Annotated in this window: 97 protein-coding genes and 2 pseudogenes (1 of these 99 only partly in view); 61 read left to right on the forward strand and 38 right to left on the reverse strand. The window is 67.4% G+C overall.

From position 1 onward, the window contains the following. The 3 genes from AC3A3Q_RS06255 to AC3A3Q_RS06265 all read left to right on the forward strand — a co-directional run. Positions 1 to 150 carry the end of a TorF family putative porin gene (locus tag AC3A3Q_RS06255; RefSeq protein ID WP_487585399.1) on the forward strand. 609 nt of this gene lie to the left of the window's left edge, so 150 of the gene's 759 nt are visible here — the last part of the coding sequence; its start codon lies off the left edge, out of view; it ends in the stop codon at positions 148 to 150. Positions 151 to 185: 35 nt separating this feature from the next. Then, positions 186 to 524 carry a P-II family nitrogen regulator gene (locus AC3A3Q_RS06260; protein ID WP_487585400.1) on the forward strand — a complete coding sequence of 113 codons (339 nt, stop codon included), beginning with the start codon at positions 186 to 188 and terminating at the stop codon, positions 522 to 524. A gap of 227 nt (positions 525 to 751) precedes the next feature. Continuing rightward, complete coding sequence (locus AC3A3Q_RS06265) at positions 752 to 2,134, forward strand: ammonium transporter (RefSeq protein ID WP_487585521.1); 1,383 nt, start codon at positions 752 to 754, stop codon at positions 2,132 to 2,134. 45 nt (positions 2,135 to 2,179) lie between these two features. On the opposite strand, the gene AC3A3Q_RS06270 is transcribed toward AC3A3Q_RS06265, so the two are convergent. Continuing rightward, complete coding sequence (locus AC3A3Q_RS06270; protein ID WP_487585401.1) at positions 2,180 to 3,547, reverse strand: amino acid permease; 1,368 nt, start codon at positions 3,545 to 3,547, stop codon at positions 2,180 to 2,182. Between the two features lie 157 nt (positions 3,548 to 3,704). On the opposite strand from AC3A3Q_RS06270, the gene AC3A3Q_RS06275 reads away from it, so the two are divergent. Both AC3A3Q_RS06275 and AC3A3Q_RS06280 read left to right on the forward strand, forming a co-directional pair. After that, positions 3,705 to 4,583 (forward strand): acid phosphatase, encoded by an 879-nt coding sequence (locus tag AC3A3Q_RS06275; protein ID WP_487585402.1) that lies wholly within the window; start codon positions 3,705 to 3,707, stop codon positions 4,581 to 4,583. Positions 4,584 to 4,589: 6 nt separating this feature from the next. Next, entirely contained in the window at positions 4,590 to 5,603 is a 1,014-nt protein-coding gene (locus AC3A3Q_RS06280; protein ID WP_487585403.1) for a PIG-L deacetylase family protein, read from the forward strand. 13 nt (positions 5,604 to 5,616) lie between these two features. Here the strand turns inward: AC3A3Q_RS06280 and AC3A3Q_RS06285 are convergent, their stop codons facing one another. Genes AC3A3Q_RS06285 through AC3A3Q_RS06300 form a run of 4 tightly spaced genes read right to left on the reverse strand, consistent with a single transcriptional unit; the run spans position 5,617 to position 7,750 of the window. Next, positions 5,617 to 5,979: an Hpt domain-containing protein gene (locus tag AC3A3Q_RS06285; RefSeq protein ID WP_487585404.1), complete on the reverse strand. Its 363-nt coding sequence runs from the start codon at positions 5,977 to 5,979 to the stop codon at positions 5,617 to 5,619. A gap of 5 nt (positions 5,980 to 5,984) precedes the next feature. After that, the gene (locus AC3A3Q_RS06290) at positions 5,985 to 6,629 is read right to left on the reverse strand and encodes a histidine phosphatase family protein (RefSeq protein WP_487585405.1); all 645 of its coding nucleotides are present in this window, start codon (positions 6,627 to 6,629) and stop codon (positions 5,985 to 5,987) included. After that, positions 6,605 to 7,573, reverse strand: a complete 969-nt coding sequence (locus AC3A3Q_RS06295; RefSeq protein WP_487585406.1) for an ATP-grasp domain-containing protein — start codon at positions 7,571 to 7,573, stop codon at positions 6,605 to 6,607. Before AC3A3Q_RS06295 ends, AC3A3Q_RS06290 begins: the two co-directional genes overlap by 25 nt. Before the next feature lie 15 nt (positions 7,574 to 7,588). Then, positions 7,589 to 7,750, reverse strand: a complete 162-nt coding sequence (locus tag AC3A3Q_RS06300) for a hypothetical protein (protein ID WP_487585407.1) — start codon at positions 7,748 to 7,750, stop codon at positions 7,589 to 7,591. On the opposite strand from AC3A3Q_RS06300, the gene AC3A3Q_RS06305 reads away from it, so the two are divergent. The 6 genes from AC3A3Q_RS06305 (at position 7,749) to AC3A3Q_RS06330 (ending at position 13,403) form a co-directional block, all read left to right on the forward strand. After that, complete coding sequence (locus AC3A3Q_RS06305) at positions 7,749 to 9,227, forward strand: glycosyltransferase family 2 protein (protein WP_487585408.1); 1,479 nt, start codon at positions 7,749 to 7,751, stop codon at positions 9,225 to 9,227. The genes AC3A3Q_RS06300 and AC3A3Q_RS06305 overlap by 2 nt on opposite strands. Further along, positions 9,224 to 9,364, forward strand: a complete 141-nt coding sequence (locus AC3A3Q_RS06310; protein ID WP_487585409.1) for a hypothetical protein — start codon at positions 9,224 to 9,226, stop codon at positions 9,362 to 9,364. Before AC3A3Q_RS06305 ends, AC3A3Q_RS06310 begins: the two co-directional genes overlap by 4 nt. Beyond that, entirely contained in the window at positions 9,361 to 10,683 is a 1,323-nt protein-coding gene (locus tag AC3A3Q_RS06315) for a tetratricopeptide repeat protein (protein ID WP_487585410.1), read from the forward strand. The genes AC3A3Q_RS06310 and AC3A3Q_RS06315 overlap by 4 nt, the downstream gene beginning before the upstream one ends. Positions 10,684 to 10,768: 85 nt before the next feature. Continuing rightward, positions 10,769 to 12,481 carry a sensor histidine kinase gene (locus AC3A3Q_RS06320; RefSeq protein WP_487585411.1) on the forward strand — a complete coding sequence of 571 codons (1,713 nt, stop codon included), beginning with the start codon at positions 10,769 to 10,771 and terminating at the stop codon, positions 12,479 to 12,481. Further along, positions 12,456 to 12,809 (forward strand): response regulator, encoded by a 354-nt coding sequence (locus AC3A3Q_RS06325; protein ID WP_487585412.1) that lies wholly within the window; start codon positions 12,456 to 12,458, stop codon positions 12,807 to 12,809. The genes AC3A3Q_RS06320 and AC3A3Q_RS06325 overlap by 26 nt, the downstream gene beginning before the upstream one ends. Positions 12,810 to 12,845: 36 nt before the next feature. Further along, a complete protein-coding gene (locus AC3A3Q_RS06330) occupies positions 12,846 to 13,403 on the forward strand; it encodes a DUF3228 family protein (protein WP_487585413.1) in 558 nt (185 codons plus the stop codon). 47 nt (positions 13,404 to 13,450) lie between these two features. Here the strand turns inward: AC3A3Q_RS06330 and AC3A3Q_RS06335 are convergent, their stop codons facing one another. Continuing rightward, a complete protein-coding gene (locus AC3A3Q_RS06335) occupies positions 13,451 to 14,383 on the reverse strand; it encodes an alpha/beta fold hydrolase (RefSeq protein ID WP_487585414.1) in 933 nt (310 codons plus the stop codon). A 54-nt stretch (positions 14,384 to 14,437) separates the two neighbouring features. Beyond that, complete coding sequence (locus AC3A3Q_RS06340) at positions 14,438 to 15,187, reverse strand: SDR family oxidoreductase (protein ID WP_487585415.1); 750 nt, start codon at positions 15,185 to 15,187, stop codon at positions 14,438 to 14,440. 103 nt (positions 15,188 to 15,290) lie between these two features. Between AC3A3Q_RS06340 and AC3A3Q_RS06345 the strand changes: the two genes are divergently transcribed. The 3 genes from AC3A3Q_RS06345 to AC3A3Q_RS06355 all read left to right on the forward strand — a co-directional run bounded on the left by AC3A3Q_RS06345 (position 15,291) and on the right by AC3A3Q_RS06355 (position 17,461). Then, complete coding sequence (locus AC3A3Q_RS06345; protein ID WP_487585416.1) at positions 15,291 to 16,208, forward strand: LysR family transcriptional regulator; 918 nt, start codon at positions 15,291 to 15,293, stop codon at positions 16,206 to 16,208. 66 nt (positions 16,209 to 16,274) lie between these two features. Further along, positions 16,275 to 16,829: a cupin domain-containing protein gene (locus AC3A3Q_RS06350; RefSeq protein ID WP_487585417.1), complete on the forward strand. Its 555-nt coding sequence runs from the start codon at positions 16,275 to 16,277 to the stop codon at positions 16,827 to 16,829. Positions 16,830 to 16,942: 113 nt separating this feature from the next. Next, the gene (locus AC3A3Q_RS06355) at positions 16,943 to 17,461 is read left to right on the forward strand and encodes a hypothetical protein (RefSeq protein WP_487585418.1); all 519 of its coding nucleotides are present in this window, start codon (positions 16,943 to 16,945) and stop codon (positions 17,459 to 17,461) included. A 24-nt stretch (positions 17,462 to 17,485) separates the two neighbouring features. On the opposite strand, the gene AC3A3Q_RS06360 is transcribed toward AC3A3Q_RS06355, so the two are convergent. Then, complete coding sequence (locus AC3A3Q_RS06360; RefSeq protein WP_487585419.1) at positions 17,486 to 18,859, reverse strand: DUF1214 domain-containing protein; 1,374 nt, start codon at positions 18,857 to 18,859, stop codon at positions 17,486 to 17,488. A gap of 180 nt (positions 18,860 to 19,039) precedes the next feature. Between AC3A3Q_RS06360 and AC3A3Q_RS06365 the strand changes: the two genes are divergently transcribed. The 4 genes from AC3A3Q_RS06365 (at position 19,040) to AC3A3Q_RS06380 (ending at position 22,771) form a co-directional block, all read left to right on the forward strand. Continuing rightward, on the forward strand, positions 19,040 to 20,131 hold the full coding sequence (locus AC3A3Q_RS06365) for a two-component system sensor histidine kinase NtrB (protein ID WP_487585420.1): 1,092 nt from the start codon (positions 19,040 to 19,042) through the stop codon (positions 20,129 to 20,131). Next, the gene (gene ntrC / locus AC3A3Q_RS06370; protein ID WP_487585421.1) at positions 20,128 to 21,531 is read left to right on the forward strand and encodes a nitrogen regulation protein NR(I); all 1,404 of its coding nucleotides are present in this window, start codon (positions 20,128 to 20,130) and stop codon (positions 21,529 to 21,531) included. The genes AC3A3Q_RS06365 and ntrC overlap by 4 nt, the downstream gene beginning before the upstream one ends. A 152-nt stretch (positions 21,532 to 21,683) precedes the next feature. Then, complete coding sequence (locus tag AC3A3Q_RS06375; protein WP_487585422.1) at positions 21,684 to 22,250, forward strand: superoxide dismutase family protein; 567 nt, start codon at positions 21,684 to 21,686, stop codon at positions 22,248 to 22,250. An 8-nt stretch (positions 22,251 to 22,258) separates the two neighbouring features. Continuing rightward, positions 22,259 to 22,771, forward strand: a complete 513-nt coding sequence (locus tag AC3A3Q_RS06380; protein WP_487585423.1) for a GNAT family N-acetyltransferase — start codon at positions 22,259 to 22,261, stop codon at positions 22,769 to 22,771. A gap of 19 nt (positions 22,772 to 22,790) precedes the next feature. Here the strand turns inward: AC3A3Q_RS06380 and AC3A3Q_RS06385 are convergent, their stop codons facing one another. Beyond that, positions 22,791 to 23,708, reverse strand: a complete 918-nt coding sequence (locus AC3A3Q_RS06385) for a hypothetical protein (protein ID WP_487585424.1) — start codon at positions 23,706 to 23,708, stop codon at positions 22,791 to 22,793. 117 nt (positions 23,709 to 23,825) lie between these two features. Between AC3A3Q_RS06385 and AC3A3Q_RS06390 the strand changes: the two genes are divergently transcribed. Beyond that, positions 23,826 to 25,103 carry an acetyl-CoA C-acetyltransferase gene (locus tag AC3A3Q_RS06390; RefSeq protein ID WP_487585425.1) on the forward strand — a complete coding sequence of 426 codons (1,278 nt, stop codon included), beginning with the start codon at positions 23,826 to 23,828 and terminating at the stop codon, positions 25,101 to 25,103. A 46-nt stretch (positions 25,104 to 25,149) separates the two neighbouring features. On the opposite strand, the gene AC3A3Q_RS06395 is transcribed toward AC3A3Q_RS06390, so the two are convergent. The 3 genes from AC3A3Q_RS06395 to AC3A3Q_RS06405 all read right to left on the reverse strand — a co-directional run bounded on the left by AC3A3Q_RS06395 (position 25,150) and on the right by AC3A3Q_RS06405 (position 28,243). Beyond that, positions 25,150 to 26,400 (reverse strand): heme biosynthesis HemY N-terminal domain-containing protein, encoded by a 1,251-nt coding sequence (locus tag AC3A3Q_RS06395; RefSeq protein ID WP_487585426.1) that lies wholly within the window; start codon positions 26,398 to 26,400, stop codon positions 25,150 to 25,152. Between the two features lie 22 nt (positions 26,401 to 26,422). Beyond that, a complete protein-coding gene (locus AC3A3Q_RS06400) occupies positions 26,423 to 27,415 on the reverse strand; it encodes a uroporphyrinogen-III C-methyltransferase (RefSeq protein WP_487585427.1) in 993 nt (330 codons plus the stop codon). 75 nt (positions 27,416 to 27,490) lie between these two features. Next, the gene (locus AC3A3Q_RS06405; protein WP_487585428.1) at positions 27,491 to 28,243 is read right to left on the reverse strand and encodes a uroporphyrinogen-III synthase; all 753 of its coding nucleotides are present in this window, start codon (positions 28,241 to 28,243) and stop codon (positions 27,491 to 27,493) included. A gap of 53 nt (positions 28,244 to 28,296) precedes the next feature. Between AC3A3Q_RS06405 and AC3A3Q_RS06410 the strand changes: the two genes are divergently transcribed. The 5 genes from AC3A3Q_RS06410 to AC3A3Q_RS06430 all read left to right on the forward strand — a co-directional run bounded on the left by AC3A3Q_RS06410 (position 28,297) and on the right by AC3A3Q_RS06430 (position 31,667). Next, a complete protein-coding gene (locus AC3A3Q_RS06410; RefSeq protein WP_487585429.1) occupies positions 28,297 to 28,860 on the forward strand; it encodes a YiiD C-terminal domain-containing protein in 564 nt (187 codons plus the stop codon). Positions 28,861 to 28,927: 67 nt separating this feature from the next. After that, positions 28,928 to 29,356 (forward strand): hypothetical protein, encoded by a 429-nt coding sequence (locus AC3A3Q_RS06415; RefSeq protein ID WP_487585430.1) that lies wholly within the window; start codon positions 28,928 to 28,930, stop codon positions 29,354 to 29,356. Between the two features lie 123 nt (positions 29,357 to 29,479). Further along, positions 29,480 to 29,917: a rhodanese-like domain-containing protein gene (locus AC3A3Q_RS06420; protein WP_487585431.1), complete on the forward strand. Its 438-nt coding sequence runs from the start codon at positions 29,480 to 29,482 to the stop codon at positions 29,915 to 29,917. Positions 29,918 to 30,103: 186 nt separating this feature from the next. Continuing rightward, the gene (gene secB / locus AC3A3Q_RS06425; protein WP_200608252.1) at positions 30,104 to 30,625 is read left to right on the forward strand and encodes a protein-export chaperone SecB; all 522 of its coding nucleotides are present in this window, start codon (positions 30,104 to 30,106) and stop codon (positions 30,623 to 30,625) included. 13 nt (positions 30,626 to 30,638) lie between these two features. Further along, positions 30,639 to 31,667, forward strand: coding sequence for an NAD(P)H-dependent glycerol-3-phosphate dehydrogenase (locus AC3A3Q_RS06430; RefSeq protein ID WP_487585432.1), 1,029 nt, complete (start codon positions 30,639 to 30,641; stop codon positions 31,665 to 31,667). 69 nt (positions 31,668 to 31,736) lie between these two features. On the opposite strand, the gene AC3A3Q_RS06435 is transcribed toward AC3A3Q_RS06430, so the two are convergent. The 3 genes from AC3A3Q_RS06435 to AC3A3Q_RS06445 all read right to left on the reverse strand — a co-directional run bounded on the left by AC3A3Q_RS06435 (position 31,737) and on the right by AC3A3Q_RS06445 (position 37,763). Then, positions 31,737 to 32,372, reverse strand: a complete 636-nt coding sequence (locus AC3A3Q_RS06435) for an outer membrane beta-barrel protein (protein ID WP_487585433.1) — start codon at positions 32,370 to 32,372, stop codon at positions 31,737 to 31,739. A gap of 268 nt (positions 32,373 to 32,640) precedes the next feature. Further along, a complete protein-coding gene (locus tag AC3A3Q_RS06440; protein ID WP_487585434.1) occupies positions 32,641 to 33,255 on the reverse strand; it encodes an outer membrane beta-barrel protein in 615 nt (204 codons plus the stop codon). Between the two features lie 191 nt (positions 33,256 to 33,446). Continuing rightward, positions 33,447 to 37,763, reverse strand: coding sequence for a transporter substrate-binding domain-containing protein (locus AC3A3Q_RS06445; protein ID WP_487585435.1), 4,317 nt, complete (start codon positions 37,761 to 37,763; stop codon positions 33,447 to 33,449). Positions 37,764 to 37,969: 206 nt separating this feature from the next. Between AC3A3Q_RS06445 and AC3A3Q_RS06450 the strand changes: the two genes are divergently transcribed. The 6 genes from AC3A3Q_RS06450 to AC3A3Q_RS06475 all read left to right on the forward strand — a co-directional run bounded on the left by AC3A3Q_RS06450 (position 37,970) and on the right by AC3A3Q_RS06475 (position 44,727). After that, positions 37,970 to 38,602 (forward strand): response regulator, encoded by a 633-nt coding sequence (locus tag AC3A3Q_RS06450; protein WP_487585436.1) that lies wholly within the window; start codon positions 37,970 to 37,972, stop codon positions 38,600 to 38,602. Between the two features lie 364 nt (positions 38,603 to 38,966). Then, positions 38,967 to 39,524 carry a fimbrial protein gene (locus tag AC3A3Q_RS06455; protein WP_487585437.1) on the forward strand — a complete coding sequence of 186 codons (558 nt, stop codon included), beginning with the start codon at positions 38,967 to 38,969 and terminating at the stop codon, positions 39,522 to 39,524. Between the two features lie 54 nt (positions 39,525 to 39,578). Then, positions 39,579 to 40,106, forward strand: coding sequence for a fimbrial protein (locus AC3A3Q_RS06460; RefSeq protein ID WP_487585438.1), 528 nt, complete (start codon positions 39,579 to 39,581; stop codon positions 40,104 to 40,106). Between the two features lie 62 nt (positions 40,107 to 40,168). After that, positions 40,169 to 40,951 carry a fimbria/pilus periplasmic chaperone gene (locus AC3A3Q_RS06465; protein ID WP_487585439.1) on the forward strand — a complete coding sequence of 261 codons (783 nt, stop codon included), beginning with the start codon at positions 40,169 to 40,171 and terminating at the stop codon, positions 40,949 to 40,951. A gap of 99 nt (positions 40,952 to 41,050) precedes the next feature. Beyond that, a complete protein-coding gene (locus tag AC3A3Q_RS06470; RefSeq protein ID WP_487585440.1) occupies positions 41,051 to 43,627 on the forward strand; it encodes a fimbria/pilus outer membrane usher protein in 2,577 nt (858 codons plus the stop codon). A gap of 32 nt (positions 43,628 to 43,659) precedes the next feature. Further along, positions 43,660 to 44,727, forward strand: a complete 1,068-nt coding sequence (locus tag AC3A3Q_RS06475) for a fimbrial protein (protein ID WP_487585441.1) — start codon at positions 43,660 to 43,662, stop codon at positions 44,725 to 44,727. Between the two features lie 36 nt (positions 44,728 to 44,763). Here AC3A3Q_RS06475 and AC3A3Q_RS06480 read toward each other — a convergent pair whose 3' ends face one another. Further along, positions 44,764 to 45,243, reverse strand: coding sequence for a tRNA (cytidine(34)-2'-O)-methyltransferase (locus AC3A3Q_RS06480; protein ID WP_487585442.1), 480 nt, complete (start codon positions 45,241 to 45,243; stop codon positions 44,764 to 44,766). Between the two features lie 81 nt (positions 45,244 to 45,324). After that, the gene (locus AC3A3Q_RS06485) at positions 45,325 to 46,047 is read right to left on the reverse strand and encodes an SDR family oxidoreductase (RefSeq protein WP_487585443.1); all 723 of its coding nucleotides are present in this window, start codon (positions 46,045 to 46,047) and stop codon (positions 45,325 to 45,327) included. 198 nt (positions 46,048 to 46,245) lie between these two features. On the opposite strand from AC3A3Q_RS06485, the gene AC3A3Q_RS06490 reads away from it, so the two are divergent. The 3 genes and pseudogenes from AC3A3Q_RS06490 to AC3A3Q_RS06500 all read left to right on the forward strand — a co-directional run bounded on the left by AC3A3Q_RS06490 (position 46,246) and on the right by AC3A3Q_RS06500 (position 50,870). Then, complete coding sequence (locus AC3A3Q_RS06490; protein ID WP_487585444.1) at positions 46,246 to 49,083, forward strand: M16 family metallopeptidase; 2,838 nt, start codon at positions 46,246 to 46,248, stop codon at positions 49,081 to 49,083. 275 nt (positions 49,084 to 49,358) lie between these two features. Further along, positions 49,359 to 49,667 (forward strand): annotated as a pseudogene (locus tag AC3A3Q_RS06495) (DUF4156 domain-containing protein); the annotation flags it as partial. 180 nt (positions 49,668 to 49,847) lie between these two features. Next, positions 49,848 to 50,870 (forward strand): 3-oxoacyl-ACP synthase III, encoded by a 1,023-nt coding sequence (locus AC3A3Q_RS06500; RefSeq protein ID WP_200608278.1) that lies wholly within the window; start codon positions 49,848 to 49,850, stop codon positions 50,868 to 50,870. Positions 50,871 to 50,984: 114 nt separating this feature from the next. On the opposite strand, the gene AC3A3Q_RS06505 is transcribed toward AC3A3Q_RS06500, so the two are convergent. From AC3A3Q_RS06505 to AC3A3Q_RS06520, 4 genes are all read right to left on the reverse strand, one after another. Next, entirely contained in the window at positions 50,985 to 51,347 is a 363-nt protein-coding gene (locus AC3A3Q_RS06505; RefSeq protein WP_487585445.1) for a YciI family protein, read from the reverse strand. A gap of 120 nt (positions 51,348 to 51,467) precedes the next feature. Then, complete coding sequence (ahr, locus tag AC3A3Q_RS06510; protein ID WP_487585446.1) at positions 51,468 to 52,484, reverse strand: NADPH-dependent aldehyde reductase Ahr; 1,017 nt, start codon at positions 52,482 to 52,484, stop codon at positions 51,468 to 51,470. A gap of 123 nt (positions 52,485 to 52,607) precedes the next feature. After that, positions 52,608 to 53,810 carry a vanadium-dependent haloperoxidase gene (locus AC3A3Q_RS06515; protein ID WP_487585447.1) on the reverse strand — a complete coding sequence of 401 codons (1,203 nt, stop codon included), beginning with the start codon at positions 53,808 to 53,810 and terminating at the stop codon, positions 52,608 to 52,610. 295 nt (positions 53,811 to 54,105) lie between these two features. Beyond that, the gene (locus tag AC3A3Q_RS06520) at positions 54,106 to 54,636 is read right to left on the reverse strand and encodes a hypothetical protein (protein WP_487585448.1); all 531 of its coding nucleotides are present in this window, start codon (positions 54,634 to 54,636) and stop codon (positions 54,106 to 54,108) included. Positions 54,637 to 54,834: 198 nt separating this feature from the next. Here AC3A3Q_RS06520 and AC3A3Q_RS06525 point away from each other — a divergent pair, with 198 nt between their 5' ends. After that, entirely contained in the window at positions 54,835 to 55,749 is a 915-nt protein-coding gene (locus tag AC3A3Q_RS06525; RefSeq protein ID WP_487585449.1) for an alpha/beta fold hydrolase, read from the forward strand. Position 55,750: 1 nt separating this feature from the next. On the opposite strand, the gene AC3A3Q_RS06530 is transcribed toward AC3A3Q_RS06525, so the two are convergent. Further along, on the reverse strand, positions 55,751 to 56,134 hold the full coding sequence (locus AC3A3Q_RS06530) for a YkgJ family cysteine cluster protein (RefSeq protein ID WP_487585450.1): 384 nt from the start codon (positions 56,132 to 56,134) through the stop codon (positions 55,751 to 55,753). 95 nt (positions 56,135 to 56,229) lie between these two features. On the opposite strand from AC3A3Q_RS06530, the gene oleC reads away from it, so the two are divergent. The 6 genes from oleC to AC3A3Q_RS06560 all read left to right on the forward strand — a co-directional run bounded on the left by oleC (position 56,230) and on the right by AC3A3Q_RS06560 (position 62,457). Continuing rightward, on the forward strand, positions 56,230 to 57,885 hold the full coding sequence (gene oleC / locus AC3A3Q_RS06535) for an olefin beta-lactone synthetase (protein ID WP_487585451.1): 1,656 nt from the start codon (positions 56,230 to 56,232) through the stop codon (positions 57,883 to 57,885). 98 nt (positions 57,886 to 57,983) lie between these two features. Further along, entirely contained in the window at positions 57,984 to 58,994 is a 1,011-nt protein-coding gene (gene oleD, locus AC3A3Q_RS06540) for a 2-alkyl-3-oxoalkanoate reductase (protein ID WP_487585452.1), read from the forward strand. Positions 58,995 to 59,055: 61 nt separating this feature from the next. After that, positions 59,056 to 59,214, forward strand: coding sequence for a DUF1328 domain-containing protein (locus AC3A3Q_RS06545; protein ID WP_200608293.1), 159 nt, complete (start codon positions 59,056 to 59,058; stop codon positions 59,212 to 59,214). Positions 59,215 to 59,312: 98 nt separating this feature from the next. Beyond that, a complete protein-coding gene (locus AC3A3Q_RS06550; protein ID WP_487585453.1) occupies positions 59,313 to 59,987 on the forward strand; it encodes a ubiquinone biosynthesis accessory factor UbiJ in 675 nt (224 codons plus the stop codon). Further along, positions 59,984 to 61,660, forward strand: a complete 1,677-nt coding sequence (ubiB, locus tag AC3A3Q_RS06555; RefSeq protein WP_487585454.1) for a ubiquinone biosynthesis regulatory protein kinase UbiB — start codon at positions 59,984 to 59,986, stop codon at positions 61,658 to 61,660. Before AC3A3Q_RS06550 ends, ubiB begins: the two co-directional genes overlap by 4 nt. 53 nt (positions 61,661 to 61,713) lie before the next feature. Next, the gene (locus AC3A3Q_RS06560; RefSeq protein ID WP_487585455.1) at positions 61,714 to 62,457 is read left to right on the forward strand and encodes a pseudouridine synthase; all 744 of its coding nucleotides are present in this window, start codon (positions 61,714 to 61,716) and stop codon (positions 62,455 to 62,457) included. Here AC3A3Q_RS06560 and AC3A3Q_RS06565 read toward each other — a convergent pair whose 3' ends face one another. Then, entirely contained in the window at positions 62,458 to 62,967 is a 510-nt protein-coding gene (locus tag AC3A3Q_RS06565) for a DUF2059 domain-containing protein (protein WP_487585456.1), read from the reverse strand. A gap of 109 nt (positions 62,968 to 63,076) precedes the next feature. On the opposite strand from AC3A3Q_RS06565, the gene arfB reads away from it, so the two are divergent. Beyond that, positions 63,077 to 63,496 (forward strand): alternative ribosome rescue aminoacyl-tRNA hydrolase ArfB, encoded by a 420-nt coding sequence (gene arfB / locus AC3A3Q_RS06570; RefSeq protein ID WP_487585457.1) that lies wholly within the window; start codon positions 63,077 to 63,079, stop codon positions 63,494 to 63,496. Between the two features lie 58 nt (positions 63,497 to 63,554). Beyond that, positions 63,555 to 64,178: a 1-acyl-sn-glycerol-3-phosphate acyltransferase gene (locus AC3A3Q_RS06575; RefSeq protein ID WP_487585458.1), complete on the forward strand. Its 624-nt coding sequence runs from the start codon at positions 63,555 to 63,557 to the stop codon at positions 64,176 to 64,178. Between the two features lie 15 nt (positions 64,179 to 64,193). Here AC3A3Q_RS06575 and AC3A3Q_RS06580 read toward each other — a convergent pair whose 3' ends face one another. Continuing rightward, positions 64,194 to 65,162 (reverse strand): LysR family transcriptional regulator, encoded by a 969-nt coding sequence (locus AC3A3Q_RS06580; RefSeq protein WP_487585459.1) that lies wholly within the window; start codon positions 65,160 to 65,162, stop codon positions 64,194 to 64,196. A 215-nt stretch (positions 65,163 to 65,377) separates the two neighbouring features. Here AC3A3Q_RS06580 and aceB point away from each other — a divergent pair, with 215 nt between their 5' ends. The 4 genes from aceB to AC3A3Q_RS06600 all read left to right on the forward strand — a co-directional run bounded on the left by aceB (position 65,378) and on the right by AC3A3Q_RS06600 (position 72,169). Then, the gene (aceB, locus tag AC3A3Q_RS06585) at positions 65,378 to 66,961 is read left to right on the forward strand and encodes a malate synthase A (protein WP_487585522.1); all 1,584 of its coding nucleotides are present in this window, start codon (positions 65,378 to 65,380) and stop codon (positions 66,959 to 66,961) included. 82 nt (positions 66,962 to 67,043) lie between these two features. Beyond that, on the forward strand, positions 67,044 to 68,345 hold the full coding sequence (gene aceA, locus AC3A3Q_RS06590; protein WP_487585460.1) for an isocitrate lyase: 1,302 nt from the start codon (positions 67,044 to 67,046) through the stop codon (positions 68,343 to 68,345). Between the two features lie 221 nt (positions 68,346 to 68,566). Continuing rightward, positions 68,567 to 69,625: a GGDEF domain-containing protein gene (locus AC3A3Q_RS06595; RefSeq protein WP_487585461.1), complete on the forward strand. Its 1,059-nt coding sequence runs from the start codon at positions 68,567 to 68,569 to the stop codon at positions 69,623 to 69,625. A 21-nt stretch (positions 69,626 to 69,646) separates the two neighbouring features. Then, positions 69,647 to 72,169 (forward strand): putative peptide modification system cyclase, encoded by a 2,523-nt coding sequence (locus AC3A3Q_RS06600; RefSeq protein WP_487585462.1) that lies wholly within the window; start codon positions 69,647 to 69,649, stop codon positions 72,167 to 72,169. A 19-nt stretch (positions 72,170 to 72,188) separates the two neighbouring features. Here AC3A3Q_RS06600 and AC3A3Q_RS06605 read toward each other — a convergent pair whose 3' ends face one another. Further along, complete coding sequence (locus AC3A3Q_RS06605; protein ID WP_487585463.1) at positions 72,189 to 72,533, reverse strand: NHLP-related RiPP peptide; 345 nt, start codon at positions 72,531 to 72,533, stop codon at positions 72,189 to 72,191. A gap of 190 nt (positions 72,534 to 72,723) precedes the next feature. On the opposite strand from AC3A3Q_RS06605, the gene AC3A3Q_RS06610 reads away from it, so the two are divergent. The 3 genes from AC3A3Q_RS06610 (at position 72,724) to AC3A3Q_RS06620 (ending at position 75,043) form a co-directional block, all read left to right on the forward strand. Next, positions 72,724 to 73,914 (forward strand): putative peptide maturation dehydrogenase, encoded by a 1,191-nt coding sequence (locus AC3A3Q_RS06610; protein ID WP_487585464.1) that lies wholly within the window; start codon positions 72,724 to 72,726, stop codon positions 73,912 to 73,914. Positions 73,915 to 73,995: 81 nt separating this feature from the next. Next, positions 73,996 to 74,469: a hypothetical protein gene (locus AC3A3Q_RS06615; protein WP_487585465.1), complete on the forward strand. Its 474-nt coding sequence runs from the start codon at positions 73,996 to 73,998 to the stop codon at positions 74,467 to 74,469. Positions 74,470 to 74,578: 109 nt separating this feature from the next. Continuing rightward, the gene (locus tag AC3A3Q_RS06620; RefSeq protein ID WP_487585466.1) at positions 74,579 to 75,043 is read left to right on the forward strand and encodes a hypothetical protein; all 465 of its coding nucleotides are present in this window, start codon (positions 74,579 to 74,581) and stop codon (positions 75,041 to 75,043) included. Between the two features lie 95 nt (positions 75,044 to 75,138). Here the strand turns inward: AC3A3Q_RS06620 and AC3A3Q_RS06625 are convergent, their stop codons facing one another. Further along, positions 75,139 to 76,653, reverse strand: a complete 1,515-nt coding sequence (locus AC3A3Q_RS06625; protein WP_487585467.1) for a YifB family Mg chelatase-like AAA ATPase — start codon at positions 76,651 to 76,653, stop codon at positions 75,139 to 75,141. Positions 76,654 to 76,698: 45 nt separating this feature from the next. Further along, the gene (gene ubiK, locus AC3A3Q_RS06630) at positions 76,699 to 76,965 is read right to left on the reverse strand and encodes a ubiquinone biosynthesis accessory factor UbiK (RefSeq protein ID WP_200608360.1); all 267 of its coding nucleotides are present in this window, start codon (positions 76,963 to 76,965) and stop codon (positions 76,699 to 76,701) included. Between the two features lie 190 nt (positions 76,966 to 77,155). Between ubiK and AC3A3Q_RS06635 the strand changes: the two genes are divergently transcribed. Next, the gene (locus tag AC3A3Q_RS06635) at positions 77,156 to 77,494 is read left to right on the forward strand and encodes a P-II family nitrogen regulator (protein WP_158732151.1); all 339 of its coding nucleotides are present in this window, start codon (positions 77,156 to 77,158) and stop codon (positions 77,492 to 77,494) included. 87 nt (positions 77,495 to 77,581) lie between these two features. After that, on the forward strand, positions 77,582 to 78,703 hold the full coding sequence (locus AC3A3Q_RS06640) for an acyltransferase family protein (protein WP_487585468.1): 1,122 nt from the start codon (positions 77,582 to 77,584) through the stop codon (positions 78,701 to 78,703). On the opposite strand, the gene AC3A3Q_RS06645 is transcribed toward AC3A3Q_RS06640, so the two are convergent. Beyond that, positions 78,693 to 79,346, reverse strand: coding sequence for a BUD32 family EKC/KEOPS complex subunit (locus tag AC3A3Q_RS06645; RefSeq protein ID WP_487585469.1), 654 nt, complete (start codon positions 79,344 to 79,346; stop codon positions 78,693 to 78,695). The two genes, AC3A3Q_RS06640 and AC3A3Q_RS06645, sit on opposite strands and share 11 nt — an antisense overlap. 230 nt (positions 79,347 to 79,576) lie before the next feature. Then, positions 79,577 to 80,428, reverse strand: a complete 852-nt coding sequence (gene speE, locus AC3A3Q_RS06650) for a polyamine aminopropyltransferase (RefSeq protein WP_487585470.1) — start codon at positions 80,426 to 80,428, stop codon at positions 79,577 to 79,579. A gap of 261 nt (positions 80,429 to 80,689) precedes the next feature. Between speE and speA the strand changes: the two genes are divergently transcribed. Both speA and AC3A3Q_RS06660 read left to right on the forward strand, forming a co-directional pair. Continuing rightward, positions 80,690 to 82,585, forward strand: a complete 1,896-nt coding sequence (speA, locus tag AC3A3Q_RS06655; RefSeq protein WP_487585471.1) for an arginine decarboxylase — start codon at positions 80,690 to 80,692, stop codon at positions 82,583 to 82,585. Between the two features lie 89 nt (positions 82,586 to 82,674). Then, complete coding sequence (locus tag AC3A3Q_RS06660) at positions 82,675 to 83,577, forward strand: NAD(P)-dependent oxidoreductase (protein WP_487585472.1); 903 nt, start codon at positions 82,675 to 82,677, stop codon at positions 83,575 to 83,577. On the opposite strand, the gene AC3A3Q_RS06665 is transcribed toward AC3A3Q_RS06660, so the two are convergent. The 4 genes from AC3A3Q_RS06665 to radC all read right to left on the reverse strand — a co-directional run bounded on the left by AC3A3Q_RS06665 (position 83,561) and on the right by radC (position 87,354). Further along, positions 83,561 to 83,956 (reverse strand): hypothetical protein, encoded by a 396-nt coding sequence (locus AC3A3Q_RS06665; RefSeq protein ID WP_487585473.1) that lies wholly within the window; start codon positions 83,954 to 83,956, stop codon positions 83,561 to 83,563. The two genes, AC3A3Q_RS06660 and AC3A3Q_RS06665, sit on opposite strands and share 17 nt — an antisense overlap. A 112-nt stretch (positions 83,957 to 84,068) precedes the next feature. Beyond that, on the reverse strand, positions 84,069 to 84,893 hold the full coding sequence (locus AC3A3Q_RS06670; RefSeq protein ID WP_487585474.1) for an SPOR domain-containing protein: 825 nt from the start codon (positions 84,891 to 84,893) through the stop codon (positions 84,069 to 84,071). Then, positions 84,894 to 86,582: an arginine--tRNA ligase gene (gene argS, locus AC3A3Q_RS06675; RefSeq protein WP_487585475.1), complete on the reverse strand. Its 1,689-nt coding sequence runs from the start codon at positions 86,580 to 86,582 to the stop codon at positions 84,894 to 84,896. A gap of 97 nt (positions 86,583 to 86,679) precedes the next feature. Next, a complete protein-coding gene (radC, locus tag AC3A3Q_RS06680; protein ID WP_487585476.1) occupies positions 86,680 to 87,354 on the reverse strand; it encodes a RadC family protein in 675 nt (224 codons plus the stop codon). 216 nt (positions 87,355 to 87,570) lie between these two features. Here radC and coaBC point away from each other — a divergent pair. The 3 genes and pseudogenes from coaBC to AC3A3Q_RS06695 all read left to right on the forward strand — a co-directional run bounded on the left by coaBC (position 87,571) and on the right by AC3A3Q_RS06695 (position 91,731). Beyond that, positions 87,571 to 88,807 (forward strand): annotated as a pseudogene (gene coaBC, locus AC3A3Q_RS06685) (bifunctional phosphopantothenoylcysteine decarboxylase/phosphopantothenate--cysteine ligase CoaBC). 122 nt (positions 88,808 to 88,929) lie between these two features. Then, complete coding sequence (gene dut, locus AC3A3Q_RS06690) at positions 88,930 to 89,388, forward strand: dUTP diphosphatase (RefSeq protein WP_487585477.1); 459 nt, start codon at positions 88,930 to 88,932, stop codon at positions 89,386 to 89,388. A 24-nt stretch (positions 89,389 to 89,412) separates the two neighbouring features. Further along, on the forward strand, positions 89,413 to 91,731 hold the full coding sequence (locus AC3A3Q_RS06695) for a phosphomannomutase/phosphoglucomutase (RefSeq protein ID WP_487585478.1): 2,319 nt from the start codon (positions 89,413 to 89,415) through the stop codon (positions 91,729 to 91,731). A gap of 74 nt (positions 91,732 to 91,805) precedes the next feature. On the opposite strand, the gene AC3A3Q_RS06700 is transcribed toward AC3A3Q_RS06695, so the two are convergent. From AC3A3Q_RS06700 to AC3A3Q_RS06710, 3 genes are all read right to left on the reverse strand, one after another. Continuing rightward, on the reverse strand, positions 91,806 to 92,435 hold the full coding sequence (locus AC3A3Q_RS06700; RefSeq protein ID WP_487585479.1) for a hypothetical protein: 630 nt from the start codon (positions 92,433 to 92,435) through the stop codon (positions 91,806 to 91,808). A gap of 65 nt (positions 92,436 to 92,500) precedes the next feature. Further along, complete coding sequence (pyrE, locus tag AC3A3Q_RS06705) at positions 92,501 to 93,163, reverse strand: orotate phosphoribosyltransferase (RefSeq protein ID WP_487585480.1); 663 nt, start codon at positions 93,161 to 93,163, stop codon at positions 92,501 to 92,503. A gap of 10 nt (positions 93,164 to 93,173) precedes the next feature. Then, entirely contained in the window at positions 93,174 to 93,701 is a 528-nt protein-coding gene (locus AC3A3Q_RS06710) for a GNAT family N-acetyltransferase (protein ID WP_487585481.1), read from the reverse strand. Positions 93,702 to 93,767: 66 nt separating this feature from the next. Between AC3A3Q_RS06710 and AC3A3Q_RS06715 the strand changes: the two genes are divergently transcribed. From AC3A3Q_RS06715 to AC3A3Q_RS06725, 3 genes are read left to right on the forward strand one after another with little or no spacing between them, the layout of a single operon-like run. Continuing rightward, positions 93,768 to 94,556, forward strand: a complete 789-nt coding sequence (locus tag AC3A3Q_RS06715) for an exodeoxyribonuclease III (RefSeq protein ID WP_487585482.1) — start codon at positions 93,768 to 93,770, stop codon at positions 94,554 to 94,556. Continuing rightward, positions 94,546 to 95,958, forward strand: coding sequence for an AmpG family muropeptide MFS transporter (locus AC3A3Q_RS06720; RefSeq protein WP_487585483.1), 1,413 nt, complete (start codon positions 94,546 to 94,548; stop codon positions 95,956 to 95,958). Before AC3A3Q_RS06715 ends, AC3A3Q_RS06720 begins: the two co-directional genes overlap by 11 nt. Positions 95,959 to 95,999: 41 nt before the next feature. Further along, positions 96,000 to 96,335 carry a hypothetical protein gene (locus tag AC3A3Q_RS06725; RefSeq protein WP_487585484.1) on the forward strand — a complete coding sequence of 112 codons (336 nt, stop codon included), beginning with the start codon at positions 96,000 to 96,002 and terminating at the stop codon, positions 96,333 to 96,335. Positions 96,336 to 96,366: 31 nt separating this feature from the next. Here the strand turns inward: AC3A3Q_RS06725 and AC3A3Q_RS06730 are convergent, their stop codons facing one another. Continuing rightward, on the reverse strand, positions 96,367 to 97,476 hold the full coding sequence (locus AC3A3Q_RS06730; protein ID WP_487585523.1) for an anhydro-N-acetylmuramic acid kinase: 1,110 nt from the start codon (positions 97,474 to 97,476) through the stop codon (positions 96,367 to 96,369). Positions 97,477 to 97,552: 76 nt separating this feature from the next. After that, complete coding sequence (locus AC3A3Q_RS06735) at positions 97,553 to 99,016, reverse strand: peptidoglycan DD-metalloendopeptidase family protein (protein ID WP_487585485.1); 1,464 nt, start codon at positions 99,014 to 99,016, stop codon at positions 97,553 to 97,555. Between the two features lie 194 nt (positions 99,017 to 99,210). Between AC3A3Q_RS06735 and tyrS the strand changes: the two genes are divergently transcribed. Both tyrS and AC3A3Q_RS06745 read left to right on the forward strand, forming a co-directional pair. After that, entirely contained in the window at positions 99,211 to 100,437 is a 1,227-nt protein-coding gene (gene tyrS, locus AC3A3Q_RS06740) for a tyrosine--tRNA ligase (RefSeq protein ID WP_487585486.1), read from the forward strand. A gap of 79 nt (positions 100,438 to 100,516) precedes the next feature. Beyond that, positions 100,517 to 100,721 (forward strand): hypothetical protein (locus AC3A3Q_RS06745; RefSeq protein ID WP_487585487.1); only part of this gene is annotated, 205 nt, incomplete at its 3' end.

Raw genomic sequence — 100,721 nt, forward strand, 5'->3', positions numbered from 1 at the left:
AAGCTCGGCGTCACCAAGTCCTTCGACGGCGGCTTCGCGATCGCCCTGGCCTACCTCGACACCGACGCCGAGGAAGCGCTCTACACCAACCGCTACGGCAACTACCTCGGCGAAGACACCGTGGTGCTGACCCTGACCAAGACGTTCTGAAAGCAGAGAGCCATCCAAACCCACGGAGCTGCGAGATGAAACTGATCACCGCGATCATCAGGCCGTTCAAGCTCGACGAGGTGCGCGAAGCGCTCACCGAAGTCGGCGTGTCCGGCATCACCGTTACCGAAGTAAAGGGTTTCGGCCGACAAAAGGGCCATACCGAGCTCTATCGCGGCGCCGAGTACGTCGTCGACTTCCTGCCCAAGCTCAAGGTCGAGTGCGCGGTCGCCGAAGCGCAGCTGGAGGCGGCACTGGAAGCCCTGCAGGCGGCCGCGCGCACCGGCAAGGTAGGTGACGGCAAGATTTTTGTTCAAGCGCTCGAGCACACGGTGCGCATCCGCACCGGCGAGCTCGATGACGATGCGTTGTGAAGGTGACGCGCATGGACCCGACATTCAGACCAGTCCCCACGGAGCCGTCATCCCCGCGCAGGCGGGGACCCAGCGACTCTGCATTGCCCATCACCGCCATCGAGAGGAACGTCGACGTGACAAGTTCAACGACACTGGGTTCCCGCCTACGCGGGAATGACGGGGGGCCGGTGTCGCCTCCCACCGAGCGCAGCCGGATGGTCGACGCCTTTCGCCAACCGCGCCTGATGACGGCATTGGCCCTGCTGGCAACACCCGGACTCGCTCTCGCCCAGGACGCCGCCGCCGCGGCCGCGCCGGTCGCCAATAAAGGCGACGTCGCCTGGTTGCTGGTGTGCTCGGCACTGGTGATCTTCATGACCCTGCCCGGGCTGGCGCTGTTCTACGGCGGACTGGTGCGCAGCAAGAACGTCCTGTCGGTGCTGATGCAATGCCTGCTGGTGTTCTCGCTGGTGGCGGTGCTGTGGGCGCTGTACGGCTACTCGCTGGCGTTCACCAGCGGCAACGCCTTCATCGGCGGCTGGGATCGACTGTTCGCCAAGGGCCTGGACGCCACGGCGATGGGCGCGACCTTCACCAAGGGCGTGTACATCCCGGAGCTGGTGTTCTTCGTGTTCCAGGGCGCGTTCGCCTGCATCACCTGCGCGCTGATCGTCGGTGCGTTCGCCGAGCGGGTGAAGTTCGCCGGCGTCATGCTGTTCACGGTGCTGTGGTTCACCTTCGCCTACGCGCCGATGGCGCACATGGTGTGGTTCTTCCCGGGCCCGGATGCGTTCACCGGCAACGATGCCGTGCCGGGCGTGCTGGCCCAGTCCGGTTTCCTGTTCGCCAAGGGCGCGCTCGACTTCGCCGGCGGCACGGTGGTGCACATCAATGCCGCGGTTGCCGGCCTGGTCGGCTCGTACGTGATCGGCAAGCGCGTGGGCTACGGGCGTGAGGCGATCAAGCCGCACAACCTGACCCAGACCATGGTCGGTGCCTCGATCCTGTGGGTGGGCTGGTTCGGCTTCAACGCTGGCTCGGCGCTGGAAGCCAACGCGGTTGCCGCGCAGGCCTTCGTCAACACCTTCCTCGCCACCGCAGCGGCGGTGCTGGGATGGACGGCGCTGGAATGGATCAGCAAGGGCAAGCCGTCGATGCTGGGTGCGGCTTCAGGTGCGGTCGCCGGCCTGGTCGCGATCACCCCGGCGGCGGGTTTCGTCGGTATCTGCGGCGCGATGATCATCGGCGCGCTTGCCGGTGCGGTGTGCCTGTGGGGCGTGAACGGACTCAAGCGCCTGCTCGGCGCCGACGACGCACTGGACGTGTTCGGCGTGCACGGCATCGGCGGCATCCTCGGCGCGCTGCTCACCGGCGTGTTCGCTTCGCCGGCACTGGGCGGTTCGGGCATCTGGGACTACGTCACCGAGACCGCGCTGCCTGAGTACTCCATCGCCTCGCAGGTGTGGATCCAGCTTCAGGGCGTGCTGGTGACCGTGGTGCTGTCGGGCGTGGTCGCGCTGGTGGCCTTCCTGATCGTGAAGTACACGGTCGGCCTGCGCGTGTCGGAAGAATCCGAGCGCGAAGGTCTCGACATCACCTCGCACGGCGAAACTGCGTACGAGAACTGATGCAGGAGCCCCTCTCCCGTCAACGGGAGAGGGGCCACATTGGGCTTATGCCCGCCGCCGTCGCGCGATCTCGCTGATCGCCGCAATACCCAGCGTCAGTCCCAGCATCGACAGGAACTGGATCCGCGTGTCGGATCCCGACAGCAACAGCAGGAAGATCAAGCCCAGGATCGCCAGCGCGATCACCGTCAGGTACGGAAAGCCGCGCATCCGGAACGGCAGCCTGGTGCCGGCACGGTCGGCGCGGCGACGCAGGATGAGTTGCGAGAGCAACGAGATCGTCCACACCAGCAGGCAGGTCGAGCCGACCACGTTGAGCAGCACCGGCAGCACCTTGCCCGGGTAGCGCAGCTCGAAAGCGGTTGCGATGAAACCGAACACCACGCACGACAGCACCGCAGCCACCGGCACGTGGCGGGCGTTCACCCGCGCCAGCCAGCGCGGTGCCTCGCTGCGCTCGGCCAGCGAATGGATCATGCGCGAGGCGCCGTAGAGGTTGGCGTTGAGCGCCGACAGCAGTGCGATCACCGCGATCAGCGTGATTGCCGTGGCCGCGCCGGGGATCTTTGCCGCCTCCAGCACCGCCGCGAACGGCGACGACAGCGCAGGACTCGTCCACGGCACCACCGCGATGATCACGCTGAGCGAGCCGATATAGAACACCAGGATGCGCCAGGCCACGGTGCGGATCGCGCGGGCGATGCTGCGCTCGGGATCCTCGGTCTCGGCCGCGGCGACAGCCACTATTTCGGTGCCGCCGAAGGCGAACACCACCACCAGCAACGCCGCGCCGATACCGGCCAGGCCCTTGGGCGCGAAGCCGCCATGGTCGACGAAGTTCGACAGGCCCGGCGATGCGACCTCGGGCAGCAGCCCCAGCAGCAGCGCGACGCCGATCAGGATGAAGGCGATGATCGCCACGACCTTGAGGATCGCGAACCAGAACTCGAACTCGCCGAAGTTCTTCACGCCCATCAGGTTGATGGCGGTGAAGAAGAGCATGAAGGTCAGCGACGCCAGCGGCACCGACAACGAAGGCCACACCGTTGCCAGCAACCCGGCCGCGCCGACCGACTCGGCCGCGATCACGATCACCAGTTGCGCCCACCACAACCAGCCCACCGTCGCGCCGGCGGTCGCGCCCATCGCATCGGCGGCGTACACCGAAAACGCGCCACTGGCCGGCTTGGCGGCGGCCATCTCGCCCAGGGCGTTCATCACGATGATCACCAGCGCGCCGGCGACCAGGTAGGAGATCAGCACCGCCGGTCCGGCCGCCTGCACGCCGACGCCGGAACCCAGGAACAGGCCGGCGCCGATCGCGCTGCCCAGCCCCATCATGATCAGCTGCCGGGGTTTGAGCGCGTGGCTGAGCCGGGTCGTCGCAGTGGCTGGAGCGGCAGGAGCGGGCATCAACGATTCCGGGCAGCGGTCGGGCCGCCACAATAACGTGTCCGGCCAGCACAGCATTGGCCGACCTTGCCACCGTGCTCGTTAGGCGCACGCACCTCACGGTGTTTTCACCGCGACGCCGGGAAGGTTTGTGCTCTCAATCCATGCGAGCACGGACATGCGCCCCCGAATCGCCGCCCTCTGCCTTGCCTTGAGCGCCACCCTGCTCGCCGGTTGCGCAAGCCAGGCGCCAAAAACCGGCGCGACCGCCACCGCCGCAGCGACAGAACCTGCCGCCCCTGCGCCCGCCGCCGTCCCGGAAATCGCCCCGGGCATACCGGCCGGCTACCTGCGCAAGGAGCAATACCTCGACAGCCTGGCGCTGGTGCCGGCGCCACCGGCCACGGGTTCGGCCGCATTTGCCCATGACCAGGCCGTGCGCGAGGAGGCGATCACCTTGCGCGGCACGCCACGCTGGCAGCAGGCGATCAGCGATGCCGACCTGCATTTCCCGCATGCGGCGGGCACGTTCGAGTGCGCGCTGGGCATCCCGGTGTCGAAGCAGGCAACGCCGCGCCTGTACATGCTGCTCCAGCGCAGCATGGTCGACGCCGGCCTGTCGACCTACGGCGCCAAGAACCAGTACAACCGCACGCGACCGTTCGTGCTCGCCAGGGACGCCAGCTGCACGCCCGACGAAGAGGCCGCGCTGCGCAAGGACGGTTCCTATCCGTCCGGCCACACCACCATCGGCTGGGCCTGGGCCTTGATCCTCGCCGAGCTCGCGCCGGACCGCGCCAACGCGATACTCGCGCGCGGCCGTACCTTCGGCGAGAGCCGGCTGGTCTGCAACGTGCACTGGCAAAGCGACATCCTCGAAGGCCGCTTCATGGGCGCCGGCACGGTCGCCCGTCTGCACGCCGACCCGGCCTTCGAAGCCGACATGGCCGCGGCCAGGACGGAGATCGCTGCCGTACGCAGCCAGGGCCTGGCGCCCGATCGCGATTGCGCGGCCGAAGCCACGGCACTGCAGCGCAAGCTCGAACGCGTGCTGTAGGCGCCTGTGGCCACGCGTCCCGCCCAGCCACTCCAGGTACTGGTGGTGGAAGACAGCCCCGAGTACGCGGTGATCGTGCGGCAGTGGTTGGAGGAGGGAGAGCAGGCGCTGGTGACGCTGGCGACCGATGCGATCCAGGGCCGCGCGGCAATCGCGACGCGCAACTGGGACCTGGTGATCACCGACGTCGAAATGCCCGGCGGCAGCGGCCTGGAACTGATCCAGGCGGTCAAGGCTGTGCACAAGTGGACCTGCGTGCTGGTGATGACCGGCGTGGTAAGCGCGGAGTACGCGCGCACCGCATTGCAGAACGATGCCGACGGCCTGCTCTTCAAGCCCTTCGCCAGGGAAGAGTTCCTCGAGCAGGTGCGCAAGCTCACCCAGCTCACGCGCCGCCGGCGGCAGCAGGAGCGCCGCTCGGTGCTGGCGGTGGGCGCGCACCCGGACGATGTCGAGATCGGCTGCGGCGGCACCTTGTCGATGCACGCCGCACGCCAGGACGAAGTGACCATCCTCACCCTCAGCCATGGTGCGGAGGGCGGTGATGCCCGCATCCGTGCCCACGAAGCGCGTGCCGCCGCCGGCCTGTTGCACGCCAGGCTGATCCTGGGGGACCTGCAGGACACCCGGGTTCCCGAAGGCGGCGCCAGCATCGAGCTGATCCAGCAGGCAATCGACGAGGTCGATCCGACGCACGTCTACACGCACTCGCAGTACGACACCCATCAGGACCATCGCAACACGTATCGCGCGACCATGGTGGCGGCCCGTGGTGTCGGCCAGCTCTATTGCTACCAGACGCCCTCGGCCACGGTCGAATTCCGCCCGGGTCTGTTCATCGACATCACCGATCACCTGACGCGCAAGCTCGAGGCGATCGACGCCTACTCCAGCCAGACGGCGTTGCGTGAGTACCTCGCCCCCGATCTGATCGTGGCCACGGCGCGCTACTGGGGCAGGTTTGCAGGCTACGTCATGGCCGAGCCGCTGGAAGTGATCCGGCAGCGAGTCGGGCAGTGAAACCGGCTGTGCTTCAGGGCGCGGCCTGGCCTGATCGATTCACGCATTGCGCGGCCTCGAGAGCCAGCGCGTCCAGGCGATCGGCCAGGGCCAGCGAACGCGCCTCCCGTTCCGCGGTGCGCGGCGCACGCCACAACGCGAACACGCGCTCGCACTGATCCTGCAGGTCCTGGCTGGCGAGCAGCGCCAAGGTCGGGGTCAGGCGATGCAGGTGCCGGCGCACTTGCGCCTGATCGTCGGCGAGGACGGACTGGCGCAACTGTTGCAGCAGCGTCGGGGCGGAACTGGCGAATGCGTCTGCCACCAGCGGCACCAGCTGCTCGTCGCCCAGCAGCCTGGCGGCAGCGGCCAGGTCGAGGTCGCCGTTACCGCCCATTGCTGCTATCGCCCATCGCTACTACCGCCATGGATCAACTCGCCCGGCGGCGGCAGTGCCACGGCCATGATCTCGCCATTGCGCACCGGCGAGGTGGTCTCGGCCTGGCGGAAACGCAGCATCGCTTCGCGCGTTTCGGAAAAGCCTTCATGCAGCCCGAGCACGAAACCGCGCAGGAACTGGCCATGGCCGAACACCACCACGCGCCCGCTGTGTTGCCACAGGCGCCGGTGAAACCTGCGCAGGCGCTCGACGAAATGCGCGAACGACTCCGCGCCCGCCCCGTCGACGTACGAGGGGTCGGCGCGATCCCAGTACTCGGCCACCATCGGCCTGCGCTCGGCCGGGCTGGTGCGATCCGCCCGCGCCGGCGACAGGTACGAGAACTCCTCGATCGGCCAGGTCTCGACGGCGACCGTCGGATGCGCCCGGATCAGCGGGATGGCGGTGTCCAGCGTGCGTCGGAACGGCGACACCACGATCAGGTCCGGCGGCGGCTGGCCAACGGCGATCGCGACATCGCGCGCCTGCTGCTCGCCCAGTGCGGTGAGGCGGATATCGGCATGGTTTTCCGTGACCTCGCCGGCATTTGCCGTGGTTTGCGCGTGCCTGACCAGCAGCACGCTCAACGGCGGCACAGCGCCTGCCATTCCGATGGATCCAGGTACTTCTCGGTCCAGTAGCGGACCATCAGTATTTCCTTGAACGGCATGGGCCCCGGCGGCAGCGGCTTGCCCTGCAGGTCGTCCATCAGCAGTCGTGGCATGTCGACACCGGCAGCGACGGTCAGCGGCAAGCTGCCGGGAAACCGCGGATTGATCTCCAGCAGCTTGAAGCGACCGTCGCTGGCCTGCTTGAACTGGACATTGGCGACATAGCGCACGCCCACGGCAAGCGCTATGGCGGCGGCCGACTCCATCAGCTCGGGCATGTGCACCGTGCGCGCGGTGATGGCGATGCCCGAATCGGTGCGGATGCGCTCGCGCGGCACCGCCGCGACCAGCTCGCCGCGCTGGTTCACGTACACGTCGACCGAGAACTCAGGGCCTGGCAGCAATTCCTGCACGAGGTAGGAGCCATCCTGGGGCAGCGCCGCCAGGTCTTCGCTGCTGCGGATCATCGCGATGCCGCGTGAGCCCGATCCGGCGCGCGGTTTGGCGAAACAGGGGAACTGCGTGATCGCCGGCAGCGTGTCCGCCGTCAGCGCCACGCAGTTGGGCGTGGCCGGGTTGCCCGACAGGTGCGACAACAGTGCCCACTTGTCGCGGCAACGGCGCAATACCGGCGCCGGCGACAGCGGCACGCGCGTGCCGATCGCGGCAAACGTCGCTTCGGCCTCGGCCAGCGGCGCAAGCTCGGCGTCGACCGTGGAGATCAGCACGTCGATCGATTGCGTCCGGCACAGCTCGAGCAAGGCCGGAACCAGTGCGGGGTCTTCGCCGCCGGGGATCAGGAAGCGGTGGGACGATGGCACCAGGTAGAGACCGGGCGAATCCGGGTCCATGTCGGCGAGCAACAGCTCATGCTCGCCGGCCAGCGATTTCCAGACGCTGACCGCCGACGGACCACCTGCACCGGTGATTAGCACTCGCATGATTTCGGATTCAGCTCAGCTGCGATGAAACGCTATCTGCTTGTTCGTGACGGCGACCTTCACGCGCCGAAAGCCCGTGGGAAGCGCGCGGTTCGCGGGAAGCACTCGGCGGTTGTGGTAAAGAGCAAGCGTCATGAACGGGCGCGTGCCCGCGGACGGTGCGGAGGCGACGCGCATGCAGGAAGTCTGGGTATGGGTGTGCGTGGCCGCCGTGTTCCTGGGCGCGGCGCCGCAGCTCGCCGCCTTGATCCAGTTCCTGCTGGTCGGGCTGCATGGCGTGCGCAACCATTACCCGAAATGTGCGCCGGTGACCCGGCGCGTGGCCGTGCTGATCCCGGCCTGGAACGAAGGCCTGGTCATCGACAACACGATCGAGCACATGATGTCGCTCGACTATCCGCGCGACGCCTTGCGCGTGTACGTGATCGATGACGCCAGCACCGACCAGACACCGCAGCTGGCCCAGGCCGCCGCGCTGCGCTATCCGGGAAACGTGTTCCATCTTCGCCGCGAGAAGGGCGGGCAGGGCAAGGCGCACACGCTGAACTACGGACTGGCGCACGTGCTGGACAACGACTGGATGGAGGCGGTGCTGATCACCGACGCCGATGTGCAGTACTCGCGCGATGCCCTGACCCGGATGGTGCGGCACCTGGCTGATCCCAAGGTCGGCGCGATCACGGCGTACATCAAGGAAGGCAGCGATCCGGGCGGGTTCGTCTCGCGTTCGATCGCCTTCGAGTACATCACCGCGCAGGCGGCCTCGCGCCGCGCGCAGAACGTGATGGGCGTGATGGCCTGCGTCGCCGGTGGCGCGCAGCTGCATTCGCGCGAGAACCTCATCGCCATCGGTGGCGCCATCGACACCTCGACCCTGGCCGAGGACACCTACACCACGTTCCTCACCGAACTCAGTGGCCGGCGCGCGCTGTTCGACCCCAGCGCAGTGGTCTGGGCCGAAGAACCCGATGCGCTCACAAGCCTTTGGAAGCAGCGCCTGCGCTGGGCCCGCGGCAACCTGCAGCTGAGCTGGGCGTTCCGGCATGCCTGGTTCCGCCCGTTCTCGCATCGCGGCATCGGTGGCTGGGTGTTCGGCCTGATCTGGTTCGCGACCGTGCTGACCCCGATCCTGATGCTGATGGCGATGGTCGGCGGCCTGAGTCTGTTGTTCCTCGACCCGTCGTGGGCCTGGCACGCCTTCCGCGTGCTGTGGCTGACCAATGTCTTCGTTTACCTGTTCCAGCTGCTGATGTGCTGCGTCATCGACCCGCATACGGCGAAACGTGCGTGGCTGGAAGGCGTTCTGTTTCCCGGCTTCATGTCGGTCGCCCTGATGGCCTGGTCGGTGTTTCCCGAACGACTGCAACCGCTGGTGCAGGCGTTCCCGTCGATCGGCGCGGACTGGGACTGGCGCGCCGTCCTCGTCGTGGTGCTGTACGCCTGGGTCGGCGCATGCATGGCCGCCGGCTGGGGGCTGTACCGGCTTGAACGCGCGGGCGCGCCGGCCTGGCTGGTGCGGCCTTTGCTGGCGCTGGTGGGCATTGGCCCGGTGTTGTGTGCCGTCTCGTTGACCGCCTATGTGTACGAACTGCGCGGTGCCGAGCGCCATTGGGACAAGACGGTGAAGACCGGCAAGGTGAGGCAGCTGGAATGAACGATCCGGACACCACGGCTTTCTCGACGATCGTGCAGGCCGACATGCGGCGCGAGCGACGCCTGCTGTACGCCGAGATCGTCATCCTCGCGCTGTTGGCATGTCTGGTCGTGCTTCGCTACTGGATGGCGCGATGAACGTCGTCACCTTGCCATTGCTGGCCGCTCTGGCTGCGTCGTCGCAGGCTCACGCATCGCAAGCTCAGCCATCGCAAGCCCCGGCATCGCAATGCCAGATCGACCAGGCGCAGCAACTGATGGAGCAGCAAGCTCGCCCCGTCGCGCAGATCGATGCGTTGCTTGTTCAATGTCGGGCCGCTGGCAGCGATGACCATCGCGTTGACCTGCTCGCTGGCGTGCTTGCACGCGATGACGGACGACTGGCCGACGCGATCGCGGCACTGACACGCTCGCACCAGCAGGCGCCGGGCGAGCTGGCGCCGACGCTCGAACTTGCCGTGACCTACGAGTTCCAGCAACGACCCGAACAGGCCCGTGCCCTCTACCTCCAGGTGCTGCAGTCCGATCCGTCATCGCGCCCGGCACGCCTCGGTCTGGCGCGTGTCGCCCGCCAGCAGTACCGCCCCGACGAGGCCGAAGCCATTTACCGCGAACTCCTGTCGGCCGATCCCGACGACCAGGAAGCGCAGACCGGGCTGGCGATGGTGGCGCTGCAACAGCGCCGCTACGGCGAGGCCCGCGAACGCCTGCAAACGCTGCAGGCGGCGCATCCCGACAATCCGGACGTGCGCGCCGGCCTGGCCGCACTCGCGCTGGGATGGCGCTATCGACTCGATCTGGCCGCGGGACGGGAAGACCTGGCGCCAGGCAACTCCAACCGCGCCGTGGCGCAGCTGGAAATCGCCGCCAATGCGAGGGATGCGTTCAACTTCAGGTACGAGCACAACGATCGCGAGCTGGCTTCGTCCAACCCGCTCGATCCCAGCGTGCTGCCGTCCAACAGCGGTCGCGTCAGCTGGCTGCGGCGCGTTCCCGGCCAGCACTTCTGGGAGGTCGCCTACGAGTACCGGCAATACGACATCGCCCAGGACACGCAGCGCGTCGAACTCAACGTCGGCCATCGCCTGGGCGGGAAGGTGCAGGGTTTTGCCGGCGTGCGCCAGCAGTTCGGTGCCACCTCGCAGGACGACCGGCTCTGGCACGTCGGCCTGAGCGTGCCGACTTCGCAACACACATACGCGACGCTGATCGGCTATTACGCGCAACCGGACGTTGGCGACGACAACACGACCTACGTCGCGGACCTGACCTGGGAACGCGAGCGCATGCAGCTGACCGGCGGCATTGGCTACGGCGTCGACCCGGACAACTTCATCACCCACCTCCGGGGCGTGTGGCCTCTGCCTCACAGGCAAGCCATCACCTTCGCGATCGAACACCGTAGCCTGGGCGATGAAACCGAAGCGCTACTGGGCTGGCGCGTGGAGTGGCAGTAGCGTGAATGCGCCGAGCGACCGTCGCGAATCGCGGTTGAGGCGCCGCTTGAGGAGCTGGTCCAGCCGTGTCGACCCGGCGTTGCTGATGCTCTTGATCGGGCCGCTGATGATCTTCTTCGCCTGGGGCGTCACCTACAGCCAGATCTCCAAGGACCGCAATCGCGCCCTCGTCGAAGGTTACCGCGAGGCCAATGCGATGAGCCGCTCGTTCGCCGAACAGACGCTGCACCGGCTCGATGACATCGATCAGATGCTGCGAGTGGTTCGTGCGGCCTACCTGGCCCACGGCAAGGACATCGACATCGATCGCCTGCTGCAGGAAGCCGGTTTCCGCAAGCACGCAAACACCGAAGTGGCGGTCCTGGATGCCTCCAACCGCCTGGCCGTGGGCAACGTGACGGGCGGTTCCGACTGGTTCCCTGCGGCCATCCCCGCCGGCTCGGTCGTGGATCGACCAGCCCTTTCCACGCCGCTGCCGGCAAGCGCAGGCAGCCCGGACACGCTCGTTGTCAGTCGTCCGATCCTGCGGCCCGATGGCTCATTCGTCGGTGACGTGGCGGCGAGAGTGCGTCCCGAACAGATCCTCAGCCGACTGCGCAAAATCGATGTCGGGCCGATGGCGCGCCAGTTCGGCACCATCGAACTGGGCGCCAGGGACGTCGCCGCGATCCTGGGGCTCGACGGACGTGTTCGCGTCGCGTTGCTCGGCGGTGCCCAGGTGCCGGCGGCCAGGCTGCCGAAGCACCAGGTCATCAAGCGGCTTGAGGACGGCACCATCGAAAAGGTTCCGGTACCCGAAGTCGACGCCACTCCGCGACTGTGGTCGGGCGGGTACCTGGACGACTACCGGTTGATCATCGTCGTCGGAATGTCGCGCCAGGACGCCCTGGTCGACTTCGACCTGCACCGGCGGATCTACCTGATTGGCACCACCGCCTTCACCGTGGGCGTCGGCCTGCTGACCATCCTGGCGGCGGTGCTGGCCCGGCGTCAGAAGCGCACGCTGCAACGGCTCGCCGCGACCGAACGGCAGTCGAACGAGCTCAAGTCCACCTTCCTGGCCAAGATCTCCCATGACCTGCGTACGCCGCTCAACGGCATCCTGGGATTCTCCGAGCTGGTGAAGACCACCGCCGGCGAGCCCGAACAGCGCCAGTACGGCGAATACATCCATGACAGTTCCAGCCACCTGCTGGACCTGGTCAACATGATCCTCGACCTGGCCAAGCTGCGGAACGGCACGTTGCAGCTGCGGCCGGGCGAAGTCGATCTTCGCCAGGTCGCAATGAGCGTGTCGCGCATGCACGCCATCGTGGCCAGGCAGAAGGGGCTCGAGTTTCGCGTCGACGTCGCCGAGGATTTCCCGGAGCGGATCACCTGCGATGCTGTACGCATCCGCGAAGTCCTCAACAACCTGCTGCACAACGCCATCAAGTTCACCCGCGCGGGCCACGTCACGATGGAACTGTTCGCCCTGGACGGAGAAGCGCGCGTGCGCGTGTCCGATACCGGCATCGGCATGACCGACGAGATCAAGAGCCGGCTGTTCCAGCCTTTCAGTGAAGGGCGCGATGAAGCGTCAAGGGGCCAGGCCGGGGCCGGGATCGGATTGGCGTTCTCGCGGGAGCTGATCGCCCTCCATGGCGGCGAGATCGAAGCCACCTCGCAACCGGGGCACGGCACCTCCGTCACTTTCTGGATCCCGGTGGCAGGACCTCGCGCGGCACGCGCGGGAGCACCGGTTCACGGCGTAACCAACGAGGGCACAGGCAATGCCACAGGTACTGATCGTCGATGACGACCTGGTCAATCGCAAGCTCGCCCGCGCGATCCTCGAGCGCGTCGGCTGGGAGGCGGTGGAATGCGACAACGGCGAGTCGGCGCTGGAGTGCTTCCAGCGCCAGCCGTTCGATGCCGTGCTGCTCGACATCGGCCTGCCCGGCATGGACGGCCGCCAGGTCTGCCTGGAGTTGCGCAAGGTGCAACAGGGCCCGCTGCGGATCGTGGCGTACACCGCATCGGTGTTGCCGGAAGAGATGGAATCGCTGATCCACAACGGTTTCGACGACGTGCTGCAGAAGCCGGTGAGCATCGCTGCGGTCCAGGCCGCGTTCGCGGCGCCCTGAACCATAATGGCGGTGGTCCCGACCTCACCACCACGCATGTCCATCGTCCTCACCGATTTCGCCCGCCCCCGCCTGTTTCCGCGCGAACCCCGGCGCAACACCATCCAGGACTGCACGCCCGCGCAGTTCGAGCGGCACCTCAACGAAACGCCGCCAATGATGGTGCTCGACGGCTATGCGCCGTTCTGCAAGTTGCACGTGCACCGCAACTGGACATCGACGCGCTGCCTGGCGGTACCGATCACCGACGACAACCGCCACCTGCTGCGATCGGGTTACGAGGAACGCACGCGCGGCGAGTTGCCGGTGCTGGTGCGCTGGTTCGAAGGCATCGACCCGCCGGTGGCCGACTACCTGATCGTCATCCTCTACAGCCGCGAGCAGCTGGCGAAGGAGGGCACGCACATCACCGCCGATCATGGCGTGGTCGGCTGCATGTACACAGCCGAGCCGGTCGAGACCCCGATGGCCCCGATCACCGTGATGCGCAACGCATTGGGCGTGGAGGAAGGCGGCTCCGGCGTGCCGCTGGACCGCGAGGCCTACCTGCGCAGCGTGGAGTTCTGGCGCACGCATGCGAACTGGCGCGGCTGAGGCGCCGGCACAGGGGCTTCGACTGTCGAAGCCCCGCCCCGAAGTGCTTACCGGTTGAGGAACGACACCAGCGCGGGAATCGTCTGTTCCGGCGCTTCGTCCATCAGCCAGTGGCCCGAGCCGGTGATGACCACGCCTTCGACGTTCGTCGCCACCAGCTTGCCCTGTTCGATCAGGAACGGGCCCGAGGCCTTCTCGCCGGTCAGCACCAGCATCGGCATCGGCAGTTTCGTCCGTGACAGTTCGGCGAAGTCCTTGGCGTCCTGTTCAAATGCCTTGAAGTACTCGAAGCCGGCGCGCATGCCGCCCGGTCGCGCATATTCGGCGGCGTAGAACTGGCGGTCTGTCTCGGACACGGAGTGGTTGCGGTCGGCGGCGAAGTCGTTCCAGAAGTGCTCGAAGTAGATCCGCTCACGGCCATCGACCAGCTTCAGTGGCGTTTCGCCGTAGAAGTGGAAATGCCACAGGTCGCGCAGCAGCCAGACCTTGCTCCAGTCGCCGACGCCGGGCAGGAACGCATCCATCAGCACGATGCTCTCGACCTCGTCCGGATACTGCGCGGCGTAGGCATAGGCCACCATCAGGCCGATGTCGTGACCGACGATCTTCACCTTGGGATAGCCCTTGGCCTTCACCAGGGCGTGGATGTCCTGGGCCAGGTTCTTCTTCTCGTAACCGCTGTCGGGCCTGGATGACGTACCGGCGCCGCGCAGGTCCGGTGCTATCACGACGTGGCGATCGGCGAGCTGGCGCATCAGCGGGCGCCACATGTGGCTGGTCTGCGCATAGCCGTGCAGCAGCACGACCGGGGTTCCAGTGCCCTTGCCTGCCTCCAGGTAGTGGAGGGTGGCGCCGTTGACGTCGGCGGAATGACTCTGGATCGAATCGCTACCGGCGGCGACGGCGGTACTGGCCTGGATGGCAGCCAGCATCAGCAGTGCGGTGGCGGCGCGTCGGATGGGACGCAGCAAAGTGTTCATGACGTTCTCCGGGTGTGGGGTGATCGCGTGGGTGGACCATGGACGTGAAAACGCCTAGAGCTGGCTCATCCCGCCATCGGCGATGATTTCGGTGCCAACGATGAACGCCGATTCGGGCGAGGACAGATGCAGCACCGTGGCGGCGATCTCTTCCGGCGTGCCGAAGCGGCCCAGCGGGATCTGGTTCTGGATCTGTGCCGCGGTGGATTCCAGCGTGGCGGCATCCAGGCCCAGCTTGCCGTAGATCGGTGTCGCAACCGGTCCCGGGCTGAGCACGTTGACGCGCACGCCGCGCGGCAGCAGCTCGGCCGACAGCGTCTTCGCCAACGAGATCACGGCGGCCTTGCTGGCGGCGTACACCGATGTGTTGGGCATGCCGATGCGTGCGTTGATCGAGCCGTTGATGACGATCGATGCGCCCGGGTTGAGCAGCGGCAGCAGCGCCTGCACCTGGAAATACGGGCCCTTGATGTTGGTGTTGAAGATCTGGTCCCACAGCGCCTCGTCGACGTCCGGGAAGGCGGCGAACTTCGCCGCACCGGCGTTGACGAACACGGCGTCCAGGCGCACGTCGCTGGCTGCGAGCGTTGCGGCCAGGGTCCTGGCATCGGCGGTGTTGCCGGCGTCGTTGACCACGGCGATGGCCTGGCTGCCCAGAGCGCCCCGGGCCTGTTCGAGCGCGGTGGCGTCGCGGCCGGTGATGACCACGCGGGCGCCTTCGGCGACGAACGCCTGGGCGGCGGCCAGGCCGATGCCACTGCTGCCGCCGGTGACGAGGATGGTCTTGTTGGTGAAGCGGTTCATGGGAAGTCCTTCGGAGCCAGCGGATTGCTGTGAGGCCATACTGGCGTGGCTCTCGGCGCTTTCCGTGCCACAATCACGACGAACTCGTTCGAAGGTATCGAACATGTTGTCGGGCGACGAACTGGCGCTGCTGGAAGCCATCCGCGAAAGCGGCAGCCTGTCGCGCGCCGCGGCCCGGCTGGGCAAGGCGCCCTCCACGGTGTCGCATGCGGCGCGGCAGCTCGAAGCGCGTTTCGACGCATTGCTGTTCGATCGTCGCCGTTACCGCCTGCAGCTCACGCCGGCCGGCCATCTGCTCGCGCAGGAAGCGGCCCGACTGATGCTGGATGTGTCGCGATTGACGCAGCGGGTCAAACAGGTGGCGGGAGGTTGGGAGGATCGCCTGTGGATCGTCACCGACGAAGTCCTCGAGTTCGAAACGCTGCTGCCGGTGGTTCGGGCCTTCGATGCACTGAACTCCGGCGTCACGCTGCGCATCACCCACGAAGTCCTGACCGGTACCTGGGACGCATTGCGCGACGGCCGCGCCGACCTGGTCGTGGGTGCCACGAACGAACCACCGGTCATTCCCGGCCTGCGCTGGTTCGAGTTGGGCGTGATGGATTGGGTGTTCGCGGTGTCGCCGCGTCATCCGCTGGCCAGGGCCACCGAACCGGTGGACGCGGCCTCGGTGCTCCAGCACCGCGCAGTGGTGGTGGCCGACACGTCGCGGCGCGTCGATGTACGCGGCTACGGTGTTCTTGGCGGGCAGCCATCGCTGGCAGTGCCCAGCATGGCGGCCAAGGTGCAGGCGCAGCGCGAAGGGCTGGGCGTTGGCTGGTTGCCGCGCGATCGCGTCGCCAGCCTGCTCAAGCGCGGCGAGCTGGTGGAGAAACAGATGGCCGATCCGCGCGAACCCAATCTGCTCTATGTCGCCTGGCGCGGCGACCACCAGGGGCGGGCACTGGAGTGGTGGCTGACGCAGTTGCAGAACAAGCGGCTGGCGGCGCGCCTGGTCAAGGGCATCGACATCGGCGCCTGAAGTGCGGCCTGTCGTCGGCGGTGCGCACGTTTGAAGCCGGTACTGCCACACAGCCGGGAAGAATCGATGTCCAACGCCACCTGCTTCGCACGCAGCATCGCCCTGATCGCAGCGCTCTCGGCTTTGCTCCCCGCCAACGGTGCCGAACCGTCCACCGCAAAGTCGCCGATGGCGGTCTCGCCTGCGCAGTCGCCCAGCCAGGCCTACGACGGGGGCACCCTGCGCGTGCTGGTGCCGTCGTCGAAGACCGGTGGCGACTACTCGGTCCTGGAACTGACCGAGTCGGGCGATTACCGGACACCGCCGCACCTGCATCCCAACATGGACGAGAGCTTCTATGTGCTGGAGGGGACGCTGAAACTGGACATGGCAGGCGTCTCGCACGTGTTGCCTGCAGGTTCGTTCGTCCATATTCCTCGCGGCACCGCCCATTCGCAGGGCAGTGCGGACGACAAGCCGGTGAGCTTGCTGGCAACCTTCTCTCCCGGCGGATTCGACCAGTTCTTCCTCGACCGCGTCGAGCTGGGTCGCACGATCGGCCGTGACGACCCGGACTTCCAGGCGCGCATGCTGGAACTGGTCGGAAAATATTCGTACTGGCTGCAGCCGGCTGGCAAGTAAGCGGAGCTGGGCCGGGGGTTGACGTCGATTGGCCGTTCGCCGACAGCGGCCATTCAACCCGTTGCTGCTAGCTTGAACGTCCGCAGCGCGCGGTTCCCACCCCCAGGCACGCCATGAAACCGGTCACGACACGCAGTCTCCTGCTCATGTGCGGCCTGCTCGCCTGCACACCGGTCATCGCGCAGGACAGTGCGGACGCCGCCCGTACGCTCGACCTGAGCGTACCCGCCGCGCCGATTGCCTTCGTCAACGCCGCCGACTACCAGAATCCGCCGCCCGGCGGCTGGCACGGCAACCTGCCTGTCCCGGGCCAGGACAGCGATGGCGCCTGGCAGGTGCACGGCAGCATGGAGGTGGGGGTGGGCTGGTCCGAGCACGGTGGCAACAGCAACTACCAGGCGGCGGACATCAACATGACCCGCACCTACACCACCGACGACGGCGATACCGGCCACCTCGGCCTCAACATCAGCATCGGCCAGTTCGACGGGCCGGTATTCGGACCGGGCTACGGCTCCGGTTACTACAACGGGCCCGGTTACTACGGGCCGGGCCCAGGGCCGATGTCGGCGCCGATGCCAATGCGTGGACCCATGCCGGGTCAGTTCGGTCCCGGGCCGCTGCGCCGCTGAGGGCAGCAGCCAGGTCCCGAATTTTCAGGACTTCTTGACCAGCGGCGGCGGGAAGTAGCTTCCGTCCGCGACGCCGCCCTTCGGTCCATAGAAGCGGAAGGTCAGGCGATAGTCCTTGCCGGCCGGCGTCGGCAGCCAGTTCGGATCAGGCGCGTCCGCCGGCTTCTCCGGCGCGAAGTACAGCGTGAGCGAACCGTCGGCGTTGTACTTCAGTCCCGACTCGCGGTTGAGCAGGAAGCGGTTCTTCGGATTGGGCAGCACGCGGGCGAACACAGGATCGACCGCGATCACCGACCAGAAGTAGTTCGCGTACTTCGGCGGCAGGTCGTCCTTCGGGAAGGTCATCGTGTAGGTATGGCTGCCATTGAGTTGCGCGCCATCGCCGTCGAGGTTGCCCTTGTAGTAGACGACCTCGTCCATCCGGTTCGCCCAGATGCCGCCCAGGTTGACCAGCGTGCGACCGAGCCAGTCGTCGTTGTACGTGCCTGCCACGCCTGGGCGTACCCAGTGGTTGCGGACCGTGCCGTGACCGATGGTGGCCGAGGCCTTGCCGAGGTCGGCCTGTGCCTTCTCGCGGATGACCTTGTCGACGCGCGCGCGCTCGGCGGGGTCCTGGATCCCGGCCGCTATCGCGCGCACTTTCGCGGCGACGGCGTCCATTCCGGCATTGATGTCCTGCTCGCTGTCGAGGATGGCCGGTGCGTTCTCGAAGGCTTCCACGCCCGGCAGGTGCTGGACGTCGAAGGCCGGCGTCTCGGGCAGCGCCGGCGGCGTCGTGGCTCCCGTCGCCTTCATCGCGAACTTGTGCTGCAAGGCGACGGCCTGGTCCCAGTTGTCGCCCAGTTCCACCCGCGCCAGCACGCGCATGTACTTCACCGGCACGTCGATTCGTGTCGTGTTCGGCGGCAACGTGACATTGGCGCCCTGCAGGCACACGGCGAAATCGCCCGCCGGGCGCGCCGCCTGCGTGCGCTCGTTGATGTTCGCCACCGTCTCGCCCCAGCCATTGAGGAACTGCACCGTGTAGTAGCGCTTGCTGACCTTGGGTACCGTCACGATCGTGCAACTGTCCTCGTCGACGGCGACCCAGGCTTCGGAGTAGGCGACATCGAGGTTCGGATTCGGCCAGTCCACTGCGCCGGGCTTGCGATGGACCATTTCATTCCACTTGAAGCCTTCGGCGAGGTCGGCTTTCTGCTGGCGCAGGACGAGCAGGCGACCGAGCAGGTAGATCCAGGCGTCGCTGATGTCCTGGTCGCTGTAGGCGGCTTTAGCGGGCGCGGGAGTTGACGGTGTTGCCGACGCTGACGGAGGCGTTGCTTCCGGCGCGGAACGCTTGCAGCCGGTAGGCACCAAAGCAAGCGCGACCAGGCACGACATCCACGCGATACGGTTCATGGCCTACTCCTTCGGCGACAAGCGAATGTCATTGGCGATGCCGGCTGCGACGGATGCCGGCGCATTGGCTTGATGCACTCGCCACCGTTGCGGCGGCGTGAAGCCAGGGGACGCCGTCGGCGGTGGCGAAGCGATAGGCCCGGGAGCGTGGAGCCGGTCCTCTTGCACTAACATGGTGCAATGTCCGCGCCCGTACCGACTGGATCCAATCGGCCCGACCCCGACCGGCCTGACCTCGACGGCCTGACCACGCCGCTGGCGTGGAGCGACGAGGAAGGCGCGATCGTCGGTTGCAATGCCGCCTTCTCGCGCTGGCTCGGGGTCAGCGCCCGGCGCCTGGTGGCCTGGCCGCTGGCCGGGCTCGACGGCGGTGACGGCCACCTTGCCCACGCCATGCGCCGCCTGGATGCGGCCGCCGACGCCCCCCTTCGCCTGCGCCGCAGCCGGCTGCGATTCGCCGATGGCGACGAGTGCTTCGCCGATGTCTGGCTGAGCCGGCGCGAGGACGGCGGCTGGCTGCTCGAGGCACATCCGGTCGACGAGTTCCCCGGCGACGATCCGGCACTGCTGCTGCCCTCGGCGCTGTCGGCCTCGCTCAAGGGCCTGGCGCACGAGCTGCGCAATCCACTGGCCGGGCTCAAGGGCGCGGCGCAGCTGCTGGCCCGACGGATCGATGCGGACACCGCCAACGCCAGCGGCGACGCCGGCGAGCTGGTGGCGCTGGTTGGCAGCGAAGTCGAACGCCTGACCGCGCTGGTGGATCAGCTGCTCACTCCGGCGCCACCGCGTCCGCACGCCCCGCTCAACATCCACGCCGTGCTCGAACGCGTGCTGCGCCTGGCCGAGAGCGACGCCGGCTGGGCCGTGCGCCTGGTGCGTGATTACGACCCGAGCCTGCCCGAGTTCGGCGGCGACGCCGATCGCCTGGTGCAGGCGGTATGGAACCTGGTGCGCAACGCGATCGAAGCCGGCGCAGCCAACATCACCCTGCGCACGCGCGCCGAGCACGCGGTGCGGATCGGCGACGCCGTGCATGCAATCGCGATGCGACTGGAGATCGTCGACGACGGCCGCGGCGTTCCCGAGGAACTGGCCGAGCAGTTGTTCCTGCCGCTGGTGTCCGGCCGCGCCGAAGGCAGCGGACTGGGCCTAGCGCTGGCGCAGCAGGTCGCGCGCGAGCACCGCGGCTCGCTGGCCTATCGCTCGCGTCCGGGCCACACCGTGTTCACCCTGCTGTTGCCGCTGCAGATCGAGGAAGAGGAAGGCACGTGAAGAGGATCTGGGTGGTCGACGACGACCGCGGCGTGCGCTTCGTGCTGGCCACTGCGCTGCGCGAGGGGGGCTACAAGGTCGACGGCTTCGAGAACACCGCCGATGCCCTGGCCGCGCTGGCCGAACGAGGTGCACCGGACCTGTTGTTCACCGACGTGCGCATGCCCGGCGACGATGGCCTGGTATTGCTCGAACGCCTCAAGGCGCAGGCCCCGCAGCTGCCGGTGATCGTGATGAGCGCCTACACCGACGTCGCCAGCACCGCCGGTGCTTTCCGCGGCGGCGCCCACGAATTCCTGTCCAAACCCTTCGACCTCGATGAAGCCGTGGCGCTTGCCGCGCGCACGCTTGCTGCTGTGGGCGAGAGCGCCGCGCCAGCGCAGGTCGAGCTTCCGAAGGACGACGCGCTGATCGGCGACACGCCGGCGATGCGCACGCTGTTCCGTGCGATCGGCCGCCTCGCGCAGGCACCGCTGTCGGTGCTGATCACCGGCGAGACCGGTACCGGCAAGGAACTGGTGGCGCGCGCGCTGCACCGCGAGTCGCCGCGCGCCGAGCATCCCTTCGTCGCCCTCAACACCGCCGCGATTCCGTCGGAGCTGCTGGAAAGCGAGCTGTTCGGCCACGAGGCCGGCGCCTTCACCGGTGCCCAGCGTCGCCATACCGGCCGCTTCGAGCAGGCCCATCGTGGCACCTTGTTCCTCGACGAAATCGGCGACATGCCGCTGCCGCTGCAGACGCGCTTGCTGCGCGTGCTGGCCGAGGGCGAGTTCTTCCGCGTCGGCGGCCGCGAACTCATCCGCGTCGACGTGCGCGTGATCGCCGCCACTCACCAGGACCTGGAAGCGCTGGTTGCAGATGGCCGCTTTCGCGCCGACCTGCTGCATCGCCTCGACGTGGTGCGCCTGCACTTGCCGCCGCTGCGCGAACGACGCGACGACATTCCGCGCCTGGCCGAGCGCTTCCTTGCATCGGCCGCGGCGCGATTCGAAGCACCGGCCAAGCGACTGGCCAACCCGGCGCTCGAACGCATGCTCGCCTACGACTGGCCCGGCAACGTGCGCCAGCTGGAAAACCTGTGCTGGCGCCTGGCCGCACTCGCGCCGGCCGAGACCATCGCCCGCGCCGATGTCGACGAAGCCCTTGCCGCCACGCCGGGCAAGGACAGCGCGGGCAGCGCCGACGATGATTGGGACACGCGGCTTGCCGCGTGGGCGCGCGCTCAGCTCGCGCTGGGAAGCGACGACATCCATGCGCAGGCACGCGAACGCTTCGAGCGAGTCCTGTTCGAAGCCGCGCTTGAGCACACCGGCGGGCGCCGCACCGAGGCGGCCGCGCGCCTGGGCCTGGGTCGCAACACGCTGACGCGAAAGCTTGGCCCCGGACGGCGCCGAACCTGAGCGGATGCTGCAACCAGGGGGTCGGCAATCGTTGACGCTAATGCAGGAAGCTTCACTTTCGCCGCCGGACTTTCACCGCCGGACTTTCACCGCTGGACGACCGGCACGCCGCTAGTCTGCGTGCGATCCGGCTTTAAAACATGGAGATGTCGATGAACACCACGCTGAACACCCTGCTCGCCGCCACCGTGGTGGTGGCCGTGACCGCCTGCAGCTCCGCGCCGAAGACCACGGCACCTGCCGCGCCCGTCGCCGTGTCGACGGCGAAGGCGGCGACGGTGAACCTCGCCTCGGCGTCGGCCAGCCTGGTCAGCGGCAAGCTCAGCGTGGTGCCGATGGGCGACGGCGTGCACCTCACCGGTGAGATCGGCGGGTTCGCGCCCCACAGCACGCACGCCATCCACATCCACGAGAAGGGCGACTGCAGCGCCGCCGATGCCAGCAGCGCCGGTGGTCATTTCAATCCGTCCGCATCGCCGCACGGCAAGGTCGACAGCGGCGCGCACCACGGCGGTGACATGAACAACATCGTTGCCGACGGCGAAGGCGTGGCCAGGGTCGACGTGCACGCCAGTGGCGTCACGCTCGGTGGCGGCGCCGCCAACGATGTCGCCGGCAAGGCGGTGATCGTCCACGCCAGTGCCGACGATTACAAGACCCAGCCCACCGGCAATGCAGGCGGCCGCATGGCCTGCGGCGTCATCACGGTCACCCAGTAATCGCCACCGTGACCGACCATCCGGTGCAGGCGCCGCTGCGGATCAGGGCGGCCAGTGCCCACGACCGCGACCTGCTCACGCAGTGGGCGCTGGCGATGGCCTATGAAACCGAACACAAGCAACTCGATCCGGACACGGTCGCGGCCGGTGTGGAGGCGGCCATCGCCGACCCGGGCAAGGCGCGTTACTTCCTCGCGGTGCGCGAAGCCACCGTGGCCGGCCGCGAAACCATCTCCAGCGCAGCCGGCACGCTGATGCTCACGCGCGAGTGGAGCGACTGGCGCAACGGCGACTGGTGGTGGATACAGAGCGTGTACGTCGCCCCGGCACATCGCCGCCAAGGTGTGTTTGCGGCGCTGTATCGCCACGTCGAGACACTCGCGCGCAACGCGCCAGGCGTGGTTGGCCTGCGCTTGTATGTCGAACGCGACAATGCCAACGCGCATCGCACCTACCAGGCGCTGGGCATGGTCGATGCGGGATATGCGATCTATGAAACGGAGTTCGACCGCACGTCGTAGTGCGGCACTCCGTAGCGCCTCAATCCAGCGCTTCGCGCGCCTGTTCGCCGGCGCAATGCACGAAATTGACCGGCACCCCATGCGCGCCCAGCACCGCGGCGATCTGGCGCTGGCGCGACTGGAAGTGCGCATGCAGCCGCTCGAGCTTGGCGCGGCACTCCGGCGTCTCGCAAGGCGCCTCGGTGGCATAGCGCGCCTTCCAGGCCCGCGGTTCGAACAGCGCGATGCGTGCCTCGCCGTTGGCGTAGTGCACCAGCGGTTCGGGTGGTGAATCCAGCCAGTGCTCGCCCTCGGGCTGCAGGAGCGCGGTTTCCAGCAGCGGCCACAGCGGGCCGAGGCCGGCGTGGTCGTACTGCATCGCCATCATCGCGGCGAGGTCGTGCACGGTGAGGTAGCGCGCGTGTTCCACCTGCAGGCCGAAGGCCTCCTGCGCCGCCAGTGCGGTCGCCGCGCCGGCCATGCCGCGCTCGAGCAGCTCGCGCTCGAAGGCATCGCCGACCCGGGTGGCGACATCGGCATCGCCGCCGAGCACGAACGGCACCAGCCGCAACGGCCCGCCGGCGAAGTCCGGCGAGGGGGTCAGCGCGCCCGGCAGCTGCGCATCGTGCGCGCCGAAGGCGATGATCCGGCCGCCGGGCTGCGACGCTGAACGCGGTGCCCGCGCCGCCAGCTGGTCGAGTTCCTGGTGTAGGGGCCAACCCGGTCGCAGCAGCTCCACCGGGTCGTAATGGGCGCCGACGGTCACCAGCTCCAGTGCCGCCGCCTCGGGGGCGAAACCGGCCAGATCGTGGGCGACCAGCTCGGCCAGCGCGCCGACCTCGGCCTGGGCCAGGGCCTGGCGCGACACCGGGGCGTCGCCGCGCAGCTCCAGCGCCAATGCGCCAAGCACGTGCAGGGTGGTGGAGGGGGCAGTGGGGGCGGGGCCGGCAAGACTCATGGATACGGTGGCGTTTGGTCGCACGCGAAGGCGGCGCTACACTGCGGGACATTATGCCCGTGCCGCCGTTAAGGCCCGGGTTTTCATCCCCTTCTGCTCTTTGCGTGAGGTGTAACGATGCGTCCTGCCCGTCCCGTTGCCGTGCTCGGTGGCGTCCGTATCCCGTTCTGCCGCCAGAACACGGCCTATGCGGACGTCGGCAACCTGGGCATGTCGGTCCGCACCCTCGGCGCGCTGGTCGAGAAGTACGGCCTGCACGGCCAGCAGCTGGGCGAAGTGGCGATGGGGGCGGTGATCAAGCACTCAAGCGACTGGAACCTCGGCCGCGAGGCCGCACTCTCCTCGGGCCTGTCGCCGCTGACCCCGGGCATCACCCTGCAGCGCGCCTGCGGCACCTCGCTCGATTCGATCGTGCATATCGGCAACAAGATCGCCGCCGGGCAGATCGAGGTCGGCATCGGCGGCGGTTCCGACACCACCTCCGACGTGCCGATCGTCTACGGCCAGAAGCTGCGCCGTCGCCTGCTCGAAGCCGCGCGCGCCAAGACGCCGCGCGACAAGCTGGCCGCATTCAAGGGTTTCCACTTCCGCGAACTCAAGCCCGAGTTCCCGGGCGTGGCCGAGCCGCGCACCGGCAAGTCGATGGGCGACCACTGCGAGGACATGGCCAAGCAGTGGAACATCTCGCGCGATTCGCAGGACGAATGGGCGCTGTCGTCGCACCAGAAGCTCGCCGCCGCCTACGAGCGCGGTTTCTTCGACGACCTGGTGGTGAGTTTCCGCGGCGTCTCGCGCGACAACATCCTGCGTCCGGACAGCACGCTGGAAAAGCTGGCCTCGCTGAAGCCGGCCTTCGACAAGACATCCGGCCGCGGCACGCTTACCGCCGCCAACTCCACCCCGCTGACCGATGGCGCCTCCGCGTGCCTGCTGGCCTCCGAGGAATGGGCGCGCTCGCACGGACACGAAGTGCTTTGCTACCTGCGCGATGCACACGTGTCCGCGGTCGACTTCGTCCATGGCGAAGGCCTGCTGATGGCGCCGACCGTGGCCGTGCCGGAGATGCTCAAGCGCAACGGCCTGACCTTGCAGGACTTCGATTTCTACGAGATCCACGAAGCCTTCGCCGCGCAGGTGCTGTGCACGCTGCGCGCGTGGGAGAGCGAGGAGTACTGCCGCAACCGCCTCGGCCTGGAAGCGCCGATGGGCCGCATCGACGTGGCCAAGATCAACCCGAACGGTTCTTCGCTTGCGGCGGGCCATCCGTTCGCCGCGACCGGCGCGCGCATCGTCGCCACCGCGGCGAAGGAGCTCAAGCAGCGCGGCGGCGGCCGTTGCCTGGTGTCGATCTGCACCGCCGGCGGCATGGGCGTGGTCGCCATCCTCGAGCGCTGAGGCGCAACGGGAGGCGCGTCAGTGCCTCCCTCCGCAGCAAGTCTTTTCAGCCGCGCAGTCGCGGCACGCCGTGCTCGTTGCGTTCCTCGACCACGGCCGCGTCGTAGATCTTCTGGCGCATGTCGCGCCCGGGCAGTTCCTGCGTCACCGCGCCACGCGCGGCGATGAGTGCGTTGGCGTAGCAAAGGCGTGCGAGCTTGTCGTCGCCGGCCTGACTGAAACCATGCCCGAGTTCTTCCCAGGCTTCACTGTTGGCGCCCTGCGCGAGCGCGCGATGCAGGTAGGCCTCCGCCTGTGGCCACTGTCCCTGCGCACGTGCCAGGCGGGCCAGCGCCAACAGCAGCGCCGGGCTTGCCGGATGTGCTTCCAGCCAGCGCTCCGCGTTGCCACGGCGTGCGTCGAGGCGGCCGATCGACAGGCGACCGTACAGTCCGGCGAGTGATTCGTCCCAACGCGCATCGAGCGCCTGTTCGATGCTCTTTGCTGCGGCCTCGTCCCAGCGCAGCGCCGCCGCACGTTCGGCGTAGGCAGCCACGGCGGCAGGATCGCTGCGCAGCGGCTTGGGCAGTGCTTCCCAGCGATCGGCCAGGACGTTGGCGTCGCCGGCTTCGCGCAGCGAGGCCGCGCCCCATTGCGCTTCGGCAGCAGCCAGGCGGTCGGCTGGCCAGACCTGCTGCTGGCGCAATGCGCCGAGCAGACCGTAGGCCTCGCCACTGCGACCCAGTGCGACCAGGGCCTGCGCACGCAATGCCAGGCCACGTGGCGGCAACGGCGCGGAGGCGACAGCGTCGAGCGCGGCCAGCGCCTCGGCGGCGCGTCCGCGCTCGAGCGAAAGCTCCGCGCTCGCCAATGCGCGTGTCGTGGCGTGGCTGCTGTCGAGTGCGTCCAGGTGGCGTTGCATCGAGGCGTCGTCGCCACGGGCAGCGGCGGCCCGCGCCGCACCGGCGTGTGCCAATGCCCGCACCTGGTCCTGCGCGGCGGCCTGGTCGAGCAGCTTCTCGGCACGGCTCCACTGGCCCTGGTCGAGCGCGGTCAGGCCGTCGATCAACTGGGCGCGCGCCTGGCGCTTGCGGTGCCTGCGCATGGCCACGAAAGGCAGGTTGATCAGCTTCCACAGCAGCCACAATCCGATGACCACCAGCAGCAACGCCAACGCAGCCTTGGGCACGTTGGTGATGTAGTCGTTGCCGCCGTAGCGCACCAGCACGTAGCCCGGATCCTGCAACAGCACCTGGGCGACCAGCGCTCCTGCCAGGGCCAACACGATCCAGAACAGCAGGTTGCGGAAGATGTTCATGGGCGCGACTCCTTTGCGTCCGTCAGTCGGCCGCGCGTAGCTGGCGCAGCTGCTGCAGTGTGCTGCCGAGGGTTGGAAGCGTCAGTGAAAGCGGTCGCTGTGCCAGTGCACGCATCTGCGCGCGCTGTTGCTGCAACGATGGCGACTCGGGCCACAGCCTGGCCAGCCAGCCTTCGGCGCGCTGCAACGCGGCGCGGAATCCGGCCTGGTCGCGGCGCTCGGCCGCGGCGCGCGCCAGCGAGATCTCCAGTTGCAGGCCCGCCATCGCAGCGACGCGATCGGAGGCCTGCACCGCGACGGCGCGATCGCTCGGACGCACGTCGATCAACGTGGCAAACGCGCGGCGCCACCAGGGTGCCTCGGGTTCGGTCTGCGCGGTCGTATCGGTCGGCGCCACCATCGCCGTCTGCGCAAGCGCATCGAGTTCGGTCATGGCCTGCACGCGCGGCTCCGCGGCCAGTGCGTCCAGCCCCGCACGTTCCTGCTGCAGCGTCTGGCGCAGGCTGAGGTAGGCGGGGTCGTCGACGCCGTCGAGCACGTGCCCGGCCAGCGCGTACGCACGGCGCGCACCATCGAGGTCGCCGGCGATCAACAGGCGCTGCTGGCCGAGGCTGAGCAGCAGTTCGGTTTCGTCCAGTCGCAGCGCCTGGGCGCCGTGACGATCCGGATCAGCCAGCTTCGACACCGAATCCTCGAGCAGTGCCGCGCGCTGACCGATGCCGAGCAGCTCGTCGCGCAGGACACGGTTGGTGGCGTCGGCCTGCTGCAGTCGCTGCACCTGCGCGCGCTGGTCGCGACGGATCGAATCGATGCGTCCATCAAGCGCGTCCAGTCGCTGGCCGGCATCACTCTCCAGCGCGCGTTCGCGCTCGAGCCTGGCCTGCCACTGCATCCAGCCGTAACCGCCGGCGCCGGCAACCGCCACCAGGACCACCAGCCAGAGCCAGCCACGCGATCGCCTCGGCGCGGTCGCGGCGGGGGCGGGTGCAGGGTTCGAGTCGGGCGTGGTGGACACGGCAACAGTCAGGTGGGGTGGGGACGGGCGCCATGCTACCGGATGCGACCCGCCCTGCCGCCGGCAACTCGGGCGTTACGGCTGCACGGCGGCGAGCAGGTCGCGTGGACGGGCACTGGCGGCGACCGCTACAGCGCCGAAGCCCGACTGCCTCGCCAACTCCGCGAGCCGTTCGCTGGCCGCCACCACCCGTGATTGCATCAGCCGCCCACGGGCCGGTGCGGGCAACGACGTGAGAATCGTCTCAAGCGCCTCGCCGCTCGAAAGCGCAATCACGGTCGGCGCCGTCAGCGCGAGCAGTTGCTTGACCGCGCGAGGTGACGGCGCGATCGCAACACGTTCGTAAACGTCGACCCGCAGCACCTGCGCACCGCGCGCCTGCAACGCCGGCACCAGCACGCCGCGACCGCCCGGCGCGCTGATGAAGCCCAGTTCCACGCCGGACAGATCCTGCAATCCCGGCAACGCCAGCAAGCCTTCGCTGTCCATCTGCGACGGCGCTTCCACCGACGTCACGCCGGCACGGCGCAAGGCCGCCGCGGTGCCGCTGCCGACGGCGAACCAGCGCTGGTCCTGGCGAGTCTGCAGCGGGCCGTGCAGCGAGCGTGCGGCACGCACGGCGGTCGGGCTGGTGACAACGACCCGTGGTGCGCGCAACGCCAGGCGCAACGACTCGCGCGTGGCATCGTCGTCACGCAACCGCAGTTGCCATGGCGATAGGGCGATGAATCCGGCACCCGCGCGGGCCGCGGCGCGGCGCAACGGGGCATGCTCACCGCGCGGACGCAGCGAGATCACGTACCATCCGGGCGGCGCAGGGGTTGGCATGGCAACAGCATAGCCGCCCCGCCCGCATCCCCCATTGCTCGCACGTAAGCCGGATGAATCACGACCCCCACGCCCTCGAACAGCACACCCTCGAACAGCACGCTCTCGAACAGCACGCTTCCGGACACCGCAGTCCCGAACAGGATTACGAACACGCGCCCGCGCTCGAGCGGCTGCACCACCACTACCAGTCGATGCCGCCGGTGGCCGCGATGGACGTGCGCATTGCCGGCTACGACGGCCAGCGCCTGTGCCTGCACGCGCCGCTGTCGCGTCACGTCAACGACAAGGGCTGCGCCTTCGGCGGCAGCCTGGCATCGATGATGACCCTGGCCTCCTGGGGGGTGGTGTCACTGCACATCGAGGCCGCCGGTCTGGAGGCCGAGGTGTTCGTCGCCGACAGCCAGATCCGCTACCTGGCGCCGTTGTTCGCCGACCTGGACGTGCAGGCCGAACTGGCGCCGGACTCGAACTGGCCCGGTTTCATCGCCACCCTGCGCGAACGCGGCCGCGCCCGTACCGGCCTGGTCGCACGGGCGATGCTGCCCGACGGCGGCGTCGCCACCGAGTTCACCGCCCGCTATGTCGCGATCCTGAAGCAACCCCCGCGGGTGTGATCCGCACCGCGGCCACTCGCTGCGGTTTGCCCTTAGGATGGCGTCGGAAACCGGGGGAACTGTCTCAATGCGCCGTCTGACCCAACTGATGAGCCTGGCCTTGCTTCTGGGCCTGCTGGCGGTCGCCGGCAGCGCCGCGGCCAGCCGCAAGACCGATACGCTCGACCGCAACCAGTACGCCTGGGCCGGCGCGATCCGCTGGGGCGATTTCGACGCCGCCCTGACCCTCATCGACCCGGTGTTCCTGGCCGAGCACCCGGTCAGCGACCTCGAACTGGCCCGTTACGAACAGGTCCAGATAACCGCCTACCGCGACAAGGGCAGCAGCGTCGACTGGAAAGCAGGCGTGGCCGTCCGTGAAATCGAGATCGGCGTGGTCAACCGCCACACCCAGGCCGAGAGGACCGTGCGCTTCCGCGAACAATGGCGCTGGGACGAGGAAGCCAAGACCTGGTGGACCACCGGCGGCCTCCCGGACCTCTGGGACGGCCAGTAATCCACCGGCTTTCGCGCGCCGAGGCGACGCCGGGTCACCGCTGGAAGGGCGCCGGACCCGGAATTTTGCGCCGCCGCCGGCACTGGGAGACAATCCCGCCCCCGTTTCAGCTGCCGTGATGCCGTGACCTTCCAAGAACTGCTGGCCTTCGCCGAACGCCACACCTACCTGTCGCTGGCGCTGGTCGGCCTGACCATTGCGATCATCTACGTCGAGATCGCGCGCCTGTTCCGCGGCTACAAGGCCCTGCGCCCGGCCGAGCTGACCGGCCTGATCAACCGCGAGAACGCGCTGGTCATCGACCTGTCGGCGAGCAACGATTTCGAGAAGGGCCACATCGCCGGCAGCAAGTCGGTGCAGCCCAGCCAGTTCGATCCGGAAAACAAGCTGCTGGCCAACGCCAGGGAGCTTCCGGTCGTGGTCGTGTGCCGCACCGGCCAGGGCTCGGCCGATGCCGCCAAGCGCCTGAAAAAGGCCGGTTTCACCAAGGTTTTCTGGCTCGACGGCGGCATTGCCGCATGGCAGCAGGCCGACCTGCCGCTGGTGAAGGGCCGCGCCTGAGGGGAGTTTGTCGCGACGGGCTTGATAGCCGTCCCGGCGCCCCAAACACAACCCTTGGGGATTGAATGGGGAAGGCGATGACGGCTTGCCGCAGACACTTCACCTCGCGCAATCTGAACAGCCGGCCGCACCGAGGGTGCGTGCCATAATCGACCACTTTCCGCATTAATTGTCTGGAGTTACGAGATGTCCGAAGAAAACGTCAACGGCGGCGCAGCGTCTGCCGAAGCCAACACCGGCCCGGCATTCACCGTCGAGAAGATCTACGCCAAGGACGTCTCCTTCGAGGTCCCCGGTGCACCGGCCGTGTTCAACGAGCAGGCGCAGCCGCAGCTGCAGATGAACCTCAACCAGAGCGTGCAGCGCCTCAACGAGAACGCGTTTGAAGTCGTGCTCGGCATCACCCTGACCTGCAACGCCGGCGACAAGACCATGTACGTGGCCGAAGTGAAGCAGGCCGGCGTGTTCGGCCTGGCCGGTTTCGACCCCCAGACCCTCGACGGCATGCTCGGCACCCATTGCCCGAACGTGCTGTACCCGTATGCGCGCCAGCTGATCAGCGAGCTGATCCAGACCGGTGGTTTCCCGCCGTTCTACCTGCAGCCGATCAACTTCGAAGCGCTGTACGCCGAAGGCCTGCGCCAGCGCGCCGCCCAGCAGGGTGGTGACGCCGGCCTGGCCGACGCCGAGACCGCCGGCAACGCCTGATCGCGACCGCGGCATGGAGGCGAACGCACTGCCCACCGTCGCGGTTCTGGGAGCGGGCTCCTGGGGCACCGCCCTGGCGGCCCTGATCGCACGGCACGGTCATCCGACCGTGCTGTGGGGTCGTGACGCCGACGGCGTCGCGGCTATCGATGGCGCCCACGAGAACCCGCGCTACCTGCCGGGCATCACCCTGCCCGAATCGCTGCGCGCGACCACCGACCTGGCCGCCTCCCTGAAAGGAGCCGACCTGGTACTGGTGGTGGTGCCGTCGCACGCCTTCGCCGATACGCTGCACAAGCTCGCACCGCACCGTCCGGCCCACGCCGGCGTGGCCTGGGCGACCAAGGGCTTCGAGCCCGGCAGCGGCCGCTTCCTGCACGAAGTCGCCGAGGAAGTACTCGGCGCCGACGTGCCGCTGGCAGTAGTGACCGGCCCGTCGTTCGCCAAGGAAGTCGCACAGGGATTGCCGACCGCACTGACGGTGCACGGCAGCCACCCGGCCTTTTCCCAGGAAGTCGCCGACGCGCTGCACGGCCCGGCCTTCCGCGCCTACACCGGCAACGACATGCTCGGTGCCGAGCTCGGCGGCGCAATGAAGAACGTGCTGGCCGTGGCCACCGGCGTCGCCGATGGCATGCAGCTCGGCCTCAATGCGCGCGCTGGTTTGATCACGCGCGGCCTCAACGAAATGCTGCGCCTGAACCACGCCATCGGCGGCAAGGCCGAAACCCTGATGGGTCTGGCCGGCCTGGGCGATCTGGTGCTCACCTGCACCGGCGACCTGTCGCGCAACCGCCGCCTGGGCCTGGCCCTCGGCCGCGGCCAGTCGATCGCCGATGCCGTGCGTGAAATCGGCCAGGTGGTCGAATCGGTGCAGACCGCGGACGAAGTCATGCGCCAGGCAGAGCGCCACGGCGTGGAACTGCCGATCTCCAGCGCCGTGCAAGCGGTGTTGCACGGCGAGATAACGCCGGCCGAAGGCCTGCGGCTGTTGCTCTCGCGCGAACAGAAACCCGAGTACCCGCGCGACCTGTTCGGCTGATGCGCCGCATCCGGCGGAACAAAAAAAACCCGGCCTGAGCCGGGTTTTTTCTTTCGTGGTGCGTCTGCCTTAGAAGCTGGCGCGCATGCCGATCGTGACCTGCGAGAACTCATCGCCCAGTTCGGCTTCGCCGACCACGCCCCAGACCGGCGTCAGGCGGTACTGCAGGCCAAGCGTGGCACTGAAGGCGCTGTCGTAGACATCGCCGTCGGTGTAGTTGCCCTTGGCCCAGATGTCGACGTTGTCGGCGATCAGGTGACGCACGCCCACCGCGACGCGGAAGTCGTCGCCGTCCTGGCTGCCTTCGCCGTCGTCCTCGACGTCGATCTCGGTGCTCAGGTAGCTCACCTCGGTGGTCAGGTCGGTGCGCTGCGACAGGCTGTGGTGATAACCAAGGCCGACAATGGCCTGGTTCATGTCGATACCGGCGTCGCCGAGGTGGCCGACGATGGGCGCCGACACGCCGACGTCGTCATCGCCGTTGCGGTAGCTGCCGAACACATGGAACGTGTTGCCCAACGCGGCCGAGCCACCGATGAAGAACCCGCCGGCCTCGACGTCGTCGATGCGGAAGCCCTCGACCTGCGGCAGCTCCTGGTTGAGCTGGGCGTAGCCGCCTTCGATGTAGGTGTAGCTGTGGCCATCGGCGCTGGCGGCAAACGGTGCGGCAGCGATCGCGAGCGCAAGGATGAGTTGCTTCTTCATGGTGTCCCTTCTGGTGAATTCCGGCCCGCTGGGTGCGGGGTCGCGGCATTATCGCCAAACTTCACGAATTCGTAACAATTTGCCGAGGGCGCGAGGACCGAAGTGCAAAGCCGGTCCCACTTGGTCGCCAGTGCAAAAAAAGAAGCCCGGCTGGGTAGCCGGGCTTCCAGTTCGCGACATGGGGGAGAGAGAGCAATCGCGATGGACACAAACGATCAGCGCACGTGCATAGCACCCTCCCGCAGCGCGGGAGGATGACCGGTGCCGCTTAGAAGCTCATGCGCGGACCGACGAAGTACGAGGTGTAGCCGTCGACGAACTTGACTTCGCCGTTGACGCCCCAGGTCTGGTTGAACTTCACCTGGGCGCCGACACGGCCGTAGAACTCGCCATCGACGCGTTCGTAGTCTTCGTAACCGGCCAGCGCGTAGCCTTCGATGTTCGGGGTCAGCCCGGCGCGCACGCCGGCTTCGACATTCCAGCCGTCGGCATCGTTGCCGCCGAAGTTCAGGCCGCCAACGGAATAACCATCGGTTTCGGCCTTCTGGTAGCCGACGCGGGTCAGCAGGTCGACCTGCGAGTTGAGTTCATGGTTGTAGCCGACGCCCACATTCCACTGGTCGACGTCGATGCCATCGACGCGGCCGAGCGCGGTGTTGAAGTCGTCGGTCTTCTGGCCGCTGTAGCCACCGAAGATGTGGAAGTTCGGCGCGATGGCGGCCGAACCGTTGATGGCCCAGCCATCGGCATCGAGGTTGCTGTTGTCGGCCGAAGTGGCGGCGTAGCCGGCCTCGACGTAGTTGTACGACACGCCTTCGGCAGCCGAAGCGGCGAGTGGGGCGGCAGCGAGCAGGGTCAGGGCGGCAAGCAGGGAACGCTTCATAAGGTCTCGGCCTCGTTATGGTTTTGGATCCGGCGCCGCACTCCTGGATCGGAGTCATTCGGGGGAAACGTATTCGGAACCGGTGGTGACAGTATCCTGACGTAACCGAAATTTAACCTGAATACTAAACTTGGCCGTGCAGGAACTAACCGCGCGAAACCGCGGTCGTGTGCGCCTCGTGGAGTGATGGCCTAGCCGCAGGCGTCGCTGGCATCGACTGGAACGACGTCCGATGCGCGCAGCAACCTTTCGAGCCTGTCGAGTCGCAGCAGCAACGTGTCGCGCTGGTTGACCAGGGGGATGATCAACGCCTCGTCGGAATTAGCCGGCGGAATATCTCGCAACAGGGCCAACGCACCCCTCATGCGGTGCAGCAACTTGCGCTGCACGCGTGTGTCGCCGGATGCCAGCGCGAGATCGAACGCGCTCATGTCGTCACGGCACGTCGAGAGCAGTTCGTGCAGCAGGCGCTGTGCTTCCTCGGCGCTGCCGAGCGATTCAGTCAGGAACGCAATCGGGTCGGCAAACACCGGGGCCGCAATGACCGGTGCCGCCTCCGGCCCTGCCGACAAATGCCGCACCAACATCGCCTCCAGTTCCTGCAACGTCATCGGCTTGGCCAGGAAACCGTCCATGCCGGCGTCGCTGCACCGTTTCACGTCCGAGGGCAGCGCACTTGCCGACAGCGCGATGATCGGCAGACGTCGGTGTTGACCGGCTTCGTCCGCGCGGATCCTTCGGGCCAGCGTGTAACCGTCCATCCTTGGCATGTCGCAATCGGTGATCAGCAACGTGAAATCGCCACCGCTCAGCGACGCCAACGCTTGCTCGCCGTCCCCGGTCAGCACGCACTCGAAGCCAAGATGGTTCAACTGCCGCGAAATCACCGCCCGGTTGACCGGATGATCCTCGGCAACCAGGATGCGCGCGGACTGCTGCGCGTGTCGTGTCGAACTGCGCTCGGCTTCGACCGGTGTGGTCTGCGCAAACACCGCGCGGCAGGCATCGCGCAGCGATCGCCAGAGCAGCGGATTGCCGTGCACGACTGCCTGGGTTGCCTGGGAGCGATCGGCCGGCAGCCGGTGGTTGGCGGCGTCGTCCAGCAACAGGCAGCGCCCGCGCGGTGGCCGTTGCCCCGCCTCGACCAGGCGACGATCAATCAGGAACAGTTCGGCGCGATCGCAGTTCAAGGTAGGCAGGTCCGGGGCCTCGATCTCGACGACGCTGAAGCCCATCGACGACAGTGCGTTGGCCAACTCCACGGCGAACATGGGGTCCTGCGTGCACACCACCGCCGCCTTGCCGGCGAATTCCGGCAACGGCTGCAGCTTCGCCACCACCGGAAGGCTCAGTTCGAAGGCGGCGCGCGTGCCCACGCCGGGCGTGCTCTGCAACTGCACGGTACCGCCCATCAGGTTGGCCAGGCGCTGGCAGATGATCAGGCCCAGGCCAGAGCCACCAAAGCGGCGGTTCGTGGAGGACTCTGCCTGCGTGAACGGTCGGAACAACCGCAGGAACTGCTCGCCGGAAATGCCGATGCCGGTATCGGTGACGGTGATGCTGAGTTTCTGGAGATCCACGCTCTCCGCGACATGCTCCTCTACCAGTTCGATCCGCAGCTCGACCTTGCCCTTGTGCGTGAACTTGACCGCATTGCTCAGCAGGTTGGTGATGATCTGGCGCACTCGCACCGCGTCACCGGCAAACTCCGCCGCAAGGCGCCAGTCGAGCACGCAGTACAGTCGCAGGTCCTTTGCATGCGCCTTGGCGGTGAACAAACCGATGACGCCGTCGACGAGGGAACGCAGGTCGAATGGAGCCCTTTCCAGGGCGAGGCGTCCGGAGTCGATCCGCGAGAAATCGAGGATGTAGTCGAGCAACTGCAACAGCGTGCGTGCGGAGTCCTGCGCCATCGCCAGCATCTGCCCCTGCTCGCGATCGGTCTGCGTCTGGGCAAGCAGCTCGACCAGCCCCAGCACGCCCGCCATCGGTGTGCGGATCTCGTGGCTCATCATCGCCAGGAATGCGGCCTTTGCCGCCACCGCGGCCTTGGCTTCGGCATTGGCCCGGGCCAGTGCCTGTGCCTGCTCGTGGCTGTCGGTCACATCGACCCAGTAACCACTCCACTCGACCGAGCCATCGGGTCCGTGCCGTGGCGGACCGCCTGCGGTGCGAACCCAGCGCAGGCCCTGCACCGAATGCAGGCGTACGTCGAACTGGGGCATCGGCCGCATCGCGGCAGCGGCGGCGGCAACGTTGTCGGCGACTGTCTGGCGGTCATCCACGTACACGTGCGAGAAGGCGAGCGCCTCATCGGCCATCATCTCCTCGGGCGTGATGCCGATGGTCGACAGGGTGTCGCCGTCGGCATAGGTGAACTCGCGTCTGCCATCGGGCCACACGCGCAGCTCGAACACCGCCGAGGGCAGGGTCCGTGCGATCTGGGCCAGGCGCAGCTCCGAGGCCCGCGCGCGCGCTTCGGCGGCCCGGATCTCGGTGATGTCGACCGCCGTTCCGAGCAACCCGGCCGGCTCGCCGTTGCCGAGTTCGAACATCTGGATCCACAGCAACTCATGGCGTTCACCGCCGTCGGACGTCTCGGTGCGAAGCTCCTTGCTCAGCTGCTGGCCGGTCGTGAACACCGACATCTCGAAATCGTGGATGGCCTCGTTCTCGACCTGCGGCAGGTGCCGGGTTTCCAGCAGCGTGCGCCCGACCAGGTCGCTCTCCTCGACGCCATATCGCAGCGTGTAGGCCAGGTTGACCGCCAGGTAACGTCCCTGCGTGTCCTTCACGAACACCGGATAGTGGATGTTGTTGAGCAGTCGCTCCTGGAACTGCAGCTGGTCGGCCAGCTTGCGTTCGGCGGCGGTGCGCGCACGCACCTGGCGACGCATGCTCATCTGCGCGATCGCCATCAAGCCGACAATGAGGCAGCCGGCAAGGACGATGCCGAGCACCCATCCCCAGGGTGCACCGACGCTGTATTCGTTGCTCAACCAGCGCGCGCGGATCGCCTGCTTCTCCTGGTCGTTGACCCCGGCCAACGCGTTGTTGACCAATGGCACCAGCGCCGCGCGCGAACGACGTAGTCCGAACGCAAGTTCATGGTCCAGGCCGGTCGGACCGACCATCTGCAGGCGTGCCGCATACCTGTCGCGAATCAACGCGTCGATAGCCGGGAACGTGCCCACGAACGCATCCGCCTTGCCGTCAGCGACCAGGGCCAGTCCGTCCTCGTTGCTGCCCACCGGCACCAGCGTGCTGCGATCGAGCACGATCTTCAGGCGCGCCAGCAGGCCCGCCTCGGCGCGTGCAGCGACGCGCAGCCCGCGCAGATCCTCCGGGCCGGCCACGGTCGGACCGTGCACGCGCGCGACGATCACTTCCGGGAAGCGCTCGTAGGGCCTGCTGAACACCAGGTCGTCGCGGCGGAAATCGTCGGCCATCGCGGCGGCGACCATGTCGATCTCGCCGGCGTGGACCATCCGCTTCAGGTCGGTCCAGTCCTTGGCCGGCACCAGCTCGAGGCGTAAGCCGAGCGCCTTGCGCACTGCCTCGACGTAGTCGGCCGCCATGCCATCGAACTTGCCGTCGTCATTGACGAACGAGTAAGGCGGACGGTTGGTCTCGTAGCCAAGCCGCAACACCGGCAGCTCTTCCAGCACGCGTCGCTCATGGCTGCTCAGGACACCGGTCCGCGCAGTTGCCGATGGCAACGTGTCGACGCCCCAGGGTTCCTGCAGGCGCTTGAGTTCTTCCGGCTTGACCGCGGATTCGGCCTTGCGCAGCAGGCGCAACAGCATCGTTTCACGGATGGGCACCGCAAGGCCCACCTGGATTGGCGGCAAGTCCATCGCGCCGAGCAGCACCAGGTCATCGGCCGTGCGCTGGTGCAGCAGCGTGCGCGTGCGGTACTCGGAATGGCCGATATAGGCATCGGCTTCGCCGTCGGCCACCATGCGCAAGGCTTCGCGGCCGTCCGGTGCAAACAAGAGGATCGCTTGCGGAAAGTACTTTCCGACCAGGCCGGCCGTTTCGCGGTAGCGCCGCTCCACCACGATCCGCGCCCGCGCCAGGCTCGCTTCGCTGCGGATGCGGGGGTCGCCGCGACGCGCCACCAGCATCATGTAACCCTTCAGGTAAGGGCGAAGAAACGCAAGATGACCTCGCCGCCCGGGGGTGTCCGGCTGTCCCACCAGCAGCTCGTAGCGAGGTGGCTGCGAAGCCGCCGGCCAGGAGATGGCCTGCCAGTCGCTGAAAGGATCGAACGACAGGCGCAGTCCAACCTTTGACGCGAGCAGGCGCGCGTAGTCGGGGCCCAATCCTTCCGGGTGGCCGGCGACCCAGGTTTCGGCAGGCAGGTGATCGCCGGCGAACACGCCCACCCGCACGACAGGGTGCTCGCGTCGCCATTGCGCCTCTTCGGCGTCAAGCGTCGCCCCGCCATCGTCTCGCGCGCAAACCGGGAACGCGATGCCGAGCAACGCGATGAACGCGGCGAGCATCAATCGGGCGAGACGCGTTGCCCTCGCCAGGCACGGGGTTCCGACTCGGGATGGCATGACCGATCGCACTGAATGGGGCCCTGAACCAACCACCCTAGTGAGCACCGGGTCGCGCCTCCATCAGAATCGTCTCAATTGTGATCGCCGAGTTGCGGTTGCTGAGTGTGCGAGCGATGATCCGAGCCTGAACAGGCCGCAATGACGCCATGACGCTACGCATAATTCTGGCCGACGACCATCCGATAGTCCGCAGCGGCGTTCGCGCCCTGCTGGAGCGTAACAACCTGCTGGTTGTTGCAGAAGCGGGCAGCACCGATGAGCTTTTCACGGCGCTCGCAAATCATGAATGCGACGTACTCCTGACGGATTTCAGCATGCCCGGCGGCCACCTCGCCGACGGCCTGGCGATGCTCGAGGCCCTTCGCGGCAAATGGCCGACGCTGCCGATCATCGTCCTGACGATGATGAACAATCCCGGCGTGCTCAGTTCGATCCTCGCCACCGGCGTGCGCGGTCTGCTCAACAAGTCCGATGCCTTGTCGGAGTTGCCGCTGGCGATCCAGGCCGTATCCCACGGTCGCGATTACGTCAGCGCCAGCGGCGGTCATCAGCTGGAGCAGATGGAAGGGCACGATTCCATCCGGCTGCCGTTGTCGCCGCGCGAAGCCGAGGTGCTGGGACTGTTCGTCTCGGGGCTGACGGTGTCGCAGATCGCCGAGCAGCTGGACCGCAGCATCAAGACCGTAAGCCGGCAAAAAATGGATGGCATGGCCAAGCTTGGCCTCAAGACCGATCTCGAGGTCTACGCCTACGCGCGTGAGCACGGGCTGCTTGCCTGATCGAATATCGGCGGTGACTTGCTGGGTCACCAGCGCCATCGGCCGCTGATCGTCCGTCCCGGAATGCCGCGCGACGCAACGGTGCAGCCAGGCCGGAACACGCGCTGAGGAAGCGCGCGAAGGCGACCGTTCGCCGACTCGGAAATCGCAGCTTCGGCAACTATCTGCCGCGCATCGGCGATTCCCGATGCCATCGGCCGATCGCCGGGAAAAATGGGACGATTCTCATACTCCCCATGCGAGGGCGTCCCTAACCTTGCGCCGTTCTGCAGCAGGCGGGGTCACTGACATGCCCGGGCCTGTGGTTAGAAAACGACCTCCCGCAGACACGTCGCCAACCCTGACCCCTCCCATCTGGACCCGTATGAAAAACAAGATACTCAGCACTTTCGCGTTCTCCGCGATTGCGTTGGCCTCGCAGTCTGCGTTTGCCTCGGACGGCACCATCAACTTCGCCGGCTCAATCACCAGCCAGACCTGCACCATCAACGGCGCGGCTGCCAATGGCGCCAACAACGTCACCGTGGCCCTTCCCAAGACGCCGCAGTCGAGCCTGACAGCGCTCAACTCGGTCGCCGGCGAGACCCCGTTCTCGATCGTGTTGACCGGCTGCACCCCGGCGTCGGGCACGGTGGCCACGCGTTTCGAGTCTGGCGGAAACGTCGATGCGGCAACCGGCGAACTGCTCACCAGCGGTACCGGCGGCACGAGCAGCCTGCACATCCAGCTGCTCAACGAGGCCCGCGGTGTCATCAATGTTGGTGCGCCGGATGTTTCGCAGAACTCGCCGTCCAAGACCATCCCAGCCGGCGGTGCGGTGACGCTGAACTACTTCGCGCGCTACAAGCGCGCAACCCTGCTGCCGGCCCTGGCTACCGGCCTCATCGCCACGAACGTGACCTATTCGCTGGTCTACAACTGATCTGCACCACCTCCTGGATGCATCGAGAAAATGAAAAATACTCTCTTAAAGGCAATGACCCTCGGCGCCATCGCGCTGGCGTCGCAGTCGGCATTCGCCTCCGACGGCGCCATCAACATCACCGGTGAGCTCACCGCCTCGACCTGCTCGATCAACGGCACGGCCGCCGATGGCGCCCGTAACTTCAGCGTGACGCTGCCCACCGCAGCGCAGTCGAGCCTGGCGGTCGTGGGTTCGACTACGGGCGAAACGGCATTCCAGATCGCACTGACGGCCTGCACTCCCACCACCGGAACGGTCCGCACACGCTTCGAGTCGGGTCCCAATGTGGATCCGGCCAGCGGCGAGCTGACGGTCGCTGGCGCCGGTGCGTCTACAGGCCTGCGCATTCAATTGCTCAATGGTGACCGCTCGGTGATCGCTGTCGGTGCCGCCGATGGGGCGCAGAACTCCGCACCGGCCACCATCACGACCGCCGCCGCGACGCTCAACTACATCGCCCGGTATCACCGCGTCTCGGCGACGGCCCTCGTGGCCGGTGCGGTCACCTCGAGTGTCACCTACTCCATGGCCTACAACTAAGTTGTGGCCCGCGCTGACGGAGGAGGCAACTCCTCCGTCCACTTGCGGATGCGAATGAACGGATGAATGCGATCAAGGACTTGAGGACACTCGCCGCCGCCTGCATGGTCGCAGTCGGCGGCCTGTGCGCATCGAATGCGGATGCTTCGGTGGTGATTGCCGGAACGCGCGTCGTGTATCCCGCGAAGGAGCGGGAAGTGACGGTCAAGCTGACCAATGACGGGCAGACTCCTGCGCTCACGCAGATCTGGCTCGACCGCGGTGATCCCGATGCGGCGCCGTCCACCATCGATGTCCCCTTTACCGTGACGCCACCGGTCGCACGCATCGACCCGGGCAAGGGTCAGGCCGTGCGGATCATCTACACCGGCGAGCCGATGGCGCAGGACAAGGAATCGGTGTTCTGGTTCAACCTGCTGGAAGTGCCACCCAAGCCAGGCGCCGATGCCGCGCAGAGCAATCTGCTGCAGATGGCTTTTCGTACACGCATCAAGCTCTTCTTCCGACCCTCATCGCTGAAGTCCGCCGACGCGGCGGCGGCACCTGCGCAGATACGCTGGAGCCTGGTCAAGGACGCAGGCCGTGACGCCATCCAGGCACATAACCCGACGCCCTTCTTCGTTTCGTTCGCATCGGTCGATGTGAGCGCAGGTGGCCGAACCGCACGCTTCACTGAAGGGGGCATGGTCGCGCCGGGTGAAACCCGCGCATTCCCTTTGCAGGGGGATGTGCCGACGACCTCCACTGGAAAGGTCACGTATCACGCCATCAGCGACTACGGTGGACCGATCGATGGCGAGGCCGCACTGAACGGCCAGGGGGCTGCCAAGGGCCTCAAGCCCTGACTTCCACGGCGGCGCCGAGCTGCGGCCCGCATCCAATGAACTTCCCGTCGATGCCGCGTACCTCGGCAGGGGCGCGGCTTGCCCGGTCGAATCAAAAGCATGTGCAAGCACTACCGCAATCGCCAGCGTCCACGTCTTCGGCCGATCAGTTTGACCGTCGCGGCACTGCTGACCAGCGGCGGCGCCAACGCGTGGTCGGGTGGTCCGAATCCGGATGAATCGGGCAGCCTGGTCGAGTTCAATGAAGCCTTCCTGCACGCATTCGAAGGCGGTGGCGCCACTGTCGATCTGAGCCGCTTCGCCCGGGGCAACGCCGCACTGCCAGGCACCTATCTGGCAGACCTGCAGGTAAACCAGCAGGTCCTGGGCAAGACCGAAGTCACGCTGCAGCCATTGACGCCTGGTGGCGATGATGTCGCTCCGTGCTTCGACCTGGAGCTGATCGGTCGTCTTGGCATCGACATGGCCAAGCTCACGCCCGAAAGCATGGCGCGTCTGGAAAGCAGCGCCGCAGACGCGTGCGTCACGCTGTCGAGCGTGATCGAGGGAGCGTCGGCCGTCTTCGACAACGGCGAGCAGCGCCTGGATGTCAGCATTCCGCAAGCCGCACTCGACCGGCACGCTCGAGGCTATGTCGATCCACGCTTCTGGGACGAAGGCATCAACGCCTTCCGTCTCCAATACAACGCCAACGCCTATCGCGCTGAGTCTCAGGGCAACGCGATCATGCAGGGCTATGTCGGCATCAATGCCGGCGCCAACATCGGCCCGTGGCGGCTGCGGCATATCGGCAACCTGAGCTACGACGACACCAGGGGCAGCCGCTACGACGGTGTGCAGACCTACGCACAGCGCTCGCTGATTCCGATCAAGAGCCAGCTGACCATCGGTGACGCCTACACCGATGGCACCATCTTCGACAGCTTCGGATTCCGCGGCGTCCAGTTGGCGAGCGACGACCGGATGTATCCGGAATCGCAACGCGGCTACGCGCCGACGATCCACGGCATCGCCAACAGCAATGCACGCGTGCAGGTTCGCCAGGGTGGCAGCATCCTGTACGAAACCAATGTTTCACCCGGCGCGTTCGAGATCAACGACCTGTACCCAAGCGGGTACGGCGGCGACCTGGAAGTCGTGGTCGCCGAAGCCGACGGCCGCGTCAATGTTTCCAAGGTGCCGTATTCCGCTGCGGTGAACGCACTGCGACCGGGCGTTGGCCGCTACAGCCTCACCGCAGGCCTGTACCGGCATCCCACCGTCGACAGTACGCCCGAACTGCTGCAGGCCACGTATCAGCGAGGCCTGAGCAACCGCGTCACCGCCTATGGCGGCGCGACGCTGACCAAGGACTACCAGGCCGTCGCCATTGGCACCGCACTCAACACGCGGTTCGGCGCGGTCGGTTTCGACATCACCCGCTCCAGCGCCAAGCTCGACTTCGAGCCGGACCGCAAAGGTCAAAGCGTCAGGCTGAGCTACAGCAAGCTGCTGGCGCCGACCAACACCAACCTGACGCTCGCAGCATACCGCTACTCCAGCGAAGGGTTCCTGGACCTGGAAGATGCGGTGTCGCTGAAGTCGCGCGCTCCCGACGATCTGCTGCCGGCACCGGACCGGGAACGTGGCCGCCTGCAGCTGACCGTAAACCAGGCATTGCCGGCGGGCTGGGGCACGTTCTACCTGACCGGCTCGCGCCAGGATTACTGGAACCGACCCGAGACCGACACCCAGTACCAGCTCGGCTACAACAATACCTACAAGCGCATCAACTTCGGTCTCTCCGCTTCGCGCCAGTTCGACCTGAGCCGCGGCGAGTGGGACAACCGGGTGATGTTCACCGTGGGTATTCCGCTGGGATCATCCCCGCGCGCACCGTACTCGCAGACGAACCTGCAGCGCGAGTCGTCAGGCGCGACCAACGTGCAGGCGATGGTGTCCGGAACGCTCGGACATGAAAGCCAGTTCACCTACGGCCTCAATGCCAGCCGCAGCCAGGGCGGCGGCGCCGAAAGCACCACCAGCTACGGCGCGAACGCGAGTTACGCACTGCCCAGCGCGACACTTACCGGCAGCGCCAGCAAATCCAACAACTACAGCCAGGTCAGTGCGGGTGTTTCCGGCGGCATCGTCGCGTACTCGGGCGGCGTGACCTTCACGCCGACACTCGGCGACACCGTGGCGATAGTGGAGGCCAAGGGCGCCAAGGGCGCGATCGTATCCAACGGCAGCGGTCTGCGCGTCGACCGCTGGGGCCACGCCGTGGTCTCCAACCTGTCTCCGTTCACGCGCAGCTCGATCGACATCGATCCGGCTGGCCTGCCCTTGAACGTGCAGCTCGACTCGACGCAGGAGCAGACGGTACCGACCTCGGGCGCGATCACGCTGGTCCGCTTCGGCACCACCAGCGCGGGGCGTGCGGCGATCCTGCGCACCACCCTTGCGAATGGCCAGCCGTTGCCGTTTGGCGCCGATGTACTCGACGGACAAGGCAACAGCGTTGGCACCGTTGCGCAGGCCGGCAAGGTCATCGCCCGCAATCTCGGATCCGACGAAGGCGAGCTGTCGGTGCGTTGGGGGCCAGCGGTGGATGAGAGCTGCAAGCTCCGCTATGCGCTGCCCAGGAGCATCGACACGAAGATGGCCTACACGACCGCGGATGCGAGATGCGAGTGATGAGGATGCTGCGCCAAGTCAGGAGATATGCCATGCATATGCCAACCCGGTTGGATTCCGGTCGGATGCTCCTGCTTGCCGTCGCGGCGACATTGGCGCCATCGGCGGCAAAGGCGACGCTTGCCTGCACGGCAAATCCGTCTGTTGCAAGTCTGACCGCAACCATTCCGATCACGACCATAAACACCGTTGGCAGCCCGACCAGCCGATACCTGACGGATTGGTTCAGCGGTCCCAGCAGTGGATTCACAAGGGTCTACGATGGGTGCAGCACCAACAACTCCGGCAACATCTCGTTGCAGGCGCGCGTCATCCTTGCGCCCACTGGCAGGAGTATTGACGGATTCCCGATATTCGCCACGGGCGTGCCGGGTGTCGGGATCATCGTCCAGGGCCGGGATAGGAACTCTTCACCGGGTGTCCCTGGCCCCTCGGCTCCTGCGCTTGGATCGGACTGGACGACAATCGTCAGAGGTTGGTCGATCTTCTGGGACAGCTCGTTCGGTGCACGGCTGGTCAGCACGGGCGATACCGCCATCGGCACCGGTACGGTCACGCTGGGCAGCATCGGCGAGTTGCGGCTCGCCGAGACTGGCGTGACCAATGCCATCGTGCCCCTGAACCTGTTGGTGGGAGGGTCCCTCAGCATCACCTCCCGCACCTGCAGCGTTTCGACGGGCTCAAGGAACATTTCCGTGGCCATGGGCACCGTCAACCGCGGTGCCTTCAGCGCCATCGGCTCAACCGCGGGCGGGGGCAATTTCACCGTGCGCCTGGACAACTGCGCGGTTGGCCTGAACCTCTTCATGACGTTCACCGACGGCAACAGTCCGACCAATACCTCGGACGTACTGACCCTCACGCCGGGCACGTCGTCCGCCAAGGGAGTGGGCATCCGCATCACGCGGCAGGACAACTCGCAGCGGGTCAGCTACGGCGCCGACTCGGCGCTGCCTGGAAACGCCGGCCAGATGTCCTTTGGAACGACCACTGGCGCCACCCGCGACCTGGCGTTCTCGGCAGCCTATGTGCAGACACAGTCATTCATCACCGGTGGTGCGGCCAATGCCATTGCCACGATCACCATGTCGTACCAATAGCCACGGCGCATACATTGCCGGTCAGGCGACACGCCTTTACTGGCCGCCGGAAAATCCGTGCTGCCGCCAGGCTTCGAACACGACAACGGCCACCGCATTGGACAGGTTGAGGCTGCGGTTGTCCGGCCGCATGGGCAGGCGCAGCCGTTGCGCCGCCGGTACGCGATCGAGCACCTCGGCCGGCAGGCCGCGTGTCTCCGGGCCGAACAGGAACACGTCGCCCGTGCCGTAGGCAGGGCCATCGAAGCGGGTCGTGCCGCGCGTGCTCAGGGCGAACAATCGTGGCGGCATGCCGTTGGCCTGGGCGATGGCCGCCAATGCCATATCGAGATCGTCATGCACCTGCAGCGTGGCGTACTCGTGGTAATCGAGGCCTGCACGCTTGAGCTGGCGGTCTTCCAGGTCGAAGCCGAGCGGCCGGACCAGATGCAGTCGCGCGCCGGTGTTGGCGCACAGGCGGATCACGTTGCCGGTGTTGGGGGGAATTTCAGGCTGGAAGAGGATGACGTCGAACATTGAGGATCGTTGTGTTGTTGGAGCGAGCTTGCTCGCGATCGGCGTTACGGGTCGCGAGCAAGCTCGCTCCTACGGACATTTTCACCACGGCAACGCATTGCCCTGCCAGTCGATGAAACGTCCACTGTCGGCGAGCCCCACCGATTCGATGACGCCCAGCAAACCACTCGCCGAATCGGCCGGCGTCACCTGCGCCCCCTTGCCGCCCATGTCGGTCTGTACCCAGCCCGGGTGCAGGGCGATCACGGTGATACCGCGTTCGCGCAAGGCCTGGGCCAGCAGCACCGTCGCCATGTTCTGCGCCGCCTTGGAAATCGCGTAGGTCGGCGTGTGGAAACCGTCGACCGAGGCGATCGAGCCCAGCATCGACGACAGGTTGGCGACCTTGGCCGCTTCTGCCAGGTGCGGCGCCAGCGCCTGGGTCAGCAGGAACGGGCCGGCGGCATTGGTGCGCAGGCTGTCATCGAGTTGCGCTGGCGCGACATGACCAAAGCGCTCGCCCGAATGCAGCACGCCGGCGTTGTTGATCAGCAGGTCGATGCCGTCGGTGACCAGCGGGATTTCGCGGGCAAGTTCGGCATGGGTCTTCGGCTCCGCCACGTCCAGCGGCAACACGTGCAGGCGTCCCGGGTTCTCGCCGGCCAGTTGGTTGAGGGCATGGGCGCGCCCCGGGTGGCGGCTGGTGGCGATCACGCGGTCGCCGCGGGCGAGCAGTTGGCGAACGAACTCCAGGCCGAGGCCGCGGTTGGCGCCGGTGACCAGGCAGCGACGGGGAAGCGCGGAATCTGGATCAGAACCACTCATGGCGGTCATCCCTGGCGACGAAGGCGCCAGTGTATGGCCCGGGGCCGCAGTGTGCCGGGTTGGCCCGATGCCGGGTCGTTGCCCGTCCAAACCGGTCCGACGGGACTTTTGGCCTGTTGCCTGTCTTCGCCTGTGGCCTAGGATGCAGGCTTCCACCTGGACAAGGGAGTCCGGGCGTCACCCGATCAGGAGTGTTCCATGACCGCCATCTTCCGACCGCGCGCCGCGGTCCTCGCCGTCGCCCTGGCCACGGCCGTTGCCGGCACCGGTTTCGCACCGTCCGTGCTGGCCGCGCCCAAGTCGACCGTGGACATTCCCTACGAGGAGTTCACGCTCCCCAACGGCCTGCGGGTGGTCGTGCACACCGATCGCAAGGCGCCGATCGTCGCGGTCAACATCTGGTACCACGTCGGCAGCAAGGACGAGCCGGCCGGTCGCACGGGCTTCGCCCATCTGTTCGAGCACCTGATGTTCAACGGCTCGGAAAACCACCGTGGCGAGTTCTTCGAACCCTTCGAGCTGGTCGGCACCACCGACCAGAACGGAACCACCAACTCCGACCGCACCAACTACTTCCAGAACGTGCCCACCACCGCGCTCGACATGGCGCTGTGGATGGAATCCGACCGCATGGGCCACCTGCTCGGCGCGATCGACCAGGCCACGCTCGACGAGCAGCGCGGCGTCGTCCAGAACGAGAAGCGCCAGGGCGAGAACCAGCCCTATGGCCAGGTCTGGGACGAGCTGGGCAAGGCGATGTATTCCAAGACGCATCCCTATCACCACAGCACCATCGGCTCGATGACCGACCTCAACTCCGCCTCGCTCGAGGACGTGAAGGGCTGGTTCCGCACCTGGTACGGTCCGAACAACGCCGTGCTGGTGCTCGCCGGCGACATCGACCTGGCCACCGCAAAGCAGAAGGTCACCGAGTACTTCGGCAACATCCCGGCCACGCCGACGATGGCGCAGCCGAAGGTCGACGTCGCGCCGCTGGAGAAGTCGACCCGCGCGACGATGACCGACAAGGTGCCGCAGTCGCGCATCTACCGCGTCTGGAACGTCGCCGAGACCGGCACCACCGACATCGACCAGCTGCAACTGCTGGCGCAGGTGCTCGGCGGCAGCAAGTCCTCGCGCCTGGACCGTCGCCTGCTGCACGAAGACAAGATCGTCGACAGCGTTTCCGCCTCGGCTTACGGCTCGCAGTTGAGTTCCAGCTTCCTGATTACCGCCGATGTGAAGGAGGGCGTGGATCCGGCCAAGGTCGAAGCGGTCATCGATGAGGAGATCAAGCGCCTGCTCAAGGACGGCCCGAGCAAGGTCGAGGTCGAGCAGGCCCGCACCGTGTTCAAGGCCGGCTTCGTCCGCGGCATCGAGCGCATCGGCGGCTTCGGCGGCAAGGCCGACGCGCTGGCCGAGTGCACCGTGTACTCCGGCAACCCGGGCTGCTTCCGCGACAGCCTCAAGGTGATCGAGACCGCCACCCCCAAGGACCTGAAGGCGATCGGCAACAAGTGGCTGACCAAGGGCAGCCACACCCTGCTGGTCGTGCCGGGCGAGCGCACGGTGATCGCCGAGGACCCGTCGGTGACGCCGGCGCCGTTGACGCTGCCGCCGGTGGATCCGAAGTTCACCACCACGCCGAGCACGGTCGACCGCAGCAAGGGCGTGCCGGTGACCAGCCAGTTCCCCGACCTGAAGTTCCCCCCGTTGCAGCGCGCGATGCTCAAGAACGGCACGCGCGTGATCCTGGCCGAGCGCCATGACATTCCGGTCGTGCAGATGAGTTACGAGTTCCTCGGCGGGTTCAGTGCCGACCAGGGGCATACGCTGGGCACGTCGAGCTTCGCCATGGGCATGCTCGACGAGGGCGCGGGCAAGCTCGATTCGCTGGAGTTCGGCGACCGCGTCGAATCGCTCGGCGCCAGCATGGGAGCCGGCGCCTCGCTCGATGGCAGCAAGGTGTACCTGTCTGCATTGAAGGAGAACCTGGTCCCCTCGATCGACCTGTTCTCGCAGATGCTGCGCGCGCCCCGCTTCGACCAGAAGGAGATCGACCGGGTCAAGGCATCGTGGATCGCCGGCATCAAGCAGGAAAAGGCGCGACCGAACGGCGCCGCGCTGCGCGTGCTGCCGCCGTTGCTGTACGGCCAGGGCCACCCGTACGCGATGCCGTTCAGCGGCAGCGGCACGGAGGAGTCGATCGGCTCGCTCAGCCGCAACGACCTCGTTGCGTTCCACCAGGCCTGGGTGCGCCCGCAGGATGCGACGCTGATCGTTGTTGGCGACACCACGCTCAAGGAAATCGTGCCGCTGCTCGACAAGCACCTGGGCGACTGGAAGGGCACCGGCGAGGCGCCGGCCAAGCCGACGATCGGCGAAGTGGCCAGGCCGAAGGCGCCGCGCGTGTTCCTGATCGATCAGCCCGGTGCGGTGCAGGCGAACATCTTCGCCGGCGAAGTCGTGCCCTCGACCAGGGACCCCAGCTCGGTCCGCTTCGACATCGCCAATTCGGTGCTGGGCGGCGAGTTCTCTTCGCGCTTGAACATGAACCTGCGCGAGAGCAAGCACTGGGCCTATGGCGCCTACAGCTTCTCGGCCAACTCGCTCGGCCAGCGTCCGTGGATGGCCTTCGCCCCGGTGCAGATCGACAAGACCGCCGACTCGCTGAAGGAACTGCAGCGCGAGATCAGCGCGTACTCCAGCGGGCAGAAGCCGCCGACCGCGGAAGAGGTGGCGAAGATCCAGGCCACCGAGATCCGCGGCCTGCCCGGTTCGTTCGAGACCGCCTCGGCGGTGCTCGGTGCGATCAGTGCGATCGTTCGCTATGACCGTCCGGACGACTATGTGTTCAAGCGCAAGGCCGAGATCGAGGCGCTGACGCCCGAGCAGGTCAAGGCGGCCGCTGCCACTATCGATCCGGATGCACTGACCTGGGTGGTGGTCGGCGATCTCAAGCAGATCGAGCAGCCGGTGCGCGCGCTCAAGCTGGGCGAAGTGCAGGTCCTGGACGCCGACGGCCAAGCGAAGTAGTAGTCGCCAACCCCTCCCACGGGGAGGGGTTTTCGTAGGAGCGAGCTAGCTCGCGAAAAGGCGCATCGGCTGCGTGAAGGTCTGTTCGCGAGCAAGCTCGCTCCTACGGAGGCGGTCGGTTTGCGTCGAAACGCGACCGCCGCCTCAGTCCATATTCACTTCGTCTCATTCACAACGTGAGCGTGTGAGGCGACAATCGCGCCGGTCGAGTGGCCGGTAGCCGATTGCGCCGTGCCGTACTCAGTCATCATTCGGAGCAGGCAATGCGTCAGTCGATGTGGGCTACGGTCCTGGCAGTGGGTTGTGCGGTTGCGATGGGTGGATGCACCTGGGTGCAGATGGCACCGGGCGCGTCCTCGGTGCGCGTGATCGACGGCAGCAGCGCGCCGGCCGGCTGCGAGAAGCGCGGTGAGGTCGAGGTGTCGGTCAAGAACAGCGTGGCCTTCTACGACCGCAATCAGTTGCGCGTTCGCGAAGAACTGGAAACGCTTGCGCGCAACGAGGCGCCGAGCCTCCAAGCCGATACCGTTCAGCCAATGGGCGAGCCCCTCAATGGCTCGCAACGCTTCGCCGCATGGCGTTGCGCCGCCGGGAGCGCCGCTGCGAAGGCCCCCGGGGCCGGCGGCAGCGCCCAGACCTATCCGATCGGGCGCTGATCCGGGCCTCGCCGTTCGTCGCCGGCGCGGGCTACCACACGCCACCGAATGGTGGCTTGCCCGATAAAGCGTTAACATGGTGTGTTCATCCGTCTCGGTCAGACCATCATGTTGTTCCAGCACGTCGCAATCGCCGGCCTCGCACATATCGACGCTCCTCGCCGGCTGACTTCGGACGAGATCAACACGCGTCTCAAGCCCACGCTCGATCGTCTGGGCATCAACTACAACGTGCTCGAAGAAGTGGCGGGTGTGCGCGAACGGCGTCTGTGGGACGGCGAAGTCCGCGCTTCCGACGCCGCCACGCTTGCAGGCGTGAAGGCACTGGCTGACGCAGGCATCGACGCCGATCGCGTCGGCCTGCTTGTCAGCACCTCGGTCAGCCGCGACTACCTGGAGCCGTCCACGGCCTCCATCGTCTCGGGCAACCTGCGCCTGCCGAACACCTGCCAGAACTTCGACGTCGCCAACGCCTGCCTGGCGTTCCTCAACGGCATGGACATCGCCAGCCGCATGATCGAGCGCGGCGAGATCGACTACGCCCTGGTCGTCAATGGCGAGACCGCGGACCTGGCCTACGAGAAGACCCTCGAGCGCCTCAGCCGCGACGATGTCACCCAGGAACAGTTCCGCGACGAAATGGCCACGCTCACCCTCGGCAGCGGTGCCGCGGCGATGGTGCTGGCACGTACCGAACTGGCTCCGGGCGCCCCGCGTTACCGCGGCAGCGTGACCCGCTCGGCCACCGAGTGGAACCAGCTGTGCCGCGGCGACCTGCACCACGATCGCATGGTGGCCGACGGCCGCATGCTGATGATCGAAGGCCTCAAGCTCGCCAAGACCACCTTCGTCGCCGCCCGCGCGGCGATGGGCTGGGTGGTCGAGGAGCTCGACGAATTCGTCATCCACCAGGTCAGCAAGGCCCACACCCAGGCCTTCCTCAAGGCCTTCGGCATCGACCCGAAGAAGGTCATGACCATCTTCGGCGAGCACGGCAACATCGGTCCGGCCTCGGTGCCGATCGTGCTGAGCAAGCTGCGCGAGGGTGGCCGCCTGAAGAAGGGCACGCGCGTGGCGCTGCTCGGCATCGGCTCGGGCCTGAACTGCTCGATGGCGGAAGTGGTCTGGTAACAGCCACCGCAGTCCGCGAAACAGAAAACCCGGCCATGCGCCGGGTTTTCTTTTGCTGCGCTGAGTCCCGTCATTCCCGCGAAGGCGGGAACCCATGGACGTTGCTCCTGGCCATCAGCCCGTGCTGCCCGGAATCGGCAGGCACTCCATCACTTCAACCGCGTCTCCCGGGAAGATGGTGAAGTGCGGGTGGTTCTCGAACATCTTCGCCGCCGCTTCGTACGATTCGGCCTGCACTACCGTGTAGCCCGCCAGGGCATTGCTGATGTCGCTGACGCCATCGCGGCCGACGCGCCTGGTGCGACCCAACGGCGCGCCCATGTCGACGATGGCGTCGCGATGGGTTTCGATCCACTGGCCCCACGCTTGCATGCCCTGGCGATCGCGTTCGTTGCGGGCGGCATCGTCTTTCAGCTCGCGCTCGGCCTTCTCGCGGGCGGATGCCGTGCCGGTGAAGACAGCCATGAACTTCTTCATGCGGATCTCCGGATGCGTGGATGACCCGATGCTCCCACGCCGACGATTCGGCTGCGTTAGCGAACGGTGATCTGGCGCGCAAAGGATCAGATCCGCACAAATCACCCGCCAGATCGACACCTAGATCGCCGACGCGTCCAGCACGATGCGATAACGCGCCTTGCCTTCGCGCAGGTGCGCCAGCGCTTCGTTGACCTTGCTCATCGGGAATGTCTCGACCTGTGGCCGGATGTCGTGCCGGGCGGCGAAGTCGAGCAGCGTGGCGATGTCGGTCGGCGAACCGGTCGGCGATCCCGAGATCTCGCGCTGCTTCATGATCAGGCTGAAGGCGGCCACCGGGATCGGCTCGAGCACCGCACCGACCACGTGCATGCGGCCCTTGGGCGCGAGCGTGCCGACCATGGCGTCCCAGTCCATCGGCACGTTCACCGTCACCAGCAACAGGTCGAGGCTGCCGGCGATGGCAGCGATCGCGGCGGAGTCGCGACTGGCGACGACGTGGTGCGCACCGAATCCACGCGCCTCGTCGGTCTTCGCCGCAGTGGAGGTGAACGCGGTGACGTCGCAGCCCCAGGCGGCGGCGAACTTGATCGCCATGTGGCCAAGGCCGCCAATACCCACGACGCCCACGCGCATCGTCGGCTTGATGTCGTAGGCCAGGAAGGGCTTGAAGACAGTGATGCCGCCGCACAAAAGCGGACCGGCGCTGGCGACATCGAGGCCATCGGGAACCGGAATCGCCCAGGCCCAGTGCGCACGCACTTTCTGCGCGAACGCGCCGTGGTGGCCACCGATGGTCGGCGTGCCGTTGGGACAGAGATTCTGGTCGCCGGACAGGCATTCGCGGCAATGCATGCAGGTTTCCGCGGTCCAGCCTATGCCGACGCGCTGGCCCACCTGCAGTCCCTTGGCTTGGCTGCCCAACGCCGAAACGCGGCCGATCGCCTCATGGCCGGGCACCAGCGGGTACCGGGTCATGCCCCAGTCGTTGTCGAGCATCGACAGGTCGGAGTGGCAGATGCCGCAGTACTCGACATCCACTTCGACCTCTTCCGCGCCGAGTGGTCCCAGGTCCAGGTCCTGCACGGCCAGCGGCTGGCCGGGACCCTGGGCGGCCCATGCCTTGATCGTCGCCATTCCCGCTCTCCATCACGCATCAGCAAGGGGCACCGACGCTACGCCGGTCGCCGCATGGAACGGATGAAATCGCAGTGACCGGACCGGCGCTGGCGGCCGGTCCGGTCGCCGCTGACAGATGACTCAATGGCGCCTGGGTTGCGGACGCAACTGCGTGGTGGCCACGAACTTGCCGACCTTCTGTCCCAGCTTCACCCCGGCCTCGCAGCCGGTGCGGAAGTGGATGCCGCCATAAACGCGCGCATCCGCGGATTCATCGGCCGCTTGCGACAGGCTGGTGTAGCTGCGGGTGACCGAAGGCGGAAGCCCGGTGGCGGTGATGGTGAAGGGCACCTTGTCCGTGCCGAAGAACTCGCGCAGCGCGCCGGCGAAGGAGCCCACGGTGTTGGGAAGGCCGCAGGTGTAATCCGGATACGGCGGCGTGACGATGTACGACGTCCAGGTAGCGTCGGGTTGCGTGGCCTTGTTGCCGTCATCGACCCAGTGGATGGCCGTGTAGGGGCGCCAGAAGTTGTGGGTGTACTTGACCCGGAACGTGGCGACGAGACCATCGTTGATGGCCATGTTCATCAGCGCGAACAGGCGCGCGTGCTCCCACAGGTCGAAGTCGTAGTCGGCGACGATGACACGGGCGACGCCATTGAGGTTGCCGCCGCCGCCAGGCCAGAAGCGCGCGATGCGGCTCGGCTCGGAATCGGGTGCGGCATTGCGGATGGCAGCGCTGCCGACCGCTTTGACTTCGTTGTAGTCCTTGGCATAGGCCGTGGTCTTGATGTTGAGCATGGCGGCCTTGCCCGGGTTGAACTGCAACGCATTGTTCAACGCGAAGGGTTCGACATTGCCCCAGCCACCGAACTGCGGGAACGGCGCGGGTGCAGGCGGCGTCGGCGGCGTCGGCTGGTAGACGCCAGGGCCCGGCCCGAGCGTGTACGGCACGTGCGGCGTCTGTGAGCCGTCGAGGACGCGCATGTCGAGGATGGCATCCGCCGCTGCGGCGCCGATGGTCTCGCCCTGGCTGATGCAGGCCGCCTGCGCCGGAGGACAGGCTGGAAGCGCGGAGATGAAGTTGGTGTAGGCCATGTTGATGGTCGCCGCCTGCGTCGGCAGCGTCGCCAGCAGCACATCGCGCGCTGCGCGAGCGACGGCCGCATCGGGCGATGCATTGGGATTGCCGGCACCGACCACGGCATAGGTCCTGTAGCGCGGATCGATCGCATTCAAAGCATCGTGGATGGCGATGTGGACCATCGCGAACACGCGGAACTGCTGCGGCGGGCCCCCTGCCGCGCCGACGACCTGGTTGGTGGTGGCATTCCAGTCAGTCACGGCGTCGGCCAGTGCCTGGCATGGAACAACCAAGGGCAGGACACCCGCCAACAACCAGCGGGGCGAATGTTTCCGGGGGGACTTCATGGTGGACTCCTTGCATCAGAGGACGCGTCGCTGCGACGCGACCGCCGGGGGGCGGCATTGGAATCGACGCAAAAGAGTTACGCGGAACGATCAGGGCGCAGGCCAAGCGGCGTAAACACACGCGCTACGGAGCCTCGACGGCCGGCACGAATCCTGCCGGGTGGAAGGATCGGCGACTGCTACCTCGTGCGCACAGCGCACGAGCGGCCTACAACGTCGTGATGACCTCACCGCTGGCGCTACGCAGCAGCTCGGCCACCTGCGTGCGCTGCGCGTGCGAGAGCGCATGCACGACGACCGCGTAGCGACCTTCCCCTAGTGCGTCCTGCACCTTGAGGATGTAGAGATCGTGATCCGGCCGCAGCGTGACCAGTCCACCGAACATCAGGCCCGCGACCGCGGCAAAGAAGATGATCGCGCCGGCCGCGTACGCGGCCGAGTTGACGATGAAAGGTATGCGCAGCGTCCACAGCACGCCGAACAGCACGGCACCGAGTCCCGCACCGAGCAGGCCGAGCCAGAAGTGCGCGCGCAGCATCGTCGAGAAGATGCCCTGGCTCTCCGGCTCGAGCTTCTTGCCTGCACGCGGATCGTGCGGAGAAACCACCCGCACCTGGCTGTCCTTCAGGTGCAGCGTGCGGCGGATGGTATCGGCCGCCTGCAATGCGGCGGCCTTGCTGTCGAGTACGGCGGCGACCTTGCTGTTGGAGACTTCGCCGGTGAGCACATGGTCGGTCATGACACGCTCCTGGTGGCTGTCATCCACCCGATCGTGTTGCGGGGCCGGTTGCGTGACCGTGAATTCGCGGTGATTGCGCCGGTCACGGCTCATCAACGTGAGGGCTACGTCATCGGGAAGTGCGCACAGCCGCCCCGGCACGGGATAATGGCGGCTTGTTCCCGGCTTGCGGCCTCCCGCGAGCGCCACCGAGCCGCCATGACGATCGATCTCCCGCTTCCCGACTACCCCTTCACCCCGCAGCGCCTCCAGGTCCGACCCGACATCGGGATGAGCTATCTCGACGAAGGCCCGCGCGATGGCGAAGTGGTGGTGATGCTGCACGGCAACCCGTCGTGGAGTTACTACTGGCGCCGGCTGGTGCTGGGTCTGCGCGATCGCTATCGATGCATCGTTCCCGACCATGTCGGCATGGGCCTGTCGGACAAGCCCGACGATGCCGCCGGCGCCAGCCCGGGCTACCGCTATACCCTGCAATCGCGCATAGACGACGTCGAAACGCTGCTGCAGTCACTGGGCGTGACCGGTCCGGTGACGCTGGCGGTGCACGACTGGGGCGGTGGCATCGGCTTCGGCTGGGGCCTGAAGCATTCGGCGCAGATCCGCCGGTTGGTCATCCTCAACACCGGCGCCTTCCCGTTGCCGGCGGAAAAGCCGCTGCCGAAGTCGCTGCGACTGGGTCGCGATTCGGCGCTGGGCACCGGCATGATCCGCGGCCTCAACGCCTTTGCCGCCGTCACCGCGCGGGTCGGCGTCGAAGACGCGATGCCCGCCGACGTCCGCCGCGCCTACCTGGCGCCGTACGACACCTGGGCCAATCGCATCGCCACTTCGCGTTTTGTCCAGGACATCCCGCTGGGCGAGGGCGATGCCGCCTGGCCGCTGGTGCAGGCGATGGGGCGCAAGCTGCCCGAATACGCAGATCGCCCGACGTTCATCGGCTGGGGCCTGCGCGACTTCGTGTTCGACAGGCATTTCCTCAAGGGCTTCACCGATGCGCTGCCGCAGGCGCAGGTGCATGCGTTCGAGGATGCCGGGCACTACGTGCTCGAGGACAAGGCCGAGGTGCTGGTGCCGCAGATCCGCAAGTTCCTGGACACGCAGCCGCTTTGACTCACAGTACCGGCAGCGGGTTCTTCTCTGCCTCGCCGACGCCCGTCCAGTCGTCCTGCGTGAGTACCGCAAGGCCATGGGCCACGCGCGCCTTGTCGCATTGCACGCTGGCGGCACCGAACTCCCACGACGCCGGCACCGCCGCGCAGACCGACGGGCGCCGGTCGTGGATGCTGCAGCGGCTGTAGCGGCCGATGTCGGCGTCCAGCGCGATGCAGCTGGGCTTCGCCTGCGAGGTGCCGCGCATGACCCGCTCGTGCGAGCGCAGCGATTCGGTCAGCTCCAGCGGTACCCGCCCGCCGAGCTCCGGGTCGGCCTCGGACCAGTGGAAACTCACGCGGAAGAAGGCGCAGCAGGCGCCGCAAGTCAGGCAGGGGTGTTGCATGGGCGGACGGGGTCCGGAAACAGCAGTTCGGGGGCGCGATTCTGAGGCTTTGCCAGCGCGACGCAAGCGCTGTGCATAACGGTCAAAATGAACGGATGAGCACCCCCTGCAACATCGCCGCGTCGCTGCCCGGTCTGGCGGCTCAATTCCCCGACCGGGTGGCCATGCGCTGCCCCGGCACGCGCGGTCCCGACGGCCTGGCGCGGTTCGACCTGACCCTGACGTACCGGGAGCTGGACGCCCGCAGCGACGCCATCGCCGCCGGCCTGGCCCGGCGCGGGATCGTCCGCGGCACCCGGACGGTGGTGATGGTGCGGCCGTCGCCGGAGTTCTTCCTGCTGATGTTCGCCTTGTTCAAGGCCGGCGCGGTGCCGGTGCTGGTCGATCCGGGCATCGACCGGCGCGCGCTGCGGCAGTGCCTGGACGAGGCCCGGCCGGAGGCGTTCATCGGCATCCCGTTGGCGCAGGTGGCCCGGGTGGTGCTGGGCTGGGCCCGGTCGGCGACCGTCAGGATCACCACCGGGAGGCGCGCCTGGCTGGCCGACGCCACCCTGGCGCGGGTCGAGGCCGACGGCACCGGCGTTGGATCGCAACTGGCCGCGACCGAACCCGACGACGTCGCCGCGATCCTCTTCACCAGCGGTTCGACCGGCATTCCCAAGGGCGTGGTCTACCGCCACCGCCACTTCGTCGCCCAGATCGGGATGCTCCGCGACGCCTTCGGCATCGGTGCCGGTGGCGTCGACCTGCCGACCTTCCCGCCGTTCGCGCTGTTCGATCCGGCGCTGGGGCTGACCTCGATCATCCCCGACATGGACCCGACCAAGCCGGCGCTGGCCGACCCGCGCAAGCTGCACGACGCCATTGCCCGCTTCGGCGTCGACCAGCTGTTCGGTTCGCCGGCGCTGATGGCCGTGCTTGCCGGCCACGGCGCGCCGTTGCCGACGGTGAAGCGGGTGACCTCCGCCGGCGCGCCGGTACCGGCCGACGTGGTCGCACGGATGCGCGAGCTGTTGCCCGACGACGCGCAGTTCTGGACGCCATACGGCGCCACCGAATGCCTGCCCGTGGCCGTCATCGAAGGTCGCGAACTGCAGGCCACGCGCACTGCGACCGAAACCGGCGCCGGCACCTGCGTCGGTCGCCCGGTCGCGCCCAACGAGGTCCGCATCATCGGCATCAGTGACGATGCGATCGCGCAGTGGTCGGACGACCTGGAAGTCGCCGCCGGCGTCGTCGGTGAAATCTCCGTGGCCGGCCCCAGCGTCACCGACCAGTACTTCAACCGTGAGGCGCAGACGCGCCTGGCCAAGATCCGTGAGCCGCTGGCCATTGGCGGCGAACGCGTCGTGCACCGCATGGGCGATGTCGGCTATCTCGATGCGCAGGGGCGGCTGTGGTTCTGCGGTCGCAAGTCGCACCGGGTGGAGACCGCGCAGGGGCCGCTGTACACCGAGCAGGTCGAGCCGGTGTTCAACATCCACGGCCAGGTGCGGCGTACGGCGCTGGTCGGGCTCGGTACGTCCGGATCACAGCGGCCGGTGCTGTGCGTGGAGCTGCAGCCCGGCGTGGATGCCGGGCAGTGGCCGCGTATCGAAAGCGAGTTGCGCGCCCTGGGGCAGACGCAGCGGCACACCGCCGGCATCGACCACTTCGCATTGCATCCCAGGTTCCCGGTCGATATCCGCCACAACGCCAAGATTGGGCGGGAGAAGCTGGCGGTGTGGGCCGCGGCGAAGTTGAGTCGCTAGCGTCTTACTGAAATCGTGACGCGGTGCTTCGCTCCGATGTGTAATAGCGATACACCATCCACACACAGCGACAACGCGTCGGCAAAGGCCACACACGAATGAAGATCCTGGTAACCGGCGGCGGTGGCTTCCTCGGGCAGGCGCTGTGCCGCGGCTTGCGTGCGCGCGGCTACGACGTCACGAGTTTCAACCGTGGCCGCTACGACGCGCTCGACGCCATGGGCGTGACCCAGCTGCAGGGCGACCTTGCCCAGCGCGATGCGATCGTTTCTGCCGCACGCGGTTGCGACGCGGTATTCCACAACGCCGCCAAGGCCGGCGCCTGGGGCAGTTACGAGAGTTACCACCTGGCCAATGTCGTGGGTACCGACAACGTCATTGCCGCCTGCCGCGCGCACGGCATCGGCCGACTGGTTTACACCTCCACGCCGAGCGTCACCCATCGCGCCACCCATCCGGTCGAGGGCGGCACCGCGCAGAACGTGCCCTACGGTGATCACCTCAAGGCGCCGTACGCGGCGACGAAACAGATCGCCGAGCGTGCCGTGATCGCCGCCAACGACACCTCGCTGGCCACCATCGCCTTGCGTCCACGCCTGATCTGGGGCGTGGGCGACAACCAGTTGCTGCCACGGCTGGTCGATCGCGCCAAAGCCGGGCGCCTGCGTTTCGTCGGCGACGGCGAGAACCGCATCGACACCACGTATGTCGACAATGCAGCGCAGGCGCATTTCGATGCCTTCGACCACCTTGCCCCGGGCGCGGCCTGCGCCGGGCGTCCCTACTTCATCAGCAACGGCGAACCCAGGACCGTGCGCGAGATCATCAACGGCCTGCTGCAGGCTGCCGGTGCGCCGCTGGTGACCAAGACCATTCCGTTCCGCGCCGCCTACGTCGCAGGCGTGCTTTGCGAAGGCCTGTGGCATGCGTTGCCACTCAAGGGCGAGCCGCCGATGACGCGCTTCCTCGCCGAACAACTGAGCACCACGCACTGGTACGACATGGCGCCGGCCAAGCGCGACTTCGGTTACGTGCCACGCGTGAGCATTCACGACGGGCTCACCCGGCTGAAGGCCGCATGCATGGAACACGCGGCCGTCACCCACTGAAAACGAATGCCTATGCAGGATCGGGATACACCCATCAGGCGCAAGTCGCCGGAGGTTTTCGATGCTGCACTACGCAGTGGTGTTCTTCGTCATCGCGATCATTGCCGCTGTGCTGGGCTTTACCGGCATCGCCGGCACGGCCAGCAACATCGCCTGGATCCTCTTTGTCGTCTTCCTGATCCTGGCCATCGTTTCGATGCTGCGCGGCAGACGCGTCTGATCAGCGCATGATCGTTGTCACCCGGACGGCCAGGGCCCCCGCATTGGGCCCTGGCCGTCCTGCATTGGGGACCACAGGGGCAGGGCTACAATGACGGGATGACAGACCCATCCACACACCCGGCCCCCTCGGCGCTGGCCGCGCTCAAGCCCATTGCCGGCCGTGCCCTGGAGGCCGCGCTCAATCGCGCCCTGGCACTGGACCCCGACACCCGCGACGGACTGCGCACCCTCGACGGGCGCCGCGTCGCCCTGCGCGTGGCCTCGCCGCCGCTGGCGCTGCAGGTGCGCGTGGCCGGCGAACGGCTCGAGGTGGGGCCGATCGAGGGCGAGGGCGAACCCGACCTTTCAGTCCGCAGCACCCTGGGAGGTCTGCTGTCGCAGCTGCCGTTCCTGCGCAACGACGACGCCCCGCCGGTGGGCAAACTGCGAATCGAAGGCGACGCCGAACTGGCGCGCCGCCTGCAGCGCCTGGCCGAGCGTTTCGATCCGGACTGGCAGCAGCCGTTCGTCAGTGTCTTCGGTGAAGTCCTCGGTGTGCAGATCGCCAACTCGTTCGCCGCCGGGCTGCGCCACGCCCGCGGCGCCGCCGGTGCCTTCGCCGGCAACGCCGCCGAGTACGTCACCGAGGAATCGCGCGACGTGATCCCGCGCGAGGAACTCAACGCCTTCCACGACGACGTCGACACCCTGCGTGACGACGTCGAACGCCTGGCCGCGCGCGTGGGCCGTTTGCGCGTGCAAAACGGGGCGCGTGACGGGGGCGGTGCATGAAGCCTGTGTTCCGTGCATGGCGCATCGGCCGGGTGCTATTGAGATACCGCCTCGACGATCTGCTCGACGACACCCCGGTCGAACCCTGGCTCAAGCTGGCGCGGCCTTTCGTGCCGCGCGCCTCGGCCGAGATCGCGGCGCAACCGCGTGGTGCGCGTTTGCGCCTGGCACTGCAGGAACTGGGGCCGATCTTCGTCAAGTTCGGACAGATCCTGTCGACGCGACGCGACCTGGTGCCGCCGGATGTCGCGCAGGAACTGGCATTGCTGCAGGACCGGGTGGCCCCGTTCGACGGCGAGGCCGCGCGGCTGATCGTCGAGCGCGCGCTGGAGCGTCCGGTCAGCGAAGCGTTCGCCCAGTTCGACACGACTCCACTGGCCTCCGCTTCGATCGCCCAGGTGCACGCGGCGACGTTGCCGCCCGATGCCAATGGAGTCTCGCGCGAAGTCGTGGTCAAGGTGCTGCGACCGAACATCGAGAAACAGATCAGCGGCGACATCGCCCTGCTCAAGGCAGTCGCCGGGATCGTCGATCGCACCCATCCCAGCGCCGACAAGATCCGCCCCCGCGCGATCGTCGAAGAGATCGAGAACACGCTCGCCGCCGAGCTCGACCTGCAACGCGAAGGCGCAAACGCCAGCGTTCTGCGCCGGTTCTGGGCCGACAGCGACGACCTGTACGTGCCCGAGGTGATCTGGTCGCACACCGCCGAGCGCGCGCTGACGCTCGAGCGCGTGCGCGGCATACCGTCCGATGACATCGAGGCGCTCGACGAGGCCGGCATCGACCGCCACGCGCTCGCCGCCAAGGGCGTGCGGGTTTTCTACACGCAGGTCTTCCGCGACAACTTCTTCCATGCCGATGCCCACGCCGGCAACATCTGGGTCGACAGCGATCCGGCGCGGCGCAACAACCCGCGTTTCATCGCGCTGGACTTCGGCATCATGGGCCAGCTCTCGGACGAGGATCAGTACTACCTCGCCGAGAACTTCATGGCGATCTTCAACCGCGACTACCGCCGCATCGCCGAGTTGCACGTGCGCGCCGGCTGGATGCCGTCGCACATCCGCATCGACGAGCTGGAAGCAGCCGCGCGCGCGGTTTGCGAGCCGTACTTCACCCGCCCGCTGAGCGAGATCTCGCTGGCCGAGGTGCTGCTGAAGCTGTTCCGCACCGCGCAGCGCTACGAGCTGACGCTGCAGCCGCAGCTGATCCTGTTGCAGAAGACCCTGCTCAACATCGAAGGCGTCGGCCGCCTGCTCGACCCCAAGCTCGACATCTGGGCAGTGGCGAGGCCGGTGCTCACGAAGATCCTGGTCGAGCGTTACAGCCCTCAGCGCCTGGCCAGCGAATTCCGCAAGCGCCTGCCCGAGCTGGTCACGCACGCACCGGAAATGCCGCGCCTGCTGCACGCCTGGCTGACGCAGCAGGTCGAGGGCAAGTCCGAGTTGCACCTGCATTCGCGCGACCTCGCCGAGCTCAACCGTTCGATCCGCTCGGCCCAGCGCCGCACGGTCTCCGCCGTGCTCGGCGTCGGCCTGCTGATCTGCGCCACGGTGCTGTACGGCCTGGAAGCGGGCGGCCCGTTGCTGTGGTCGATCCCGGCCGCGGCCTGGATCGCGGGCCTGGGCGGCATCTGGGCATTGCTGGCCGCCTGGCCGCGCCGCTCCTGATTTGCTCCTCCCCCTGCGAATGCAGGGGAGGCAAGCTGCCTTCGAGTAACGAAATGAATACCTCGACGCCTACCGACCTCCTGCCCACGCAGGAGGTGCCAGAAGCCCTCGACATCCTCTACGCCGACGAGCAACTGGCCGTGGTCAACAAGCCTGCCGGCCTGATGGTCCACGACAGCGCGCTGGCGCGCGGCGAAACCGACTTCGCCGCCGACCGGCTGCGCGAGCAGTTCGGCAAGCCGATCTTCCTGGTGCATCGCCTCGACCGCGCCACCAGCGGCTGCCTGCTGCTCGCTTTCGATCGCGAGAGCGCGTCGACGCTGGGCAAGGTGCTGATGTCGCGCGAGGTCGAAAAGGACTACTGGGCGATCTGCCGCGGTTGGCCGGAGGAGAGCTTCGTCGTCGACTATCCGCTCGATGGCGGTCCGGGCAAGCCGCTCAAGAAACCGGCCATTACCCGATTCACCCGCCTGGCGACGACCGAGCTGGAACTGCCGTCGGCCAACTTCCCGACGTCGCGCTACGCATTGCTGTGCGCGCAACCGGAAACCGGGCGCTTCCGCCAGATCCGCCGCCACCTCAAGCACCTCTCGCACCACATGATCGGCGACACCAGCCACGGTGACGGCCGCCACAACCGCCAGTTCCGCATGCTCGGCATCCATCGCATGCTGCTGCATGCGCGCCGGCTGGCGTTCGTGCATCCGCTCGATGGACGGCGCATCGAAGTGACCGCGCCGTCGGATGCCGAGTTCGCAAAGGCGCTGGCGTTGTTCGCCGACGCCCCTGCGGATTGATCAGTTGCTGGCGCCGGCTTGCGCGCGCTGCGCCTCGACCTCGGCGGCAACGTCCTTCTCCAGCTGCTGCAGCATCGGCACCATCAGCTTCTGCATCGCCGTCATGGTGTGCTGAACCAGCTGCGGCATCTTGTCGAGCAGCCGCTGGCCGGTAGCGCTGCCGTAGAACTCGACCATCGCCTCGACGTCTTCTGCACTGAAGGTCTGCCGGTAGATGTCGATGTAGATCGGCTCGAGATTCTTCCAGGCCAGCGCGTCGCGGATGCTGGTGCGGGAACGGGCGAGGATGCGCTGCAAGGTTTCGCGCTGCTGCGCGTTGAGGTCCTTGTTGGCTGTCAGCTGGTCGATCATCTGCTGCTGGGACGCTTCCACCATCGGCAGCATCGCGTCGACCGTGCTGCGCGCGCGCATCACCTCGAGCAGCTTGTCCAGCTGCGCGTCGCTGGGCGAAGCGGCGAAGGCGAGCGGGGTGGACAGGGCGAGCAGCATGGCCAGGACAAATCGCTTCATCGGGTTTCCTCCTTGAGAGGCAGGCATCTTCGCCTTCCCGCTGCCGCAGCGTCTATCGGACAATGGCCGATTGGTCCTGGGCGACCGCGGCATTGCTAAAGTTCTCGCCATGCTCGAGATCAGCGACAACCTGACCATTCCCGACGACGAGCTGGTCGAGCGTTTCGTGCGCTCGTCCGGTCCGGGTGGGCAGAACGTCAACAAGGTCGCAACCGCGGTCGAGTTGCGCTTCGACCTGGCCGGCTCGCCGTCGCTGCCCGAGCCGGTGCGGGCGCGGCTGCTGGCCAAGCGCGACCGTCGCATCACCGACGAGGGCGTGCTGGTGATCAGCGCCCAGCGCTTCCGCACCCAGGACCGCAATCGAGAGGATGCACGCGAACGCCTGGCGGCCTTCATCGCCACCGGACTGTTCGCGCCCACCCCGCGCGTGGCGACGCGGCCGACCAGGGCCAGCAAGGAGCGGCGGCTGAGCGGCAAGCGTGAACGCGGTACGATCAAGCGCGGTCGCGTCGTTCGCGATTGGGATTGACGAACCGGGACTGAAAGGCCGCAGAGCACCATGAAAGCGCACCAGCCACGAGGGGCCAATGGCCGACACTGACGACCACCGCGTGCTCGACCAGCGCGTTCTGGACCTGCCGCCGAACGCGCCGCGGGTCAAACCCAATGCCTTCACGCGATGGCTCGGCCGCGCCATCCTCCGCGCCGGTGGCTGGCGCATGGTTGGTGCCTTCCCCGACATTCCGCGCCTGGTCCTGATCGGCGCGCCGCATTCGTCCAACTGGGATGGCATCTGGGGCTTCGCCGCGAAGATGGCGATGGGCCTGGACCTCAAGGTCCTGGGCAAGGATTCGCTGTTCAAGCTGCCGGTGATGGGCGCCCTGATGCGCCACCTCGGCGTGATCCCGGTCGATCGCAAGGCGGCCCATGGAGTGGTCGAGCAGGCGGCTCGGATGATCCGCGACGCAGACAAGCTCTGGTATGCGCTGGCGCCGGAAGGTACGCGCCGGGCCGTCGAGCGCTGGAAGCCGGGCTTCTGGCGAATCGCCAAGGCCGCCGCGGTGCCGGTGGTGCCGGCGTACTTCCATTACGGCCAGAAGGTGATCGGGATCGGCCCGCCGTTCGACCTGGGCGAGGACTTCGACAGCGACTTCAACCGCATCCGTAACTGGTACCGCGGCGTGTCGAAGGGCAAGAACCACGACGCCTAGTCGGCGCAGGTGCGCTCAGCGTTCAGACTGCCCGGTCGAGTAGTAGTCCCCGCGCTCGAACAGCGCCGGCTTTATTAATTCTGTAAATGCCCGGGCCTGCGGTGATAAATATTTGCCCTTGCGGACCACGACTCCGTAGGTCCGTGACGGGAAGTACTCCGCCAGCGACCGCGCCGACAGCCGCTCGCGGTCGGCCTCGGTCAGGCAGATCGCGGTGACGATGCTGATTCCCAGGCCCATCGCCACGTACTGCTTGATGACCTCCCAGCCGCCGACCTCCAGCGCCACCGTGTATGGCACCCGGTTCTGCTGGAACACCAGGTCGATCAGGCGGTAGGTGGTCAACCGCTGGGGCGGAAGGATCAGGCCATAAGGCGACAGGTCCTGCAGGTGCAGGTCCTCCTTGCGCGCCAATGGGTGGTCTCGCGGCGTGATCAGCATCGGCTCGAACCGGTACACCGGCTCGTAGCTGAGGTCGGCCGGGACATCCAGCATCGAGCCCACGGCCAGGTCGACCCCGTCCGAGCGCAGCAGGTCCAGGCCGCCAGCGCCGGTGACGTTATGCAGGGTCAGCCGCACCTCCGGGTGGGCGGCGCGGAAGGCTTCGACGATCCGCGGCAGCAGATAAAGGATGGTCGAGCTGCCCGCCGCGACATTGAGTTCGCCGGCATCGAGGCCGCGGATCTTCTCGCGGAACACCGAATCCAGCGCGTCCAGGCCCTCCACCAGCGGCCGGGCCAGCTCGTAGAGCTCCTGGCCCTCGCGGGTCAATGTGATCCGCCGGCCGCTGCGCTCCAGCAGTCGCACCCCCAGTTCCCGCTCCAGCGCCTGCAATTGCAGCGTCACCGCCGGCTGGCTGAGGTAAAGCGCCTCGGCCGCCCGCGACACCGAACCCAGGCGGGCGGTCTGGCAGAACGCACGAAGGGGCTTGAGCCGGTCCCCCTTGTAGGCGAACCGCGGGCTGGAAGGCGGCTGGGTGGCCATGGTTTCAATGCTTATTAAGGAAAGTAATGATTAGCATTGAAAAATCTTGATTGTCAAATAACACACGCCGCCGCATGGTGACTCTCCAAGGTGACCACGGAGTTACAGGCATGTCGGCAGTGATGGCCAAGCGGCAAGACGGCGAGATCCAGGACGGCAAGATCCAAGACGGCAAGATCCAAGACGGCAATATCCAGGAGATCGCCGAGGGCAATATGGAAGTCCTGGCCCAGGCCGAGGGCCAGGACCAGGTTCTGACCCCCGCCGCGCTCCGGTTCCTGGCAGGACTGCACCGCCGCTTCGAGGCCGCCCGCCAGTCGCGCCTCGACGTCCGCCTGGCGCACCAGTCGCATTTCGACGCCGGCGGCCTGCCCGACTTCCGCGCCGACACTGCCGCCATCCGCCATGGCGACTGGAAAGTGGCACCGCTGCCGCAGGCCCTGCTCGACCGCCGCGTCGAGATCACCGGCCCGGTCGACCCGAAGATGGTCATCAACGCGCTCAACTCCGGCGCGAAGGTCTACATGGCCGACTTCGAGGACAGCACCTCGCCGACCTGGGACAACCTCATCGCCGGCCAGCGTGCCCTGATCGGGGCCGTCGCCGGCAACCTCGAGTTCACCGCCGTCGGCGCTGATGGCAGCACCGGCAAGCACTACACCCTGCGCCCGTTCGAGGAGCAGGCCGTCCTGATGGTGCGCCCGCGCGGCTGGCACCTTGACGAAAAGCACGTCCGCATCGACGGCGAGCCGATGTCGGCCAGCCTGTTCGACCTGGGCCTGTTCGCTTTCCACAACTCGGACGTGCTCGCCGCGAAGGATCGCGGACCCTATTTCTACCTGCCCAAGCTGCAGTCGATGGAAGAGGCGCAGCTGTGGAACGACGTGCTCGACCACGTCGAGCGCGAGCTGCGCCTGGCGCCGGGGCAGATCAAGGTCACCGTGCTGATCGAGACGCTGCCGGCAGTATTCGAGATGGACGAGATCCTGCATGCGCTGCGCACGCGCATCGCCGGCCTCAACTGCGGCCGCTGGGACTACGTCTTCTCCTACATCAAGACCTTCCGCCGGCACCGCGACAAGGTGCTGCCCGAGCGCGCCCAGGTCACGATGACCCAGCCGTTCCTCAAGGCCTACTCGGAACTGCTGATCCAGACCTGCCACAAGCGCGGCGCGCACGCGATGGGCGGCATGGCCGCGCAGATCCCGATCAGCGGCGACGAAGCGGCCAACGAAGTCGCGATGGCCAAGGTCCGCGCCGACAAGCTGCGCGAAGTCACTGCCGGCCACGACGGCACCTGGGTCGCGCACCCGGCGCTGATCCCGCTGGCACGCGAGATCTTCGACGAGCGCATGCCCACGCCCAATCAGCGCCACGTGCTGCGCGAAGACGTATGGGCCACGCGCGACGACCTGATCAAGCCCTCGCTGGGCACGATCAGCCGCGCCGGGTTCGAGGGCAACGTCGAGGTCTGCGTGCGCTATCTCGCCGCCTGGCTCGACGGCAACGGCTGCGTGCCGATCCACTGGCTGATGGAAGACGCGGCAACTGCCGAGATCGCCCGCACCCAGCTGTGGCAGTGGCTGCACAGCGACGGCCTGCACCTGGACGACGGCACGCCGGTCGACTTCGCCCTGCTCGAACGCGCCTTCCTCAACCTGCCCGGCCGCCTGGGCGACCGCGCCCGCCTGCCCGGTGCCAGCCGCATCAACGAAGCGATCGGCGTGCTCGACCGCCTTACCCACGCTGACGTGCTGGAGGACTTCCTGACCTTGCCGGCTTACGCACGACTCGACTGACGCAACGCAGCTGACCCATCCCCACCCAACCCTCCCCTTGAAGGGGAGGGCTTCAAAAAAGAAACGAGCAGAGGGCACCGCCATGACCACCGCATTGCACACCGCCGAACAACTCCGCCACGACTGGGCCACCAACCCGCGCTGGGCCGGCATCGACCGCCCGTACTGCGCCCAGGATGTCGTGCGCCTGCGCGGCACCGTGCCGGTCGAGCACACCATCGCCAAGCTCGGTGCCAACAAGCTGTGGGCCTCGTTGCACAGCGAACCGTTCGTCAATGCGCTCGGCGCGCTGACCGGCAACCAGGCGATGCAGCAGGTCAAGGCCGGCCTCAAGGCGATCTACCTGTCGGGCTGGCAGGTCGCCGCCGACGCCAACATCGCCGGCGAGATGTACCCCGACCAGTCGCTGTACCCGGCCAACTCGGTGCCGCAGGTCGTGCGCCGCATCAACAACACCCTGCTGCGCGCCGACCAGATCCAGTGCGCCGAAGGCAGCGGCGACATCGACTTCCTGCAGCCGATCGTGGCCGACGCCGAGGCCGGCTTCGGTGGCGTGCTCAACGCCTTCGAACTGATGAAGGGCATGATCGAGGCCGGTGCCTCCGGCGTGCACTTCGAAGACCAGCTGGCCAGCGTCAAGAAGTGCGGCCACATGGGGGGCAAGGTGCTGGTGCCGACGCGCGAAGCGGTCGAGAAGCTGGTCGCCGCGCGCCTGGCCGCGGACGTGATGGGCGTGCCGACGCTGATCGTCGCCCGCACCGACGCCGAAGCCGCCGACCTCATCACCTCCGACATCGATCCCAACGACGCACCGTTCATCACCGGCGAGCGCACGGTCGAAGGCTTCTTCAAGACCCGCAACGGCCTGGACCAGGCGATCAGCCGCGGCCTTGCCTACGCGCCGTACGCCGACCTGGTGTGGTGCGAAACGGGCAAGCCGGACCTGGAGTTCGCGCGCAAGTTCGCCGAGGCGATCCATGCGAAGTTCCCGGGCAAGCTGCTGGCCTACAACTGCTCGCCCAGCTTCAACTGGAAGAAGAACCTCGACGACGCGACCATCGCCAGGTTCCAGAAGGAAATCGCCGGCTACGGCTACAAGTTCCAGTTCATCACCCTGGCCGGTTTCCACAGCCTCAACTACGGCATGTTCAACCTCGCCCACGGTTACGCCCGCCGCCAGATGAGCGCGTTCGTCGAGCTGCAGGAAGCCGAGTTCGCTGCGGCCGAAAAGGGCTTCACCGCGGTCAAGCACCAGCGCGAAGTCGGCACCGGTTACTTCGATGCGGTGACCCAGACCATCCAGGGCGGCAAGTCCTCGACGGTGGCGCTGAAGGGCTCGACCGAGGAAGAGCAGTTCCACGAAAAGCGTGCCGCGGCAGCCTAAGAAAAAGTCTCGGTTACCACGTTCTCCCCTTTGCCTGGCGAAGGGGGGAACCCGGGAAAAGCCTGCTTTGAGGCTTTCCTGAGCACCTCAAGCCCTGCTCAGCTTGCACCCCTGCACCGGTCCGCGGGGCGACCGGAAGCCGTCCTCCAGACCCCCTTTTCACCGTTGATTGTCGTGTTCAGGTGCTATTCTCCAGCCTCACCACGGACCGGGGTCGTGGGATGAATCGCGACAGCGCGGCACTCATACACAGCCGCGAAACCTTCATCGCAGGCAGTCCCAGCACGGCGTCGGCGGATGTGGCGACGGCGGTGCTTACCGATTCGGAATACGAACTGTTCGCCGAGATCGGCCGCTCGCGCCGCATCCAGGAAGGGCAGGTGCTGTTCCGTCGCGGCGAACTGGGCACGACCATGTTCGTGATCGCACGCGGTGTCATCGACCTCGACTTCGGCGAAGACCTCGTCGGCAAGCGCCTGGGTCCGTGCGAATTCTTCGGCGAACTCGGACTGCTGATCGGCGACCACGTCCGCAGCGCCGATGCCGTCGCCGCCAGCGACGGGTTGCTGATCGAACTGCGCCATGAGGAATTCCAGCGCCTGGTCGATTGCGACCCGGGCCTGGTGTCGTACTTCCTGCGCCGCGCGATCCTTCGCGTCGTGCTCAACGAACAGAGCCTGATCCGTCGCCTGCGCCGTCGTAACGAGGAGCTGGAGTCCGCACTCGACAGCCTCTACGCCGCCACGCACCAGCTCAACCAGACCGAAGAGCTGATCCGCACCGACGAGCTGACCAGCCTCTACAACCGCCGCGGCCTGACCCTGCACCTTCAGGAATTCCGCAAGCTCGGCATGCCCAACACGATGGGCCTGCTGCTGATCGACTGCGACCGCTTCAAGCAGGTCAACGACGAGCACGGTCATCTTATTGGCGACCGCGTGCTGCAGGGCGTGGCCAACATCCTGCGTTCGGTCGCCGGCCCCGACGACCTCGCCTGCCGCCTTGGCGGCGACGAGTTCTGCCTGCTGATGGTGGCCGAAAACCGCGAAGAGGTGATGCGCTTCGCCGACTTCGTCGTCTCCACCGCCCAGGGCCTGATGCAGATGGCGCATGGCGCCCCATTGATGTGTCCGCTCAGCGTCGGTGCCTGCCTGGTCGATCCGGCCAAGGACTGGAACGACTGGTACGCCCGTGCCGACGAAGGCCTTTACCGGGCCAAGCGCATGGGCGGCAATTGCGTCCAGTGGCAGGATCACGATGCGGAACTGACGTCGGCCTAGGCCGAAGAGGCGACACCATCGATGAATGAGATGACCCATCGCCCGTCGATCGACTCACCGCAACTGCGGACGTTGTTGCTGACCGACCTGTGCGATTCGACCGCGCTGGTCGAGAGCATCGGCGACGTCGCAACAGCCACGCTGTTCCGCGACCACGACCGGCTCGTGCTGGATCTCCAGCAGCGCTGGCGCGGACGACTGATCGACCGCTCCGATGGCCTGCTGCTGATGTTCGAGCGGCCGATCGACGGCCTTGGCTTCGCCCTCGATTACGTCCGCACCCTGGAAGTGATGAGCGCTTCGCTCGGGATGGAAATCAAGGCGCGTGCCGGCCTGCATGTGGGCGAGGTGCTGACCTGGCGCAATACCGATGAAGCCGTCCTGGCCGGCGCCAAGCCGCTGGAAGTGGAAGGCCTGGCCAAGCCGACCGCGGCGCGCCTGATGTCGATGGCACGCCCCGGGCAGATCCTGCTGTCGTCCGTGGCCGAACCGCTGGCCCACCGCGCAGCGCGCGAACTGGGCGAACGCGGCCAGCAGCTGCTCTGGAAATCGCACGGCCGCTGGCGCTTCAAGGGAATGCCCGAGGGCCAGCAGGTCTACGAAGTCGGCGAGCCCGGCATCGCCCCGCTGCGCACGCCGCCGAACACGACCAAGGCCTGGCGTGACATCCCGTTGTGGCGCCGGCCGGCATCGCTGGTGGCCGAAGCGGCCCTGGTGGCACTGTTCGGCATCGGCGTCTGGTTCATGACCCGCCCGGCGCCGGCGATCGCGTTCAACCAGCGCGACTGGGTGGTGGTTGCCGACCTGCGCAACCTGACCGGACAGAGCGTGCTCGACGATTCGCTCGAGCAGGCGTTTCGGATCAGCCTGGAGCAGTCGCGGTACGTCAATGTCTTCAGCGACCTCAAGGCCCGCGACACGCTGACGCGGATGCGACGGGAGCCGGGCACGGTGCTCGATCGCACCGTGGCCTCGGAGATCGCATTGCGCGATGGTGCCCGGGCGGTGATCCTGCCGACGGTCGCCGAAGTGGGCGGACGCGTGCGAGTCAGCGCGGAGATCATCGACCCGCATACCCAGGCCACCGTTTACGCGGTGTCGTTCGACGGCACGGGAGCCGCCTCGGCACTGGACTCCATCGATTCGGTCACCGGCGAGCTGCGCGGCAACCTGGGCGAATCGATCAAGTCGATCGAGCGTGACTCGGCCAGCCTGCCGGAGGTCACGACCACGAACCTGGACGCATTGCGCGCATACGCGCTCGCGCAGAAGGCCGCTTCGAAATTCCAGTACAGCGAGGCACTGCAGCTGTACCGCCGCGCCACGGAGCTCGATCCCCAGTTCGCGCTCGCCTGGCTGGGACAGGTGAGGATCTACTACGGCCAGGAAAAGGCGAGTGCGGCGGTGGAGCCACTGCGTCGTGCACTGTCGCTGAAAGCCCACCTTCCGCCCCGCGAAGCGCTGTACCTGGACGCCTGGGTGTCGGAGTTCGCCGATCCGGCGACCACGACCGGAAAGTGGATGCAGCTGGCCCGCCTCTATCCCGACTACCTGCCGGGCAGGGGCAATGCCGCGATCTGGCTGTATACCGAGAACCGCTTCGAGGAAGCCCTGGCGCATGCGCTGGCGGCGGCCGTTCCGCAGAATCCGCTGGCGGGTAACGAGTTCGACACGGTCGGACGCGCCTACCTGGGCATGCAGCAGTACGCACAAGCGCAGAGCGCGTTCGAGAAATCCTATTCGGCCACCGGCGGAAGCGTGCGGCGATTGCTGGCCACGGCCGCGGCCCAGGGCGACTTCGCCGCGGCCCACAAATACGTCGACAAGCTGGAACCGGACAATCCCTTCGCCTACCTGGAGCGGGCCAGCCTGGCCGTCGACCAGGGGCAATGGAAGCAGGCCCAGGCGCTTGCGCGCACCGGGCTGTCGCTGACCGAGGCGGAGCGCGGGCTGGAGAGCCGCTACCTGCTGCTTCCGGTGGCCGTGACGACCTGGCTGGCTGGCGACAAGGGCAATGCCCTGCGTTATGCGCGCTCGGCTTCGGAGCAGGCGCTTGCGGCGTTGGCCAAGCAGAAGGCATCCGACCTGGACGCCGATGCCGAAGAAGATGCGGCCTTGTCCCTCGGCGCGGCGATCGTTGCCCAGCGCCTGGGTGATCGCGACATCGCGGCGTCGGTGCTACAGGAGCTGCCGAAGTACGGCCTGCTCATGAAGACACCACAGCTGGCCGAGTTGCTGGTCGTCGTGCGCGCGCAGAAGGCCCGGCTCGATGGCAACACGGACGAGGCAGTAAAACTGCTCCTGCCACTGCTGACAGGACGGGAGCGCTTCCAGACCCGCGCAGCCTTGATGGACGCGTACCTGGATGCCGATCAGTCCGACCTGGCGGTGGAGCAGGCGCAATGGCTGCGCCAGCATCGCGGATTGGCGTACGTCGAGCTCGAATGCGGCCACTGCCTGCAGGCGCTCAACGTCGCCGACAGCAATCGCGCAGCACGAAAGGAATCCGAGCTGCGCGGTCGCGTGAAACCGGCGGGCGGCTAGCCGCTCCGCCCCCAACGCATCAGCGGCGCACGAACCCGGACGTATCGGTGCCTGCATCCAGGCGCGGCGTCGTCTGGTTCAGGCCACGCAGGAGCATCGCCATGATCTCGCCGCGGGCAGCGGCAATGGCTTCCTTCGGGGCGAGGTCGGTGACCTTGCAATCACGGAACGGTTCCGGCGCCGACGCGAGCACCAGCCCGCATGCCGTCATCTGGCCGGGCGAGGGCGATTCATAGCCCAGCGTGCGCAGTGCACCGAGGTGGTCGCGCTGGAACTGCGCGCGGAAATCGTCGTCAGTGCTGAGCAGGTCCAACAACCGGTCCGCAATGGCCGGATCCAGCGGTGCGGTCAGTGCCTCGTTCATCCCCGTTCCCCTCGAAGGCCCGTTGCAGGCCGTGATGGCGCAATCTAACCGGGTGTGCCCGACGTCACAACCGCGCGCGGGCCGCTTCAGCCGACGCCGGTACCCGGGTCGATCTGGTCTTTGAGTCACGCGCCTTCCGTCGGAGGCCGGTTGCAAGCAGAGTAAGGGCTTCTACTTCAGGGGCCCGGGAATGCGTATCCGACGTTGTGCCGTTGTATTCCTCGAACCCCGCGAGCAGGCCGAGTTCGATCTGGGCGTGCTGCTCGGCGGCGGTGACGGCCTGCGACGGGAGCGCCGCTGGGTCGCGCTGGCCCCGCACCTGGGAGAAGAGGTCGAGGTCGACACCACCGAGCGTGAACTGCTGGGCACCCTCAGCCCCGGCCAATGGATTGATGCGGCAGGCGTCGAGGACACCGCAGTCATGCAGCGCCTGCTTGCCAAGGGCCTGCTGATCAGCGACGCCCCTTCCGATGCCGCGATGCGAGCACGTGACGAGTCCCTGCGATCCACTTACTGGCATCCGCTCGCCGCCACCCTGCACGCCTTCACCCGCTGGAGTGGCGTGGACACCGTGAAGAACATGAAGGACAGCGGCACCGAGACGGCCGCGGAAATGCGCCAGGTGCTGGGCGCGCCTCCGGTCGAGGCCGCACGTCGCGCCGCGGCGCCAGACCTCAAGCCGCTGCCGCGCATCGCCCCAACCGCCTTTGATGACCTGCTCGCGCGCCGCGCCACCTGCCGCAACTTCGATCCGACCCGCAAGGTCCCCTACGACCTGTTCGCGCAGCTGCTGCAGCGCGTGTTCGCCGCCCAGGCCGAGGTCCGGGTCAGCGAGGACCTGGCCTTCCTTAAAAAGAACGTGCCCTCCGGTGGCGGCCTGCACCCGATGGAGTGCTACCTGATCGTCCAGCATGTCGAGGGCGTGGAGCCGGGCCTGTACCACTACCAGGCGCAGGAGCACGCGCTGGAACCGCTGGCCGGGCCGGACAAGCCGCTGCGCGAGTTCGTCATGGACATGGTCGCCCAGCAGCACTGGTTCGCCGATGCCCATGTGGTCGTGCTGCTGTCGCCGCGCTTCGACCGCACCTTCTGGAAGTACCGCCACCACGCCAAGGGCTACCGGGTGGTCGCGCTGGAAGGTGGCCATCTCTCGCAGACCCTGTATCTGTCGGCGACCGAAGCCGGGCTGGGCGCCTTCATCACCGGCGCAATCAACGAGGTCGAACTGGAGCAGGCCTTTGGCCTCGACCCGATCCACCAGGGGGCCCTGGCCATCTGCGGTTTCGGCTGGCGCGGGCAGGTCATGGAGACCGCCGAGCTCGACCCGGGGCAGCGGATCTGGGTTCGCGGGGAGGCGGCCGGCACGGATTCACAACACTGAACCATATTTGCGCCAAAAGGCAGTCGACATTGCCAAATCGGTCAAGTTATGTTGACAGGCCCTAACCCAGGTTTCGTTCCGATGCGCGTCTTCCGCCTCCTTTCCGCCGCCGTGCTTGGCCTGGCCATGTTCACGCCGGCGTTCGCGTCCGTCGACAGCCGTGTGCTGATGCTCGATGACATCCGCAGCCAGCAACATGAGATCCGCATCGGCGTCGAGGAACGCTCCGGTCCGTACAAGGACCTGTCGGCGACCGAGCGCAGCGAACTGCTGACCAAGCAGGATCGGATGCTGCGCACGATCGAAGGCAAGAAGTCGACCGACGAACTCAACGACCAGCAGAAGACCGAAGTGTTCAACACGCTCGAGTGGATCGAGGCGGTGGTCAACAACTCCGGCGAAGACGAGCGCATGGTCTGCGAGCGCCGCGCGATCCTCGGCAGCACCCGCAAGGAACGCGTCTGCAAGACCCAGTCGCAGTGGCGCGAAGAGCGCGAAGCCGCCCGCAACATGATGGACTCGCGTGGTAACTGCGGGGACTGCAGGAGCAACTGAGTGACCTTGCCAGTCAGCACCGGCCGCCCGCGCCGGTGCTGGACATCTGGCGTGCGGTTCGGCGACAGGGGTGTCTGACAATCTGGCGATGTTCCGGGGAGGAACTGCTATGAAGCGATTGATCTGGCTGGTGGTGCTGACCGCGGCACTGACGGCGGCAAATGCACAGGAGCCCACTGCGCAGCAGGACGGCCTGCAAATGATCCTGACGCAGCAGCAACAGCTGCAGCGCGATCTCGACGACGGCAAGACCAGCGGCATGACTCCGCGTCAGGTCAACATCATCCGCAAGTCGCAGCGCGAAGTGTTCGCCGTGACCGAGGGCAAGACGCACTTGGACCAGTTGACGATGGAAGACAAGGTCCGGCTCGAGAACGCGCTCGAGCGCATCAACGCCGAAGTGAAGGGCACCCGCGCCGGCCAGGACAGCAAGCAGGTGTGCTGGCGCGAGAAGCAGACCGGCACGACCGTCAACGTCACCCGCTGCGGCACCGAAGCGGAGATGCGCGAAGCCCGCGAGGGTGCGCGTGACTTCCTAGAGCGTCCGAAGGTCTGCGGCGACCGCTGCGGCTGACAACCTCAAGCGAAGCCCAACGATCTATTCTCGTAGGAGCGAGCTTGCTCGCGACTGCCGGACCCATGCACGTTCGGTCGCGAGCAAGCTCGCTCCTACCGCCCTTGCGCGTCCAGGCCGCGCGCCGCGCGGCGCAAGCCGATCGCTTCGGTCAGGTGCACGGTCCCGATCGAAACTTCGCCGGCCAGGTCGGCGATGGTCCGCGCCACACGCACGATCCTGTGCAGCGATCGCGCCGACAACTGCAGCGAATCGACGGCGCGCTCCAGCAAGGCGTGATCGCCCGCCGACAGGCGACAGGTCGCCGCAGTCTCCGCCTGCCCCAGTTGCGAGTTCGGCTTGGCGCAGCGCGTGAGTTGGCGCTCACGAGCCGCCACCACCCGCGTGCGCACCGACGCGGTGTCCTCGGCCGGTGGTGCATCCGGCCGCAATTCCGAGGGTGGCAGCCGCGCCACTTCGACATGCAGGTCAATGCGGTCGAGCAATGGGCCGGAGATGCGGCCGCGATAGCGCGCAATCGACTCGCTGCTGCAACGGCAACGGCCGCAGGCATCGCCGGCCCAGCCGCAAGGGCAGGGGTTCATCGCCGCGACCAGCTGGAACCGCGCCGGAAACTCCGCGCTGCGCGCCGCACGCGATACGGTGACCACGCCCGATTCGAGCGGTTCGCGCAGCACCTCCAGCGCGCGCCGTTCCCACTCGGGCAACTCGTCCAGGAACAACACGCCGTGGTGCGCCATCGACACTTCGCCCGGGCGCGGCTGCGTGCCGCCGCCGATCAGCGCGACGGCACTGGCGGTGTGATGGGGCGCGCGGAAGGGGCGTTCGCGCCAGCGTGAAGGGTCGAGGCCGCGACCACTGACCGAGGCGATCGCCGCCGCCTCCAGTGCCTCGGCGTCGGAGGCTTCCGGCAACAGGCCGGGCAGGCGCGAGGCCAGCAGGGTCTTGCCGCAACCGGGCGGGCCGATCAGCAGCATGTGGTGGCCGCCCGCGGCGGCGATCTCCAGTGCCCGGCGCGCATGCGCCTGCCCGCGCACATCGGCCAGGTCCAGCTGCTCGCTGCGCACGCTCGGCACCGCGGTGGCCAACGGCAACGACTTGCGACCGGTGAGCTGCGCGCACACTTCCAGCAGCGTGCGCGCGGTGCGAACTTCGACCTGGCTGGCCAGTGCGGCCTCGGCGCCGTTGCCGGCCGGGACGATCAGCCGCCGCCCGGCTTGCGCGGTCGCCAGCGCTGCCGGCAACACGCCGTCGATCGCGCGCAACTCGCCGGTCAGGCCAAGTTCGCCGACGAACTCATGGTCGTTGAGCGACTCCAGCGGGATCTGCCCGCTGGCGGCGAGGATGCCCAGCGCGATGGCCAGGTCGAAACGCCCACCCTCCTTCGGCAGGTCGGCAGGCGCGAGGTTGACGGTGATGCGGCGGGCCGGGAACTCGAACTGTGCGCACTGGATCGCCGCCCGGACCCGGTCCTTGGCCTCGCGCACCGCCGCTTCGGGCAGGCCGACGATCGACATCGACGGCAGTCCGCCGGCCAGGTAGACCTCGACGCGTACCGCCGGCGCGCGAACGCCCGATCGCGCACGGCTGTGCACGAGTGCCAGGTTCATCGGGGACAGCCCTCAGTGGGGGCGAGAGCTCAGTGGGGCGAGCCGTCAGTGGCGCGGGGAGGCGCTGCCGCCAAGCTGGGCTTCGAGTTCGGCAACGGTGCGCTGCAGCTCGTCGAGCTTTTCGCGGGTGCGCAGCAGGACCGCGCGCTGCACTTCGAATTCTTCGCGCGTGACCAGGTCGAGCTTGGCCAGGCCGGACTGCAGCACCGACTTGAAGTTCTGCTGGAGCTCCTCGCGGCTTTCACGCAGTCCCGGCGGGACCAGGGTGCTCAGGCGGCGGGCGAGGTCGTCGATGTGGTTGAGGTCGATCATGGGTGATGTGTCCTCCAGCAGTAGTCGCAGCTTGCGGCGGGGGCCGTGAGGGCGCCGTAGGCGTCTGCTGCAACCTGCTGTCAGGAAATTCCGAGCGGGCGGGCCACTGTAGCGCATGGCTACTCGCGCGGGCGCGGTCTTCGCTATCCTGCTGCGTAGCAGGGGTCCGGTCCGGACCGGGAGAGATCCGATGAAGATGGTCATGGCGGTGATCAAGCCGTTCAAGCTCGACGATGTCCGCGAGGCGCTGGCCGAGGCCGGCGTGGCGGGCATCACCGCCACCGAGGTCAAGGGCTTCGGCCGGCAGAAGGGCCACACCGAGCTCTATCGAGGCGCTGAATACGTCGTCGACTTCCTGCCCAAGATCAAGCTCGAGGTCGCCATCACCGACGACCAGGTCGAAGCGGTGGTCGAGGCGATCATGAAGGCCGCCGGCACCGGCAAGATCGGCGACGGCAAGATCTTCGTCTGGGACCTGGAACGTGCTGTTCGCATCCGCACAGGCGAGATGGACGGCGACGCGCTCTAGGTTCCGCGCGCTCCGGATAGCTACGTCCGCCTGCCCGGCAGGCCCGTCACGCCACGGACTGGCGTCGTACCGACACACGAATCGCGAATGAGCCGACTACCCGGGCTGGACCTGCTGCGCGCCATCGCCGTCATCTGGGTGATGCTGTTCCACTCTTTCCTTGTCGGCGGACTCGGTCCCGATTTCGCCTGGCTGTCGCGCTTCGGCTGGATGGGCGTGGACATCTTCTTCGTCCTCAGCGGTTTCCTCATCGGCAGCCAGGTGCTGGCGCCGCTGGCGCGCGGCGAACGGCTGTCGTTCACCGCCTTCTACTCACGGCGCGCCTATCGCATCGTGCCGGCGTTCGCCGTTGTGCTGGCGATCTACGTGGCGTTTCCCGCGCTGCACGAGTCCGACGGCATGGCGCCGTGGTGGCAGTTCGCCACCTTCACGATGAACCTGCTGGTCCACTACGACACGCAGGCGGCGTTCTCGCACGCCTGGTCGCTGTGCGTGGAGGAACACTTCTACCTGGTCTTCCCGGCGCTGGCGTGGTGGCTGACGCGGCGGCCGTCAGTCGCGAAATTCGCAGGCCTGTGCGCATTCGTCCTGCTGGCCGGCATCGCGCTGCGCACTGGAGTGTGGCTGCACGACGCAGCCGTCGATCCGCCGCGCAACTGGTTCGTCGAGGACATCTACTACCCGACCTGGAATCGCCTCGATGGCCTGTTGGCCGGCGTCGTGCTGGCGACGATCTCGGTGTTCCGCCCGGCGTTGTGGGCCCGCATGCGCGAATGGGGCAATGCGTTCGCGCTGATCGGCCTGGCGATGATGGCGCTGGCCTTCTGGCTGTTCCAGAAGCGCTCGGGACTTCTGGGCAATTCGATTGGCTGGCCGGTGTTGTCGGCGGCCATCGCCTGCCTGGTCGTGGCCGGTTCCAGTGCGCGCAGCTGGATCGGGCGCTGGCGCGTGCCGGGTGCGGCATGGATCGCGGCGGTGTCTTACAGCCTGTACCTCAGCCACAAGCTGGTGTTCCACGCCGTGGACGTGCAGTTCGGCGAATGGCTGCAGGGGCGCGGGCTGGTGGCGTTCGCCGTCTACGCGCTGGCGACGCTCGCCGTTGGCGCGCTGCTCCACTACGCCGTCGAGCGACCGTTCCTGCAACTGCGCGCGCGGCGGCAATCGTCCCGCCGCAGTGACCGCGGTGCAGGCGAAGCAATTACCGCTTGATCACCCGGTACAACCGACGCCAGCCATCGCGCAGTGCCCGCACCCAGGTCGGCTCGGCCAGCGCCGCGGCCTGCTGCGCAGTGGGGCCCTCGCCGGTCAGGCGCTGCTGCATCTTGAACACGTTGGCCAGGTCGCTTCGACGCAGTTGCCGCACCAGCGGCAGCGAGCGCAACCAGCGTGGCGTGCGCAGCGCCGAGGCGTAGTCGATCAGCACCGGCGTGGTGCCACAGACCAGGATGTTGGACGCGTGCAGATCGTTGTGGGTGATGCCCGCGGCATGCAGGCTGGCCACTGCGCCGCGCAATTGCTGGAACAGCTGCGCGCCTGCAGCTCGCAGCGTGTCGCTGTCGAGCGGTTCGCCCTGCACCAGTTCCATGCCAAGTGCCAGGCCGCCGATCGTGCCGAGCAGCGCGGGCGCATGGCGCCAGCCGCGAAGCAGGCGCAGCACGCGCGCCTCGCGGCGCACCAGGATCCGCGCGAACGGCGCCAGCGGCGTCCACCGATAGCGGCTGTAGTCCTTGATCACGGCGGGGCGTCCATCGAGGTCGGCGACGTAGACATTCGGCTCGAGCAGGCGTTCGCCATGCTTGAGCATCCGCGACGGTCGCGGCACCGGCCGCACCCGCGGGGCCGGGGGTTTCATCAGATTCATTGGGCGGCATCCAGGCCGGCGCCGTGAACCGTCTGGGGGAGGGAACGGGCCGGTCTCGCTGGGGGAGGGCGAGGCAGTGGCGCGAATTCTAGGCCGCGCGCGTCTTTGTGACAGTCCCGCGAACGGAACGATGCATTGCGGGTCGGCGGGCGATTGTTGACCGCAAATGCAAAGAGCCCCGCGATCGGCGGGGCTCTTTCGACACAGCGAGGGTGGCGTTCCTACTCGCCCAGTTCGGCAGCCACGAACGGCGGTAGCTTGGCCGCGCCCTGGTGGATGTCGGCGGTGTAGTAGAGGGTGTCGAATGCCTTCGCGCGGGCGTCGGCTTCGCGGAAATCGAAGCCCTTGCCCTTGCGCGCGAGCGTGCAGCTCCACCAGCCGGTCGGGTAGCACGGCTGCGGGAACGGCAGGGTCTGGAAGGTCGTGAAGCCGGCCTTGCCCATCTCCGCGCGCATTTCCTTGATCAGCTTCAGCAGCATCAGCGGCGATTCGGACTGCTGCACCAGGATGCCGTCGTCCTTGAGCGCACGGAAGCAGCTCTCGAAGAAGGCCTTGTTGAACAGGCCCTCGGCCGGGCCGACCGGGTCGGTCGAATCGACGATGACGATATCCAGGCTGTTGGGCGCGGCATTCTTCATGAAGGCGATGCCGTCATCGAACAGCAGCTTGGCGCGCGGATCGTTGTTGGACTCGCACAGCTCCGGGAACCACTTCTCGGCCATGCGCGTGACCTGCTCGTCGATGTCGCACTGCACCGCGCTCTCCACGCCCGGGTGCTTGAGCACCTCGCGCAGCGTGCCGCAGTCGCCGCCGCCGATGATCACCACGTTCTTCGGCGCGGCATGGGTGAACAGCGCCGGGTGCGACATCATCTCGTGATAGAAGAAATTGTCCTTCGTCGTCAGCATCATCGCGCCGTCGATGAGCATCAGGTTGCCCCAGTCGGTGCTCTCGAAGATCTCGATCTTCTGGAACGGCGACTGCACCTCGTCGAGCTTGCGGGTGATGCGATAGCCGATGGCCGAGCCGGTCGGTTCGAAATTCTCGTAATGCCAGGAGGTGTTGTTGCTCATGCCGGTTCGTCCCAGGGGAGGTGGCCGCGGCCGAAGGTGTCCGTCGTCGATGGTGCGAACGGACCGGCGCAGGCGGGGAAAGGGGGCGGCATTGTAGCGGACCGGGTGTGACAGGGCCGGCGGCGGGCAGCTCGCGTTGCCGGGCAGGCGGCCGCGGGCGCCGCAGGAAGCGGTTGCGGGCCCTGCCGCAACGCTGTCAACAGACGCCGGCGCACGGGGCTGTAGAATGCGCCTCCCCCCGCCTCTGCCGGTACCACGCCGATGTCCCACTGGTCGCTCGATCAGGCCCGCAAGACCTACTCGATTCCGCACTGGTCGGAGGGCTACTTCGACGTGAATGCGGCCGGGCAGGTCGTGGTCCGTCCGCGCGGTGCCGCCGGTCCGGACATCTCGCTGCCGGAAGTGGTCGACCGTGCCCGCGGCAACGGCGCCAAGCTGCCGCTGCTGGTGCGTTTCCCCGACATCCTCGGCGATCGCCTCGGCAAGCTGCAGTCGGCCTTCGCCCAGGCCCAGTCCGACTGGGACTACTCGGGTGGCTATACGGCGGTCTATCCGATCAAGGTCAACCAGCACCAGGGCGTGGCCGGCACGCTGGCTTCGCACCACGGTGACGGCTTCGGCCTTGAGGCCGGCAGCAAGCCCGAGCTGATGGCGGTGCTGGCGCTGAGCCGCCCCGGCGGCCTGATCGTCTGCAACGGCTACAAGGACCGCGAGTACATCCGCCTGGCCCTGATCGGCCGCAAGCTCGGCCTGCAGACCTTCATCGTGATCGAGAAGCCGTCCGAGCTTGCGATCGTGATGGAAGAAGCCGCGGCGCTGGGCGTCAAGCCGGGCCTTGGCGTGCGCATGCGCCTGGCCAGCCTGGGCGCCGGCAAGTGGCAGAACAGCGGCGGCGACAAGGCCAAGTTCGGCCTGTCCCCGCGCCAGGTGCTGGACCTGTGGAAGAACCTGCGCGACTCGGGCATGACCGATTGCCTGCAGCTGCTGCATTTCCACATGGGCTCGCAGATCTCCAACGTCCGCGACATCGCCAACGGCATGCGCGAGGCCACCCGCTATTTCGTCGAGCTGTCGCGCCTGGGCGCGCGCATCGCCTACATGGACGTCGGTGGCGGCCTGGGCATCGATTACGAAGGCACGCGTTCGCGCGGCTACTGCTCGATCAACTACGGCGTGCACCAGTACGCCAGCAACATCGTCCAGCCCTTGGCCGAAGCCTGCGCCGAGCACGGCCTGGTGCCGCCGCGCATCGTTACCGAGTGCGGCCGCGCGATGACCGCGCACCACGCCGTGCTGGTGGCCAACGTGTCGGAGGTCGAAGAAGCGCCGGAAGGCCGCATCCCCGACGAGCACGACGACGAGCCGGCGGTGATCCGCCATCTGCGCGAGATCCATGCCGAGCTCGACCAGCGCCCGGCGGTGGAGCTGTTCCACGAGGCCCAGCACCACCACAGCGAAGGCCTGTCGCTATATGCACTGGGCCAGATCGACCTGGTCCACCGTGCGCGCATCGACGACCTGTTCTACGCCATCGCGCACGCCGTGCGAAAGCGCCTGAGCTTCGACGAGAAGAGCCACCGCGAGCTGCTCGACGAACTCAACGACCGCCTGGTCGACAAGTACTTCGTCAACTTCAGCGTGTTCGAGTCGATCCCGGACGTGTGGGCCATCGACCAGGTGTTCCCGATCGTGCCGATCGAGCGCCTGGACGAAGTGCCGACGCGCCGCGGCATCCTCGCCGACATGACCTGCGACTCCGACGGCACGGTCAAGACCTACGTCGAGAACGAGGGCCTGGACACCTCGATGCCGCTGCACGCGCCGCGCCCGGGCGAGAGCTACCGCATCGCCTTCTTCCTGGTCGGTGCCTACCAGGAGATCCTCGGCGACATCCACAACCTGTTCGGCGACACCGACGCGATCGAAGTGCGCGTCGACGCAACTGCGCAGGGCTACCAGCTGACCCAGCAGCGCCGCGGCGACACCACCGATGTCATGCTCGACTACGTCGGCTACAAGCTGTCGGACCTGCGTGCCGCCTACAAGGCCAAGGTCGCGGCGGCGGGATTGCCGGCCGAGGAGGCCGCGCGGATGGACGCGGCCCTGGAAACCGGCCTGACCGGCTACACCTATCTGGACGACACGCCGCTGGCGTGACGCCCTGGCCGGCATAAACACGACTCCGCGCCTGTGCGCGGATTGCAGCGGTCCCCGCCCGGCGGTGGATCGCGTTCTCAGGTAGGAAGGTGGCAGCGACCGCTGCCCCGCCTGCCACCAAGCGGAATATGAACAAGATGAAAGTTGGATTGATCGGCCTGGGCGCGATGGGCGCGCCGATGGCGCGCCACATACACACCACCGGCCTGCTTACCGCGGTGGGCAACCGCACCCAGGCCAAGGCCGATGCGATGGCCGCCGAGCTTTCGGTGCGCGCGGCACGCTCGGCGGCGAACTTCGCCGACTGCGATCTGGTGGTGCTGTGCGTCTCGCTCGATGCCGACGTGCTGGAAAATGTCGCCGCGCTGGCCGAAGTGCTCAAGCCCGGCGCGGTGGTGATCGACCATTCGACCGTGGCCGTGGAGACCGCGCGTCGGTGCGCGGCCATGCTCGGTGCGCACAACATCGCTTTCCTCGACGCGCCGGTCTCCGGCGGCGTTGAAGGCGCGCGCAACGGCAAGCTGTCGGTGATGGTCGGCGGCAATTCCGAAGCGCTCGACAACGTCCGCCCGGTCGTCGAAAGCTATGCCGCGCGTGTCACCCACATGGGTGCCAGCGGTGCCGGCCAGGCCGCCAAGGCGGTCAACCAGGTGCTGGTCGCCGGCATCAACGAAGCCGTCAGCGAAGGCCTGGCGCTTGGCGAGAAGCTCGGCCTGAATCCCGACAAGCTGCTGCCGACCTTGCTGGCCGGTGCGGCCAGCAACTGGTTCCTGGAAAAGCGCGGCGCCACGATGCTGCGTGACGAGTTCACGCCAGGCTTCAAGTGCGCGCACATGCTCAAGGACCTGCGCATCGTCCAGTCCGTCGCGCGTGACTGTGGTCTGCGCTTGCCGACCGTCGAACAGGCGCTGGCCGATTACGCCGAACTGATCGAACACGGACAGGGCGAGGCCGACACGTCGGCGCTGATCACCCTCAAGCGCGGCGGCTGATCCGCGCCAGCCATTGCGGACCGTACTGCGCGCCCCACCGGGCGCCCAGCACGGCGATGGCGAGCGAAAGCAGCATCGCCATCGCATTGAACTTCAGCACGAGCATCAACGGCATCGTCGGCGATGCCGCCGGAACAGCCAGGCTCGTCAGCCAGACCACGGCCATCAGCACCGCCGCGATCGGCGCAAAGCGCATGCCTGCGATCGCCCCGCCGGCGGCCATTGCCACCAGCACGCCGAACAGATCGAGCACGGGCAGGTCGCCCAGCGGCGTCTTGATCGCCTGGTTGAGGCGCGCATCGAACAGCATCGTGATCACGGCAAACAGCACCAGCAGGCCCAACGCCGCGATGCAGCCCCAAAGAATGCGCTTGTCCATGCCGTCCCCTCAAAGATCGGCGCAGTCTAGCCCGGGCTGCGGCGCAGCGCGGTGACCGCGGTCGCAGAGGCCGGAGGCGCAGCCCGGGCGGTTCGCCGGGGCTGCAAGCGCGTTACTGGACCTTGATGGCCATCGCCGGCAGGCCGCCGCTGGCGAGCTTGCGCTTGGCGTCGGCAAGGTCGCTGGCCGTGCCATAGGGCCCCATGCGGACGCGGTACACCGTCGAGCCCTTGATGCTGGCCGACTCCACGCGCGCGCTCAGACCGAGCAGGGCGATCTTCGCTTTCATTTCCTCGGCCTGGCCCGAGGCCTGGAATGCACCTGCCTGCAGCAGGTAACGGGTGCCGTCGTCGACCGCGGCGGCCGGCGTGGCCGCGCTGGCGTTGTTCGCCGCTGCCACCGGTGCCGGAGGCGTGGAATCCTGTGTGGCCGGCGTGGTGGTCGCCGCCGCCGCAGGCGCAGTCTCGACAGGCTTGGGCAGGGTCGCGACGGGCTTGTTGTCGGCCTTGTCCGCGTCGTCGTCGCTTGCCTTGCTCGCCTTCTGTCGGGCCGCTTCACGCTTGGCTTCGGCCTGTTCGCTGGCGGCCAGTTCGGCGTCCGACATCGGCACTTCCTTGCCAGGCAGCAGCGTGTAGAAGTCGTAGTCGGTGTCCTTCTTGCCCTCGCCGTTGCCGCGCTTGGGCTTGTCCGCCGGCTCGCTGCTGTCGCTGTCGCTGGCGATGGCTTCATCGTCGCCGCCCGAGACCGCGGCCGGCCTGGCGTCCGGGTTCGGTTGCGGACGGAAGAAACCGTCACCGCCGGACTTGACGTACTTGGGTGCGACCAGGATCACCACGACCGCGAGCAGGATGCCCAGCACCATCCATGCCCATCCCGGCAGGCCGCTGCTGTTTCCCTGGTTGCGTTTTGCCTGCGTCTTGCCGCGTCGTGCTGCCACTTACATCACCTCGGGGGCGCTCACGCCCAGTAGTTCGAGACCGTTGGCCAGGACCTGGCGCGTCGCCATCGCCAGCACCAGTCGTGCATCGCGGGTGTTGGCGTCGTCGACCAGGAACTGGTGGTCGTTGTAGTACGTCTGGAAGGTCTGTGCCAGTTCAAGCAGGTAGACCGCGATCTGGTGCGGTTCGAGGTCGCGGCCGGCGGTCTCGACGACGTCGCCGTAGCGCAGCAGCGTGGCGACCAGTTCGCGTGCCGGGGCATCGTCCAGGTCGAGCGGCTGCGCCAGGCCGTTGGCCGGGTCGTAACCCAGGCCGCGCTCCTTGAGCTGGCGCATCAGGCCGCACATGCGCGCATGCGAGACCTGGACGTAATAGACCGGGTTGTCCAGCGATTGGCTGCGGGCGAAATCGATGTCGAAGGTCAGCTGCGAATCGGGCTTGCGCGCGATCAGGAACCAGCGCGTGGCATCGCGACCGGCTTCGTCGATCAGGTCGCGCAGGGTCACGTAGCTGCCGGCGCGCTTGGAGAGCTTCACTTCCTCGCCGCCGCGCATGACCGTGACCATCTGGTGGAGCATGTACTCCGGCCAGCCCTCCGGGATGCCGCAGTCCAGCGCCTGCAGGCCGGCGCGCACGCGTGCCAGGCTGCCGTGGTGGTCGGCGCCCAGTTCGGTGACCGCGCGCTCGTAGCCGCGCTGCCACTTCGACAGGTGGTAGGCGACGTCGGGCAGGAAGTAGGTGTAGGTGCCGTCGGACTTGCGCATCACGCGGTCCTTGTCGTCACCGAAGTCGGTGCTGCGCAGCCACAGCGCGCCGCCTTCCTCGTAGGTGTGGCCGTGCTTGACCAGCTCGCGCACGGTTTCCTCGACCTTGCCGTCGGTGTACAGCGACGACTCGAGGAAATAGACGTCGAACGACACGCCGAACGCTTCCAGGTCGAGGTTCTGCTCGCGGCGCAGGTAGGCCACCGCGAAGCGGCGGATGGCATCGAGATCGTCCGGGTTCTTCTCGCCGGTGACGACATGGCCGTCGACTTCGACGCTGGCGCCATCGAGGTAGGCGCGGGCGACGTCCTTGATGTAGTCGCCACGGTAGCCGTCTTCCGGCCAGCCGGCGTCATCCGGGCCCTTGCCCTGCGCGCGTGCCTGCACCGAGATGGCGAGGTTGTTGATCTGCGCGCCGGCGTCGTTGTAGTAGAACTCGCGGGCGACATCCCAGCCGTTGGCGTCGAGCACGCGCGCGATGCAGTCGCCGATGACCGCTGCGCGGCCATGGCCGACGTGCAGCGGACCGGTCGGATTGGCCGAGACGAATTCGACGCCGGCACGATGGCCTTTGCCGGTGGCGTTGCGACCGTAGCCCGCGCCCTTCGCCAGAACCTCGCCGATGCGCTCGCGCCACGCGCCTTCGGCGACGTGGAAGTTGATGAAGCCGGGGCCGGCGATCTCGACCCGCCCGACTTCGGCACTGGCCGGCAGCGCATCGACCAGCGCCTGCGCGATGGCGCGCGGGTTGGACTTGGCCGGCTTGGCCAGCAGCATCGCCGCGTTGGTCGAGAAATCCCCCTGCGCATGGCTCTTGGGACGCTCGATCACGAACTCGGGCGTGGCCAGGTCGGCCGGCAAGGTGCCGGCGGCGCGGAGGGCGTCGATGGCCTGCGCCACCAGGGCGCGAAGAGTGGCTTTCACGGGGAGTCTGCGGGTGTTGCGGGACCGGGGATTGTACGCGACGCCCCGTCAGGTCACAGGACGGCGCATTCACGGCGAACCGCTCACACCCCGCCGCTCACACCCAGCCGCGCGCCGCCAGCGACACCGGCGGGCCGTCGGCGATCACGAAATGATCCAGCAGGCGCAGATCGACCAGCGACAGGGCCTGTTTCAAGCGAGCAGTCAGGGCACGATCGGCGGCGCTGGGCTCCGGATTGCCGCTGGGATGGTTGTGGCCGACGATCAATGCCGCGGCGTTGTGCGCCAGCGCGCGCCGGACCACTTCGCGCGGGTGTACCTCGGCGCCGTCGAGCGTGCCGCGGAACATCTCCTCGAACGCCAGCGCACGATGGCGGGTATCGAGGAAGAGCACCGCGAACACCTCCCGCGTCAGCCCGCGCAGGCGCTGGGCGAAATAGCGGCCGGCGGCCATGGGGTCGTCCATCGTGATCCCGCGTTCGAGGTCGGCGCCAAGCCGGCGATGGCTCAGTTCCAGTGCCGCCGCCAGCAGGCAGGCGCGAGCGGGCCCCAATCCGGGCAGCCGCGCCAGTTCCCCCGGCGGCCGCTCCAGCAGCGCCCGCAGCGGCCCGTGCAGGCGCAGCAGCTCGCGCGCCGTGGTGATCGCATCGCGGCCGCGCAGGCCCGAGCCGAGGAACAGCGCCAGCAGTTCGGCATCGGACAGGACGCCGGCACCCTGGGCCAGCAGCCGTTCGCGTGGGCGTTCGCTGCTGGGCCAGTCGCGGATGTGCATGGGTGTCCTTGTCGGATCAGGGGCGGGTAGGCCGGCCTGGCGGGAAGGTGATCGACCGCCGCGGGGCGAGGGGTCGCATCCAGTGCCCCTGGATGCAGCATCACGGCGGCCGATCACCCAGGCCCATTCGACATGCCGCGGCCATCGGGCGCCGCCGGGGCGCAACGTCCCATCGGGTAAGCTAAAGATCGAATTGTCGGTAGGTAGTTCCCACAGATGACCGGACCCAGTGCTCTGCAAGGACACAAGATCCTGCTCTGCGTCTGCGGCGGCATCGCCGCCTACAAGTCCGCCGAACTGGTGCGGCGCCTGCGCGACGCCGGTGCCGAAGTCACCGTGGCGATGACGCAGAACGCCCAGCACTTCATCGGTGCCACCACCTTCCAGGCGGTGTCGGGTCGACCGGTGCGCACTTCGCTGTGGGACGCCGCCGCCGAGGCCGCGATGGGCCACATCGAGCTGGCACGCTGGGCCGACCGCATCGTCATCGCACCGGCCACGGCCAATACCCTGGCCAAGCTGGCCCACGGCTTCGCCGACGACCTGGTCAGCACGCTGTGCCTGGCGACCACCGCGCCGGTCACCGTCGCGCCGGCAATGAACCACCGCATGTGGCTGCACGCCGCCACCCAGGCCAACATGGCGACGCTGCGCGCGCGCGGCGTGACCGTGATCGGACCCAACGATGGCCCGCTCGCAGAAGGCGAATCCGGGCCGGGGCGCATGGCCGAGCCGGAAGAAATAGTCGCGGCACTGGCACTGGCTAAGGCATGAGGACGGCATGAGCACGCACGCGACGCTCTCCGGCCTGCGCATCGTGGTCAGCGCCGGTCCCACCTTCGAGGACATCGATCCGGTCCGCTTCATCGGCAACCGCAGCAGCGGCAAGATGGGTTTCGCCATCGCCCAGGCGGCGGCCCGTCGCGGCGCCCAGGTCGTGCTCGTGGCCGGCCCGGTCTCGCTGCCCACGCCCGACGGCGTGCAGCGGCTGGACGTGCGCTCGGCCGCGCAGATGCATGAAGCCGTGCTGGCGCAACTGCCGGCGGACGTCTATGTCGGCGCCGCCGCGGTCGCCGACTTCGCGCCCGCGCATCCGGCCGGCAGCAAGATCAAGAAGCAGTCGGGCCAGGACACCCTGACCCTGACCCTGGTGCGCACCCGCGACATCCTGGCCGACATCGCCTCGCACGCGCAGCGGCCCAGGCTGGTCGTGGGTTTCGCCGCGGAAACCGACCATGTCGAGGCCTACGCCCGCGGCAAGCTCGAGAACAAGCGACTGGACCTGATCGCGGCCAATCGCGTCGGCGTGGCCGGCAGCGGCTTCGAGAGCGACGACAACACGCTCAACGTGTATGCGGCCACGGGCGAGTCGAAGGTGCTGGGACCGGCACCGAAGACCGAACTTGCCGACGCGCTGCTCGACCTGGTCGCGCAATCGCTGTCGCGCCACTAGACCGGCGTCACCTTCGCAGGCTTTCTCGTGGCGCACCGTGCCACGTGGGCGCCAGTCATGGCATGGTATTTGCGTCGGCTGTCATGTCGGCATCCCGAAACGGCGTCCAGCAGACCACACGAATGCACCACATCCTCCAGCTCCGGATCCTCGACCCGCGCTTCGGCTCCGAATGGCCGTTACCGGCCTACGCCACCAGCGCCAGCGCCGGACTCGACCTGCGCGCCGCGCTGTCCGAAGCGTTGACCCTGCAGCCGGGAGACGCGGCGCTGGTTCCCTCGGGCATGGCCATCCACCTGGGCGACCCGACCATGTGCGCGGTGATCCTGCCGCGGTCGGGCCTGGGCCATAAGCACGGCATCGTGCTCGGCAACGGAACCGGCCTGATCGATGCCGATTACCAGGGGCCGTTGTTGATCAGTGTCTGGAACCGCGGCCGCGAGGCTTTTACGATGCAGCCTGGGGATCGCATCGCCCAGCTCGTCATCCTGCCGATCGTGCGGGCGACGCTGCAGGTGGTTGAAGAATTCGAAACCAGCGCCCGCGGTGCCGGTGGCTTCGGCCACACCGGCGTGCGCTGACGTTGCGCTGGACAAGGGGAAGACATGAAGGGTGTTGAGAAAGAGCAGCTGACGGCTTCCGCCGCCCAGCTCAAGTCGGTGCTGCCGCTTGTCATCGTCGCTTGCGCGTTGCTGGCGGCCTGGTTCGGCTGGAGCGGCTGGCAGCTGCATCAGGATGGCGAGCGCCGGCAGGCGGTGGCAGCGGTGCGCGACGACGCGGTGCAGGCCGCGCAGCGGGCCTTGTTCACCGAACAAAAGCAATTGACCCAGCGACTTGCGGCGCCTGCGCTGCAGGCCGCGTTGGCCGCCGGTGACCTGGCGGCGGCGTCCGGCCAGCTCGCCCAGGGTTGGGCGGGTGCGACCGACGTCGTCATCCTGCCGACCGACCTGACGGCCGAGTACGCGGCGCTGCCCAAGGGCGGCTACGGCCGCCTGGGCGTGATCGAGGCCGCCATCGCATCCGACCGGCCGACGGCTGGGCTGGTTCGCCATGGCGGCGGCCCGCAGCTTGCGCTGGCGGCCCCGGCGCGAAGCGGCGAGCAGACGGTCGGCGTCGCCTATGTGCGCCTGCCGCTGCAGAAGGTCACCGCCGTGCTGGAGCAGGCGGAAGTCTCCGATGACAGCTACCTGGCCCTGCGCCAGGGCGGGTTCAGCGCGCTCGAGCGCGGTGACGCCACCCTGGCAGGGGGCGCCGAAGCCCTGGCAGCCAAGGTGCCGGGGACCGACCTGCGGGTGGCCGCCGCGGTCCCCGACGTCGCCGGAGGCCCGCTGGGCCTGGACGCGGTGCTGTGCTTCGTCGCCGCCGGCGTGTTTGCCCTGCTGGCGCTGCTGGCATGGCGCCTGCCGCATCTCAGGCTGGCCCGCGGCAAGGCCGAGACGGCCGAGGAGGGTGCGGTTCAGACGTTGGCAGAGAGCATGGAGCTCCTACCGGAGCCCGTGAAACCGCCGCCTGTGCCCTCTTCCAAGCCCACCACGCCCGCCCTGCCCGTCGCGATCGACCGCGGCATCTTCCGCGCCTACGACATTCGTGGCGTGGTCGGCCAGTCGCTTGACGCCGGCGTGGCCGAACTGATTGGCCATGCCATCGGCTCGTTGATGCACGACCAGGGCCTGACCGAGATAGTCGTAGGCCGTGACGGCCGCCTGTCCGGCCCGATGCTGACCGAAGGCCTGATCGCCGGCTTGCGCAAGGCCGGGCGCAACGTCGTCGACATTGGCATGGCGCCGACGCCGGTGGTGTACTTCGGCGCCTACCACCTGCGCGCCGGCTCGTGCGTGTCGGTGACCGGCAGCCACAACCCGCCCGACTACAACGGCTTCAAGATCGTGGTTGGCGGCGAGACGCTGTCCGGTACCGCGATCACCGACCTGTACGCGCGCATCGCCGAGGACCGCCTGCACCTGGGCGATCTGGGCAAGCTGAGCGAGCGCGACATCTCCGAAGACTACGTCCAGCGCATTGCTTCGGACGTGCAGATCGATCGCCCGCTGAAAATCGTGGTCGATGCCGGCAACGGCGTCGCCGGCGAGATCGGTCCGCGCGTGCTCAGCGCGATCGGCGCCGAAGTCACGCCGCTGTACTGCGATATCGACGGCACCTTCCCGAACCACCATCCGGATCCGAGCGAGCCGCACAACCTGGTTGACCTGATCAAGATGGTGCAGCGCCTGGACGCCGACCTGGGCATCGCCTTCGACGGCGACGGCGACCGCCTCGGCGTGGTCACGCGCGACGGCGAGAACATCTTCCCCGATCGCCTGCTGATGCTGTTTGCCGCCGACGTGCTCGAGCGCAACCCGGGCGCGGTGATCCTGTACGACGTGAAGTGCACCGGTCGCCTGCCGGGCCAGATCCTGCGCCACGGCGGCAGCCCGCTGATGTGGAAGACCGGGCACTCGCTGATCAAGGCCAAGATGCGCGAGACCGACGCCGAGCTGGCCGGCGAGATGAGCGGCCACTTCTTCTTCAAGGAACGCTGGTACGGCTTCGACGACGGCATCTACGCCGCCGCGCGCCTGCTCGAGATCCTGGCCGCGCAGTCGCGCAGCCCGTCCGAGACCCTCAATGCGCTGCCCAATGGCGTGTCGACCCCGGAGATCAAGGTCGATGCACCCGATGGCGATCCGCACACGTTCGTCGATCGCTTCCGCGACGAAGCCCGCTTCGAAGGCGCGCGCCTGTCGACCATCGATGGCCTGCGCGTCGACTTCGCCGATGGCTGGGGCCTGGTGCGTGCGTCCAACACGACGCCGGTGCTGGTGATGCGCTTCGATGCCGACAGCGCCGATGCGCTGGCCCGGATCAAGGCCGACTTCCGCAGCCAGTTGCTGGCGCTGAAACCGGACCTGGTGCTGCCGTTCTGATCAGGCCGACCCTTCTCCTGTCCGGAGAAGGGTCCTTCGTTTCGCCTGAAGCTGCGGCGTGGAGCCGGTTCCGCTCAGCTCTTCTTCATTGCGTGATAGCGCTCCAGCGCCGCGGCCAGGTCCTCGTCGATCAGGTCGCGCTCGGCCAGTTGCGAAGCCAGCATCGAGCGCTGCCGCAGCAAAAGCTCGTGCTGGGTCTGGATGTTGTCGCTGGCCTTCTTCGGCACGGGCTTCCCGTTCAGCTCGGTCTCGCCGGCGCGTCCGAGCAGGCTGATCAGGCTCTGCCGGCGGCCTTCGACGCCCAGCTTGGAGGCCTTGATCGTCTCGTCCATCAACGCGATCCGTTCGCCGAATGCGCGGCGCAGGTCCTCCTCGGTCGCGTAGGACTCCGCCATCGCCCGGTCACGCCGCGCCGCGACCTCGGCCGCCGCTTTGACTTCCTGGTCGAGCCTGGCCTGCACCGCGGCGGCGGCGCGCTCCTCCTCGGTCAGTGCGCGCGGCAACTGGCTGACAGCGCGTCCGCTCTTGGCGTTGAATTCGGTACGCGCGTTATCGACCGCGTGCGCTGGCAGCGCATCGCCGCAGACCCTGGCGCCGTTCTCGTTCCAGCAGTACAGCTTCTTCGTCGGAGCCTGCTGCGCCAGCGTCGATCCGGTCACGGCGATCAGCAGGGTGCAGGCGAGCAGGGGAAGCGTCTTGGTCATGGGCGGCTTGCTGGCGGCAACGTTATTCACAGTCACATGCAAGACTCACGCCACTTCAAGTGAAATCACGCCGACGCCTGGCTGCCATAGGCGTCGCGGTACGCCAGCAGGCGTTCGCGCTGGCTGGAGAGCTCTGCGTTGCCGCCGGCGAAGGCGAGCAGGTCCGACAGATTGGCCACGGCGATTACCGGCAGGCCCTGGTCGGCTGCGACCGTTTGTGCCGCTGAGCGTCGGGAAGTGGCCGGATCCACGGCCTCCTGGCGATCGAGCGCGATCACGATCCCGGCCGGCTCGCCGCCGCCGTCGCGGATGATCGACAGCGCTTCGCGGATCGCGGTCCCGGCCGTGATCACGTCGTCGACGATCAGCACCTTGCGGCCCTGCAGAGGCGCGCCGATCAGGCTGCCGCCTTCGCCGTGGGTCTTGGCTTCCTTGCGGTTGAACGCCAGCGGCAGGTCGCGGCCGCGGCGAGCGTACTCGCACGCCAGCGCGGTTGCCAGCGGGATGCCCTTGTAGGCCGGACCGAACAGCAGGTCGAAGCCGACCCCGTGGCCGTCGATCGCGTCGGCATAGCAGGCAGCCAGCTCGGCCAGGGCCGTGCCCGAGTCGAAGCGGCCGGCGTTGAAAAAGTACGGGCTCTGGCGACCGGACTTGAGGGTGAACTCGCCGAAGCGCAGGGCCTCGGCGCGCAGGGCCAGTTGCAGGAAACGGGTGCGATGGTCGGTCATGGAAGGGCTGTCACGGAACGGGTTGAAGGGGAAAGAACATCAGGTGCTGCGGACCGGCGCTGCCGCTCTGGTACAGCTCGCCGGTGTCGACGAAGCCAACCTTGCGGTAGGCGGCGATCGCGGCGTGGTTGTTGCAGTTGACGGTCAGCACCAGCAAGGCGCGATCGGGATGCCGCCGGCGCAGGTCGGCGCAACAGGCCACCATCGCCTGCGTGCCGAGACCGCGCCCCTGCTGGTCGTGCCCGATCACGAACGCACGCAGGCCAACGCTCGGGGCATGCATCGGCCGGCCAGCGACAGCATTGGGGGCGAAGTCGAGTCGGTAGGAGCCGACGACACGGTCGTCGGCCAGCACCGCCATCGCCTCGCTCATCGGGTCGCGCAGGCTGTCGGCCAGGTTGAAGGCGGTGTCGCCGACATAGCGGTACTGGTCCTCGCCCACGCGCAGCTCCCGAACCGCGGCGGCCATCGTTTCGTCGAGGACGCGGGCGACGCTTACACAGGTGGCGACTCGGACGGATGGCGCAGGCGCTGGCATGCGGGAATGATAGGCCCTGCCTGCCGCGTCCGGGCTATGATCGCCGCATACCGTCATGGAGTGCGCATGCGCATCATCAGCTTCAACGCCAATGGCCTGCGGTCGGCCGCCAACAAGGGCTTCTTCGACTGGTTCCGCTCCCAGGATGCGGACGTGTTGTGCGTTCAGGAAACAAAGGCGCAGGAACACCAGCTGGGTGATGCGGACGGCTTGAAATCGGAATTCCGCCCCGACGGTTACAAAGCGTGGTTCAAGGACGCCAGCACCAAGAAGGGCTACAGCGGCGTGGCGATCTACAGCCGCCGCGAGCCCGACGAAGTGCGCACCGCGATGGGCTGGGCACCGTTCGACGACGAGGGCCGCTACATCGAAGCGCGCTTCGGCAACCTCAGCGTGGTGTCGTTCTACATTCCCTCCGGTTCCTCCGGCGACGAACGCCAGGGCTTCAAGTTCGAAGTCATGGAGTGGCTCAAGCCGCGCCTGGACGAATGGCTCGCCAGCGGTCGCGACTACGTCCTGTGCGGCGACTGGAACATCGTCCGCTCGCGCCTGGACATCAAGAACTGGACCAGCAACCAGAAGAACTCGGGCTGCCTGCCGCCGGAACGCGAGTGGCTCAACGGCCTGTGCGCCGAAGACAGCGGCTGGGTCGATGCCTATCGCGCGCTGCACACCGACGGCCAGGACTACACCTGGTGGAGCAACCGCGGCGCCGCACGCGCCAACAACGTGGGTTGGCGCATCGACTACCAATTGGCGACGCCGTCGCTGCGTGACAAGCTGAAGGCCTGCTCGATCGCGCGCGACCCGCGCTTCTCCGACCACGCCCCTTTCACGGTCGACTATGAGCTCTGACGTCGCGGCCGCCGCCAAGCCGGCGGAAAAGAAAGGCTGGCGACTGGTGCTGGCCAACCTGAGCCAGCCCAAGGTGCTGGTGATGCTGCTGCTGGGTTTCAGTTCCGGCATTCCGCTGTACCTGGTTGGCAACACCCTCGGCTTCTGGATGCGCGAAAACGCCATCGAGCTGTCGACGATCGGTTTCCTGTCGTGGGTGGGCCTGGCCTATTCGCTGAAGTTCCTGTGGGCGCCCCTGGTCGACAAGCTCGATGCGCCGCTGTTCGGGCGATGGCTCGGCCGTCGTCGCGGCTGGATGCTGCTGTCGCAGATCGTGGTCGCCGCGGCCCTGGTCGGCATGGCGCTGGTGCAGCCGCAGCAGGGGCAGCTGGTGCTGGCCGGTGTCGTGGTCGACCAGTTGCTGGTGTTCGGCGTGCTGGCGCTGGTGGTCGCGTTTGCTTCGGCAACGCAGGACATCGTCATCGACGCCTGGCGCATCGAGATCGCCGACAGCAACGAGCAGCAGGGCCTGCTGACCTCGACCTCGGCGCTGGGCTACCGCGGCGCGCTGCTGGTCACCGACGCCCTGATCCTGATCTTCGCCGCGCACGTCGGCTGGTCGATGTCGTACGAGCTGATGGCCGCGCTGATGGGCGTGGGTATGGTCGCGACGTTTGCGGCTCGCGAACCGGCGTCCAGCGTGCTGGCGGCGAAGACGCCGCACCCGGCGCTGTTCACCGCCAATGGCCTGTACGACGCCCTGGTCGGCCCGTTCGTGGTGTTCTTCCGCGATCACGGCAGCTGGGCGCTGCTGATGCTGGTGACGATCAGCCTCTACCGGATGCCGGATTTCGTCTTCGGTCCGATGGCGAACCCGTTCTATGCGGACCTGGGCATCGACAAGGAAACCGTCGGTGCCGTGCGCGGTTCGTTCGGCCTGGTGGCGACCATCGTCGGCATTGCCGCGGCGGGCCTGTCGGCGCTGCGCTTCGGCTTCATCGCCACGTTGCTGGCCGGTGCCGTGCTCGGCCCCGCCTCCAACCTCGCCTTCGCCTACCTGGCCCACCACGGCGCGGACCCGGGCGTGTTCACCGCGGCGATGGTGATCGACAACTTCTGCAACGGCTTCGCCGGCGTGGCCCTGATCGGCTACATGTCGAGCCTGACCAACGTCGGCTACACCGCCACCCAGTACGCCCTGCTCAGCTCGTTCTACGCCCTGCCGGGCAAGTTCCTGAAGGGGTTGTCCGGGGTCGCGGTCGAGCACCTGGAAGTGGGGCGCAGTTTGCTCGACGCCTATTCGCTATTCTTCGTGGGTACGGCCCTTATCGGCGTGCCTGCGCTGCTGCTTTGCCTGATACTGGCCATGCGCCGTCCCGGCGCGGCGCCTGGTGCGCCTGCGGCCAATGGTTTAACCGGGTAGCCCGTGCTCTTGGGAAGCACGCCGCCCGTGAAGGAGTACCCATGACCGACATCATCCTGCACGACATCGACCCCCTGCTGCTCGACCGCATCAAGCGCGTCGCCAACCAGCGTGGCTGGGGTCTGCAGGAGTCGCTGATGCATCTGCTTGAGCATGGACTGTTTGCCATCGAAGCCGAGATTGCCGCGCGATTCACCGATAGCGACGCGATGGCCCTGCAGGCTGCGATCTCTGCGCTCGAGGGGATTCCCAGCGACCCCGGCTATGCCCTGATCGGCCGTGTCGAACGGCCCGCGGACGTGAAAACGCCGACGCTGGAGCAGCAGGGCCTGACCGATATCGACCGCGACCTGCTCGACTTCGTCCGCAAGATCTGACGGGGCGCCGCCGCCTCGCGGTGCTACCCGCTCACGATGCCGGGTGAATCGCCCCGAGCACGCGCGGGCCACGTGCCCCGCTGACGGCAGGCAGGTTGCCGGGAAGTCCGGACAGGGTCTGCCGGGCCAGCCAGGCAAAGCCCATCGCCTCCACGAAATCCGGATCCACGCCGTGGCGTGCGGTCGATTCAACGGTTGCGTCGGGCAGGTGCTGGCCGATCGCCGCAAGCAGGCGTGCGTTGTGCACGCCGCCACCGCAAGCCAGGACGCGACGGGTGTCGGGCTGGTGGGCGAGCAGGGCATCGGCAATGGTGATCGCGCTCAGTTCCAGCAGCGTGGCCTGCACGTCGGCCGCGGCTTCCGTGCCTGAAAGCCGCGCCTGCAGCCAATCGAGGTGGAAGTGCTCGCGGCCGGTGCTCTTCGGCGGCGGCAGCATGAACCACGGATCGTCGAGCAGGCGCGCCAGCAGTTCGGCATCCAGCCGCCCGCGTGCCGCGAACGCGCCGTCGGCATCGTAGGGCTGGCCGGTGTGGCGCTGGCACCAGGCATCGAGCAGGCAGTTGGCCGGGCCGGTATCGAAACCGCGCACCAGGCCCTGTGCCGGCAGCAACGTGAAATTGGCGATGCCACCCAGGTTGAGCACCGCGCGCTGTTCGCCCGCGCTGTGCAGCAGGGCAGCGTGCAGCGCCGGCAGCAGCGGCGCGCCGTGGCCGCCGGCTGCAACGTCACGGCGACGGAAGTCGGCGACCGTGGTGATGCCGGTGCGCTCGGCAATCAGGTTGCCGTCGCCGAGCTGCCAGGTGAAGGGATGCTGGCCATTGAAACGGGCGCCTTCGGGGCGATGGCGCACGGTCTGCCCATGCGAGCCGACCGCAAGCACCTGCGCCGGGCCGACGCCGGCCTCGTCGAGAAGCTGCCGTGTGGCCGCGGCGAAGGCCTCGGCGATCTGCACGTCGAGCGTGCCGATCTCATCGAGTGACTGCGCTTCGCCACCCTGGCCCAGCGCCACCAGGCGCTCGCGGATACCTGCGTCCCAGGCGTAGGTACGACCCAGGAGCAGTTCCACGTCGTGTTGCGAGAAGCGCACCAGCGCGGCATCGATGCCGTCGGCGCTGGTGCCGGAGATCAGGCCGACGAACAGACCATCGACTGCGCGACCATCTACCGCACGACCATCGACTGGGCTGCCGGGCGGGCCGGCGCGGAGCACGGGCACGTCAGGCCTTGGTCTTGGCGGGCTTCCTGGCCTTGCCAGGCGCCGCGGCGGGCGCCGGAGCCGGCGCATCGGCGTCGGCGTAGATGATGTTCTCGACCTTCTGGATCCGTGCCAGGGCCACGCCGGTCTGGGCGCGGAACTGTGCCAGCGCGGCGCCCGACAGCGGCTCCGGCGGCGGCATGGTGATCGACAGCGGGTTGCGGTGCACGCCGTTGACGCGGAACTCGTAGTGCAGGTGCGGTCCGGTCGACATGCCGGTGGTGCCGACGAAGCCGATCACCGTGCCCTGGGCGATACGCTGGCCCTTGCGGATCTTGCCGATGCGCGACATGTGACCGTACAGCGTGGTGTAGCCGCGGCCGTGGTCGAGGACGACCGCGTTGCCGTAGCCGCCCATCCAGCCGGCGGACTGCACGCGCGCGTCGCCGGCGGCCATGATCGGCGTGCCGGTGCGCGCGGCGTAGTCGACGCCCTTGTGCATGCGGGTGCGGCCCAGCACCGGGTGCCTGCGGGTGCCGAAGTTCGAAGTCAGGCGCGCATACGGGATCGGCATGCGGATGAAGCTCTTCTTCAGCGGACGGCCGTCGCCGGTGAAGTACTCGGACTTGCCGTTTCGCTCGAAGCGGAAACCGGTGTGAAGCTTGCCGCCGGTGGTGAAGGTCGCCGCCAGCACCGGGCCGGTGCGCAGCAGCTCGCCTTCGCGCCAGGTCTGCTCGACCACCACGCTGAAGCGGTCGTCGGCGCCGACGTCTTCGTTGAAGTCGATGTCGTACTTGAAGATCTCGTCGGTCAGCGTGTTGATGTTGCTGCCCGACAGGCCGAGCTTGCGGCCCGAGCGGAACAGCGACTTGCCGACCTTGCCGCTGATGACCACGGTGCGGCTCTCGGTCGGGCGGACCAGCACCTTTTCGGTGATCTTGTCGCCGGCCAGGCTCAGTTCGACGCGATGGCTGTCGTCGCGGTCGTAACGGAACGTGCGCAGCTCGGCCGGTTGCCCGTTGGCACCTTGCGGCAGGTCGAACGCGAGTTCGGTGCCGGGCTTGAGCCGGGTCAGGATCGCCTTGTCGCCAGACTCATCAAGGATCCGGTGCATGGTGGCCGCCGGCAGGTCGAGATCCTCGAACACCGCGCCCAGGGTCTGGCCGCGCTCGACACGGACGATCTGCCAGCTGTCACCCTTGTGGCCTTTCAGGCGCGACAGCGGCAGCGGCGGCAAGGCCAGCGCGAGCGAGCTGCGCTGCGTATGCAGTGGCTGCTTGCTGGCAGCGGGGCCGAAACCGGGGACAATGGCGGCAACGAGAACGCCGAGCGTCGCAAACAGGCTGGCGTGAGCCCACTGGCGACGCGACCAGCGACCGTTGAAACCGTTGGAAGCGCCAGTGGCCAGCACCGGTCGGTGCAGAGCGGCTTCGCGCAGGGCCTTGAGGCGCTCGCGCCGTTCCGTACCGCTATCGTGTGCTGTCATTTGAGGTATCTCGCGCGCTGGTGTGAAGGCCGCGTTGCCGCGTTACCATAGTGACGCGAGAAGTGTGCGTCAAACCCTTGTCCTGAATAGGGTTTTTCATCACAACTCGAGAGCCGGGTGTTTAACTTTGGTTTAACCCGAATCCATGACGGTGATCGCACTTCGCGTTCACCATTCACATTGCGAGTCCCGCCTTGTCCCCCCAGTCCGCAGCCTCCGTCCAAGACGCCCTAGACCTGATCGGCCGCGGTGCCGACGAGATCCTCAAGCGCGAGGAGCTGGAGGCCCGCCTCAAGCTGGGCCGCCCCCTGCGGATCAAGGCCGGCTTTGACCCGACCGCCCCGGACCTCCATATCGGCCATACGGTCCTGCTGAACAAGATGCGCCAGTTCCAGGACCTGGGGCACCAGGTGATCTTCCTGATCGGCGACTTCACCGGAATGATCGGCGACCCGACCGGCAAGAACGTGACCCGCAAGCCGCTGACCCGCGAGGACGTGCTGGCCAACGCCCAGACCTATGCCGACCAGGTCTTCAAGGTCCTGGACAAGGAGCGCACCGAGGTCCGCTTCAATTCCGAGTGGTTCAGCAAGATGGACGCGGCCGACATGATCAAGCTGGCCGCCCAGCACACGGTGGCGCGCATGCTCGAGCGCGACGATTTCGCCAAGCGCTATGCCGCCCAGCAGTCGATCGCGATCCATGAATTCCTCTATCCGCTGGTCCAGGGCTACGACTCGGTGGCGCTCAAGGCCGACGTCGAGCTCGGAGGCACCGACCAGAAGTTCAACCTGCTGATGGGCCGCGGCCTGCAGGAGCACCACGGCCAGCCGCCGCAGATCGTGCTGACCATGCCGCTGCTGGAAGGTCTGGACGGCGTCAACAAGATGTCCAAGTCACTGGGCAACTACATCGGCATCAATGAACCTGCAATCGACATCGTCACCAAGACGATGAAGATCGACGACGTCTTGATGTGGCGCTGGATCGAGCTGCTCAGCTTCGAGATCTCGATGGCGGAGGCGGCGAAGCTGCGGAGAGACATCGAAGCAGGGCAGCTGAACCCGCGCGACCTGAAGATGCGCCTGGCGCGCGAGCTGGCGGCGCGTTTCCACGGCGAATCGGCCGCGGAACAGGCGGTGGCGGGTTGGAATGCCGCGGTGCGTGGCGAGGGCGATACCGCTTCGCTGCCGCTGACGGACGTAGCGGTTCCGGCTGAAGGAATGCGCATTGCGGCGTTGCTGACGGCTGCGGGACTTACGCCAAGCAACTCCGAAGCGAACCGCAAGCTCAAGGAGCGCGCGGTTCGCATCGACGGTGAAGTGATCGAAGACGCACAGCGTGTGTTCGCGCCAGGCTTCGAAGGCGTGCTCGCAGTCGGCAAGCGGACCTTTGCGCGCATCCGCCTGATCGCAGCGTAGTTGCGTGCTCTTCCCTTCTCCCCTTGTGGGAGAAGGTGCCCCGAAGGGGCGGAAGAGGGGCTGCTTTTGCAGTTGCTCCATGCATCGAAATGCATGTTCAGCACGCGCAATCACCGTCACACAAAGCGATGAACCCACTCATCGCAAACGTCAACAAAAAATTCGCAAAGAATTTTTCGATTTACCCCTTCCAATGCGCGTTGTGCGTGTGCACAATGCGCGCCCCGCCACGGTGAACATCACTTCGGCGGGACGCGGAAAAGACGGGATGAAACGAGGCGGTT

The organism is Lysobacter sp. Soil_C_59 (assembly GCF_057656415.1).

Excerpts from the sequence above, each read along its gene's own strand:
- dut (WP_487585477.1), top strand. The coding sequence starts at position 88,930 with ATGCACCACATCCTCCAGCTCCGGATCCTCGACCCGCGCTTCGGCTCC.
- AC3A3Q_RS06635 (WP_158732151.1), top strand. The coding sequence starts at position 77,156 with ATGAAGATGGTCATGGCGGTGATCAAGCCGTTCAAGCTCGACGATGTC.
- AC3A3Q_RS06615 (WP_487585465.1), top strand. The coding sequence starts at position 73,996 with ATGCGCGTCTTCCGCCTCCTTTCCGCCGCCGTGCTTGGCCTGGCCATG.
- AC3A3Q_RS06285 (WP_487585404.1), bottom strand. The coding sequence starts at position 5,979 with ATGGGCGGTAACGGCGACCTCGACCTGGCCGCTGCCGCCAGGCTGCTG.
- AC3A3Q_RS06610 (WP_487585464.1), top strand. The coding sequence starts at position 72,724 with ATGCGTATCCGACGTTGTGCCGTTGTATTCCTCGAACCCCGCGAGCAG.
- AC3A3Q_RS06640 (WP_487585468.1), top strand. The coding sequence starts at position 77,582 with ATGAGCCGACTACCCGGGCTGGACCTGCTGCGCGCCATCGCCGTCATC.
- AC3A3Q_RS06270 (WP_487585401.1), bottom strand. The coding sequence starts at position 3,547 with ATGCCCGCTCCTGCCGCTCCAGCCACTGCGACGACCCGGCTCAGCCAC.
- AC3A3Q_RS06330 (WP_487585413.1), top strand. The coding sequence starts at position 12,846 with ATGTCCATCGTCCTCACCGATTTCGCCCGCCCCCGCCTGTTTCCGCGC.
- AC3A3Q_RS06325 (WP_487585412.1), top strand. The coding sequence starts at position 12,456 with ATGCCACAGGTACTGATCGTCGATGACGACCTGGTCAATCGCAAGCTC.
- AC3A3Q_RS06475 (WP_487585441.1), top strand. The coding sequence starts at position 43,660 with ATGCATATGCCAACCCGGTTGGATTCCGGTCGGATGCTCCTGCTTGCC.
- AC3A3Q_RS06355 (WP_487585418.1), top strand. The coding sequence starts at position 16,943 with ATGAAACCGGTCACGACACGCAGTCTCCTGCTCATGTGCGGCCTGCTC.
- AC3A3Q_RS06600 (WP_487585462.1), top strand. The coding sequence starts at position 69,647 with ATGAATGAGATGACCCATCGCCCGTCGATCGACTCACCGCAACTGCGG.
- oleC (WP_487585451.1), top strand. The coding sequence starts at position 56,230 with ATGAGCACCCCCTGCAACATCGCCGCGTCGCTGCCCGGTCTGGCGGCT.
- aceB (WP_487585522.1), top strand. The coding sequence starts at position 65,378 with ATGGAAGTCCTGGCCCAGGCCGAGGGCCAGGACCAGGTTCTGACCCCC.
- AC3A3Q_RS06620 (WP_487585466.1), top strand. The coding sequence starts at position 74,579 with ATGAAGCGATTGATCTGGCTGGTGGTGCTGACCGCGGCACTGACGGCG.
- AC3A3Q_RS06500 (WP_200608278.1), top strand. The coding sequence starts at position 49,848 with ATGTTGTTCCAGCACGTCGCAATCGCCGGCCTCGCACATATCGACGCT.
- AC3A3Q_RS06385 (WP_487585424.1), bottom strand. The coding sequence starts at position 23,708 with ATGAGTCTTGCCGGCCCCGCCCCCACTGCCCCCTCCACCACCCTGCAC.
- AC3A3Q_RS06490 (WP_487585444.1), top strand. The coding sequence starts at position 46,246 with ATGACCGCCATCTTCCGACCGCGCGCCGCGGTCCTCGCCGTCGCCCTG.
- AC3A3Q_RS06720 (WP_487585483.1), top strand. The coding sequence starts at position 94,546 with ATGAGCTCTGACGTCGCGGCCGCCGCCAAGCCGGCGGAAAAGAAAGGC.
- AC3A3Q_RS06530 (WP_487585450.1), bottom strand. The coding sequence starts at position 56,134 with ATGCAACACCCCTGCCTGACTTGCGGCGCCTGCTGCGCCTTCTTCCGC.
- AC3A3Q_RS06300 (WP_487585407.1), bottom strand. The coding sequence starts at position 7,750 with ATGCGCGTCGCCTCCGCACCGTCCGCGGGCACGCGCCCGTTCATGACG.
- aceA (WP_487585460.1), top strand. The coding sequence starts at position 67,044 with ATGACCACCGCATTGCACACCGCCGAACAACTCCGCCACGACTGGGCC.
- AC3A3Q_RS06345 (WP_487585416.1), top strand. The coding sequence starts at position 15,291 with ATGTTGTCGGGCGACGAACTGGCGCTGCTGGAAGCCATCCGCGAAAGC.
- AC3A3Q_RS06265 (WP_487585521.1), top strand. The coding sequence starts at position 752 with ATGACGGCATTGGCCCTGCTGGCAACACCCGGACTCGCTCTCGCCCAG.
- AC3A3Q_RS06525 (WP_487585449.1), top strand. The coding sequence starts at position 54,835 with ATGACGATCGATCTCCCGCTTCCCGACTACCCCTTCACCCCGCAGCGC.
- AC3A3Q_RS06625 (WP_487585467.1), bottom strand. The coding sequence starts at position 76,653 with ATGAACCTGGCACTCGTGCACAGCCGTGCGCGATCGGGCGTTCGCGCG.
- AC3A3Q_RS06560 (WP_487585455.1), top strand. The coding sequence starts at position 61,714 with ATGAATACCTCGACGCCTACCGACCTCCTGCCCACGCAGGAGGTGCCA.
- AC3A3Q_RS06315 (WP_487585410.1), top strand. The coding sequence starts at position 9,361 with ATGAACGTCGTCACCTTGCCATTGCTGGCCGCTCTGGCTGCGTCGTCG.
- ahr (WP_487585446.1), bottom strand. The coding sequence starts at position 52,484 with ATGGCGACGATCAAGGCATGGGCCGCCCAGGGTCCCGGCCAGCCGCTG.
- AC3A3Q_RS06645 (WP_487585469.1), bottom strand. The coding sequence starts at position 79,346 with ATGAAACCCCCGGCCCCGCGGGTGCGGCCGGTGCCGCGACCGTCGCGG.
- AC3A3Q_RS06545 (WP_200608293.1), top strand. The coding sequence starts at position 59,056 with ATGCTGCACTACGCAGTGGTGTTCTTCGTCATCGCGATCATTGCCGCT.
- AC3A3Q_RS06485 (WP_487585443.1), bottom strand. The coding sequence starts at position 46,047 with ATGAGTGGTTCTGATCCAGATTCCGCGCTTCCCCGTCGCTGCCTGGTC.
- AC3A3Q_RS06505 (WP_487585445.1), bottom strand. The coding sequence starts at position 51,347 with ATGAAGAAGTTCATGGCTGTCTTCACCGGCACGGCATCCGCCCGCGAG.
- arfB (WP_487585457.1), top strand. The coding sequence starts at position 63,077 with ATGCTCGAGATCAGCGACAACCTGACCATTCCCGACGACGAGCTGGTC.
- speE (WP_487585470.1), bottom strand. The coding sequence starts at position 80,428 with ATGAGCAACAACACCTCCTGGCATTACGAGAATTTCGAACCGACCGGC.
- AC3A3Q_RS06605 (WP_487585463.1), bottom strand. The coding sequence starts at position 72,533 with ATGAACGAGGCACTGACCGCACCGCTGGATCCGGCCATTGCGGACCGG.
- AC3A3Q_RS06735 (WP_487585485.1), bottom strand. The coding sequence starts at position 99,016 with ATGACAGCACACGATAGCGGTACGGAACGGCGCGAGCGCCTCAAGGCC.
- ubiK (WP_200608360.1), bottom strand. The coding sequence starts at position 76,965 with ATGATCGACCTCAACCACATCGACGACCTCGCCCGCCGCCTGAGCACC.
- AC3A3Q_RS06445 (WP_487585435.1), bottom strand. The coding sequence starts at position 37,763 with ATGCTCGCCGCGTTCATCGCGTTGCTCGGCATCGCGTTCCCGGTTTGC.
- AC3A3Q_RS06415 (WP_487585430.1), top strand. The coding sequence starts at position 28,928 with ATGCGCCGTCTGACCCAACTGATGAGCCTGGCCTTGCTTCTGGGCCTG.
- AC3A3Q_RS06580 (WP_487585459.1), bottom strand. The coding sequence starts at position 65,162 with ATGGCCACCCAGCCGCCTTCCAGCCCGCGGTTCGCCTACAAGGGGGAC.
- AC3A3Q_RS06275 (WP_487585402.1), top strand. The coding sequence starts at position 3,705 with ATGCGCCCCCGAATCGCCGCCCTCTGCCTTGCCTTGAGCGCCACCCTG.
- secB (WP_200608252.1), top strand. The coding sequence starts at position 30,104 with ATGTCCGAAGAAAACGTCAACGGCGGCGCAGCGTCTGCCGAAGCCAAC.
- radC (WP_487585476.1), bottom strand. The coding sequence starts at position 87,354 with ATGCACATCCGCGACTGGCCCAGCAGCGAACGCCCACGCGAACGGCTG.
- AC3A3Q_RS06550 (WP_487585453.1), top strand. The coding sequence starts at position 59,313 with ATGACAGACCCATCCACACACCCGGCCCCCTCGGCGCTGGCCGCGCTC.
- AC3A3Q_RS06565 (WP_487585456.1), bottom strand. The coding sequence starts at position 62,967 with ATGAAGCGATTTGTCCTGGCCATGCTGCTCGCCCTGTCCACCCCGCTC.
- AC3A3Q_RS06725 (WP_487585484.1), top strand. The coding sequence starts at position 96,000 with ATGACCGACATCATCCTGCACGACATCGACCCCCTGCTGCTCGACCGC.
- AC3A3Q_RS06290 (WP_487585405.1), bottom strand. The coding sequence starts at position 6,629 with ATGGCAGGCGCTGTGCCGCCGTTGAGCGTGCTGCTGGTCAGGCACGCG.
- AC3A3Q_RS06350 (WP_487585417.1), top strand. The coding sequence starts at position 16,275 with ATGTCCAACGCCACCTGCTTCGCACGCAGCATCGCCCTGATCGCAGCG.
- AC3A3Q_RS06360 (WP_487585419.1), bottom strand. The coding sequence starts at position 18,859 with ATGAACCGTATCGCGTGGATGTCGTGCCTGGTCGCGCTTGCTTTGGTG.
- AC3A3Q_RS06440 (WP_487585434.1), bottom strand. The coding sequence starts at position 33,255 with ATGAAGCGTTCCCTGCTTGCCGCCCTGACCCTGCTCGCTGCCGCCCCA.
- AC3A3Q_RS06465 (WP_487585439.1), top strand. The coding sequence starts at position 40,169 with ATGAATGCGATCAAGGACTTGAGGACACTCGCCGCCGCCTGCATGGTC.
- AC3A3Q_RS06295 (WP_487585406.1), bottom strand. The coding sequence starts at position 7,573 with ATGCGAGTGCTAATCACCGGTGCAGGTGGTCCGTCGGCGGTCAGCGTC.
- AC3A3Q_RS06410 (WP_487585429.1), top strand. The coding sequence starts at position 28,297 with ATGAATCACGACCCCCACGCCCTCGAACAGCACACCCTCGAACAGCAC.
- AC3A3Q_RS06480 (WP_487585442.1), bottom strand. The coding sequence starts at position 45,243 with ATGTTCGACGTCATCCTCTTCCAGCCTGAAATTCCCCCCAACACCGGC.
- AC3A3Q_RS06310 (WP_487585409.1), top strand. The coding sequence starts at position 9,224 with ATGAACGATCCGGACACCACGGCTTTCTCGACGATCGTGCAGGCCGAC.
- AC3A3Q_RS06320 (WP_487585411.1), top strand. The coding sequence starts at position 10,769 with ATGCTCTTGATCGGGCCGCTGATGATCTTCTTCGCCTGGGGCGTCACC.
- AC3A3Q_RS06520 (WP_487585448.1), bottom strand. The coding sequence starts at position 54,636 with ATGACCGACCATGTGCTCACCGGCGAAGTCTCCAACAGCAAGGTCGCC.
- AC3A3Q_RS06460 (WP_487585438.1), top strand. The coding sequence starts at position 39,579 with ATGACCCTCGGCGCCATCGCGCTGGCGTCGCAGTCGGCATTCGCCTCC.
- AC3A3Q_RS06695 (WP_487585478.1), top strand. The coding sequence starts at position 89,413 with ATGAAGGGTGTTGAGAAAGAGCAGCTGACGGCTTCCGCCGCCCAGCTC.
- AC3A3Q_RS06305 (WP_487585408.1), top strand. The coding sequence starts at position 7,749 with ATGCAGGAAGTCTGGGTATGGGTGTGCGTGGCCGCCGTGTTCCTGGGC.
- AC3A3Q_RS06390 (WP_487585425.1), top strand. The coding sequence starts at position 23,826 with ATGCGTCCTGCCCGTCCCGTTGCCGTGCTCGGTGGCGTCCGTATCCCG.
- AC3A3Q_RS06430 (WP_487585432.1), top strand. The coding sequence starts at position 30,639 with ATGGAGGCGAACGCACTGCCCACCGTCGCGGTTCTGGGAGCGGGCTCC.
- pyrE (WP_487585480.1), bottom strand. The coding sequence starts at position 93,163 with ATGACCGACCATCGCACCCGTTTCCTGCAACTGGCCCTGCGCGCCGAG.
- AC3A3Q_RS06455 (WP_487585437.1), top strand. The coding sequence starts at position 38,967 with ATGAAAAACAAGATACTCAGCACTTTCGCGTTCTCCGCGATTGCGTTG.
- AC3A3Q_RS06260 (WP_487585400.1), top strand. The coding sequence starts at position 186 with ATGAAACTGATCACCGCGATCATCAGGCCGTTCAAGCTCGACGAGGTG.
- AC3A3Q_RS06395 (WP_487585426.1), bottom strand. The coding sequence starts at position 26,400 with ATGAACATCTTCCGCAACCTGCTGTTCTGGATCGTGTTGGCCCTGGCA.
- AC3A3Q_RS06450 (WP_487585436.1), top strand. The coding sequence starts at position 37,970 with ATGACGCTACGCATAATTCTGGCCGACGACCATCCGATAGTCCGCAGC.
- AC3A3Q_RS06365 (WP_487585420.1), top strand. The coding sequence starts at position 19,040 with ATGTCCGCGCCCGTACCGACTGGATCCAATCGGCCCGACCCCGACCGG.
- AC3A3Q_RS06470 (WP_487585440.1), top strand. The coding sequence starts at position 41,051 with ATGTGCAAGCACTACCGCAATCGCCAGCGTCCACGTCTTCGGCCGATC.
- AC3A3Q_RS06375 (WP_487585422.1), top strand. The coding sequence starts at position 21,684 with ATGAACACCACGCTGAACACCCTGCTCGCCGCCACCGTGGTGGTGGCC.
- AC3A3Q_RS06340 (WP_487585415.1), bottom strand. The coding sequence starts at position 15,187 with ATGAACCGCTTCACCAACAAGACCATCCTCGTCACCGGCGGCAGCAGT.
- oleD (WP_487585452.1), top strand. The coding sequence starts at position 57,984 with ATGAAGATCCTGGTAACCGGCGGCGGTGGCTTCCTCGGGCAGGCGCTG.
- AC3A3Q_RS06665 (WP_487585473.1), bottom strand. The coding sequence starts at position 83,956 with ATGGACAAGCGCATTCTTTGGGGCTGCATCGCGGCGTTGGGCCTGCTG.
- AC3A3Q_RS06335 (WP_487585414.1), bottom strand. The coding sequence starts at position 14,383 with ATGAACACTTTGCTGCGTCCCATCCGACGCGCCGCCACCGCACTGCTG.
- AC3A3Q_RS06595 (WP_487585461.1), top strand. The coding sequence starts at position 68,567 with ATGAATCGCGACAGCGCGGCACTCATACACAGCCGCGAAACCTTCATC.
- speA (WP_487585471.1), top strand. The coding sequence starts at position 80,690 with ATGTCCCACTGGTCGCTCGATCAGGCCCGCAAGACCTACTCGATTCCG.
- AC3A3Q_RS06435 (WP_487585433.1), bottom strand. The coding sequence starts at position 32,372 with ATGAAGAAGCAACTCATCCTTGCGCTCGCGATCGCTGCCGCACCGTTT.
- AC3A3Q_RS06405 (WP_487585428.1), bottom strand. The coding sequence starts at position 28,243 with ATGCCAACCCCTGCGCCGCCCGGATGGTACGTGATCTCGCTGCGTCCG.
- AC3A3Q_RS06575 (WP_487585458.1), top strand. The coding sequence starts at position 63,555 with ATGGCCGACACTGACGACCACCGCGTGCTCGACCAGCGCGTTCTGGAC.
- ubiB (WP_487585454.1), top strand. The coding sequence starts at position 59,984 with ATGAAGCCTGTGTTCCGTGCATGGCGCATCGGCCGGGTGCTATTGAGA.
- AC3A3Q_RS06715 (WP_487585482.1), top strand. The coding sequence starts at position 93,768 with ATGCGCATCATCAGCTTCAACGCCAATGGCCTGCGGTCGGCCGCCAAC.
- AC3A3Q_RS06710 (WP_487585481.1), bottom strand. The coding sequence starts at position 93,701 with ATGCCAGCGCCTGCGCCATCCGTCCGAGTCGCCACCTGTGTAAGCGTC.
- AC3A3Q_RS06700 (WP_487585479.1), bottom strand. The coding sequence starts at position 92,435 with ATGACCAAGACGCTTCCCCTGCTCGCCTGCACCCTGCTGATCGCCGTG.